At 40.2% G+C, this 115,343-nt stretch carries 102 protein-coding genes and 2 pseudogenes (2 of these 104 running past the window's edge); 25 read left to right on the forward strand and 79 right to left on the reverse strand.

Annotated elements, in window-relative coordinates; all coding sequences use genetic code 11:
• From AMD01_RS22605 to AMD01_RS22765, 34 genes are all read right to left on the reverse strand, one after another.
• Nucleotides 1-546: the 5' end (the start) of an NADH-quinone oxidoreductase subunit C gene (locus tag AMD01_RS22605; protein ID WP_053403711.1), read on the reverse strand. It extends 627 nt beyond the left edge of the window; the window shows 546 of its 1,173 coding nt (coding positions 1-546); the start codon lies at nt 544-546; its stop codon lies beyond the left edge, outside the window.
• Nucleotides 547-1,059 carry a NuoB/complex I 20 kDa subunit family protein gene (locus tag AMD01_RS22610; RefSeq protein ID WP_053403712.1) on the reverse strand — a complete coding sequence of 171 codons (513 nt, stop codon included), beginning with the start codon at nt 1,057-1,059 and terminating at the stop codon, nt 547-549. It lies immediately after the preceding gene.
• The gene (locus AMD01_RS22615; protein WP_053403713.1) at nt 1,050-1,418 is read right to left on the reverse strand and encodes an NADH-quinone oxidoreductase subunit A; all 369 of its coding nucleotides are present in this window, start codon (nt 1,416-1,418) and stop codon (nt 1,050-1,052) included. The genes AMD01_RS22610 and AMD01_RS22615 overlap by 10 nt, the downstream gene beginning before the upstream one ends.
• Before the next feature lie 655 nt (nt 1,419-2,073).
• Nucleotides 2,074-2,214, reverse strand: coding sequence for a lmo0937 family membrane protein (locus AMD01_RS24355; RefSeq protein ID WP_157052833.1), 141 nt, complete (start codon nt 2,212-2,214; stop codon nt 2,074-2,076).
• A 197-nt stretch (nt 2,215-2,411) separates the two neighbouring features.
• Entirely contained in the window at nt 2,412-2,816 is a 405-nt protein-coding gene (locus AMD01_RS22620; protein WP_053403714.1) for a F0F1 ATP synthase subunit epsilon, read from the reverse strand.
• 25 nt (nt 2,817-2,841) lie between these two features.
• Nucleotides 2,842-4,263 carry a F0F1 ATP synthase subunit beta gene (gene atpD / locus AMD01_RS22625; protein ID WP_053403715.1) on the reverse strand — a complete coding sequence of 474 codons (1,422 nt, stop codon included), beginning with the start codon at nt 4,261-4,263 and terminating at the stop codon, nt 2,842-2,844.
• Between the two features lie 47 nt (nt 4,264-4,310).
• Nucleotides 4,311-5,168, reverse strand: coding sequence for a F0F1 ATP synthase subunit gamma (locus AMD01_RS22630; protein WP_053403716.1), 858 nt, complete (start codon nt 5,166-5,168; stop codon nt 4,311-4,313).
• Nucleotides 5,169-5,246: 78 nt separating this feature from the next.
• Nucleotides 5,247-6,758 carry a F0F1 ATP synthase subunit alpha gene (atpA, locus tag AMD01_RS22635; RefSeq protein ID WP_053403717.1) on the reverse strand — a complete coding sequence of 504 codons (1,512 nt, stop codon included), beginning with the start codon at nt 6,756-6,758 and terminating at the stop codon, nt 5,247-5,249.
• Between the two features lie 22 nt (nt 6,759-6,780).
• Nucleotides 6,781-7,326: a F0F1 ATP synthase subunit delta gene (locus AMD01_RS22640; protein ID WP_053403718.1), complete on the reverse strand. Its 546-nt coding sequence runs from the start codon at nt 7,324-7,326 to the stop codon at nt 6,781-6,783.
• Nucleotides 7,323-7,829 carry a F0F1 ATP synthase subunit B gene (locus AMD01_RS22645; protein WP_245639001.1) on the reverse strand — a complete coding sequence of 169 codons (507 nt, stop codon included), beginning with the start codon at nt 7,827-7,829 and terminating at the stop codon, nt 7,323-7,325. The genes AMD01_RS22640 and AMD01_RS22645 overlap by 4 nt, the downstream gene beginning before the upstream one ends.
• Nucleotides 7,830-7,966: 137 nt before the next feature.
• Entirely contained in the window at nt 7,967-8,179 is a 213-nt protein-coding gene (atpE, locus tag AMD01_RS22650; RefSeq protein ID WP_053403720.1) for a F0F1 ATP synthase subunit C, read from the reverse strand.
• A gap of 64 nt (nt 8,180-8,243) precedes the next feature.
• On the reverse strand, nt 8,244-8,954 hold the full coding sequence (atpB, locus tag AMD01_RS22655) for a F0F1 ATP synthase subunit A (RefSeq protein WP_053403721.1): 711 nt from the start codon (nt 8,952-8,954) through the stop codon (nt 8,244-8,246).
• Between the two features lie 7 nt (nt 8,955-8,961).
• Complete coding sequence (locus AMD01_RS22660; protein ID WP_053403722.1) at nt 8,962-9,357, reverse strand: ATP synthase subunit I; 396 nt, start codon at nt 9,355-9,357, stop codon at nt 8,962-8,964.
• A gap of 3 nt (nt 9,358-9,360) precedes the next feature.
• Nucleotides 9,361-9,585, reverse strand: coding sequence for an AtpZ/AtpI family protein (locus AMD01_RS22665; RefSeq protein WP_053403723.1), 225 nt, complete (start codon nt 9,583-9,585; stop codon nt 9,361-9,363).
• 661 nt (nt 9,586-10,246) lie between these two features.
• Complete coding sequence (gene wecB / locus AMD01_RS22670; protein WP_053403724.1) at nt 10,247-11,392, reverse strand: non-hydrolyzing UDP-N-acetylglucosamine 2-epimerase; 1,146 nt, start codon at nt 11,390-11,392, stop codon at nt 10,247-10,249.
• Between the two features lie 69 nt (nt 11,393-11,461).
• The gene (gene upp, locus AMD01_RS22675; protein WP_053403725.1) at nt 11,462-12,091 is read right to left on the reverse strand and encodes a uracil phosphoribosyltransferase; all 630 of its coding nucleotides are present in this window, start codon (nt 12,089-12,091) and stop codon (nt 11,462-11,464) included.
• A 514-nt stretch (nt 12,092-12,605) separates the two neighbouring features.
• Nucleotides 12,606-13,847 carry a serine hydroxymethyltransferase gene (gene glyA, locus AMD01_RS22680; RefSeq protein ID WP_053403726.1) on the reverse strand — a complete coding sequence of 414 codons (1,242 nt, stop codon included), beginning with the start codon at nt 13,845-13,847 and terminating at the stop codon, nt 12,606-12,608.
• 168 nt (nt 13,848-14,015) lie between these two features.
• Nucleotides 14,016-14,564 (reverse strand): TIGR01440 family protein, encoded by a 549-nt coding sequence (locus AMD01_RS22685; protein ID WP_053403839.1) that lies wholly within the window; start codon nt 14,562-14,564, stop codon nt 14,016-14,018.
• Between the two features lie 74 nt (nt 14,565-14,638).
• Complete coding sequence (locus tag AMD01_RS22690) at nt 14,639-15,928, reverse strand: methyl-accepting chemotaxis protein (protein ID WP_053403727.1); 1,290 nt, start codon at nt 15,926-15,928, stop codon at nt 14,639-14,641.
• A 14-nt stretch (nt 15,929-15,942) separates the two neighbouring features.
• Entirely contained in the window at nt 15,943-16,377 is a 435-nt protein-coding gene (locus AMD01_RS22695) for a low molecular weight protein arginine phosphatase (RefSeq protein ID WP_083446672.1), read from the reverse strand.
• Between the two features lie 161 nt (nt 16,378-16,538).
• A complete protein-coding gene (locus tag AMD01_RS22700) occupies nt 16,539-17,093 on the reverse strand; it encodes a manganese efflux pump MntP (protein ID WP_053403728.1) in 555 nt (184 codons plus the stop codon).
• Nucleotides 17,094-17,205: 112 nt separating this feature from the next.
• A complete protein-coding gene (locus tag AMD01_RS22705) occupies nt 17,206-18,246 on the reverse strand; it encodes an L-threonylcarbamoyladenylate synthase (protein ID WP_053403841.1) in 1,041 nt (346 codons plus the stop codon).
• A gap of 171 nt (nt 18,247-18,417) precedes the next feature.
• A complete protein-coding gene (locus AMD01_RS22710) occupies nt 18,418-18,861 on the reverse strand; it encodes a GNAT family N-acetyltransferase (RefSeq protein WP_053403729.1) in 444 nt (147 codons plus the stop codon).
• Between the two features lie 73 nt (nt 18,862-18,934).
• Entirely contained in the window at nt 18,935-19,705 is a 771-nt protein-coding gene (gene spoIIR / locus AMD01_RS22715) for a stage II sporulation protein R (RefSeq protein WP_053403730.1), read from the reverse strand.
• A gap of 115 nt (nt 19,706-19,820) precedes the next feature.
• Nucleotides 19,821-20,681 (reverse strand): peptide chain release factor N(5)-glutamine methyltransferase, encoded by an 861-nt coding sequence (prmC, locus tag AMD01_RS22720; RefSeq protein ID WP_053403731.1) that lies wholly within the window; start codon nt 20,679-20,681, stop codon nt 19,821-19,823.
• Nucleotides 20,682-20,683: 2 nt separating this feature from the next.
• Nucleotides 20,684-21,748, reverse strand: coding sequence for a peptide chain release factor 1 (gene prfA / locus AMD01_RS22725; protein WP_053403732.1), 1,065 nt, complete (start codon nt 21,746-21,748; stop codon nt 20,684-20,686).
• A 179-nt stretch (nt 21,749-21,927) separates the two neighbouring features.
• Nucleotides 21,928-22,551 (reverse strand): thymidine kinase, encoded by a 624-nt coding sequence (locus tag AMD01_RS22730; protein WP_053403733.1) that lies wholly within the window; start codon nt 22,549-22,551, stop codon nt 21,928-21,930.
• A gap of 233 nt (nt 22,552-22,784) precedes the next feature.
• Entirely contained in the window at nt 22,785-22,985 is a 201-nt protein-coding gene (gene rpmE, locus AMD01_RS22735; RefSeq protein WP_053403734.1) for a 50S ribosomal protein L31, read from the reverse strand.
• A gap of 202 nt (nt 22,986-23,187) precedes the next feature.
• Nucleotides 23,188-24,462, reverse strand: a complete 1,275-nt coding sequence (gene rho / locus AMD01_RS22740; RefSeq protein ID WP_053403735.1) for a transcription termination factor Rho — start codon at nt 24,460-24,462, stop codon at nt 23,188-23,190.
• Between the two features lie 478 nt (nt 24,463-24,940).
• Nucleotides 24,941-25,912 (reverse strand): class II fructose-bisphosphatase, encoded by a 972-nt coding sequence (gene glpX / locus AMD01_RS22745; protein ID WP_053403736.1) that lies wholly within the window; start codon nt 25,910-25,912, stop codon nt 24,941-24,943.
• A gap of 187 nt (nt 25,913-26,099) precedes the next feature.
• Nucleotides 26,100-27,386, reverse strand: coding sequence for a UDP-N-acetylglucosamine 1-carboxyvinyltransferase (locus AMD01_RS22750; protein ID WP_053403737.1), 1,287 nt, complete (start codon nt 27,384-27,386; stop codon nt 26,100-26,102).
• 309 nt (nt 27,387-27,695) lie between these two features.
• On the reverse strand, nt 27,696-28,340 hold the full coding sequence (gene fsa, locus AMD01_RS22755) for a fructose-6-phosphate aldolase (RefSeq protein WP_053403738.1): 645 nt from the start codon (nt 28,338-28,340) through the stop codon (nt 27,696-27,698).
• A 336-nt stretch (nt 28,341-28,676) separates the two neighbouring features.
• On the reverse strand, nt 28,677-29,534 hold the full coding sequence (locus tag AMD01_RS22760; protein WP_053403739.1) for a class II fructose-bisphosphate aldolase: 858 nt from the start codon (nt 29,532-29,534) through the stop codon (nt 28,677-28,679).
• Nucleotides 29,535-29,757: 223 nt separating this feature from the next.
• Nucleotides 29,758-30,126 (reverse strand): response regulator, encoded by a 369-nt coding sequence (locus AMD01_RS22765; protein WP_053403740.1) that lies wholly within the window; start codon nt 30,124-30,126, stop codon nt 29,758-29,760.
• A 282-nt stretch (nt 30,127-30,408) separates the two neighbouring features.
• Here AMD01_RS22765 and AMD01_RS22770 point away from each other — a divergent pair, with 282 nt between their 5' ends.
• Nucleotides 30,409-30,939 (forward strand): DUF2529 domain-containing protein, encoded by a 531-nt coding sequence (locus AMD01_RS22770; RefSeq protein WP_053403741.1) that lies wholly within the window; start codon nt 30,409-30,411, stop codon nt 30,937-30,939.
• 35 nt (nt 30,940-30,974) lie between these two features.
• On the opposite strand, the gene AMD01_RS22775 is transcribed toward AMD01_RS22770, so the two are convergent.
• The 9 genes from AMD01_RS22775 to AMD01_RS22815 form a co-directional block, all read right to left on the reverse strand.
• Nucleotides 30,975-32,582: a CTP synthase gene (locus tag AMD01_RS22775; protein WP_053403742.1), complete on the reverse strand. Its 1,608-nt coding sequence runs from the start codon at nt 32,580-32,582 to the stop codon at nt 30,975-30,977.
• A 335-nt stretch (nt 32,583-32,917) separates the two neighbouring features.
• A complete protein-coding gene (gene rpoE, locus AMD01_RS22780) occupies nt 32,918-33,478 on the reverse strand; it encodes a DNA-directed RNA polymerase subunit delta (protein WP_053403743.1) in 561 nt (186 codons plus the stop codon).
• Nucleotides 33,479-33,821: 343 nt separating this feature from the next.
• Entirely contained in the window at nt 33,822-37,067 is a 3,246-nt protein-coding gene (gene icmF / locus AMD01_RS22785) for a fused isobutyryl-CoA mutase/GTPase IcmF (RefSeq protein ID WP_053403744.1), read from the reverse strand.
• A gap of 13 nt (nt 37,068-37,080) precedes the next feature.
• Nucleotides 37,081-37,716: a TetR/AcrR family transcriptional regulator gene (locus AMD01_RS22790; protein ID WP_053403745.1), complete on the reverse strand. Its 636-nt coding sequence runs from the start codon at nt 37,714-37,716 to the stop codon at nt 37,081-37,083.
• Between the two features lie 14 nt (nt 37,717-37,730).
• On the reverse strand, nt 37,731-38,870 hold the full coding sequence (locus tag AMD01_RS22795; RefSeq protein ID WP_053403746.1) for an acyl-CoA dehydrogenase: 1,140 nt from the start codon (nt 38,868-38,870) through the stop codon (nt 37,731-37,733).
• Between the two features lie 20 nt (nt 38,871-38,890).
• Entirely contained in the window at nt 38,891-40,021 is a 1,131-nt protein-coding gene (locus tag AMD01_RS22800) for an acyl-CoA dehydrogenase (protein ID WP_053403747.1), read from the reverse strand.
• An 11-nt stretch (nt 40,022-40,032) separates the two neighbouring features.
• A complete protein-coding gene (locus tag AMD01_RS22805) occupies nt 40,033-40,884 on the reverse strand; it encodes a 3-hydroxybutyryl-CoA dehydrogenase (RefSeq protein ID WP_053403748.1) in 852 nt (283 codons plus the stop codon).
• Between the two features lie 18 nt (nt 40,885-40,902).
• Nucleotides 40,903-42,084, reverse strand: coding sequence for an acetyl-CoA C-acetyltransferase (locus tag AMD01_RS22810; RefSeq protein WP_053403749.1), 1,182 nt, complete (start codon nt 42,082-42,084; stop codon nt 40,903-40,905).
• 99 nt (nt 42,085-42,183) lie between these two features.
• Nucleotides 42,184-44,295 carry a (Fe-S)-binding protein gene (locus AMD01_RS22815; RefSeq protein ID WP_053403750.1) on the reverse strand — a complete coding sequence of 704 codons (2,112 nt, stop codon included), beginning with the start codon at nt 44,293-44,295 and terminating at the stop codon, nt 42,184-42,186.
• A 186-nt stretch (nt 44,296-44,481) separates the two neighbouring features.
• Between AMD01_RS22815 and cls the strand changes: the two genes are divergently transcribed.
• Together cls and uvsE are read left to right on the forward strand one after the other, a co-directional pair.
• Nucleotides 44,482-45,684 (forward strand): cardiolipin synthase, encoded by a 1,203-nt coding sequence (gene cls, locus AMD01_RS22820; protein ID WP_053403751.1) that lies wholly within the window; start codon nt 44,482-44,484, stop codon nt 45,682-45,684.
• 15 nt (nt 45,685-45,699) lie between these two features.
• A complete protein-coding gene (gene uvsE / locus AMD01_RS22825) occupies nt 45,700-46,656 on the forward strand; it encodes a UV DNA damage repair endonuclease UvsE (RefSeq protein WP_053403752.1) in 957 nt (318 codons plus the stop codon).
• A gap of 45 nt (nt 46,657-46,701) precedes the next feature.
• On the opposite strand, the gene argS is transcribed toward uvsE, so the two are convergent.
• Nucleotides 46,702-48,372, reverse strand: a complete 1,671-nt coding sequence (argS, locus tag AMD01_RS22830; protein WP_053403753.1) for an arginine--tRNA ligase — start codon at nt 48,370-48,372, stop codon at nt 46,702-46,704.
• A complete protein-coding gene (locus AMD01_RS22835) occupies nt 48,369-48,812 on the reverse strand; it encodes a YwiB family protein (RefSeq protein ID WP_053403754.1) in 444 nt (147 codons plus the stop codon). Before AMD01_RS22835 ends, argS begins: the two co-directional genes overlap by 4 nt.
• Before the next feature lie 369 nt (nt 48,813-49,181).
• On the opposite strand from AMD01_RS22835, the gene iadA reads away from it, so the two are divergent.
• On the forward strand, nt 49,182-50,351 hold the full coding sequence (gene iadA, locus AMD01_RS22840) for a beta-aspartyl-peptidase (RefSeq protein WP_053403755.1): 1,170 nt from the start codon (nt 49,182-49,184) through the stop codon (nt 50,349-50,351).
• Between the two features lie 35 nt (nt 50,352-50,386).
• Here iadA and speB read toward each other — a convergent pair whose 3' ends face one another.
• Both speB and speE read right to left on the reverse strand, forming a co-directional pair.
• Nucleotides 50,387-51,259, reverse strand: a complete 873-nt coding sequence (speB, locus tag AMD01_RS22845) for an agmatinase (protein ID WP_053403756.1) — start codon at nt 51,257-51,259, stop codon at nt 50,387-50,389.
• Nucleotides 51,260-51,364: 105 nt separating this feature from the next.
• Nucleotides 51,365-52,192 carry a spermidine synthase gene (gene speE / locus AMD01_RS22850; RefSeq protein WP_053403757.1) on the reverse strand — a complete coding sequence of 276 codons (828 nt, stop codon included), beginning with the start codon at nt 52,190-52,192 and terminating at the stop codon, nt 51,365-51,367.
• A 235-nt stretch (nt 52,193-52,427) separates the two neighbouring features.
• Here speE and AMD01_RS22855 point away from each other — a divergent pair, with 235 nt between their 5' ends.
• Nucleotides 52,428-54,488, forward strand: a complete 2,061-nt coding sequence (locus AMD01_RS22855) for a transglycosylase domain-containing protein (RefSeq protein WP_053403758.1) — start codon at nt 52,428-52,430, stop codon at nt 54,486-54,488.
• Nucleotides 54,489-54,528: 40 nt separating this feature from the next.
• Here the strand turns inward: AMD01_RS22855 and AMD01_RS22860 are convergent, their stop codons facing one another.
• Together AMD01_RS22860 and AMD01_RS22865 are read right to left on the reverse strand one after the other, a co-directional pair.
• Nucleotides 54,529-55,038, reverse strand: coding sequence for a YwhD family protein (locus AMD01_RS22860; RefSeq protein WP_053403759.1), 510 nt, complete (start codon nt 55,036-55,038; stop codon nt 54,529-54,531).
• A gap of 12 nt (nt 55,039-55,050) precedes the next feature.
• Complete coding sequence (locus AMD01_RS22865) at nt 55,051-55,710, reverse strand: site-2 protease family protein (protein ID WP_053403760.1); 660 nt, start codon at nt 55,708-55,710, stop codon at nt 55,051-55,053.
• A 209-nt stretch (nt 55,711-55,919) separates the two neighbouring features.
• Between AMD01_RS22865 and AMD01_RS22870 the strand changes: the two are divergent.
• Nucleotides 55,920-56,108 (forward strand): annotated as a pseudogene (locus AMD01_RS22870) (2-hydroxymuconate tautomerase); the annotation flags it as partial.
• Between the two features lie 19 nt (nt 56,109-56,127).
• Here AMD01_RS22870 and AMD01_RS22875 read toward each other — a convergent pair.
• The 3 genes from AMD01_RS22875 to AMD01_RS22885 form a co-directional block, all read right to left on the reverse strand.
• Nucleotides 56,128-56,637 (reverse strand): YwgA family protein, encoded by a 510-nt coding sequence (locus AMD01_RS22875; RefSeq protein WP_053403762.1) that lies wholly within the window; start codon nt 56,635-56,637, stop codon nt 56,128-56,130.
• 78 nt (nt 56,638-56,715) lie between these two features.
• Entirely contained in the window at nt 56,716-58,023 is a 1,308-nt protein-coding gene (locus AMD01_RS22880) for an HD domain-containing protein (RefSeq protein WP_053403763.1), read from the reverse strand.
• Between the two features lie 279 nt (nt 58,024-58,302).
• Entirely contained in the window at nt 58,303-58,530 is a 228-nt protein-coding gene (locus tag AMD01_RS22885; protein ID WP_053403764.1) for a YuzB family protein, read from the reverse strand.
• A gap of 229 nt (nt 58,531-58,759) precedes the next feature.
• On the opposite strand from AMD01_RS22885, the gene AMD01_RS22890 reads away from it, so the two are divergent.
• Both AMD01_RS22890 and lipL read left to right on the forward strand, forming a co-directional pair.
• Complete coding sequence (locus tag AMD01_RS22890; RefSeq protein ID WP_053403765.1) at nt 58,760-59,533, forward strand: RsfA family transcriptional regulator; 774 nt, start codon at nt 58,760-58,762, stop codon at nt 59,531-59,533.
• Between the two features lie 159 nt (nt 59,534-59,692).
• The gene (lipL, locus tag AMD01_RS22895) at nt 59,693-60,544 is read left to right on the forward strand and encodes an octanoyl-[GcvH]:protein N-octanoyltransferase (protein ID WP_053403766.1); all 852 of its coding nucleotides are present in this window, start codon (nt 59,693-59,695) and stop codon (nt 60,542-60,544) included.
• Between the two features lie 38 nt (nt 60,545-60,582).
• On the opposite strand, the gene pta is transcribed toward lipL, so the two are convergent.
• On the reverse strand, nt 60,583-61,554 hold the full coding sequence (pta, locus tag AMD01_RS22900; RefSeq protein ID WP_053403767.1) for a phosphate acetyltransferase: 972 nt from the start codon (nt 61,552-61,554) through the stop codon (nt 60,583-60,585).
• Nucleotides 61,555-61,829: 275 nt separating this feature from the next.
• Between pta and hemQ the strand changes: the two genes are divergently transcribed.
• The 3 genes from hemQ to gerQ all read left to right on the forward strand — a co-directional run bounded on the left by hemQ (nt 61,830) and on the right by gerQ (nt 63,730).
• A complete protein-coding gene (gene hemQ / locus AMD01_RS22905; protein ID WP_053403768.1) occupies nt 61,830-62,573 on the forward strand; it encodes a hydrogen peroxide-dependent heme synthase in 744 nt (247 codons plus the stop codon).
• Between the two features lie 216 nt (nt 62,574-62,789).
• Nucleotides 62,790-63,212 (forward strand): cell wall hydrolase, encoded by a 423-nt coding sequence (locus AMD01_RS22910; RefSeq protein WP_053403769.1) that lies wholly within the window; start codon nt 62,790-62,792, stop codon nt 63,210-63,212.
• Nucleotides 63,213-63,241: 29 nt separating this feature from the next.
• A complete protein-coding gene (gene gerQ, locus AMD01_RS22915) occupies nt 63,242-63,730 on the forward strand; it encodes a spore coat protein GerQ (RefSeq protein ID WP_053403770.1) in 489 nt (162 codons plus the stop codon).
• 39 nt (nt 63,731-63,769) lie between these two features.
• Here the strand turns inward: gerQ and AMD01_RS22920 are convergent, their stop codons facing one another.
• From AMD01_RS22920 to AMD01_RS22930, 3 genes are all read right to left on the reverse strand, one after another.
• Complete coding sequence (locus AMD01_RS22920; RefSeq protein ID WP_053403771.1) at nt 63,770-64,141, reverse strand: DUF423 domain-containing protein; 372 nt, start codon at nt 64,139-64,141, stop codon at nt 63,770-63,772.
• A 38-nt stretch (nt 64,142-64,179) separates the two neighbouring features.
• A complete protein-coding gene (locus AMD01_RS22925; protein WP_053403772.1) occupies nt 64,180-64,479 on the reverse strand; it encodes a YwdI family protein in 300 nt (99 codons plus the stop codon).
• Nucleotides 64,480-64,813: 334 nt separating this feature from the next.
• Nucleotides 64,814-65,491, reverse strand: coding sequence for a uracil-DNA glycosylase (locus AMD01_RS22930; protein WP_053403773.1), 678 nt, complete (start codon nt 65,489-65,491; stop codon nt 64,814-64,816).
• Nucleotides 65,492-65,854: 363 nt separating this feature from the next.
• On the opposite strand from AMD01_RS22930, the gene zwf reads away from it, so the two are divergent.
• Nucleotides 65,855-67,354, forward strand: coding sequence for a glucose-6-phosphate dehydrogenase (gene zwf, locus AMD01_RS22935; protein ID WP_053403774.1), 1,500 nt, complete (start codon nt 65,855-65,857; stop codon nt 67,352-67,354).
• A gap of 174 nt (nt 67,355-67,528) precedes the next feature.
• Here the strand turns inward: zwf and AMD01_RS24840 are convergent.
• A pseudogene (locus AMD01_RS24840) lies at nt 67,529-67,726 on the reverse strand (IS5/IS1182 family transposase); the annotation flags it as partial.
• A gap of 82 nt (nt 67,727-67,808) precedes the next feature.
• Here AMD01_RS24840 and AMD01_RS24360 point away from each other — a divergent pair.
• Nucleotides 67,809-67,991: a hypothetical protein gene (locus tag AMD01_RS24360; protein ID WP_157052834.1), complete on the forward strand. Its 183-nt coding sequence runs from the start codon at nt 67,809-67,811 to the stop codon at nt 67,989-67,991.
• Nucleotides 67,992-68,128: 137 nt separating this feature from the next.
• Here the strand turns inward: AMD01_RS24360 and gndA are convergent, their stop codons facing one another.
• The gene (gene gndA / locus AMD01_RS22940) at nt 68,129-69,541 is read right to left on the reverse strand and encodes an NADP-dependent phosphogluconate dehydrogenase (RefSeq protein WP_053403775.1); all 1,413 of its coding nucleotides are present in this window, start codon (nt 69,539-69,541) and stop codon (nt 68,129-68,131) included.
• A gap of 307 nt (nt 69,542-69,848) precedes the next feature.
• Here gndA and AMD01_RS22945 point away from each other — a divergent pair, with 307 nt between their 5' ends.
• The 4 genes from AMD01_RS22945 to pdxK all read left to right on the forward strand — a co-directional run bounded on the left by AMD01_RS22945 (nt 69,849) and on the right by pdxK (nt 73,902).
• Nucleotides 69,849-70,172 (forward strand): YflT domain-containing protein, encoded by a 324-nt coding sequence (locus AMD01_RS22945; RefSeq protein WP_053403776.1) that lies wholly within the window; start codon nt 69,849-69,851, stop codon nt 70,170-70,172.
• A 264-nt stretch (nt 70,173-70,436) separates the two neighbouring features.
• Complete coding sequence (locus AMD01_RS22950; protein WP_053403842.1) at nt 70,437-71,663, forward strand: PucR family transcriptional regulator; 1,227 nt, start codon at nt 70,437-70,439, stop codon at nt 71,661-71,663.
• 120 nt (nt 71,664-71,783) lie between these two features.
• Complete coding sequence (ald, locus tag AMD01_RS22955; protein WP_053403777.1) at nt 71,784-72,917, forward strand: alanine dehydrogenase; 1,134 nt, start codon at nt 71,784-71,786, stop codon at nt 72,915-72,917.
• Nucleotides 72,918-73,077: 160 nt separating this feature from the next.
• Nucleotides 73,078-73,902 (forward strand): pyridoxine/pyridoxal/pyridoxamine kinase, encoded by an 825-nt coding sequence (gene pdxK, locus AMD01_RS22960; RefSeq protein ID WP_053403778.1) that lies wholly within the window; start codon nt 73,078-73,080, stop codon nt 73,900-73,902.
• 29 nt (nt 73,903-73,931) lie between these two features.
• On the opposite strand, the gene AMD01_RS22965 is transcribed toward pdxK, so the two are convergent.
• From AMD01_RS22965 to AMD01_RS23025, 13 genes are all read right to left on the reverse strand, one after another.
• The gene (locus AMD01_RS22965; RefSeq protein ID WP_053403779.1) at nt 73,932-76,448 is read right to left on the reverse strand and encodes a hypothetical protein; all 2,517 of its coding nucleotides are present in this window, start codon (nt 76,446-76,448) and stop codon (nt 73,932-73,934) included.
• Nucleotides 76,449-76,460: 12 nt separating this feature from the next.
• On the reverse strand, nt 76,461-79,094 hold the full coding sequence (locus tag AMD01_RS22970; protein WP_053403780.1) for a tetratricopeptide repeat protein: 2,634 nt from the start codon (nt 79,092-79,094) through the stop codon (nt 76,461-76,463).
• Between the two features lie 231 nt (nt 79,095-79,325).
• Nucleotides 79,326-79,598, reverse strand: coding sequence for a WXG100 family type VII secretion target (locus AMD01_RS22975; protein ID WP_053403781.1), 273 nt, complete (start codon nt 79,596-79,598; stop codon nt 79,326-79,328).
• 116 nt (nt 79,599-79,714) lie between these two features.
• Entirely contained in the window at nt 79,715-83,731 is a 4,017-nt protein-coding gene (gene essC / locus AMD01_RS22980; RefSeq protein WP_053403782.1) for a type VII secretion protein EssC, read from the reverse strand.
• A gap of 12 nt (nt 83,732-83,743) precedes the next feature.
• Nucleotides 83,744-84,103 (reverse strand): hypothetical protein, encoded by a 360-nt coding sequence (locus AMD01_RS22985; RefSeq protein ID WP_053403783.1) that lies wholly within the window; start codon nt 84,101-84,103, stop codon nt 83,744-83,746.
• 14 nt (nt 84,104-84,117) lie between these two features.
• On the reverse strand, nt 84,118-84,906 hold the full coding sequence (locus tag AMD01_RS22990) for a hypothetical protein (RefSeq protein ID WP_053403784.1): 789 nt from the start codon (nt 84,904-84,906) through the stop codon (nt 84,118-84,120).
• 13 nt (nt 84,907-84,919) lie between these two features.
• On the reverse strand, nt 84,920-85,684 hold the full coding sequence (locus tag AMD01_RS22995; RefSeq protein WP_053403785.1) for a vWA domain-containing protein: 765 nt from the start codon (nt 85,682-85,684) through the stop codon (nt 84,920-84,922).
• Nucleotides 85,685-85,879: 195 nt separating this feature from the next.
• Nucleotides 85,880-86,209 carry a cytochrome aa3 quinol oxidase subunit IV gene (qoxD, locus tag AMD01_RS23000; RefSeq protein ID WP_053403786.1) on the reverse strand — a complete coding sequence of 110 codons (330 nt, stop codon included), beginning with the start codon at nt 86,207-86,209 and terminating at the stop codon, nt 85,880-85,882.
• Between the two features lie 2 nt (nt 86,210-86,211).
• Nucleotides 86,212-86,823 (reverse strand): cytochrome aa3 quinol oxidase subunit III, encoded by a 612-nt coding sequence (gene qoxC, locus AMD01_RS23005; protein WP_053403787.1) that lies wholly within the window; start codon nt 86,821-86,823, stop codon nt 86,212-86,214.
• Nucleotides 86,824-86,825: 2 nt separating this feature from the next.
• A complete protein-coding gene (gene qoxB / locus AMD01_RS23010) occupies nt 86,826-88,775 on the reverse strand; it encodes a cytochrome aa3 quinol oxidase subunit I (RefSeq protein WP_053403788.1) in 1,950 nt (649 codons plus the stop codon).
• A 49-nt stretch (nt 88,776-88,824) separates the two neighbouring features.
• Nucleotides 88,825-89,751 carry a cytochrome aa3 quinol oxidase subunit II gene (qoxA, locus tag AMD01_RS23015; protein WP_053403789.1) on the reverse strand — a complete coding sequence of 309 codons (927 nt, stop codon included), beginning with the start codon at nt 89,749-89,751 and terminating at the stop codon, nt 88,825-88,827.
• Between the two features lie 413 nt (nt 89,752-90,164).
• Nucleotides 90,165-90,845 (reverse strand): beta-phosphoglucomutase, encoded by a 681-nt coding sequence (gene pgmB / locus AMD01_RS23020; protein WP_053403790.1) that lies wholly within the window; start codon nt 90,843-90,845, stop codon nt 90,165-90,167.
• Nucleotides 90,846-90,910: 65 nt separating this feature from the next.
• Entirely contained in the window at nt 90,911-92,443 is a 1,533-nt protein-coding gene (locus AMD01_RS23025; protein WP_053403791.1) for a bifunctional ADP-dependent NAD(P)H-hydrate dehydratase/NAD(P)H-hydrate epimerase, read from the reverse strand.
• 331 nt (nt 92,444-92,774) lie between these two features.
• Between AMD01_RS23025 and AMD01_RS23030 the strand changes: the two genes are divergently transcribed.
• Both AMD01_RS23030 and AMD01_RS23035 read left to right on the forward strand, forming a co-directional pair.
• Nucleotides 92,775-94,433, forward strand: coding sequence for a PTS transporter subunit IIBC (locus AMD01_RS23030; protein ID WP_053403792.1), 1,659 nt, complete (start codon nt 92,775-92,777; stop codon nt 94,431-94,433).
• A 3-nt stretch (nt 94,434-94,436) separates the two neighbouring features.
• A complete protein-coding gene (locus AMD01_RS23035) occupies nt 94,437-95,231 on the forward strand; it encodes an endonuclease/exonuclease/phosphatase family protein (RefSeq protein ID WP_053403793.1) in 795 nt (264 codons plus the stop codon).
• A gap of 30 nt (nt 95,232-95,261) precedes the next feature.
• Here the strand turns inward: AMD01_RS23035 and pepF are convergent, their stop codons facing one another.
• Entirely contained in the window at nt 95,262-97,148 is a 1,887-nt protein-coding gene (pepF, locus tag AMD01_RS23040) for an oligoendopeptidase F (protein WP_083446673.1), read from the reverse strand.
• Between the two features lie 192 nt (nt 97,149-97,340).
• On the opposite strand from pepF, the gene AMD01_RS23045 reads away from it, so the two are divergent.
• The gene (locus AMD01_RS23045) at nt 97,341-98,657 is read left to right on the forward strand and encodes a purine-cytosine permease family protein (RefSeq protein ID WP_053403794.1); all 1,317 of its coding nucleotides are present in this window, start codon (nt 97,341-97,343) and stop codon (nt 98,655-98,657) included.
• Nucleotides 98,658-98,690: 33 nt separating this feature from the next.
• Here AMD01_RS23045 and helD read toward each other — a convergent pair whose 3' ends face one another.
• Nucleotides 98,691-101,000: an RNA polymerase recycling motor HelD gene (gene helD / locus AMD01_RS23050; RefSeq protein ID WP_053403795.1), complete on the reverse strand. Its 2,310-nt coding sequence runs from the start codon at nt 100,998-101,000 to the stop codon at nt 98,691-98,693.
• Between the two features lie 326 nt (nt 101,001-101,326).
• Between helD and AMD01_RS23055 the strand changes: the two genes are divergently transcribed.
• On the forward strand, nt 101,327-102,598 hold the full coding sequence (locus tag AMD01_RS23055; protein WP_053403796.1) for a dicarboxylate/amino acid:cation symporter: 1,272 nt from the start codon (nt 101,327-101,329) through the stop codon (nt 102,596-102,598).
• A gap of 434 nt (nt 102,599-103,032) precedes the next feature.
• Nucleotides 103,033-104,214: a NupC/NupG family nucleoside CNT transporter gene (locus AMD01_RS23060; protein WP_053403797.1), complete on the forward strand. Its 1,182-nt coding sequence runs from the start codon at nt 103,033-103,035 to the stop codon at nt 104,212-104,214.
• Nucleotides 104,215-104,802: 588 nt separating this feature from the next.
• Here AMD01_RS23060 and gntK read toward each other — a convergent pair.
• Both gntK and gnd read right to left on the reverse strand, forming a co-directional pair.
• The gene (gene gntK, locus AMD01_RS23070) at nt 104,803-106,326 is read right to left on the reverse strand and encodes a gluconokinase (RefSeq protein WP_211263422.1); all 1,524 of its coding nucleotides are present in this window, start codon (nt 106,324-106,326) and stop codon (nt 104,803-104,805) included.
• A 146-nt stretch (nt 106,327-106,472) separates the two neighbouring features.
• Nucleotides 106,473-107,369, reverse strand: a complete 897-nt coding sequence (gene gnd / locus AMD01_RS23075; protein WP_053403800.1) for a phosphogluconate dehydrogenase (NAD(+)-dependent, decarboxylating) — start codon at nt 107,367-107,369, stop codon at nt 106,473-106,475.
• Between the two features lie 149 nt (nt 107,370-107,518).
• Between gnd and AMD01_RS23080 the strand changes: the two genes are divergently transcribed.
• Both AMD01_RS23080 and AMD01_RS23085 read left to right on the forward strand, forming a co-directional pair.
• The gene (locus tag AMD01_RS23080; RefSeq protein WP_053403801.1) at nt 107,519-108,364 is read left to right on the forward strand and encodes a MurR/RpiR family transcriptional regulator; all 846 of its coding nucleotides are present in this window, start codon (nt 107,519-107,521) and stop codon (nt 108,362-108,364) included.
• A 70-nt stretch (nt 108,365-108,434) separates the two neighbouring features.
• Nucleotides 108,435-108,905, forward strand: coding sequence for a hypothetical protein (locus AMD01_RS23085; protein WP_053403802.1), 471 nt, complete (start codon nt 108,435-108,437; stop codon nt 108,903-108,905).
• Between the two features lie 35 nt (nt 108,906-108,940).
• Here AMD01_RS23085 and AMD01_RS23090 read toward each other — a convergent pair whose 3' ends face one another.
• The 4 genes from AMD01_RS23090 to AMD01_RS23105 form a co-directional block, all read right to left on the reverse strand.
• On the reverse strand, nt 108,941-109,636 hold the full coding sequence (locus AMD01_RS23090) for a pseudouridine synthase (RefSeq protein WP_053403803.1): 696 nt from the start codon (nt 109,634-109,636) through the stop codon (nt 108,941-108,943).
• Complete coding sequence (locus tag AMD01_RS23095) at nt 109,633-110,829, reverse strand: class I SAM-dependent rRNA methyltransferase (protein WP_053403804.1); 1,197 nt, start codon at nt 110,827-110,829, stop codon at nt 109,633-109,635. Before AMD01_RS23095 ends, AMD01_RS23090 begins: the two co-directional genes overlap by 4 nt.
• A 143-nt stretch (nt 110,830-110,972) precedes the next feature.
• Nucleotides 110,973-112,544 (reverse strand): FMN-binding glutamate synthase family protein, encoded by a 1,572-nt coding sequence (locus AMD01_RS23100; RefSeq protein ID WP_053403844.1) that lies wholly within the window; start codon nt 112,542-112,544, stop codon nt 110,973-110,975.
• A 149-nt stretch (nt 112,545-112,693) separates the two neighbouring features.
• The gene (locus AMD01_RS23105) at nt 112,694-114,766 is read right to left on the reverse strand and encodes a methyl-accepting chemotaxis protein (RefSeq protein ID WP_053403805.1); all 2,073 of its coding nucleotides are present in this window, start codon (nt 114,764-114,766) and stop codon (nt 112,694-112,696) included.
• A 172-nt stretch (nt 114,767-114,938) separates the two neighbouring features.
• Here AMD01_RS23105 and AMD01_RS23110 point away from each other — a divergent pair, with 172 nt between their 5' ends.
• On the forward strand, nt 114,939-115,343 hold the 5' end (the start) of the coding sequence (locus tag AMD01_RS23110; protein ID WP_053403806.1) for an alpha-amylase. 1,056 nt of this gene lie beyond the right edge of the window; 405 of the gene's 1,461 nt are visible here — the first part of the coding sequence; the start codon lies at nt 114,939-114,941; its stop codon lies off the right edge, out of view.

Consider the following 115,343-nt stretch of genomic DNA (forward strand, 5'->3'; position numbering starts at 1 on the left):
TTTTTGCTTCGCTAAAGCTTTTGCTTTCGCTGCCGCCGCGGCCTTTTTCTTCGCCAAAGCTAGCGCGTCTTCCTCTGTTCCTTCACTTTCTGACTCCACTGTTTTTTCCTTCTGCTTCGCGAGAGCCTGTGCTTTTGCCTTTGCGGCTGCTGCGGCCTTTTTCTTCGCTAGGGCTAGTGCGTCTTCCTCTGTTCCTTCACTTTCCGACTCCGCTGTTTTTTCCTTCTGCTTCGCGAGAGCCTGTGCTTTTGCCTTTGCGGCTGCTGCGGCCTTTTTCTTTGCCAAAGCTAGTGCGTCTTCCTCTGTTCCTTCACTTTCCGACTCCGCTGCTTTTTCCTTCTGCTTCGCGAGAGCCTGTGCTTTTGCCTTTGCGGCTGCGGCGGCCTTTTTCTTCGCCAGGGCTAGTGCGTCTTCCTCTGTTCCTTCGCTTTCTGATTCAGGTGCTTTTTCTTTTTTCATCGCTTCTAGCTTTTCTTTTGCCTGCTCCTTTGCTTTAAGAGCCGCTTCTTTTTTTTGTTCCTCGAGTGATGGTTGTTTTCCGCTCACCTACATCACCCTCTTTCCTGTCTTCGCTTCATACCTAATTTTCTCTTTCAGCTTATTGATTCCGTAAATGAGCGCCGCTGGATTTGGTGGACAACCTGGAATATACACATCTACCGGGATGATTTGATCCACCCCTTTTACTACTGCATAGGAATTTACGTATGGTCCTCCAGCTGTTGCACAAGACCCCATCGCAATCACCCATTTAGGTTCGGGCATCTGATCGTAAAGTCGTTTCACAATCGGTGCCATTTTTTTCGTAACGGTTCCAGAGATAATCATAACGTCCGATTGTCTAGGGGAGGTTCGAAAAAATGAGCCAAAGCGATCTAAATCATAATGAGACGATCCAACGCCCATCATTTCAATTGCACAGCAGGCCAGGCCAAATGTTAAAGGCCAAAGAGAATTACTTCTTGCCCATGCTTTTAACTGTTCGAGAGTGGTAAGAAAAATATTTCGTTTCATTTCCTCTAACTCTTCTTTAGCTATTGTTTGCATAGTTAAATCCATTTCAACACCTTCTTCTTCCAAGCATATAGAAGTCCAATAAGTAAAATAACCACAAAGATTAGCATCTCAATTAAGGCAAACAATCCTAGCTGATCAAAAGCAACTGCCCAAGGATACAAAAAGACCGTTTCAACATCGAAGATTACAAATAATAAGGCAAAAATATAATACCTCACATTGAATTGTACTCTCGCATCGTGAAACGGTTCGATACCACTCTCATAAGTTGTCTGTTTCCCTGCTGTAGGTGCGTGAGGCCGAAGTACTTTCCCTATTGTCAATGCTACAATGGGAAGCAAAAGACCTAAGGCTAAAAAGATGCATACAATCATATAATTATTCGCATATACGTGCTGCATGTCCGTCTTCACACCTCCTAAATTGAAGGAATTTTCTAAAAATGTAACCGCTATCATTGTACCAAAATCTCTAAAATTTGTCGATTAGCCCTCCGTTTTTACATCACCAACGATGAAGTTTTCAATGTACATTCCTTTTATATCTATGCGTGTCCATCCTATAAAATACGTTTGTTTTCCCTCATCTCCCCTCAGCTTTCATTCCTGACTATAAGAAACCCTTATTAACATTACGCAAATTAAAAAGACTCCGCGTGTATGAACGGAGTCCTTTTACAAAATGAAAAAGAGCTATAGCTGAAGTTTTGCATGATACAATGCTAGAACTAAACCAATTACGAAACAAATTAATCCGCCTATACCAGAAGTTATAAATGACAGCCTGTCTGAGAAAAACAGCTTACTTATGGACAGAAATAAAATTAATATCCATCCAATTAGGTTGATCATTCTTACCTGTGTCATTGCAATCACCCCTATTTCAGCCGATTCTACCACATTGACTCATTTAAGGAAAATACTGAATGAGGATGATGAAATAGGTGTTTAACATTACGTATTTCTTTGTAATTAGCGTCATTTTACCCTCACAGAAGGGTTTTCTAGTAAGAAAACTACATAAAAAGGTCTCGTTCAAAATGAACGAGACCTGCATCTAAGCTCTTCTTAGTAATTTTACGATTAATACGATTAAAGCGATCACAAGGAGGATGTGAATAAGTCCTCCGCCTGAGAAATCAAATAGAACACCTACTAGCCAAATTAATAATAAAATACCGATAATAGTCCAGATCATTTTTTATCACCCCTTATTTAATACGATGTCTCAGCTTTGTTCTTTTTATACCCCATGTTTTTTTGTTAGAAACTCTTCCATAAAAAAATAGTTGTTTCTTTAGGTAAAACACGACAAAAGGTTCAATTTTTTAACAACTTTTCCACATCTAAAGGCACAAAAAAACCTCTAGAAATGAGTCTAGAGGTTTTACGTTATTACATTTTTCTTTGGCTAACTTCAATACGATTGATGGCACGATTTAATGCCAGCTCCGCACGTTTGAAATCAACATGATCCTTTTGAGCGCCTAAGCGACTCTCGGCACGCTTTTTAGCTTCTTCAGCACGTACAATATCAATTTGATCTGCTTTTTCAGCAGCTTGAGCTAATATTGTTACGTTGTCAGGTCTTACTTCAAGGAAGCCTCCGCTAACTGCTACAAGCTCCGTACTGCCACCTTTTTTCAAACGAACTGCTCCGATTTTTAATGGAGCAACTAAAGGAACGTGTCCAGGTAAAATACCAAGCTCACCGCTCTGAGCTCTGGCACTTACCATTTCCACATCGGCATTATACACTGGGCCATCAGGAGTCACTACACTGACATGGATTGTCTTCATTTAATAACCTCCTATGTCCCTTAAATTAAACTTCTACTCCCATGTTCTTCGCATTTTCAATTACTTCTTCGATTCGACCTACTAAGCGGAACGCATCTTCAGGAAGATGATCATACTTACCAGATAGAATATCTTTGAATCCACGGATCGTTTCTTTTACAGGTACATAAGAACCTTTTTGACCTGTGAACTGCTCCGCTACGTGGAAGTTTTGAGATAAGAAGAACTGAATACGACGAGCACGTTGTACAATAAGCTTATCTTCGTCAGAAAGCTCATCCATACCTAGGATCGCGATAATATCTTGAAGTTCTTTGTAACGTTGTAATGTTTGCTGTACTTGACGTGCAACACCGTAATGCTCTTCTCCGACGATTTCTGGAGACAATGCACGTGAAGTAGAAGCTAATGGATCTACCGCAGGATAGATACCCATTTCTGTTAATTTACGCTCTAAGTTTGTTGTTGCATCTAAGTGAGCGAAAGTCGTTGCTGGCGCTGGATCTGTATAGTCATCGGCTGGTACATAGATCGCTTGGATCGACGTTACAGAACCTACATTTGTAGATGTAATACGCTCTTGTAATTGACCCATTTCAGTTGCAAGCGTTGGTTGGTAACCTACCGCTGATGGCATACGTCCTAATAGGGCTGATACCTCAGAACCTGCTTGTGTGAAACGGAAGATGTTATCGATGAAGAACAGTACGTCTTGTCCTTGCTCATCACGGAAGTATTCTGCCATTGTTAAACCAGTTAATGCTACACGCATACGTGCACCAGGTGGCTCATTCATTTGTCCGAATACCATTGCCGTTTTCTTGATAACGCCTGAATCGCTCATCTCATGGTATAAGTCATTTCCTTCACGTGTACGCTCTCCTACACCTGCGAATACGGAAATACCACCATGTTCTTGTGCGATGTTGTTGATTAATTCTTGGATTAGAACCGTTTTACCTACACCGGCACCACCGAAGAGACCGATTTTACCACCTTTAATGTACGGTGCTAATAAGTCTACAACTTTAATTCCTGTTTCAAGAATTTCAACTTGTGTTGATAATTGATCGTACGTTGGTGCTTGACGATGAATAGCGTCGCGGCGGATACCTGCTTCTAATTCACCATCTAAGTCAATTGAATCACCTAATACGTTAAATACGCGTCCTAATGTTACGTCACCTACAGGTACAGAAATAGGTGCACCTGTATCTTCAACGTCCATTCCACGCATTAATCCATCTGTAGAAGCCATGGCAATTGCACGTACTGTGTCATCACCTAAGTGAATTGCTACTTCTAGGGTAACATCAATACTATTGTCGCTCGCATCTTGAGCGTTATGTTTAATTTTAAGGGCATTATAAATCTCAGGAAGATGGCCACTATCGAACTTTACGTCTACGACAGGACCCATAACTTGAGTAACACGTCCTTTTGTCATCAACTTTCCCTCCTAACTTGCTATACACAACTCTTGATTGAAATTGTCTATTCGAGTGCAGCTGCTCCAGCTGTAATTTCGGTAATCTCTTGTGTGATGGCTGCTTGACGTGCACGGTTATATGAAAGCGTAAGGCTACGGATAAGCTCATTTGCATTATCAGTCGCACTCTTCATCGCTGTCATACGAGCGGCATGTTCACTAGCTTTTCCATCAAGTAATGCACCATAAATTAGACTTTCCGCATATTGAGGTAAAAGGACTTCTAGAATTTCTTCTTGGTCTGGCTCAAATTCATAAGAAGTTAGCTTCTTCTCGCTTACGATGTCTGTTAATGGTAACAATTTCGTTTCCGTTACTTCTTGTGTCATGGTATTTACAAAGTGATTGTAATACATGTATAGCTCATCTAACGTTTCATCAGAAAACAGCTTAACTGCTTGGCTAGCAATCGTTTGAATATCAGAGAATGCAGGCTGATCCGGAAGAGCCGTAATCTCATGGAGAACTGGGATTCCTCGGTTTTTGAAGAAGCTAGCCCCCATACGCCCAATTGCAATAATCTCATATTCATCTGCTGATTGATGACGTTCTTGAATATTACGATAAACAAGTCTCAGTACGTTACTGTTATATGCTCCAGCTAGACCACGGTCAGACGTGATTACTAAGTAACCCGTTTTCTTAACCGAACGTGCTTGTAGCATTGGATGACGAGCATCAGTACTTCCAAGCGCAATGTTTGCCACCACTTCTTGAATCTTCTCCATATACGGAACAAATGCTTTTGCATTTTGCTCAGCACGGTTAAGCTTTGAAGCAGATACCATTTGCATGGCTTTTGTAATTTGGCTTGTTTTCTTTGTAGACGTAATTCTCGTTTTAATATCGCGTAATGATGCCAAAGGTTCTCACCACCTTTTTACCCTCGAACATTTTTGATCTATCAAATGGTGCAGGGCATAATGCCCTGCTTCATCTCATTATTCAGAAACGATAAATGTCTTTTTAAATTCTTCGATTGCTTGACTTAATGCTGATTCTTCAGGAAGCTTACCAGTCGTTCTAATTGTGTCTAGTAGTTCCTTCGCATTTTGGTCCATCCATGTTAAGAACTCATCCTCAAAGCGAGTGATATCTTGAACAGGAATGCTGTCTAAATGACCTCTTGTTAAAGCAAATAGAATGGCTACTTGCTTTTCAACTTTTAATGGTTTGTTTAGATCTTGTTTTAGTACTTCTACTGTACGAGCACCACGGTTTAATTTTGATTGTGTTGCTTTATCAAGGTCTGAACCGAATTGAGCGAATGCTTCAAGCTCACGGAAAGATGCTAAGTCAAGACGAAGCGTACCCGCTACTGATTTCATCGCTTTAATTTGTGCAGATCCTCCAACACGTGATACTGATAAACCAGCGTTGATCGCTGGACGTACACCAGAGAAGAACAAGTCTGATTGTAAGAAGATTTGTCCATCAGTGATGGAGATTACGTTTGTTGGGATATAAGCAGAGATATCGCCTGCTTGCGTTTCAACGAAAGGTAATGCTGTTAATGAACCTGCACCTTTCGCATCAGATAACTTCGCTGCACGCTCTAATAAACGAGAGTGAAGGTAGAATACATCCCCTGGATATGCTTCACGACCTGGAGGACGACGTAGTAATAGAGACAGCTCACGGTATGCAGCTGCTTGTTTCGATAAATCATCATATACGACTAATACGTGTTTGCCGTTATACATGAATTCTTCACCCATTGTTACCCCAGCATATGGTGCTAAGAATAACATTGGAGCTGGTTGAGAAGCAGAAGCTGTTACAACGATTGTGTAATCAAGAGCTCCGTGCTTACGCAATGTTTCTACCGCATTACGTACAGTAGATTCTTTTTGACCGATCGCAACATAGATACACACCATGTCTTGGTCTTTTTGGTTTAGAATGGAGTCAATCGCTACAGATGTTTTACCTGTTTGACGGTCTCCGATGATTAATTCACGTTGTCCACGACCGATTGGTACAAGTGCATCGATCGCTTTGATACCTGTTTGTAGAGGCTCGTGTACAGATTTACGGTCCATTACACCTGGTGCTGGACTTTCAATTGGACGAGTTTTTGTCGTTGCGATTGGACCTAGTCCATCAACTGGTTGACCTAATGGGTTAACAACACGACCAATTAGCTCCTCCCCTACTGGTACTTCCATGATACGTCCTGTGCGTCGAACTTCGTCTCCTTCACGGATATCGCGGTAAGGCCCTAAAATAACGATACCTACGTTATTTGACTCTAGGTTTTGTGCCATACCCATTACACCGTTTGAAAATTCGACAAGCTCACCAGCCATAACGTTGTCAAGGCCGTGTACACGTGCGATACCATCACCTACTTGGATTACAGTACCGACATCACTTACTTTAATTTCAGACTGATAATTTTCAATTTGCTTTTTTATCAGTGCGCTAATTTCTTCAGCTTTGATGTTGCTCATCAATTTCACCCCTATCTACGATCTATGCTTTATTAAAAACTAGTTCACGTTGAATGCGCTCTAATTTGCCATTCAAGCTACCGTCATAAATTCGGTTACCAATGCGAATTTTCACGCCACCAAGCAAGCTTGGATCAATAACGTTTGTAATTCGTAACGATTGTTTGCCAACTTTTTTCGAAAATGTGCTAGATAGCGCTGCTTTTTCATCATCTGTTAATGGCTTAACAGAGTAAGCAGTTGCTTCTGCCATATTACGTGCTTCGTTCGCTAGCTCAACGTAGTGCTGAACCATTTCAACCGTAATTGTGATACGATTGCGTTCAAGCAATAAGAACAATGTGTTTTGAACTTCTGGAAGTAGCGTTGAGAATGCATCCCCTACCAACACTTTTTTTTGTGCTGGTGAAAGCTTTGGATGTGTTAATACCTCTAAAAACTTAGGGTTATTCTCCATTACTTCTTTTACAACTAAAAGCTCTGCTTCAATTGCATCAATTTTATTCTGTTCTTTAGCCAATTCAAAAAGGGCTAATGCGTAGCGTTTTGCAACTACTTGATTACTCATTGTGCATCGCCTACTTCTTTAATGTAATCCTGAATTAACTTTTCTTGATCTTGCTCAGAAAGTTCTTTTTCGATTACTTTAGACGCAATAAGAACAGATAATGAAGCTACTTGTTGGCGTAATGCCGTCATTGCTTGCTCTTTCTCTTGTACAATCTCAAGCTTAGCAGACTCTTTTAATCTCTCAGCTTCAGAACGTGCAGCAATAATAATTTCTTCTTTTTTATCTTCAGCAGATTTGCGTGCGTTATCCATCATAACTTGAATCTCTTGACGAGACTGTTTTAATAGTTCACGTTGCTCTTCAGCAAGCTTCTTTGCTTCCGCGTTGCTTTTTTCAGCTGATAAGATTTCATTTGAAATGTATTCTTCACGCTTTTTCATGATCCCCATTAAAGGACCAAAAGCGAACTTGCGAAGTAAAAGCAATAAGATTAGGAAAATAACTAATTGGTAAGCAACGTTACCCCAAGCAACTCCCTCGACTTGTCCTAGTATCAACACAAGGATTCACTCCTTTCAAAACTTTTACATTTTACAAACTACGAAAAAACGAAATACTCCTTCTTCATAAAGCAATGGCGAAGAAGGTCTTCACGAACGATCTTCGCCATTTATGTACGGGAGTAACTCCCTTTTTATTACTTACCTAATACGATGAACGCGATAACTACACCGATGATAGGTAATGCCTCAACTAATGCTACCCCGATGAACATGATTGTTTGAAGTGTACTACGTAGTTCTGGTTGACGAGCAACTCCCTCAACTGTACGAGATACGATCAAACCGTTACCAATACCAGCACCTAGTGCTGCTAAACCAATTGCAATTGCAGCTGCGATTAAATTCATTTAAATATCCTCCCTTTATGGTTAAAAAAATATGAGTTTATACTTTGAAAATATGGTTAATATATTAATGGTCGTGGCTTACTTTGTGAGCCATATAAACCATTGTTAACATTGTGAAGATAAATGCCTGGATCGAACCAACGAAAATACTAAATCCTTGCCATAAAATCATCGGAACTGCTCCAAGGACGCCTCCAAGTACACTGCCTGTCCCTAGTCCTGCGAGTAAAGTTAACAAGATCTCCCCCGCATAGATATTCCCGTAAAGACGCAAACCTAACGTTAAGGTATTCGCAAATTCTTCAATAATTTTTAAAGGGAATAAAAAAGGCATTGGTTGGAAGAAACTCTTAACATAAGCCCCTGTTCCTCGCATCTTAATACCGTAGTAATGAGTAAGAATAACAACCATAACCGCTAGGGTTAACGTGATTGTAGGATCTGATGTAGGAGATTTCCACACTGCATTGTGGCCTACATTAATCATAAACGGTAAACCAAGCATGTTGGCTACGAAAATATACATTAGGAGTGTTATTCCTAGTGTTAAGAACCTGCCGCCAGTTTGCCAATCCATCGTACTGTTGATGATGCCTTTCGCGAAGTCAACGACCCATTCCATAAAATTTTGTTTTCCAGTAGGTCGAATTGCTAAGCTACGCGTTGCAACCATCGCGATTATAAAAACGATTAACGCCGTAATCGTCGTCATAACGACGTTGGATAAAGTAAAGGTTAATCCAAAAAAGGTTTTTGTGATTTCACCGTGTTCCAACAGTAATTCACCTCTCTTCCCTGTTAGAAATATACTGAATGTAGACATAATCTATGATCATGACAAAATAACCTGTCAATAATCCCACAGCTAGGCCCCAAACTTCCATCATATTTTCATATCGAATCGCTAATAAAATCAACAGTCCAAATAATGCCAATCGAGTATAAGTACTCACTACTTTTGGTCTCGCTTTTACCTTCTCGCCCTCTATCACCCGATCCAATAGCTTATCAATCTTAAAGGCTACTAGTCGTAAGCTGAAAAAGCTCACAATGGTTCCTAGAATTAATCCGAGGAATTCTCTTTGATAAGAAGTAAACCCCCACCCTAGCACAAACAGCGCAAGTAAGTAGAACATATACTTTTTCTGACGCGTAACTAGTTGTTGGACAGTAATCATGAATTAAGAATCTCCTGAGTGAAATTTTTTAATGAGGTGAATCATTGCATATATACCGGTTCCAAGACCAAGCAATAATCCGATTACGAGAAATAGCGGAAATGTGTGCAACCTGCTATCAATCCACTTTCCTAAGAAAAGACCGATTAAGATAGCGCCTACTAACTGAGAAAGGATTCCCGTCATTAAGGCCATTGCCTGAAAAGACTGCTGCTTATTTTGACTCATGAAAATATTCTCCCTTTTAGCAATGTTTTCTATTTTCTAACTTTTCCATTGCCAATGCAACGATTAATATGATACTCGTATAACATTCACATTTAATTAGAACATAGTGCCAGAAAAGGAAAAAAGCTGGCTGCAAAAATGAAAAAATATGGTGATTTTATCGCATTGAAAACCTTACCATTACTTTCCCCTGTAAGCATACAATAGCTACTATTTAATGTCAATGCGTTTATAGGGTAATACAAGGCAACTGTCATCAAATGTTCACAAATTAACATTGTTAAATAAATAGTATGAAAATAACGTACATAAAGATACAGAATATTAATTTAAGAAAGCGGATACAAATCCAAGCAATGTCAGGGTTTTTCCATAATCTATCATCATTGAATGAGTAAACATTCATAATGTTCTTGAGCAAAAAATGTTCTTACGTGAAAGAGTGATCATCAGAATTCGTCAAATCTCTTCAAATTATGTCATATTTTATTTTCATTCTTACCCAATTCTGTCGATCTATTCATCGAACCTAGTAGGCTCTCTATTTATTAACTATATTTCCGTTCTTAGAGAAATCGTTTGCACCTAACGAAATAAGATATTCTGGAATAACAAAAAGCATCTCCTGTTTTTAACGGAGATGCTTTTGCTTTATGACTTATTATGGACGAAACGATTCGGGCTTGTCTTCACGTTGTTTGAAATGATAGCTAATTGCATCACCGATACGCTTCGAAGCTAAACCGTCACCATATGGATTGGAAGCCTTCGACATCGCATCGTATACTTCTTTATTTGTTAACAATTCTTTTGCTAAGTTATAAATCGTTGCTTCTTCTGTTCCTGCTAACTTAAGTGTTCCTGCTTCAATTCCTTCAGGACGCTCCGTAGTATCACGAAGAACGAGCACTGGTACACCAAGAGAAGGAGCTTCTTCCTGAACACCGCCTGAATCCGTTAAGATAATGTGGGCACGAGAAGCAAAGTTATGGAAGTCAATAACGTCTAACGGCTCAATTAGATGAATACGTGGATCTTGCCCAAGCACTTCATCAGCTAGCTCACGTACAACTGGATTCAAGTGAACTGGGTAGACAACTTGAATATCATCATGCTCGTCCACAATGCGTTTTACCGCACGGAACATATTGCGCATTGGTTCACCTAAGTTCTCACGACGGTGAGCTGTGAGAAGAATAAGGCGATCATCTCCTACTTGCTCAAGAACTGGATGATGGTAGTCATCTTTAACCGTCGTTTTTAATGCATCGATTGCCGTGTTACCTGTTACAAAAATAGAAGCCTCTGGTTTATTTTCAGTAGTTAGGTTATTTGCTGACTTATCAGTTGGTGCAAAATGAAGGTCTGCTAACACTCCTGTTAACTGTCTGTTCATTTCTTCTGGATAAGGAGAATACTTATTCCACGTACGCAGGCCAGCTTCAACATGCCCTACTTCAATTTGATTATAAAAAGCAGCTAAGCTTGCAACAAATGTCGTTGTTGTATCACCATGAACTAATACGATGTCTGGCTTCGCTTTGCTCATCACGTCATTTAAGCCTTCTAACGCTCTTGTGGTAACATCCATAAGAGTTTGGCGATCTTTCATAATGTTTAAATCATAATCTGGTGTGACATCAAAAATATTTAAAACCTGATCAAGCATTTCACGATGCTGAGCGGTAACCGTTACGATCGTGTTAAATTCTTCAGGACGTTTTTTTAATTCAAGTACAAGCGGTGCCATTTTAATTGCTTCAGGTCTTGTACCGAAAATAGTCATTACGTTAATTGGTTTTTTCATGAGTGTTCACTCCAAGCCTGTCAGATTTTCTGATTACTAATTTGTCTCATGCTAATGATTAGCTTTCGCTTATTTTGTACCAAATAAACGGTCCCCAGCATCTCCAAGTCCAGGAACGATGTAACCATGGTCATCTAATTTTTCATCTAAAGCCGCAATATAAATATCAACATCTGGATGAGCCTCTTTCACTACCTCTACACCCTCTGGTGCTGCGATTAGGCACATAAACTTAATGTTCTTAGCGCCGCGCTTTTTAAGAGAGTTAATTGCCTCTACAGCTGAACCACCTGTCGCTAACATTGGATCAACAACGATGAAATCACGTTCTTCCACATCATTTGGAAGCTTTACATAATATTCAATTGGTTGTAATGTTTCTGGATCGCGGTATAAACCAACATGGCCTACTTTTGCCGCAGGAATAAGTTTTAGAATACCGTCAACCATTCCAATTCCAGCACGTAAAATAGGAACGATTCCGAGCTTTTTGCCTGACAATATCTTTGATTCTGTTCTACAAACCGGTGTGTCGATTTCCACTGACTCAAGTGGCATATCACGAGTAATCTCAAATGCCATTAAGCTTGCCACTTCATCAACTAGTTCACGAAACTCCTTTGTACCTGTTTGTTTATCACGAATGTACGTTAACTTGTGTTGAATAAGCGGATGATCAAATACATACACTTTGCCCATAGTAATCTCTCCTTTTTTAGCACCCAGACACATGAAAATACCATTCATCTTCCTGAATGGTACGTTCTCGCTGGCTTTCCAATTTAAAATTATGCATTGCGTCTATTTTACAGAAAAAGCAAACCGAGTTCAAGAGCGAACATTATAACACCATCATTTGTTAAACAATTGTGATTTAATTTTCACATTTGAGATGTTCTGAAAGAAACCCTAAATGAGAGCCCTACCAGCCCCCTGAACTACAAACAAAGGTCTACATAAGCGAATAGCGCCAACCCGCAAGGGAGGGCGCTATTCGCTTTTACTCAACAGAAACCTAACAACCCTTCCTCGCCTCACACAAAACCTCAAAAAAGAACAACCGAACCAACGCCCTACCAGCCCCCTGAACTACAAACAAAGATCTACATAAGCGAATAGCGCCAACCCGCAAGGGAGGGCGCTATTCGCTTATGCTTTCCCATCAGGACCTCACAGCTCTTCCGTGAGGCCCTGATGGGAAAGTGGATCAAAATTATAGGTGTGGATACATTGGGAATTTGCTTGTTAATTGCTCAACGCGAGACTTAGCTTCCTCTAACTTCGCCTCGTCCTCTACGTTCTTAAGCGTCAACGCGATAATTTCGGCAATCTCATCCATCTCGCTTAAACCGAATCCTCGGCTTGTAACAGCAGCTGTACCGATGCGGACACCGCTCGTTACGAATGGGCTTTCCGGATCATAAGGAATCGTATTTTTGTTTGCTGTAATCCCTACATCATCTAATGCTCGTTCAGCTACTTTCCCTGTTAAATTAAGAGAACGTACGTCAATAAGAATTAGGTGGTTGTCCGTTCCACCAGAAACAAGTGTTAAGCCTTGAGCTTGAAGTGCCTCAGCTAGACGCTGTGCATTATCAACAATTTGCTTCGCATATGATTTGAAATCGTCTTGCAGTGCCTCACCGAACGCTACTGCTTTTGCTGCGATCACATGCATGAGTGGTCCACCTTGAATACCAGGGAAAATCGATTTATCAATTTTCTTCGCGAACTCTTCTTTACATAAAATCATCCCACCACGAGGTCCACGAAGTGTTTTATGTGTCGTTGTTGTAACGAAATCTGCATATGGTACAGGGTTTGGATGAAGACCAGTCGCAACTAGTCCTGCGATATGTGCCATATCTACCATTAAATATGCGCCAACTTCGTCTGCAATCTCACGGAATTTTGCAAAATCAATAGTGCGTGGATAAGCACTTGCTCCCGCAACAATTAGTTTTGGCTGATGCTCTTTCGCTTTGGCGCGAACATCTTCATAATCGATTACTTGCGCATCGCGGTCAACACCATACTCAACGAAGTTGTATTGAACGCCGCTGAAGTTAACTGGGCTACCGTGAGTTAAGTGTCCTCCATGAGAAAGATTCATACCTAAAACCGTATCACCCGGCTCTAAAATGGTGAAATAAACAGCCATATTTGCTTGTGCACCTGAATGCGGCTGAACATTTGCATGCTCTGCCCCAAAGATTTCTTTTGCTCGATCACGTGCAATGTCCTCTGCTACGTCGACATATTCGCAGCCGCCGTAGTAACGTTTACCAGGGTATCCTTCTGCATACTTATTTGTTAATACAGAACCTTGAGCTTCCATTACTGCTTGACTAACGAAATTCTCAGAAGCAATTAACTCGATTTTTGAACGTTGTCTACCAAGTTCTTGTTGTATTGCTTTGTAAATTTGCGGGTCTTGCTGTGCCAGTTTCTCCATTTACTTACCCCTCCACACACTTTTAAAAGTAATGATATTTAAACATGTTCTCATTTTAACATGATTTTTCTTTCAGGGAATAGCCCGAACAAAATTAGTTTATTTTTCTTTTTAAACTCCGTAATTCACGAACATTAAACACAATAAAAAGCTATAATGATATACTTTTTATTCATAAACTGCACGTGCACCACCGATTAACTTTGGTCTCGACTTCGCTAACGTTACGTGGGCACTTCCTAAGCTTTTGCTAGAGCAACGTACAGGTACGGCTACATGCTTAATATGCATCCCAATAAAGGTGTCACCTATATCAATTCCCGCATCCGCCGTTATGTGCTCGACCAACACCGGATCACTGAACTGCTTATATGCGTAAGTTGCCATGGCTCCACCGGCCTGATGTGCTGGAATAGCATGAACCACTTCCAAGTTTTTTCGATGTGCTACCTCTCTCTCTACAACTAAAGCACGATTTAGGTGCTCACAGCATTGAAAAGCAAGCTGTATTCCTGTTTCTTCTTTAAATTGGTGGAGAGCATTATAAATCGATGTAGCAACTTCAAAAGTTCCCGATGTTCCAATCCGTTGGCCAATTACTTCACTCGTACTGCAACCAACAACGAAAAGATCGTTGGTTTGCAATGATGCCTGCGATTGAAAATCAGTTAAAATAGTCTGCAGTTCGTTTTGAAGGTTCTCCTGCAACGTAGTCATCTCCTTTTTCATTTAACGCTGTTTCCATTATTGTACACCAAAACAAAAAAAACCAAATAGCGTAGACTATCTGGTCAAAGTTTAAATCGTTGAATGGTACTGTTTAATTGAGCAGCTTGCTCTGCAAGACTCTTCGTAACAGAATCGATTTGTTGAATGAGCGTTGTTTGTTCTTCGGTTGCTGCGCTTACTTCTTCAGCTCCTGCCGATGTTTCCTCCGCAATTGCTGCTACTTCCTGTGACTGCTCTGATGTTTCCTGAATCGTGTGCATCTGCTTATCGACCATTTCGGTAATATGATCAACCGCACCTGCCACCTGTAGCACGGAGTTCGTCATTTCTTCAAAGCCCTTTGTCGTTTCGCTTCCTTTATGAGCTTCTTTATTTGCTGCTTGTACTTGATCAGTAATTTGATGTACAACCGTTTTTACTTCATGCTGAATGCTATGAATGAGTTCTGTGATACCTTGAACAGCTTTCGCGCTTTCATCTGCAAGTTTTCGAACTTCATCTGCGACAACTGCAAATCCTTTGCCATGCTCACCTGCTCTTGCTGCTTCAATGGATGCGTTCAGCGCAAGTAAATTTGTTTGTCCAGCAATATCACCCACTAAGCCGATGATGTTCTCGACTTGCTTTGCGTTTGTTTCTAGACGATGCACGGACTCTAGCGACTGCTGATTGTTATCTGCTAGGAGACGCACTCCGTCAATTAGTGATTGTGTGGCAACTTTATTTTGATCAAGCGTCCCTACCATTAGTTGAGACAGCGTCTTAGACAAGTGTGCTTTTTCTCTCACTTCTTCAGCAAGAGAGATGACACGACCAACCGAGTCAGACGTTTCTTGAATAGCCACGGCAGAAGACTCTGCGCCTTTTGATATTTCATTTATCGTACGATTAATCGTTTCGGCCTGAAGGGAAGCATCCTCTACAGAGTTCGAAATATGTAGAACCGTATGATTGGTCGTCTCAAAGTTATCGTTAATCTTTCCAACCATTTCACGCAGGTTCGAAAGCATGGCGTTAAATGCTAATCCTAACGAACGAATTTCATCATCAACCTTTGAAACCTTCACGTCTTCATTAATGATACCTTGAGCCGCTTTTAGTGCTACACGCTCTACTTCCTGTAGTGGCTTAATAATAAATCCAGCTGCGACATAGGCTAGCAACGCCGACCACATCATTCCAAGACAAAGTGTTCCGATTGTAAATGCCTTTTCACTGAACCATTGATCCACAAAAGGATAAACGATATATAGAAAGAACACACTAGTGGAATACGTAATAAAAGCAAGTATTGACGTAAATAATACTAACCGCAATCGCAAACTAAACTTATATTTTCTTTTCTCCTCCATAATGACCCCTCGATTTATATGATTTTTTCTCCTAACTTATCGATTAGTTCGTTGAGCTCTTCTAGCGTATAACGATAGATTGATAAGCTTCCACCAAAAGGATCTGCAATATCCTCTTTTATTCCTTGAACATATTCTTTTAACGTAAACGTTTTTTCAATCGCTCTCGGTGATTGAGCCACAACCATTTGCTTGTGACTTTCTCCCATTGTCAGAATATGCGTTGCCCAATTGATCAATTCAAGATCTAACACTTGTGAGGAGTGCTGATGACTAATTCCTTTTTCTAAAAGGGCTTCCGTTGCTTGAGTAGATGCTGAACTGCCATTGGCTGCAAATACCCCAGCTGATTTCACTTCAACATTAGGAAGTTTTTTTGCTTTTAATAGTGCTTCCGCCATTGGGCTTCTGCACGTATTACCTGTACAAACAAATAGAATTTTTTTCACAAAAAATCCTCCTTTGGAAATAATTATAAAACAAAAGTAGTAAAAAAGTAACAGAAAATAAAAAGGTGTCGTAAAAGAGTCATAATTACTCTCTAGGACACCTTCTACTATATCTTCTATTATAACTGAAACTTCACGAGGTAAACATCTTGATGCTTCACTTAAAAGGGCAACAAAAGTTTAATTCCAAATGCTAATAGAATACTTCCACCGAGTGCTTCGCTATACGAACCTAACCAACCTTGAACGCGTCTTCCTAGAAGCAAGCCAGTCCATGTTAATACCATGCTCATAATTCCAAACAAGGCAATGGTTAGCGCTGTTCTCGCACCAAAGATTCCTAAGCTAAGACCTACAGAAAAACTATCTAAGCTAACACTTAACGCAAAGACAATCAGACCGAATCCGACAGGCTTGATCAGTGACTCTTCCCCTTTTTTAAAGGAAGCATAAATCATTTGTCCACCCAGCAAAAAGAGAAGAATTCCACCTGCATATGTAGCAAACATCCCGAACTTGTCAGAAAGAACGCGTCCGATGATCATTCCAACTAGAGGCATCCAGATATGAAAAAAACCAATCGTGACCCCAATTAAAAAGATTTGTCGCGTGCGCAGTTTAATTAAACCCATGCCTAATCCAACGGAAAAAGCATCCATTCCTAAAGCAAAAGCCATAATTAATAAAGTTAAAATTTCATTAATAAGTGACGACATAATTATTATAAACCCCCTCGGACGTGCCTATTTCACTTTATGCATTCCGAAAAAGGTTTAGAAGAAAAGTTTTAAAAAAGTCCTTCCCACCACGGAAAGGACTTTAATACTGTTATTCGCTTATGACATGGTGACCCGCAGCTTTGATTAGTCGGTTCATAATAGCTTGTCCGACTCCCTCTACCGGGAAGCTTTCGCTTAAAATTGTATCAACATCATATTCATTAAATGAGCGCAGAACGTGATAAAGATCATGGGCAACCGTTGCCAGATCCTCACGCTTTCCGCAACAAATAATTTGATCTGCCTGATAATAGGCTTTGTTTTCATCAGTTGTGAGTACTCCTACCTTTTTACCAGACTGCTGATACTCATTTATTTTCTTTTGCAGAAATTCCTTACTTCCATCTACGATTAATAGCGGTGCATCAGGCGCGTAATGCGTGTACTTCATCCCCGGAGATTTCGGTGCCTCTCCTTCTTTCAATAAAGCAGGATCAACTAATACCTCACCTACTACGCTTTCTAACTGTTCCCTTGTTACGCCACCTGGTCTGAAAATGACGGGTATTTCCGTTGTGCAATCCACCACGGTGGATTCTACACCTACTCCCGTCGCTCCTCCATCGACAATTCCGCTGACTCGACCGTCCAAATCTTGGATGACGTGCTGAGCAGTAGTCGGGCTTGGCTTTCCAGAAAGGTTCGCACTTGGTGCTGCGATTGGCAGATTTGCCTCTTTAATAAGCGCAAGAGCAATCGGATGATCAGGCATACGTACCCCTACGGTTGAAAGCCCCGCAGTTACCTTATCCGACAATCCTTCTTTCTTCTTTAAAATAATGGTCAACGGTCCTGGCCAAAAAGCTTCCATTAAACGTAACGCATGATCTGGAACTTCCTCAATAAAATCATCTAGCTGAGACTGTTCGGCAATGTGGACAATGAGCGGATTGTCGCTTGGTCGGCCTTTCGCTGAGAAAATTTTATCCACAGCCTGATCCGACGTCGCATCAGCCCCTAGACCATATACAGTTTCCGTAGGAAAAGCCACAACTTCTCCCTGTTTGAGTAACATTGATGCTTCTACTAATTGTGGATAACTTTCATGCTTCGTTTCAGATTTATCCACAATCCACAATTTTGTTTTCAACATTTCCAGCTCCTACCTACTAAGATATTACGACTCACAATACCTGTAACTTCTACTGATTGTAATACAATTTGACTAAAAGGACAAAATTATCCCAAGAAAAAGAAAAAATATCCACAAATTGTGGATAATATTCAAAATATAGTGGATAACTTTGTGGATATTATCTTTTTATACAGAATACTTCATATAATAAAAGATATCCCCAGTCGGTGAACCCTCTACTTTTATCTTTTCTTTAATATCCACAGCCACATCGTTACTTTCGACTTCAGCAAAGTGAAAGAGCTTAAAAAATGGAATTGCCGAACCCGTACTTGTAACGAGGTAAATATCTCTCATGTTCTTGCTGTGAATAAATTCAACCATTGCACTGAATAAATGAATAATTCCTTGCTGCGTGGCATCACTAGACATCACTAAGGAACGTAAAAGCGCATCTTCCCCGCATGGCTGAAAGGAAATCGTCGCTAACAGCTCCCCACGATCGTTTTCCATAATGATAAAACGATCAATCGCTTCTTTTACGTTCGTTTTTCCAACTACCGCTCTTTGCAAAAACTGTTCAATCAGCTGAATGTCTTGTTTTGTGGCGTGACGAATCGTTTCTGGCATTGTTCTCCCCCTCATCTTTCCTTCTAGTTTTTAATCTATGAAGAAAGGTGACAAATAGAACTAGTACTAGAGTTTATGGCCACATTTTTGATACCCATTCGACAACAAAAAATTTCACTTTGACTTCTTTTGGATCTTCTGGCTCTTTCGTATCAACAAACGAAGTCTTCTTAACCTTGTGTTTTACAGGCTTTTCAACTTCCTTTTCTTCCGGTTGTTGAACATCCTCTTCTGTTTTACTAGCAAAGGACTGGCCCGCATCACTTGCTTCTGTCACAGTACTCTCAGTTGGATGAGCATCATCTTTCACATTCGACGGCTTATATTCACCTGAAGGATCTTGCACAGCTGCGCCATTTGAGAAATCAAGAAAGCATAAAGGAGGAAATAGAACGCACCACCAGTTTGCTCCTTCACCTTTTCCAAGTGTGACTAAAATTGCTTCATACTTACCTGCAGGATATAAAAACTGTCCATACAACTTTGTTGGAAAACGAACTGTACCGAACTTTACATGAACAGACTGCTTTACCTGTTGCTCTTTTAATACACGCTCTGCTATTGCCTGTATTTCTGGCAAATGACTTTTAATGACCTTACGTGCTTCTTCAATAGATGTCAGGTCTTGTACCCATTTTGTAATTTCAATATTGACTTGATCGCGAATTAATCGCTTTACGCGCTGATCATTTTCGTCGTCACTGTTTGCTAAAATACGTAATCGAATAGCTTCGTCCGGAATAACGACCGGCTCTTCTGCTTGAACTGGCTGACTGCTATATAATAAATTAAAATTCGCTCCTACTAATAGTAAAAGAAAAAATATAATCACGTGTTTTTTCATTTGTTCATCCACCCCTTATAAGAGCAGTATGACCAAAACACGACTATACTAAACTAGCAATTTCCACGAATATGGAAATCTTTTAATTTCTTTTAAAAATAGTATTTCGCAGAACTTAATGAAGCTCTGCAAATACCATTCGATCTTTTTGATTGATATCATATACAACGCGCACATCAGCTTTTGTAAATGTAGCACGCAGCATTTCCGCCACGACTTCCGCTTGACCTGCCCCCACCTCAAACGCAACGATTCCATTTGAATTTAACACCTGAGGAAGCTCATTCATAAAACGTCGATAAAAGTCTAAACCGTCCTGACCACCCGCGAGCGCGCGCAGTGGCTCATGGTCCTTCACGACCGTTGACAATGTTTCCACCTCAAGATCAGGAATGTAAGGAGGGTTTGATACAACAATATCAACCTTTTCTCCGCGTTGAATAATTGGTTGCAATAAATCACCTTCGTAAAAGCGAACCGCTGCGCCTAAATCGCGCGCATTTTTTTCTGCGACTTCTAATGAAGCCTTTGCGATATCAACGGCACTCACTTTAGCTTGTGGTATTTCAAGAGCTAGACTAATCGCAATTGCGCCGCTTCCCGTTCCAATATCGACAATCGATGGATGCTGAAATTTGTTTTTGGCTCTTTCAATAACACCGTACACCAACTCTTCTGTTTCCGGCCGAGGAATTAACACTTCCTTATTCACGGAAAATACGCGGCCATAAAATTCTTCGTATCCAATTAAGTATTGAACAGGGATTCCGTTCGTGTGTTTGGAAAGATCGGCTAAAAATTGCTCTCTTATAAGCGGATCGATCTCATCGTGAAGAGAAGCTAATAGCTGTGAGCGGCTCATCTTCAAATGATGCTTCAGTAGCAGTTCCCCTGCATTTTCGTCGCGCCCGTGTGCCTTCAAAAAAGAAGAAGCCCAGTTGAGGGCTTCAAATATTTTTACAAATGAAGCTTCCATGATTAAGCTTGCTCCATTCGTTGAGCTTGATCTTCTAAAATCAATGCTTCGACAACTTCGTCAAGTTTCCCTTGAAGAATTTGATCAAGCTTTTGAATTGTTAAACCAATACGGTGGTCCGTTACACGGTTTTGTGGGAAATTATACGTACGAATACGCTCAGAACGATCTCCCGTTCCAACAGCTTGTTTACGCGTTTGATCATATTCCGCCTGTGCCTCACGTTGGAATTTATCGTATACACGCGCACGAAGGACCTTCATCGCTTTTTCTTTGTTTTTGATTTGGGATTTTTCATCCTGGCAGGATACGACGGTGTTTGTTGGAAGATGCGTTAAGCGTACAGCCGACATTGTCGTATTAACACTTTGTCCTCCTGGGCCACTTGATGCGAACGTGTCCACACGAATATCTTTCTCATGAATTTGAACTTCCACTTCCTCTGCCTCAGGAAGAACGGCTACTGTCGAAGTAGAAGTATGAATACGTCCACCAGATTCTGTTTCAGGAACACGTTGTACACGATGAGCTCCATTTTCAAACTTCAATTTTGAAAAGGCACCTTTACCCGTAATCATAAAGATAATCTCTTTATATCCGCCCACTCCCGTCGAGTTTGCTTCCATCACTTCCGTTTTCCAGCCTTGAGCTTCTGCATAACGCGAGTACATACGATACAAGTCACCAGCAAATAACGCTGCTTCGTCCCCGCCTGCTGCTCCGCGAATCTCCATAATTACGTTTTTATCGTCATTCGGATCTTTCGGAATTAATAGGATATGTAAACGTTCCTCGAGCTGTTCTTTTTGTTCTTCAAGCTCAGAAATTTCTTCTTTCACCATGTCACGCATTTCAGCATCTAAGCCTTCTTCTAGCATTGACTTTGCTTCAGCATATTGCTCAGAAATTTCCTTATATTCTCTGTACGTATCGACAGTTTCTTGTATATCAGACTGTTCTTTCGAATATTCTCTTAATTTAGATGGATTACTCACGATTCCAGGATCGCTGAGAAGTTCATTCAATTTCTCATAGCGAGCTTCTACTGCTTGTAAACGATCAAACACACCATTCACCTCATTTTTTGTCCATAACATTCTAATTATAGTATAAGGTCAGGGGGGAGGTCAAAAGCATTTTCCCTTTGACATGGACGTATTCCACCCCATTTTCCAAAAATAAAAAGGTAGCTCAATGCACGTATGTACTACAGCATGAAACTACCTATGTTGGCTTAAAACACCTATTAATTACTCATTCCATTTTCAACGACTAGCTTTTTTCCCTCAGAAGGCTTGTTTTTCACCACGTGACAGTGACGGCATCGTGGCTCATACGATTCTGAAGCTCCTACTAAGATAATCGGATCATCATAAGAAGCAGGTTGTCCATTGATTAAACGCTGTGTACGGCTTGCGGGTGATCCGCATGCTGCACAAACAGCTTGAAGCTTTGTAACTGTTTCAGCGAGCGCCATAAGTGCTGGAACATGTCCAAATGGCTCGCCTTTGAAGTCTTGGTCTAGTCCTGCTACAATCACACGTTTCCCTTGAGCGGCTAATTCTTCTACCACTTCCACAATATTCTCATCAAAGAATTGAACTTCATCGATTGCGACAACCTCGGTGTCAGTTTCCGTGCGTTCTAAAATCGCTAGAGAAGATTCAACAGGATATGCTAATACTGATGTACCGTTATGAGAAACGACAGACTCTTCACTATATCGATTATCAATCGCTGGTTTGAATACCTGCGCTTTTTGTTTGGCGAATTGCGTTCGGCGCACTCGACGAATTAATTCTTCTGATTTGCCCGAAAACATACTCCCACAAATTACCTCAACCCAACCGCTTTGTTTCATCACATACATGCTGCGGGACTCTCCCTTCCTCATAGTTCCAATTGAGCAAACACTATATCGGTTTACTCTAACGGACACTAAGTCTCTTCTGCAGAGGCTCACTGTCCGTTAGAATCCTTCGATCTCTTTTCCTTTGTTCGGTTAGCGTTTCCTCAAATCCAACATCCATACTAGTTAACGTAAAGAAGTAAAAAACAGGCAAGCGACTAGTACCCTTGCCTGTTTTTCTGATATACGGATTATTACTTGATACCGTATTTCTTGTTAAATTTATCAACGCGACCACCAGCATCCGCGAATTTTTGACGACCTGTGTAGAATGGATGGCATTCAGAACATACCTCAACGCGTAATTCCTCTTTCACAGAACCCGTTTCGAATTCGTTACCGCAAGCGCATTTCACCATAACTTTTTTGTAGTTTGGATGAATTCCTGATTTCATGATTTCATCTCCTTCCGCCCTGAATCTTTTGAAACAGAGTTATATTGAAAGCATATATGAAAACTACAACGATCTTTTCACCTTCACATACACTTAGCTAATACACACATGATGAAATTATAACAAGGGATGGGTTCTTTTGCAACCATCTCTTTCATACAATTTCATTCGCATGAAAAAAGCCGATATACACATACTACCATTAACGCTTGCTCGCCGCCACCGCTTTTCGTTCTTCATCTAAAATACGGAAGAATTCATCATTTGTTTTCGTTTGACGTAAACGACGAAGGAATTTTTCCGCAAAGTCTGGCGCATCAGCCATCGTTTTGCGAATTGCCCACAGATGGTCAAGATGCTCTTTCGGAATAAGAAGCTCTTCTTTACGTGTTCCGGAACGACGAATATCAATCGCTGGGAAGATACGTTTTTCAGCAAGTGAACGATCAAGGTGAAGCTCCATGTTACCTGTTCCTTTGAACTCCTCATAAATCACGTCATCCATACGAGAACCTGTGTCTACAAGAGCCGTTGCAAGGATTGTTAAGCTTCCACCCTCTTCAATGTTACGAGCAGCACCGAAGAAACGTTTTGGACGGTGGAATGCAGCAGGGTCAATCCCCCCTGATAACGTACGTCCACTTGGTGGAATGACCAAGTTATAGGCACGAGCTAGACGAGTGATGCTATCCATAAGGATGATCACGTCTTTTTTATGTTCAACTAAACGCATCGCACGCTCAAGCACAAGCTCCGCTACTTTGATGTGGTTTTCTGGCACTTCATCAAACGTAGAGCTGACAACATCTCCTTCAACAGAACGTTCAATATCTGTTACTTCTTCCGGACGTTCGTCAATAAGCAACACGATTAATTCTGCTTCTGGATGATTGGTTGTAATGCTATTGGCAATCTCTTTTAATAGAATCGTTTTACCCGCTTTTGGAGGAGCAACGATTAAACCACGTTGTCCAAATCCAATTGGCGCAATAACATCGATAATACGAGTAGAAAGATTTCTTGGTTCCGTCTCTAAAACCATGTGACGATTAGGATAAATAGGTGTTAACCCAGGAAAATGAACACGTTCCTTCGCAGATTCAGGATCATCTCCATTTACTGCTTCTACATGTAACAAACCATAGTAACGCTCATTTTCTTTTGGAGGACGAACTTTACCAGATACCTTATCTCCGTTTCGCAAATCGAAGCGACGAATTTGTGAAGCAGAAATATAAATATCTTCGGAGCTAGGTGAATAGTTAATTGGACGAAGGAAACCAAAGCCCTCTGACTGGATAATTTCCAGTACACCTTCCATAAATAACAGTCCATCTTGCTCTGCTTGCGCTTTTAAAATGGCAAAAATAAGTTCTTTTTTTGTTAATTTACTATAATACGAAATTTTATACTCACGAGCATGTTCGTATAGCTCTTTTAACTTCATGTTTTCTAAATTGGATAATGTTAAACTCATTACAGCACCACGCTTTATATAGTTCTTTTCCTACCATATGGAATTTTACTTAACGTTAAGAAACGATATGGATGGAATTCATATTTGTGAAGATGGAGAAGGTAGTCTTGAAGTAATATAAGTAGATACTCTATCAGTTGTATAGCAATTTATATTCTAACCCTTTTCTATCTTTTTAATCAATAGCTTTTTATGTCAATTATTGAAGCGCTTTACATAAGTATCAATAACATCGAAAAACATTATAAACCGGATGAATCCAAAAAGACAAGCTATAAAAAAAGACAAGAGCGTGAAAAACATTAAAGAATGGATAAAAGTGTTAATAGAAAGGAGGAATACGTAAAGGATCGTTCTATGAAAATGCTCTATGAAGACGCCTTTCTATAGGCTAGTGTGGGTAAATGAAGACTTCTTTTTAGAGCGGAATTCCGCTCTAAAAAGAAGTGACCAAACTTCCAAAGCCTGTTTTATTTTATTACGAAGGTTTAATAACCAAATTCGGTTTTTTCTTTAAGCTGTGACGTCCATCGACAAACCGGACTGTCCCAGATTTTGCGCGCATAACAAGGGAATGAGTCGTTCCAACAGAACCTTTAAACTGCACGCCTTTTAATAACTCCCCGTCCGTTACACCTGTAGCGGCAAAGATGGCGTCATCTCCTTTTACGAGATCCTCCATATAAAAGACACGCGTGATATCCGCGATCCCCATCTCTTTGCAGCGCTGCAATTCCTCATCCGTTTGCGGAAGAAGCTTACCTTGCAGCTCACCACCTAAGCATTTCAGAGCCACGGCTGCAATTACACCCTCAGGCGCTCCACCTGAGCCAAATAGAATGTCAACGCCGGTATGATCAAATGCTGTATTGATTGCACCCGCTACGTCTCCATCGTTAATCAACTTGATGCGTGCACCAGCTTCGCGAATTTGAGCAATAATATGCTCATGACGTGGACGATTTAAAACCGTTGCCACAATGTCCTCTACGTCCTTATTTTTCGCTTTCGCAACCGCACGTAGGTTATCAATGACCGGTGCATTAATATCGATTGTTCCTACCGCCTCTGGACCTACAGCGATTTTATCCATATACATGTCAGGAGCATGTAACAAATTGCCGTGATCGGCAATCGCTAAAACCGCTAAGGCGTTCCACCCTCCTGAAGCGACAATATTTGTCCCCTCAAGCGGATCAACTGCAACGTCAACACGAGGACCATAGCCGTTCCCTAGCTTTTCACCAATGTATAGCATCGGCGCCTCGTCCATTTCTCCCTCACCAATCACAACCGTCCCTTTCATCGGAATGGTATCAAATACATCACGCATAGCTGATGTCGCTGCATCATCAGCTTCATCTTTTTTCCCGCGACCCATCCATCTTGCAGATGCTAGTGCTGCTGCTTCCGTTACTCGAACTAATTCCATCGATAAGCTTCGTTCCATGATCTACGTCCCCCTGCTGTGTTTCACATTTTATTTTCCACCACGATACAATGAATACGCTACCACAAAATCACGATTTAATCAGCATGATAATTTTTACCACCCGTTGTTTTCATTCAGGAACGTCAAAAATTAGCACGTACTAGGTAGAAGCGATGATAACGAATTACCACCGCTTGTTTACCGTTTAGGAATTTTGAAATTGTTCAATTTCACTATCGGTCATACGTTCACGCCAAATGACAGCGCCAAGACCTGAGAGCTTGTCTACTAAGTGACTATACCCACGATCAATGTGCTCAAGACCCGTCACTTCTGTAATTCCTTTGGCCATTAATCCCGCTGTGACTAGAGCAGCCCCTGCACGCAGGTCAGAAGCCTTCACCTTGGCTCCCTGAAGCTGAGTAGGACCATTAATAATGGCTGATCTTCCTTCTACTTTAATGGTCGCATTCATTCTACGCAATTCGTCAATATGCTTGAACCTTGCACCATAAATCGTATCCGTTACAACGCTTGTACCTGTAGCCCTTGTTAAAAGGGAGGTAAATGGCTGTTGTAGGTCGGTTGGAAATCCTGGATAGACAAGAGTCTTAATATCCACAGCCTTAAAATCACGATTTCCCATGACTAAAATTTGATCTGAGCTTGTTTCAATCTTCACGCCCATTTCTCTCATTTTGGCAATAATCGATTCAATGTGCTGAGGTATCACATTATCAATTACAACCCTTTCTCCCGCTCCAGCTGCCATAATCATGAATGTCCCTGCTTCAATACGATCCGGAATAATTGAGTGGCGACAACCTCGTAGCTCATCTACCCCATCGATACGAATAACGTTCGTACCCGCTCCTTTAATGCGAGCGCCCATGTTGGTAAGTAACGTTGCCACATCAATAATTTCTGGTTCTTTGGCGGCATTTTCAATAATCGTTTGGCCTTTAGCCCTCACAGCCGCTAACATGATATTGATCGTCGCACCCACGCTCACAACATCCAAATAAATCCGTGCCCCTCGTAGCTCATCAGCACGCAAGTAAATAGCACCTTGCTCATTCGTTACTTGAGCCCCAAGTGCTTCAAAACCTTTAATATGCTGATCGATTGGGCGTGGTCCTAAATGACATCCACCAGGAAGACCCACAACAGCTTTATTAAAGCGACCTAGCATGGCCCCCATGAGATAATAGGACGCGCGAAGCTTTTTAACCTTTCCACTCGGCAACGGCATGGCAACCATTTTCGATGGATCAACGGTTAGTTCTCCACTCTCAAATGATACTTGTCCACCTATTTCTTCAATCAAATCTGATAAAATTTGCACATCAGATATATCTGGCAATCCTTCAATCGTTACAGGAGAATTAGCTAGAATTGTAGCGGGAATCAGAGCAACAGCACTGTTTTTAGCTCCACTTACTCGTATAGTCCCGTTTAATGGTACTCCACCTTGTATTTTTAGCTTTTCCATTTGCGTCTCCCTTCTAGCGAAGATGATTATTGTCGTAAGCGCCTCTTTTAACTACCATAAGGAATTTTATACCAGTTAACATTCTGAGATGTATGGCTAGTTTTCTTTATTATCTAATAGTTTACACGAAAAAGAAAATTTCATGTACAAAAAGTCGATTTTTTTCAAAAAATAGCCAACATATATGAAAAAGACGCCTCGTTGTTCAAGCTCAATGTGAGAGTATGAACAACAAGGGCGTCTTTTTATACACTATCGAAATGCTCTATTCATCTTTAAACCACGCTAAAAGTGCTACATTCGATTAACTTATACCGTACGTTTTTCCCAGTCTTCTAAAAACTTTTGAATACCCGCTTCTGTTAATGGATGATGGAAAAGTTGCATAATGACTTTATAAGGTACAGTGGCAATATGAGCGCCTCTTAATGCTGCTTCAGTGATATGCAGAGGGTGTCTAATAGAAGCCGCAATAATTTCTGTTTCAATGTTATGAACTAAAAAGATCTCTGCAATTTGAGAGATTAAGTCCAGGCCGTCTTGACCAATATCATCTAATCTTCCTAAGAAAGGTGATACGTATGTAGCGCCTGCACGTGCAGCTAAAAGAGCCTGATTCGCAGAGAAAATAAGCGTTACATTCGTTTTGATTCCTAGCTCAGAGAATGTTTTAACTGCTTTTAATCCGTCTGGTGTCATTGGAACTTTTACCGTAATGTTCGGTGCAATCTCTGCTAGTTTCTTACCTTCTTCAATCATTCCTTCGGCTTCTAATGAAATAACCTCAGCACTTACAGATCCAGGAACTAAATCTGTAATTTCTTTTAAACGATCTTCAAAAGAGATTTTCTCTTTTGCTACTAAACTTGGATTTGTTGTTACACCTGCTAAAACCCCTAATGCATGTGCTTCTTTAATTTCGTCTAAATTGGCTGTGTCGATAAAAAATTTCATCCTAAATCCTCCCTAAAATGAATGATATCTATGTTTTACCTTTTAAACAGTAAGGTGAAACAGCAATTATCTACAATAAGATCTTCCCCTAAGGAATATATTAACACTAAACGATTGATTACAGGGATTATCCGGCTCATATCAAGCTCAAAGCTTCAAATGAAACGTATAGTCGAGAAGGTTCCCTCTGTCAAAAACGTTTTGTTGTCATTGGTTAGTGAAACTTTCTAGTGAGGAAATAAAACGTTTGACAATAGGGTGTTATCTTTTAAAAAAGATGAGTAAATAGAACAAAACCGCCAAACATAAATGCTAGGCGGTTTCGGTTAATGTCTATTAAGCTTTGTTTGAAGAACCGAATTCACGCATTTTACCGATTACAGTCGCTTTAATTGCTTCGCGAGCTGGTCCTAGGTATTTACGTGGATCGTATACTTCAGCGTCTGCAGCTAATACTTCACGTACAGCTTTAGCAGATGCGATTTGGTTTTCAGTATTAACGTTGATTTTAGCTGTTCCTAAAGAAACAGATTTTTGGATATCTTTTGTTGGGATACCAGTACCACCGTGTAATACTAATGGAAGACCAGTAGCTTTACCGATTTCTTCCATTTCAGCGAATCCAAGGTTTGGTTCACCTTTGTAAGGACCGTGAACAGATCCTAATGCTGGAGCAAGGCAGTCGATGCCAGTGCGTTTAACAAGCTCTTCGCACTCTTTAGCGTCAGCGTAGATTACGCCTTCTGCTACTACATCATCTTCTTGTCCACCAACTGTTCCTAATTCAGCCTCAACTGAAACACCTTTAGAGTGAGCGTATTCTACTACTTTAGAAGTAGTTTCAACGTTCTCTTCGAATGGGTGGTGAGAAGCATCAATCATTACAGATGTGAAACCTGCATCGATTGCTTCTTTACATTTGTCAAAGCTTGAACCGTGGTCTAAGTGAATAGCCACTGGAACTGTGATTTTGAAGTCTTCGATAAGACCTTCTACCATTTTCACAACTGTTTTGAAGCCGCCCATGTAACGAGCTGCACCTTCAGAAACCCCTAGGATTACTGGAGATTTTTCTTCTTCAGCTGCTTGAAGAATCGCTTGAGTGAACTCAAGGTTATTTAAGTTGAACTGACCTACTGCATAGCCTTCTGCTTTTGCTTTGTTAAGCATTTCTGTCATTGATACTAAAGGCATCGTGGAATCCTCCTTAACATAAGCCATTGACGCTACTTTTTTTAAGTGCTTGACCTAAACTAGTATGCGCATGGATGAGTGTTTTCATGTAATATGACTAATATATTTAATCAACCAATTGGCTCACTAAATAGTTTCACAGTACATAGGATACCAACTAATGCAAAAAACAGCAACATTTTTAAACCAGATAACGAAAATTGTTTACGTAAACGTCTCGTTTTTACATTTTGACCGGAATGTATTTTTTAATTGCTTGGCGAATTTCATCAATGTCAAACGGCTTCGCAAAATGCGTTAACGCACCTAGGTCTTTGGCCTCCTGAATCATGTCCAACTCACCATAAGCCGTCATAATAATGACCTTAATCGCAGGATCAATTTCCTTCAAACGCTTTAAAATTTCAATTCCATCCATTCCAGGAATTTTCATATCCAATAATACTAAGTCAGGTGATTCTCTTTGTGTAATCTCAATCGCTTGAAATCCATTTGCTGCCTGAAATGATTGGTATCCTTCCTTCTGAAGAACCTCTGTTAACAAAATTCGAATCCCATACTGGTCATCTACCACTAAAATTTTCTCTTTCAATGCAATCCCACCTCTTCATATTTTCCCATTATGCATCTCTAACTCGTTTAGTTCGACTAAAAATGAAAAAAACCTTCTTTTCTCACATCGTATTATATTTTCCATTTATTCGTCTAGATGAACGAACTTTCGTCAGTGTAGTTTTTTAGAGAGCATCTTTCTTTAAAAAGAAATGGCCTTCAATTTCCATCTGGTAAGAAGTCTATTTTTACTATCTCCTATGTTTGCTTTATAATGACTATCAGAAGAAAATTGTCTAAGAACAGAAAGGTGATTATTCACATGCTTAAAATATTTACAACTCAGCTCAGCGGGTATTTTAAACGCATTGAGGAAAAAGAGGAATTTAATATAGAAGATGCCGCTCGCCTTTTATCTCAGGCCATCGTAGGTGACGGAAATGTGTATGTGTACGGCGCAAGAGAAATGAAAAGCGTTATGTTTGAAGCACTTGAAAGTGAAGAGCCCTTGCAAGGAGCTAAACCGCTCTTAACGATGGAAAATCTAGATAACGTTACGCCAGCTGATCGCGTGCTGCTTGTTTCGCGTTTTTCAGATGACCAGGAGTCCATCATTATTGCAAAAAAACTAGCAGAAAAATCAATCCCTCTAGTTGGCATGTCAGCGCTCAGAGCTTCTGAAGATGAAACACTTGATCAAGTCGTAGATGTGCATATTGATACAAAATTAACGAAGCCGCTCATCCCTGACGAGGAAGGAAATCGCTACGGTTTCCCTGCAGTGATGACAAGCCTGTATGCGTATTATGCCGTTTCTCTAACGATGAAAGAAATTATAAGTGAATATGAATAATAAAAGCCGGGCAGCGAGTGCCCGGCTTTTGCTTATTATTTTTCTGAACCTAGCTCGATTGAAGCACGAACAAACTCTTTGAATAGAGGCTGTGGACGTGTTGGGCGAGACGTAAATTCTGGGTGGAATTGAGAAGCTAAGAACCAAGGATGATCTGCTAGCTCAATGATTTCCACAAGGCGTCCATCTGGACTTGTCCCTGAGAAAATAAACCCTTGTTTTTCCATCGCTTGACGATACTCATTGTTGAACTCGTAGCGATGACGATGACGCTCGTACACAACTTCATCTTGATATGCTTCGTAAGCTAATGTACCTTCTGTTAGCTTAGAAGGATATAGTCCAAGACGAAGTGTACCACCTAGGTCTTCTACGTCTTTTTGTTCAGGAAGTAAGTCGATAATCGGATATTTTGTACCTGGTGCAATCTCAGCAGAGTGAGCACCTTCTAGGCCAAGTACGTTACGTGCAAATTCAACTGTTGCTAATTGCATACCTAGGCAAATACCTAAGAATGGAACCTTGTTTTCACGTGCATATTGAGTCGCAACGATTTTACCTTCGATTCCGCGATCACCGAATCCACCTGGAACTAAAATACCATCAACGTCTCCAACTAGTTCTTTCACGTTTTCAGGCGTTACATGCTCAGAGTTTACCCATTTCACTTTTACGTCTGCATCGAATGAGTAACCAGCATGACGAAGAGCTTCTACAACAGAGATGTAAGCATCTTGTAGCTCTACGTATTTCCCTACTAGTGCAATTGTTGTTGTTTTTGATAGGTTTTTCACTTTTTGAACAAGCTCATTCCACTCATCCATATCAGCTGGATTGAACGGTAATTTTAAGTGTTCACATGTAATTTGATCAAGCTTTTGCTCTTGAAGCATTAATGGAACTTCGTATAGAGTTTCAGCATCTGACGCTTCAATTACAGCTTTTGTATCGATGTCACAGAATAGCGCGATTTTGTCTTTCATGTCTTGAGAAATCGGCATTTCAGTACGAACAACGATTACATTTGGCTGGATTCCTAAGCTACGAAGCTCTTTTACGCTATGTTGAGTCGGTTTTGTTTTCATTTCGCCTGCTGCTTTTAGGTAAGGAATTAATGTACAGTGAATATACATTACGTTATCGCGACCGATATCACTCTTAATTTGGCGAATTGCCTCTAAGAATGGTAGTGATTCAATGTCACCAACTGTACCACCGATTTCTGTGATAACAACGTCAGCATTCGTTTCTTTTCCTGCACGGAAAACGCGCTCTTTGATTTCATTTGTAATGTGTGGGATAACCTGAACTGTTCCACCTAAATAGTCGCCGCGGCGCTCTTTTTGAAGAACTGTTGAATAGATTTTACCCGTTGTGACATTACTATGCTTACCTAAGTTAATATCGATAAAGCGCTCGTAGTGACCTAAATCTAAATCAGTTTCAGCACCATCATCTGTTACGAAAACCTCACCATGTTGGTATGGACTCATTGTTCCTGGGTCTACGTTGATATATGGATCAAATTTTTGAATTGTGACGCTCAACCCACGGTTTTTTAATAAACGTCCTAGTGAAGCTGCTGTAATACCCTTCCCTAAAGAAGAGACAACGCCTCCTGTTACAAAGATATACTTTGTCATCTTATTTCCCCCTCTGGATTAGTAATCATATTAGAAGTTTGTACATAAACAGTTCGAATTCATTCATCTAGCGTAATAAATTCAAAAAACCCTATAAAATAAAACGTCAACCATCAGGAGTTCGCGACCTTCTAATGATTGATGTGGAAAGAAAAGAGAGCTTAAAATCATATAAAATTTCACTATATGGCCTTAAAAACAAAATTGCTCCCACACCTGGATCAGGTAGTGGGAGCAATCCATTTATATAACACCAATCATTGTAAGCATTAATTTAAGAGCCCAAAAAAAATTCTACCTACTCTGATTTAAAAAGTCAAGACCGATTATGATTCTTATTTCTCTTCTGAATCGTCTTCCTCTTCTTCTTCATCAAACTCTTCGTCTAATTCTTCTTCTTCAATATCGTATTCTTCATCATCATCTTCTACGATATCTTCTCCTTCAAATGCGTCACCATCGATAACTTCTAACTCTTCTTCGTCATCATCATCGTCATCGTAGTCTAATTCTTCTTCTTCGATTTCATCCAATTCTTCTGCATCCTCGAACTCATCGAACTCATCTTTAACAGGTGCTTTTTTACCTTTTTTCTTTTTCGGTTTTGCAACTTGGATCGTGTCATCTTCAACTTGGTCAAACGGGTACCAATCTCTTAATCCCCAACGATTTTCACCAACTGATACAAAACGGCCATCAATATTTAAATCTGTATAAAATTGAGCAATTGTTGCTTTCACTTGATCTTGTGTAAGCTCCAAATAGTCAATAATTTGATCTAGGATTTCTTTGAATGAAATAGCTGTGCGATCTGTTCTTTCTGCTAGAATATCATAAGCCAATTCAATCATGGACATTTCTTTAATCTCTTCTTTTGAGTATTGTGCTAGACTCAAACTGGGCACACCCTTTCCTATGTAATAATCGGAACTAAGATTTAAAATCTATAAGAATTTGTAGTAATTAGGACAAAATCTAATGGATCATTACCAAATACATACCATTCATTATAAACAAATTCATTACATTTATGCTAGTGTTCCTTGCACTCTTTCTAAAAAAATCTTTGGTTCACTGCAAATGCTACTAGAATATCACAGCATTTGCTTTTTGTGCATCATTTATTTTACGATAATCTTCTTTGAAGTCAAATGCCCATTTATAGGAAAACGAAAACAGCCCCGTTTACAAGGCTGTTTCCACTGTCTACTTTCTCATCGTGTTTATCAAAGCTTACTATTACATATTGCGACGATACTGTCCGCCTACTTCATATAAAGCACGTGTAATTTGACCAAGGCTTGCTACCTTTACCGTCTCCATTAGCTCCGCAAAAATATTGTGATTTAGACGAGCAGCTTCTTTTAATCGTTGAAGAGAACGTTCAGTCTTCTCCTCATGTGCTTTATGGAACAGATGAAGCTGATCAATTTGATACTGCTTTTCTTCGTTAGACGCACGCGCAATCTGAATTTCATTCATTTCTTCAGCAGAAGGTGGATTTGGATTCATGTACGTATTAACACCGATAATTGGAAGTTCACCTGTATGTTTTTTCATCTCATAATCCATTGATTCATCTTGAATTTTTCCACGCTGATACTGCATTTCCATCGAACCTAATACACCGCCACGGTCATTCATTCTTTCAAACTCTTGAAGTACTGCTTCTTCTACTAAATCCGTTAATTCCTCGATAATGAATGATCCTTGAAGTGGATTTTCGTTCTTTGTTAGACCATGCTCTTTCGTAATGATTAGCTGAATCGCCATTGCACGTCGAACAGATTCTTCAGTCGGTGTCGTAATGGCCTCATCATACGCATTTGTATGAAGCGAATTACAGTTATCATGAAGTGCCATTAACGCTTGAAGCGTTGTACGAATATCATTAAAATCAATTTCTTGCGCGTGAAGAGAGCGCCCAGACGTTTGAACATGATATTTCAGCTTTTGGCTACGTTCGTTTGCTCCGTACTTGTTTTTCATGACTACTGCCCAGATCCGTCTCGCCACACGTCCGATTACCGTGTACTCAGAATCTAGCCCATTACTGAAGAAGAATGAAAGATTCGGTGCAAAATCATCGATGTTCATGCCACGACTTAAATAATATTCAACATACGTAAACCCATTCGCTAACGTAAAGGCAAGCTGGGAAATAGGGTTTGCGCCTGCTTCTGCAATATGATAGCCAGAAATGGATACAGAGTAATAGTTGCGTACTTTATTGTCAATAAAGTACTCCTGAATATCGCCCATCATTTTAAGCGCAAATTCCGTAGAGAAAATGCACGTATTTTGCCCCTGATCTTCTTTTAAAATATCTGCTTGAACCGTTCCCCTTACAACGTTCAATGTTTGAGAACGAACTTCATGATACTCTTCAGGTGTTAAAATGCGGCCTAACTCCTCTTCCTTCTTCACCACTTGCTGATCGATTGCCGTATTCATGAACATGGCTAAAATAATCGGAGCTGGTCCGTTGATCGTCATTGATACAGATGTGGACGGATGGCAGAGATCAAATCCGCTGTAGAGCTTTTTCATGTCATCAAGCGTACACACACTTACACCACTTTCGCCAATCTTACCGAAAATATCTGGGCGAACAGCAGGATCTTCTCCGTATAACGTAACTGAGTCAAAGGCTGTACTTAATCGTTTTGCATCATCATCTTTTGATAAATAATGGAAGCGACGATTTGTTCTCTCAGGCGTTCCTTCCCCGGCAAACTGGCGCTTCGGATCTTCGCCTTCACGCTTAAATGGGAATACCCCAGCCGTGTAAGGGAACGATCCTGGTACGTTTTCTTTATATACCCACCTTAAAATTTCACCGTAATCTTTGAAAGGAGGAAGCGCCACTTTCGGTAGCAGTAGACCGGACAGCGTTCTCGTCTTAAGCTTCGTTACGATTTCTTTGTCACGAACTTTTGTGACGAACTCCTCTTTTTCATACTGTGATTTTAGATCGTGCCAGCCCTTTAAAATTTTCGCAGAAGCTGGCGTGAGCTTCTCTTGATACCCTTCTTTTACTTCCTCAAGTGCTTCTACCACTGATGGCTGATCTTTGACTTCCTCAAGAGCGCCTTCAAGTTGGAAAAGTTTTCGTGCGGCATTTGCCTGCACATCCGCGTGCTCGTGATAGTGACGAACGGCATCCGATATTTCTCGCAAATAATGCTGACGGTTCGGCGGGATAATCATATTTTGTTTTTCCACTTTATCCGTACGTTGAAGAGCCGTCTGCCAATTTAAGTTCCACTTTTTATTCATTCGATCAATAATTTCAACGAACAGCGTATTAACACCCGCGTCATTAAATTGACTTGCCATTGTTCCGTATACAGGCATTTCTTCAATGCCTTGTTCAAACAGCGTATGATTGCGCTGATACTGCTTTTGAACCTGTCTTTTTGCGTCCTCCGAGCCTTTTTTCTCAAACTTATTAATGACCACAAGATCCGCATAGTCGATCATCTCAATTTTCTCAAGCTGTGAAGGTGCACCGAATTCACTCGTCATTACGTATAAAGCCATATCACACACATCTTTAATTTGAGCATCCGCCTGACCAATTCCACTCGTTTCAACGACCACGATATCAAAGCCTGCTGCTTTGACAATCGAAATCACATCCTGAATCGCAACAGATAACTCATTTCCTGAGCTTCTTGTCGCCAAGCTTCTCATATACACTCTAGAAGTTGAGACAGCATTCATGCGAATACGATCTCCAAGAAGTGCCCCACCTGTTTTTTGCTTCGTTGGGTCAATCGAAATAATCGCCACGTTCAGTCCATCTACATCGTATAAGAAGCGACGCAATAACTCATCTGTCAGTGAGCTTTTACCTGCTCCCCCTGTTCCTGTAATACCGATAACAGGAACGCTGTTCTTTTGATCGCGGGCTTTTTCTTTAATTTGTTCAAGACCAACCGCAAGCTCTTCCGTACTAGCATGTTGATTTTCAGCTAACGTAATAAGCTTTGCGATATCGCGGTGACTAGCCGGTGTTAAGCTATTCAGGTCCTGCGGCATATCCGTTAACGTTGAAAAGTTACACTCTTCAATCATTCGATCAATCATACCTTGAAGGCCTAGCTGCCTGCCGTCTTCAGGTGAAAAAATTCGCGCAATCCCATAACGATGAAGCTCATCAATCTCTTTTGGAATGATAACCCCACCGCCACCTCCGTAAATGCGAATATGAGGCGCTCCTTTTTCTTGTAAAAGGTCATGCATATATTTAAAGAATTCTACGTGTCCGCCTTGATAAGATGAAATCGCAATTCCTTGTACATCCTCTTGAATCGCTGCATTTACGATATCTTCAACGGAGCGGTTATGACCGAGATGAATAACCTCGGCACCACTCGCTTGAAGGATTCGGCGCATAATATTAATTGATGCATCATGTCCATCAAACAGACTAGAAGCAGTAACAAAACGTATCGGTTGTTTTAGCGTTGCATTACTCAACGAGATGCCCCCCTTAAATTTGACGTTCGATTGAAAAACCTTGCAGTAAAAACTTCGTTTGCATAGTCGTATATTCTTCTAGTGAATACAACTTTTGCAGACTCCACCTTCTAAATGCCCACATCTGACCTTGGACAAAAATATGGTGTGCCAACAGCTCAACTTCTTTTTCTTCCAAGTCCATGTATCCGTTTTTAACGCATCCTGCAATAATCTCTTCAAAAATCGTGACCATTTCGACTTCTTTTTTTAATACGTAAGGTAAGGCATCCTTTGATAAGGACTTAACCTCCTGATACATGACAAGTACTTCGTCCTGCATTTCATCCACAACTTTAAAATAGTTTTCAATTGCTTGCTTCAAGTTGTCGATGGAATAATTCTCTTTGCAGATCACTTTTTCTAAACGACCTCTTACTTGATCATAAATACTGTCACATACTAAATACAAAACGTCTTCTTTTGTTTTAATATATTCGTACAGAGTTCCAATGCTGAACCCCGATGATTTCGCAATTTCTCGTGTAGTGGTGCGGTGGAAGCCTTTCTTCTTAATAAGGGTCACAGCTCCCTTAACCATTTGGTCACGCCTTTTTTCAATAAGACGCTGATCCTTCACAGATGCATGTACTTCTCGTTTCCTTGTCATAATTCATCTCCTAGTTATTTAGTTAAGTAGCGTGAAATAACTAAGCGCTGGATCTCTTGAGTGCCTTCATAGATTTGAGTAATTTTTGCATCACGCATAAAACGCTCTACCGGATAGTCTTTTGTATATCCATAACCACCAAATACCTGAACCGCTTCTGTTGTCACTTTCATTGCTGCATCTCCAGCAAAAAGCTTCGACATTGCTGATTCTTTTCCATACGGTAAGCCTTCTGATTCAAGCCATGCTGCTTGATAGGTTAATAGACGCGCTGCTTCAACTTGTGTCGCCATATCAGCTAATTTAAAGCCGATTCCTTGCTGAAGTGCGATTGGCTTTCCAAATTGTTCGCGCTCTTTCGCATAGGCAACAGCCGCATCTAATGCTCCTTGTGCAATCCCAACAGCCTGTGCAGCGATTCCGTTTCGACCTCCGTCTAGCGTCATCATTGCAATTTTAAAGCCGTCACCTTCTTCACCTAACATGTTTTCCTTTGGCACACGGCATTCTTCAAAAACAATCTCTGTTGTCGGTGAGGAACGAATTCCGAGCTTGCTTTCTTTTTTTCCAACTGAAAAACCTGGCATATCTTTTTCAACGATAAAGGCACTCGTACCGCGCTGCTTTTGATTTGGATCCGTTAAAGCAAACACAACGTAAAAATCCGCAATGCCACCGTTCGTAATAAAGATTTTTGATCCGTCTAAAATGTAGTCGTCCCCGTCTTTTTTCGCCGTTGTTCTCATACCGCCCGCATCAGATCCAGATCCTGGCTCTGTTAACCCGTAACCGCCGATACTTTTTCCTTGTGCCATTGGTTTTAAGTACTTTTGTTTTTGCTCTTCGTTACCAAACTTGTAAATTGGCCAACCTGCTAATGATGTGTGAGCAGAAAGCGTTACACTTGTTGATGCACATACTCTTGATAACTCCTCAACTGCGATACAATAAGCTAAGTAATCGCTTCCAATTCCACCGTACTCTTCAGGCCACGGAATACCTGTAAGTCCAAGGTCTGCCATTTTATCAAAGATTGCGCGATCAAAGCGCTCTTCTTCATCACGTTCTGCTGCTGTAGGTGCTACTTCATTTTTAGCAAAGTCACGAACCATTTTACGAATCATTTCATGCTCTTCAGATAGTTTAAAAAACATTTCTCCCAGCTCCCCTTTGTTTATAAATGCTTGCTGATGACGATACGTTGAATTTCACTCGTTCCTTCATAAATCTCACAAACCTTTGCATCTCTGAAATATCGCTCTACGGGGTATTCTTTTGTATACCCGTATCCTCCGAACACTTGAATCGCCTCTGTAGACACATTCATCGCTGTTGTAGAAGCAAATAATTTTGCCATCGATGCTTGTTTCCCACACGGAAGACCATTGGCACGAAGATAAGCAGCCTGATAGACAAGAAGCTTTGCTGCTTCTACCTGTGTCGCCATATCAGCTAATTTAAACCCAACGCCCTGTTGACGGACGATTGGTTTTCCAAACTGAACACGCGTATTGGCATAATCCGTTGCCGCTTCAAGAGCAGCTTCGGCAATACCTAGTGATTGGGCGGCAATCCCTATACGGCCGACATCCAAGTTTGCCATAGCAATGGTAAAACCTTCGCCTTCTTTTCCAAGTAGATTCTCTTCAGGCACTCTCATTTGATCAAAATGAAGCTGTACCGTTCTAGATCCGTTCAACCCCATTTTGTGTTCATCTTTTCCAACGATAAATCCGGGCATCGATTTTTCAACGATAAAAGCTGAGATTCCTCTTGTGCCTTTATCTGCATCTGTCTTAGCAAACACGATATACGTATCCGCCTCTCCGCCGTTTGTAATAAACATTTTAGAGCCATTCAGGATATATTCGTTCCCTTTCTTTTCTGCTCGTGTTTTTAACCCCGCAGCATCTGACCCAGCCTGTGGCTCTGTAATACAAAAAGCACCTAGATAGTTGCCTGAAGCGAGCTTTGGAATGTAGCGCTGTTTTTGTTCTTCCGTTCCAAAATATAAGATCGGATTGGTTCCGACAGATGTATGAACAGATAAAATAACACCGAGTGTCGCACTCACTTTTGATAATTCATGTATCGCTAAAATATAGCTGATAAAATCCAGTCCTGCCCCGCCATATTCGTCTGGAATCGGAATTCCCATTAATCCTAGCTCACCCATCTTTGCTAAGATTTCAGATGGAAACTCTCCTTGTTCCATCCTCGTAATAAAAGGCTCTACTTCCTTTTGAGAAAAGTCTCTGATCATTTTTTGTAGCATTTTTTGTTCAGCCGTGAAAGTTAAGCTCATCGTGCTCCCCCTTATGAGTACGTATAGAAGCCTCTACCTGTCTTCTTGCCAAGCCATCCTGCTTTTACATATTTTCTAAGAAGCGGACACGGACGATATTTGTCATCCCCAAACCCTTCATGCAACGTTTCCATAATGTATAAACACGTATCTAGTCCGATAAAATCAGCTAGTGTAAGAGGTCCCATTGGATGATTCATGCCAAGCTTCATTACTTCATCAATGGCTTCTTTTGTCGCAATTCCTTCGTAAAGCGTAAAAATGGCTTCGTTGATCATTGGCATTAAAATACGGTTGGAGACGAAACCTGGGAAATCGTTCACTTCGACCGGTACTTTATTTAGAGTTTTTACGACCTCATGAACTGCATCATACGTCTCTTGAGAAGTTGCTAAGCCGCGAATGATCTCCACAAGCTTCATCACAGGAACTGGATTCATAAAGTGCATTCCGATCAAGCGCTCGGTCGATTTTGTCACTGCGGCAATCTCCGTGATTGGCAATGATGACGTGTTCGTTGCCAAAATTGCGTCCTCTTTCGCAATAACATCTAATCGTGCGAAAATGCTTTTCTTTACTTCCATGTTTTCAACCGCTGCTTCAATGATCAGATCCGCGCGCTCTGCTTCTTGTAAATTTGTTGTGAGCGTAAAACGGTCCACGATATTATGTAGCTCCTCAGAAGAGAGCTTTCCTTTATCGACTTGTTTCTCAAGGTTACGCTGAATGCCTTTCATTCCTCGTTCAACAGCTTCTTGCGCAATATCATGTAAAATAACATCATACTCTGCCATCGCAAATACTTGTGCAATACCAGACCCCATTTGTCCAGCACCCGTGATCATTACCGTTTGAATATTCATCCCTATTCCCCCACTTTTTTAATGTACTTCGATCATAATGGCATCACCTTGGCCGCCACCACTACAGATAGATGCAACGCCGATTCCGCCACCGCGTCTTTTCAGTTCATGAATAAGTGAAACAATAATACGTGCTCCGCTTGCGCCGATTGGATGTCCCATCGCAACCGCTCCGCCATTTACATTAATTTTTTCTTCGTCAATGTTGGATAGCTTTGCACTAATAAGAGCTACCGCCGCAAATGCCTCATTAATTTCAAACAGGTCAATATCATCTACGCTCTTACCCGTCTTTTCAAGCAGTTTGTTAATAACAAGACCCGGTGTTTTCGGGAAATCCTTCGGCTCTGTCGCCATTGATGTGTGACCTAAAATCGTTGCAAGTGGTGTTCGTCCTTCTTTTTGTGCACGTTCCTCGCTCATTAAGACAAGTGCTGCTGCTCCGTCATTAACACCTGGTGCATTCCCTGCTGTAATTGTTCCTGCTTGATCAAAAATTGGCTTTAAAGCAGAAAGGCGTTCAAAGGATGTATCTTTTCTCGGCGCCTCATCAGTTGAGACAACGAGTGGATCTCCTTTTCGCTGCGGAATAGACACAGGGACAATCTCTTCTCCCCAGCTACCATTTTCTTGGGCTTTAATTGCTCTCTCGTGGCTACGTAATGCCCAGCGATCCTGTTCCTCTCTTGAGATCTCCATCTCATCAGCTGACTGACTTCCGTATTCCCCCATTGCCACACCTGTGAAGCTACATGTTAACCCGTCATGAGTCATTAAATCTTTTGCAAGTCCATCTCCCATACGGAAACCAAAGCGTGCTTTCGGAAGAATGTAAGGAGCGTTACTCATCGATTCCATTCCACCAGCGACGATTACTTCCTCGTCTCCTGAACGAATAATTTGATCTGCGAGTGTGACGCTTCGCAATCCAGAAGCACACACTTTGTTAATGGTTTCTGTGCCAACCTCAAACGGTAAACCCGCATGATGAGCAGCCTGACGAGAAGGAATTTGTCCTTGTCCTCCTTGTAGCACGCTTCCCATAATGACTTGCTGTACATCTTTTCCTTCTAACTGCGCACGAGTAAGCGCTTCCTTAATTGATATGCCGCCTAACTCAGAAGCTTTTAATGTACTTAGTGCTCCTCCCAATTTCCCTACAGGTGTACGTACGCCACTTAAAATCACTGTTTTAGTCATCATAGTTCCCCCTTGTTATGGTCATTGAATGGCTAATCGTGATGAAAGACTCAACATAAAATGCTTGTTGAGCCTCCATCACTTTTACCGTCTACTATTTTAAGAAGCTACTTCTTTCTTTTTGCCAAATACGGATTGTTCTAGAAGTTCTGCCACGTCATATGTGCCAACACGGTCTTCTACTTCCTTCGCTTTCGTACCGTCACTTAACATCGTTAAGCAGTACGGACATCCAGAGCTGATAACAGTTGGATTAACCATCATTGCTTGCTCAGTACGAGCGACGTTGATACGGCTTCCAGCGGTTTCTTCCATCCACATTAAGCCTCCACCAGCACCACAGCACATTCCTTTTTCACGATTACGTTCCATTTCAACTAGGTTCACGCCTGGAATGGATTTTAAAATATTACGAGGCGCATCGTACACTTCATTGTAACGTCCTAAATAGCAAGAATCATGGAATGTTACCGTTTCAGATAACTCGTGAGTTGGCTTTAATCGACCCTCTTCTACTAGCTGTGCTAAAACCTCTGTATGATGATAAACTTCGGCTTCTAATCCAAAGTCAGGATACTCATTTTTAAATGTGTTATAAGCATGCGGGTCGATTGTAACAATCTTCTTCACACCTGCTTTTTCAAACTCCTCGATATTCTTTGTTACCATCTCTTGATATAAGAACTCATTTCCAAGACGACGAGGCGTATCTCCAGAGTTTTTCTCCTTGTTCCCTAGAATCGCGAACTTCACACCCGCTTCATTTAACAGCTTTGCAAAAGCAAGTGAAATTTTTTGGCTACGATTATCGTAAGAACCCATTGATCCTACCCAGAACAGGTACTCAAATTCCTCCCCAGCCTTACTTAATTCTTTTACTGTTGGAATGCGAACAAATTCATGCTCATCACGCCACGTTTCTCTTTCTTTACGGTTTAGACCCCAAGGATTTCCTTGGCGTTCGATATTTGTCATTGCACGCTGTGCATCTGGCTCCATTTTCCCTTCCGTTAGGACCAGGTAACGGCGCAAATCAATAATTTTATCCACATGTTCGTTCATAACTGGACATTGATCTTCACAGTTTCGACAAGTTGTACAAGCCCAGATCTCTTCTTCTGTGATGACATCTCCGATTAAGGAAGGATTGTATTCGAGCGTCGCAGCAGACTCTGTAGCACCCAATCCTGAAGCTGACATTGCTAATTGATTTCCTTTTGTATTTGAAAAAGCATACGTTGGAACCCAAGGAGCTTTCGACGTAATCGCTGCACCTTTTTCCGTTAGATGATCACGCATTTTGATAATTAAATCCATCGGTGACAGCATCTTTCCTGTTCCCGTTGCCGGACACATATTCGTACAGCGTCCACATTCTACACATGCGTACATATCAATAAGCTGATGCTGTGTAAAATCTTCAATCTTCCCTACCCCAAAGCTTTCTTGTGTTTCATCTTCAAAATCAATTTTTTCTAACTTACCAGGATTTGATAAGCGGTTATAGAACACGTTCACAGGTCCTGCAATTAAGTGAGCATGCTTTGATTGTGGCACGTACACCAAAAACGAAAGCAAGAAAATTAAGTGAATCCACCATGCAATGTAAAAGATCACGATTGATGGATGCTCTCCTATTCCACTTAACACGACCGAAATAACAGATGCAACTGGTTCAAACCAAGAAAATTCTTCGTCAAACCAAACGATTGATACCCCATTCCCAATTAAAACAGAAAGCATTAATCCACCGATAAATAATAGAACAAGCCCTGACTTAAAACCCCTTTTTAGTCGAACAAGCTTTTCAACATAACGTCGATGGAACGCCCACACAACGGCAACCAAAATCACAAGCGATACGATTTCTTGGAAGAACGTAAAAATTGGATAAACAGGTCCTAGCGGTAGATGTGAACCCGGCTTTAGCCCCTTCCAAATAAAATCAATTGCGCCAAACTGAACAAGAATAAATCCGTAGAAGAACATGACGTGGATGGCCCCACTCTTCTTATCCTTCAATAGCTTTTTTTGTCCAAATACGTTCACCCAGATTTTATCTAAACGTTCTTTGACACGGCCATCAAACTCCACTTTCTTTCCTAGCTTGATGTAGGCCATGCGCGTCCGAATTAAATAGACAAAAAGCGAGACGGCGTAAGCGGTTACAAATAAAAATAGTATTAAATTTGCCCACAATAAACCTTTCATTGTTTTGTATCCCCTCTCCTGCTAAAAAATCTCTTCATCCCTTGTTGAATCATAGAAATTTTCTGAATAGTATATTACATACATTGTAAAATTGAATGAGCATTCAGTCAATAGATAATATCAAATTATAATCATGAAATAATATTTGATCTTACGGTCACACTAAAGAAAAAGGAGGTGTGGACGTTGCTAGCGACATTAATCGTGATTTTATTACTCATTATCTTCATCGCATGGCTCGCTATTGATTTTGCTGCAGGAAAACGAGCAATGTTACAATCCATTCCCGAACCAAAATATCCTAGTCGAACAGGTTCCCTCCAACTCTTTACGAACGGCAATCATTTATATGAGGATTATTTTGCAGAAATTGAAAAAGCCACGTCATTTGTCCATATTCTTTTTTATGTCGTTCAAGACGATGATATTAGTAAAAAATTCTTTGCACTTCTGGAAAAAAAGGCAAAGCAGAATGTTGAGGTTCGTCTTCTAGTGGATTGGATTGGAAGTGCAAAGATGACGTTGAAATCTATTCGCTCGTTAAAAGCAAGTGGCGTTCATTTCTCTTATAGTCATTTACCTAAATTTCCGTATTTGTTTTACACATTAAATGCCCGCAATCATCGAAAAGTTACGATTGTGGACGGAAAAATTGGTTACATCGGAGGATTTAATATTGGACAGGAATATTTAGGATTGAATCCCGTGCTCGGCAACTGGAAGGATTATCACCTGAAGATGAAGGGAAAAGCAGTAGAGGACTTAGAAATGCAATTTCTTTTGGACTGGAAGCGAGCTACCTCAGAGGATTTATTGGACTGCTCCGATTACTTTTGTTCCCTTCCTGAAGGAGATCTTGAAATACGCATTATGTCTTCAGAAGGAAAATCTCTAGAATCAGACTTTTTATCGCTTGTTGAACGCGCACAAAAAGAGCTTTGCATTGGCACACCTTATTTTGTACCGAGCCAGCGACTGTTTCAAGCCCTTTTGGATGCCTTAAAAAGAGGAGTAAGCGTTCATATCCTTATGCCAATGAAGCCTGATCATAAATTCGTAAAAGATGCCGCATTTGCTTATATCCCTGCTCTTTTAGAAGCAGGATGCCACATTCATCAATATTACTATGGCTTTTACCATGCTAAAGCCGTGATCGTAGACGAGAGTGTTTGTGATATTGGAACAGGTAATTTTGATAAGAGAAGCATGTTCTTAAACAGTGAAATTAATTGCTTTATATCAACTGCCTCATTTGTAAAATACGCACGAGATACGTTCTTTCAAAACGTGGATGAATGTACGCCACTGGAGCTTTATCATATTGAAAAGCGAACACTATTTGAAAAAGGAAAAGAAATGGTGGCAACGTGGGTTTCCCCTTTCTTATAAAGGAGAGTGACAATAATGCTCGTTCGATTCGGATATGTTTCACACGCTCTATCTCTTTGGGAAGCATCCCCTGCTCGAACGCTAACGTTCACAAGATGGCAGAAGCTGCCGAAAGAAGAGCGGCTAGAAAAACTAATTTCCGTTACCCGTGAAAATATTTGGAACACAAAGCGCGCCATTTTTTATAACATTGCGCAAGAAATCCCACTATATCGCCTCTCCTCTTCCCTTGTTCCTCTTGCTACACATCCGGAAGCAAAGTGGGATTATGAGTCGATTTTCGAGGAAGAGTGGCGGGACTTAGGTCGTCTCATTAAAGAACATAAACTACGGGTTAGCTTTCACCCCAATCAATTTACGCTGTTTACTAGTGACAAAAAGCACGTCACCGAAAATGCCGTCTCTGATATGCAATATCATTACAATGTGTTAAAGGCGATGGGTCTTGAAGAGGAATCGGTTATCAATATCCACGTCGGGGGCGCTTACGGAGATAAGACCAAAGCCGTAGAGCGATTTCATCAAAATATTAAGCAGCTTCCAAACGAAATAAAAAAGCGAATGACGCTCGAAAATGATGACAAAACGTATACAACGGATGAAACATTAACGATCTGTCAGCACCAGCAAATTCCACTTATGTTTGATTATCATCACCATCAAGCAAATCCAGGTGAAGAAGAGCTTGAAAACTTACTAGCTCCTGTGTTCGATACGTGGTCACATATGAATTTAAATCCTAAAGTACATATCTCCTCACCAAAATCGGAAAATGCCTTTCGAAGCCATGCAGACTACGTATCATTAGAGTTTGTGGAGCCCTTTTTTCGAATGGCTAGGGAACTGGGACGTGATTTTGATGTCATGATTGAGGCAAAGCGAAAAGATCAGTCCCTCTTAAAGCTTGTCGAAGATATTGCATCTATTCGCGGAGTTAAGCGGATCGGTGGCGCAACGATTCAGTGGAAATAACCAATAGAAAAGAACCTATCCGACGACCGGATAGGTTCTTCATGATTACATTTTTTCTGGAGCAGAAACGCCGATTAGCGCTAAAGCATTTTGAAGCGTAATTTGAACAGCCTTTACTAGTTCAAGGCGTGCTTTACTTCTTTCCGCATTTTCAGCATCTAATACTTTTTCAGCGTTGTAGAAGCTGTGGAATGTCGAAGAAAGATCAAAGATATAATTTGTGATGCGGTGTGGAATACGTTTTGTTGCTGCTTCCGCTACCGCTTCTGGGAATTCCCCAACTTTTTTAAGTAAATCCATCTCTTTTTCAGATGAAATATGAGATAGATCTGCTTTGTCATCTAATACGATTCCAGATTCTTCACCTTGGCGAAGAATACTGCAAATACGCGCATGAGCATACTGTGCATAATATACAGGGTTTTCGTTTGATTGAGATACCGCTAAATCTAAATCGAAGTCTAGGTGCGTATCGCCACTTCTCATCGCAAAGAAGTAACGTGTTGCGTCCAATCCAACTTCTTCAGTTAAATCACGCATTGTAACAGCTTTACCCGTACGTTTACTCATTTTCATCTTTTCGCCGTCTTTGAATAAGTGAACAAGCTGAATAATTTCAACTTCCAACGTATCTTTCCCGTATCCTAATGCTTGAATAGCCGCTTTCATACGCGGAATATATCCGTGGTGATCCGCACCCCAGATGTTAATTAGCTTGCCGAACCCACGCTTGATTTTATCTTGGTGGTACGCAATATCTGGCGTTAAGTATGTGAATGACCCATCTTGCTTAATTAATACGCGATCTTTGTCGTCACCAAATGTTGTGGAACGGAACCATGTTGCGCCGTCTTCTTCATAGATGTGGCCTTGCTCACGTAGCGTTTCTAACGCATCTTCAATTTTTCCGTTTTTGTATAGAGATGTTTCTGAATACCAAACGTCAAATTTAACACGGAACTCTTCTAAGTCCTGTTGAAGCTTTTTCATTTCATATTTTAAACCGTAATCACGGAAGAAGTTAAAGCGCTCTTCTTCATCTACGTTTACGTATTTATCACCGTACTCTTCTGCTAATTCTTTACCAATTCCAACAATATCTTGACCGTGATAGCCGTCTGCTGGCATTTCTTTTTCCATGCCTAGTGCTTGCATATAACGTGCTTCAACAGAAAGAGCTAAGTTGTTAATTTGATTCCCTGCATCATTGATATAATATTCACGAGAAACGTCATAACCTGCTTTAGCAAGAACGTTACATAATGAATCACCGACTGCTGCCCCGCGAGCATGTCCTAAGTGAAGGTCACCTGTTGGGTTCGCAGAAACGAACTCAACCTGAATTTTTTCACCTTTTCCAGCATCTGATTCACCGTAAGCTGCGCCAGCGTTTAATACGGTTGGAATAACGTCTGTTAAATAGCTGTTATCCATGTAAAAGTTGATAAAACCAGGACCTGCAATTTCAATCTTTTCAATGGATGCTTTTGATTTATCAAAGTTTTCAATGATAGCTTCAGCAATCATTCTTGGTGCCTTTTTCGCTACGCGCGCTAACTGCATTGCCATATTTGTGGAGTAATCACCGTGTGCTTTGTCCTTTGGTGTTTCTAATACGACTTCTGGGATTTGCTCTTCTTGTGCTAATTCTGCTTTAAGAACCGCTTGTTTGACTTCTTCTTTTAAGCGATCTTTTACTTGTTCAACAATATTCATGAATGTTGCTCCTCCTTAAATGTGATCGTTAGCGCATATCTTCCTGCCTTTTCACCTTGTAGATACAAGTCATAAGAAAGAAAGAGGCGACCTTTTGTATTCATCTTTTTATTCTCAATGTTATACGTGAGCGTACTCATTTGTAATGGCCCATATGGACTGGCATAGCTTCCTTCTACTTGCTCCTGCTTTCGAAACACCTGTCTCATTTTAAATAGCCCTGAACGCATAAGAATGACTTCATCAGGCTTTACTTTTACAATCGTTGAAACATTCCCGTCTTCTAGCTTTTCTTCATATGTTAAGTACATCACACCATCTTTTTCATGGAGATGACCACTTGCTTTAAAGGAATTGGTTTCTTTTCGTTGTCCATCACGAATATCCGTGACGACATGAACTTGAACCTCGCGTTTATCTACAGCTGAGGGATTTTTCATATTGATTACACTTCCCTACTATTCCATACTTTTTATGATTAAATATAAGAAACAATCTCGTATCGTACAACCTATGAGCTGACGACTGATTTTTTACTTTATAACTTAAATAGTATAAACATTCTGCTAGGAGAATTCAACATCAGGAGGAAGGAAAAACGATGGCTTCTTCTTATATGTATAAATGAATTCCATTCTCTGCTACTATTGTTGCCACAAACTCTTCGTTGCGAACATAGTATAGTAAATTTTTATTTTAAAAGAAAAACGAGCATTTCCTCATTGTATTTACATGTATTTAATGTCATCATAATGAATATTTATAAATTTTATTTATTAATAATTAAGTGACGGAGGAGAGTTTTTACCATGCTAGTACTTATTAAAAACATAGAGATTTATGCGCCGCAATATGTAGGAAAAAAAGATGTGCTACTTACAGGAGGAAAAATCGGTTACATAGATGATGTTATCCAAGTACCTGATCACCTCCTTACTGATACAATTGACGGCGAAGGAAAGCTTTTATTTCCTGGTTTTATTGATGGCCACGTACATATCACAGGTGGTGGTGGTGAAGGAAGCTACAAAACGCGTACGCCTGAGCTTCAGCTTACAGATGCTACGCTAGCTGGTGTTACCACGATCGTAGGTGTAATTGGGACGGACGGAACGACTCGTACGATGCCTGCTTTAATTGCCAAAGCAAGAGGATTAGAAGAAGAAGGAATCACGTGTTATGTACACACAGGAAGCTATCAAGTACCTGTCAAAACGCTAACAGGGAAAATTGAAGATGACTTAATTTTAATCGATCGCGTAATCGGGGCTGGTGAAATTGCTATTAGCGACCATCGCTCTTCACAGCCTACGGTAGAAGAAATGGCGAAGATTGCGTCAGCAGCACGAATTGGTGGAATGCTGTCAGGAAAAGCTGGTATTGTGAACGTTCATTTGGGAGATAGTCACTCAAAACTACGATTACTAGAACAAGTCATCGAGCAGCATGATATTCCTGTTAAAACGTTCCAACCTACTCACATTAATCGGAATCCATACTTATTCGAAGCCGGAATCCAGTTTGCAAAAAAAGGCGGATATGTCGACTTTACAACAAGCACTGTTCCAAGCTTTCTAGAAGGTGGTGAGGTACAGTGCAGCACAGGATTGAAACGAATGCTTGAGAGCGGTGTACCAATCGAGCACATTACCTTCACCTCTGATGCTCAAGGTAGTTTACCGGAATTCGATTCAGATGGTAATTTAGTTGGATTAAAAATTGGCCGAGTGTCTTCCTTGTATGAAGAAGTGCGAGACGCTATTTTACAAGAAAATGTACCGATTGAAACGGCCCTTCAAGTGATTACGTCTACACCAGCGGCTGTATTAAAGCTTTCATCGAAAGGTCAAATTGAGGTTGGTCGAGACGCAGACCTTGTTCTAGTAGACAAAGAATCGCTCCATATTCAGAGTGTGTTTGCGAAAGGCGTATGCATGGTTCGAGACGGAGAAGCGATCATAAAAGGAACGTTTGAATAAACAAAAAAAGAAGCGAGCTGATCACTCGCTTCTTCTTATTTTACCCATCCTAAAATCATTTCACGGATAAGCTTACTTGCTGTATTTGCCGTTTGCTCTGACACGTCATAGATTGGCGCTACTTCTACTAAATCTGCTCCCACAACGTTTAGATCAGAATTTGCAATCGCATGAATCGATGCCAATAATTCTCTTGATGTAATACCGCCGCAATCCACTGTTCCTGTTCCAGGAGCATGTGCAGGATCTAGTACGTCAATATCAATTGTTACGTACACAGGACGGCCTGCAAGCGTTGGTAGAATTTCTTTCAATGGCTCAAGCACCTCAAATTTTGAGATATGCATGCCAACTTCTTTCGCCCATTGGAATTCTTCCTTCATACCTGAACGAATACCAAATGAATAGACGTTTTTCGGTCCGATTAGCTCTGCTGCTTTACGAATTGGCGTTGAGTGAGAAAGAGGCTCTCCTTCATACTCTTCACGAAGATCCGTGTGGGCATCCATATGGATAATCGCTAGATCCGGATATTTTTTATACATTGCTTTAAAAACAGGCCAAGATACTAAATGCTCTCCGCCCATTCCCATTGGGAACTTGTCTTCTGCTAGTACTTTATCCACGAATTCTTCAATCATTTCAATGCTACGTTGCGGGTTACCGAACGGAAGCGGGATATCACCAGCATCAAAATATTTTACGTCCTCTAGTTCACGATCTAGATAGGCACTGTATTCTTCTAAACCGATTGATACTTCACGAATACGAGTTGGGCCGAAACGAGACCCAGGACGATAGCTAACCGTCCAGTCCATTGGCATTCCGTAAAGAACGGCTTTACTTTCATCAAAGTTCGGGTGACTTTTAATAAATACATTTCCAGAATAAGCTTCATCAAAACGCATGGTTGTTCCTCCATTTCAAGGTTTAATTTAATAATATACACTTGAAAAAAGGGAGTTCCAAAAGTTACGGTACGTTGGAACCCCCTCTCTTTTCTTATCGATCGATTATTTTACTAGGTCTGCTACAAATTTCGGTAAAGCAAATGCTGCTTTGTGAATATCTTTTGTATAGTATTTTGTATCCATGTCATGGAAGCGATCTTCACTTACTTCAAGTGGATCGTGCTTCTTAGAACCGATTGTGAACGTCCAAAGACCACTTGGATACGTCGGAATGTTCGCCACGTATAAACGTGTAATTGGGAAGATTTCACGAACGTCACGTTGAACGTTTGTGATTAGTTCTGGTGTGAACCAAGGGTTGTCTGTTTGAGCAACAAATACACCGTCTTCTTTTAATGCTTTTGAAATTCCAGCATAGAAGCCTTTTGTGAATAAGTTAACAGCTGGTCCTACTGGTTCAGTAGAATCAACCATGATAACATCGTACACGTTTTCGCTTTCAGCAATGTGCATGAAGCCATCGTCTACTTTTACTTCAACACGAGGATCTTCAAGAGCGCCAGCAATGCTTGGCAAGAACTTTTTAGAGTACTCGATTACTTTACCGTCGATTTCAACAAGCGTTGCTTTTTTCACGCTTGGATGTTTTAGTACTTCACGAATTACTCCGCCATCTCCTCCGCCAACAACTAATACGTTTTCTGGGTTTGGATGTGTAAATAACGGTACATGTGCAACCATTTCGTGATAAACGAATTCATCTTTTTCAGTTGTCATAACCATGCCGTCTAGTACTAACATGTTACCGAACTCTTCTGTTTCAATCATATCTAACTTTTGAAAATCTGTTTGCTCTGTATGTAACGTGCGTTTAATTTTCGCCGTAATTCCAAAATTCTTTGTTTGTTTCTCAGTAAACCATAATTCCATCTCTTCAACTTCCTTTCTATTCTTAGAGTGAATTCAAGGATAGGTTTCCCTAACACAAGTAATACAAACACGAAATCAGTATAGAGGAATCTAGCAAAATTGCAAGAAAAATTTTAGCCGGATTGAAAACGGATGCTATTCATTGCTAGATTTCGCTCTCTATTTTATAGAGAGACGTTTAAAAAATCGTTTTTCACCTCATACTGATTGCTAAAAGAGTACGGGAGGGTGAAAGATGGAGATCATTTTCATAGAGCGTTTGAAAAAAGCGAGAAAATATATCCGAATGGGCATTCTGTTGGCTTTATTAGCATGTGTTCTTTTTCTCATTGGCTTCGGTCTCCTATTCACCTACGCAAAAGTAGCTGGACCTCCACCTCTATCTGTTCCGCAAACTGTTACGTTCTATGCACAGGATGGGAGCGTCATTGGAGAAATGAGTCACGGAGAGAAACGTTACTGGGTGCCTTTGAAAGATATTTCTCCGTTCTTAACCGCTGCGACAGTATCGATTGAAGATCAGCACTTTTACCAACATCATGGCTTTGATGGAAAGCGAATTGGTGGTGCGATTGTCGCTGATATTAAGGCGGGCGCAAAAGTACAAGGTGCAAGTACAATTACGCAACAGTATGCGCGAAATCTGTTTCTTGGTCATGACAAAACATGGGAGCGTAAAATTGTTGAAGCGCTTTATACTGTGCGACTGGAAACAAACTATACGAAGGCGCAAATTTTAGAAGGTTATTTAAACACCATTTACTACGGGCACGGAGCTTATGGAGTAGAAGCCGCATCACGTTTTTACTTTGGTAAATCAGCGAAAGATTTAACACTTGCAGAAGCATCGATCCTAGCTGGAATCCCAAAAGGTCCTACCTACTATTCGCCGATGGATCATTTGGAGAATGCTAAATCACGACAAAAGCTAATTTTACGCGCTATGGTTCGCAATCACAAAATTAGCCAAAAAGAAGCGTTATCTGCTCAAACCGTGGCACTCAGCTTCGGTACAAAACCATATATTGAAAAAGAACAGCTTGCTCCTTACTTTGTAGATAGTGCTAAAGCGCAGCTTATTAATGAATTAAAGATTGATCCTGATATGATTAAAACGAAAGGGTTAAAGGTATATACAACCCTCAACCCTTCCTTACAAAAGATTGCGGAAGAAACCGTTCGGAGCACGGTTGCGGATTATTCCGATATTCAAATTGCACTCACTGCCATCAACCCGAATAATGGACAAGTGCAAGCTCTTGTGGGTGGGCGTGACTATGAACAAAGCTCTTTTAATCGCGCCACGCAGGCTGTTCGACAGCCTGGATCGACGATGAAGCCCTTTCTGTATTATGCAGCATTAAAAGAAGGATTCACGCCTTCAACGGAAATGAAGAGCGAGCCAACCACTTTCACGATGGCAGATGGCGTATCCAAATACACACCGAGCAACTACAACAATTATTATGCCGATGGCCCAATTACGCTTGCTCAGGCAATTGCTCTTTCAGACAACGTGTATGCTGTAAAAACCGATATGTTCATTGGGGAAAAAAAGTTGATTGAGACTGCCAAACTTCTAGGCATCTCCACTCCTCTTAAAGAGGTTCCTTCACTTGCCCTAGGTACGTCGGGAGTGAAGCAAGTTGAAATGGCTAACGCCTACGGAATTCTAGCAAACGGTGGAAAAGAAGTGAAGCCATCCTTCATTCAACGAATCGAAACGTACGATGGACAAACGGTCTATGAGGAACCCATTCAACAAAAGCAGCTGTTAGATCCTAAAGTTGCTTTTGTCACGAATCAGTTGATGACAGGCATGTTTGATCCAAAGTTAAATGATTATACGTCTGTAACAGGCACACCGATTTTAAAACAGCTTTCCCACGATTACTCTGGAAAGTCTGGTACAACGCTGACAGACAGCTGGATGATCGGCTCATCTCCAGAGCTCACTACAGCCGTTTGGTCTGGCTATGATGATAATCGAGAAATGACGTCACCACCTGAACGTAAATATACGAAAGAAATTTGGGCGACTTTTATGGAGAAGGCTCTTCGAAATCAAGGAGCTTCTAGTTTTTCTACGCCAAAAGGAGTCGTTGGTGTACTTGTAAACCCTGATAATGGAAAGCTAGCTACATCAACCTGCCCTGTGGCTCGCCTTACTTATTACGTAAAAGGAACAGAACCTACTGAGTACTGTACAGAGCATCTGCACCACAAAAAAGTAAAGAAAGTAAAACCTGCTCCACAAAAGCATTGGTATAATTCCTTATGGGATTGGGTGAGATAAAAAAACGCCGCTTGTCAAAAATGACAAGCGGCGTTTTGCTTTATTCTAAACCTGCTTTTAATTCATCGCTTGAACGTTCCCAAAGCTCCTCATTATGAGATTTTAGGAAGTCGCGTAACAGATGCTTAGACTTTTCATCCATATGATCGACCATGATATGTCGTTTCATTGATTTATCCATTTTGTTTACGTGCTCTGGCAATGATTTATACCCACGACGGGCTTCACGATTAACGGTCATCTCACATGCCGTCGCACCTGCGTAATAAGGTCCCTCTGCACGACGATCAATCGTTACCCAAACGAGCCAATAAAGTTTCCCTTCAGGTGCATCTTCACGATTCGGTAAAAACTTAATACCTCGCTCAACAGCGCTTCTTGCATGCATAGCGCCAATATCAACAAATGCTTCTCCGTCCTCTGGACAGACGAATACAGGTGAAATATTATCAAGGCTCAATGCCCCTACACCGAAGCCTCCGTGGCCATCTGTTGGGTCATTTTTGATGATATTAAATCCTAGTTTCTTTTTCTTAGGTTGTTCTTCCATCTTACATCCTCCTTAAAAACCAATAATCGGTCGTAAAATCATATCAATTAGATTTGCTAAAAATGGGATTCCGACATTGTAAATCGGACTAATGACAAACTGATCGAGTGGCGTAATCACGATGACCAAAAAGAGGAAAATCCCCCATGGTTCGTATTGTGTCATTCTTGCTCGAACAGGGTTCGGCACAAGATCTTCAATTACTCGATAACCATCTAGCGGTGGAAACGGCAGTAAGTTAAAGAGAAACAGCAATAGATTGATGGTCATGAACATATTAAAGAAGCGAAATACAAACTCATGACTGACACTGTCTACTCCTAATCTTAGACAAATATACCATACAGCAACCCCAATAAATGCTAGAATAAAGTTACTAATCGGGCCTGCAATCGACACAAGAACTCCAGCAAGTCTAGGGCGTTTAAAATAAAAACGATTCACTGGTACTGGTCGTGCCCAACCAAATCCTCCTATGATTAAAAACAATGTACCCAAAGGATCCAGGTGAGCCAACGGGGAAAGCGTCAATCTGCCTTGATTTTTGGCTGTTGGATCGCCAAATTTATACGCAACGTATGCGTGTGCAAATTCATGAACCGTGAAAGCGATCAACAGCGAAATCACTACAAATGGAATTTGTTCAATCGGAAAGGCTAAAAATTGTTCCACTCCGTTTCTCCTTTTTGTCTATTTTACGCAAAGCCATGAAGTCAATTCTGCAGTGCCTTTGCGTTCTATTATCTTCAGTATACTATATCGACCTATTCTGTTCACTAGAACCGCTATATGCATGGATGTCACTCCTATCCTAGACAGTTGCACGATAAGCCTGAAAAGCAGTACACTAGTATCGAAAACGTTTTCTAAAGGAGGAACAAAAGATGCCATATGTAACGGTTAAAATGCTAGAAGGTCGTACAGAGGATCAAAAAAGAGCGCTCGTTGAAAAAGTAACAGAAGCAGTGTCAGAAACAACAGGTGCATCCAAGGAAAAGGTAACGGTTTTTATTGAAGAAATGTCTAAAAACCACTACGGAGTAGCTGGTAAACGCTTAAGTGATCAATAATAGTGAGAAAGCGAAATGATTAATCATTTCGCTTTCGTTGCTTTAATCCCTCAATATACTCGTAGGCTTTTTCGACTTCTTCCACTGTATAACGTTGCTTACTTTTTAACGTAAACACCTTTTCCTGCACTTCTTCTTTCGATAAGTTTTCAAAATACAATACCGTCGATACAAGCTCTAAAAAGCGTGAGTTCTGTTCGTTCATATCACTCATGCATTCCCCTAAACATGGAAGGTCTAGTTCAAAATGGCTTAAAAACTCTTCACCTGAGTCCGTTAATGCATAACGATACTGCATGTATCCGCCCTTTTTTTCCTTTACTTCATTAATAAATCCTAAATTGCAAAGCTCTTCTACTCGTAGGGTTAACTCCTCGGAATAAGGTCCAAAAAAATGAAAGTTATATTTCTCGTAAAACGGGAATTCCAGCTTTTTTGCAATAAAGATCATTTTCTGAAGCTTTTTTCTCCCGACTACCTCCCCTACCGAAGAAAATGCTTTTATAATTTTTGCATGCTCATTTAACAAAGCCCCTTCAACTCCTATACATACACACCTTATTTTCTTCAATCAGCCGTCTCATATTTACAAAAAGCGAGCTACCCCTTAATGGTCTACTTGCTCTAGTAATTGAAGAATTTTTTCTTTTTCTTTGCAGCTATCTGGCAAATTACGAATTAAATCTTGTGGAAAATACAATTTATGATCGGTTCTCTTTTTCCCTGAGATCGACTCTACAATTTCAGATTCTCTTGAAAGCTCGCGCAGTTCTCCGTTTGGCATTAGCAAGTGAATCGGAAGACGCTCCTCTTCTTCGCCAGGACGATAAAAATCGTATGGAAGATCACTAGATGAATCCACGACTAAATAATAATCGGGATCAATTCCTGCCTTTTCAAATAAACGCGTAAGCTCCATCCACATCTTCATCTGTGAATTCGGGTTAAATTCAATGTATTTAAATAGATTTCGGTCTAAAAAACGACGACACAATTCTGCTAAAATCGTATCCTCTTCATCCTGCCATGCTTGGAAATAAAACATAATGACTGACTCGTCTAGACGCAAATAATCACGCAGAGAAATCTCTTCTTCAAACAACGAATAAAAGTGAACAGGTTCTTGTTTGAAAGAGTAATATTCTTGATGAAGATATTTCGCACGATGCAAGATTTTTGTGAGGATCACTTCTGCACTCCTTGTAACGGGGTGGAAATAAATCTGCCAATACATTTGGTAGCGACTCATAATGTAGTCCTCTACCGCATGCATGCCGCTATGCTTAATGACCACTTGATCTTCCCTCGGTCTCATGACGCGCAGAATTCGCTCCATATCAAAGTGCCCGTAGCTTACCCCTGTGTAGTAGGCGTCTCGCTGCAGGTAATCCATTCGATCGGCATCAATTTGACTTGAAATCAAACTAACGACTAGCTTGTTTTCATACGTTTTTGCAATAACCTCTGCTACTTTTTTGGGGAAATCATCACCCATTCGACGTAGCACATGGTTCACTTCAGTATCTCCGAGAATAATAGCCTGTGTAAAATCTTCATGATCAAGGTGAAATACCTTTTCAAACGAATGTGAAAAAGGTCCGTGCCCTAAATCATGTAAAAGCGCTGCACATAAACACAATAAGCGCTCATCCTGATTCCAATGCTCTCTTTCTCTAAAGACATCATCAATAATTCGACGAATAATTTCATAGACACCTAGAGAGTGATTAAATCGACTGTGCTCTGCCCCGTGGAACGTTAAATAAGTAGTTCCTAACTGGCGGATACGACGAAGACGTTGAAATTCGGACGTTCCAATTAAATCCCAAATAAGCTTGTCCCGAACATGTACATAGCGATGAACAGGATCTTTAAATACTTTTTCTTCACTTAGTTTTCCATTAGGATAGGTCATCTATATACCTCTCTGTCTTCACTTGTTTATCTAATCTGAATCTACTTCATAAGTGAGTGTAGGGCCCTTGCCCTCGATGTGATAAGCATCTCTTTTGTTAAGAGTTTCGCTGCTCCAAAGTACGTTTCTCTATACATCCATATGCTTTTTAAGCGGTTGATGTAAAAGGAGTTTTTTGGTACTTGTTCTCTGTTACATAATTCAACATTTTCCCTGTTTTCTCCTACATCAATCGTTAAAAGAATGAAAAAATCACCCTGTGCAAGACAAAGGCGATTTTTAATTTTTATTCAATTTCTTATTAATTTTTTCAATCAATTCATCTTCTGTTGGTGCTGCAACAGGACGATTATTGACGAACGCAAATGACTTTTTACGTCCTGGTCCACAATATGACTGACAGCCGACTTTAATCTCGGCACATTCATCTATCTTCTTAAGTCGAGGCGTTAACGTTTTAATATTCGTTGCCTGACAATCATCACAAATACGAAATTCATTTGCCATTTCTTACAATCCTTTCGCTACAGACTGAATAATTCTGCTTGGCCTAAAGGGTATTTTACAGTTATTTATAATTCAATGCAACCTATACTGAGAGGAATGTTATTGGGATAATCTTAAAAATTACCATACTGCTAGAATAATGGTATAAACCGCAACAGAATTGTCCATGCTGATAGTACCAAACACTGACTAACATTAGGAAACAACAAATAGTAGGGAGTTGAAGAGTATGAAAGAAAGACAAGATGCATGGACAGAAGAAAATGATTTATTACTAGCTGAAACCGTTCTCCGTCATGTTCGAGAAGGAAGTACACAGCTAAATGCTTTTGAGGAAGTGGGTGACCAGCTTAACCGCACATCTGCTGCCTGTGGATTCCGTTGGAACGCTGTCGTTCGTCATCAGTACGAAAAAGCACTACAGCTAGCTAAGAAACAACGCAAACAGCGTATGCGTGCATTAGGACAGACAAACGGCAAGAAAAAGCTGTTGTACAATCCTCCTGTTTCGCTACTAAATCAATTAGATCACATTGATGACTTAGATAGTCTAGAAGAAGAAATGATTCAATCCACCGTCTCAGCAACATTCCCAGTACCAGCTGAGGACCATGTGGAGGAAGAGATTGCTCCAAAAGTGGAACTACCTGCTGTCACAGTCGCGCCTACAGCTACTGTCAGTAAACCTTCATCAGGTCTCTCTTTGGATCAAGTCATTCTTTTCTTACAATCCATGCGGTCTCAAAATTTAAATTCAGAGATCTTTAAAAACCAAAATCACCAGCTCATGCGTGAGAACGAAGAGCTTCGTATGAAAAATAAAGAACTAGTAAAACGTGTAGAAGAGCTCGAAGCAGACACAACTACTATTCAAGAAGACTACGAAACATTAATGAAGATCATGAATCGTGCCCGTAATTTTGTTCTGTTTGAGGAAGAAGACCGCGCGACAACAAAGTTCAAAATGGACCGAAATGGCAACCTTGAAAAATTAGCTGAATAGGTTTGAAGATCGGAAAGGATCGTGCCTCTCTTTTAGTATGAGAGGCACGATCCTTTTGTATTTGTCTAAAAGTCATTCCGCTATATTATGGTATAATATCAAAGGTTTAGTCCATGACTGCTACTCAAAAGCAAGTCATGAAAAGAGGGAGTTTTATACATGAGTACAAGTCTATCCTTACTAGCGCAGCCAAAATGGCGAATTATAGATCAATCGAGTCTCGGACCACAGTTTGATGCTCTTCATTCTTTTGCAATGGACGATACGCTTTGCACATCTGTTGGTTCGGGAGATTCTCCTGCCACAATGCGCTCATGGGTTCATCATCAAACGATCGTATTAGGTATTCAAGATACCCGTCTTCCCCATCTTGAGGACGGCATTCGCTATCTAGAAGAACAAGGCTATCGTGTAATTGTCCGTAATTCCGGGGGACTAGCAGTTGTATTAGATGAAGGCGTGCTGAACGTTTCGCTTATTTTCCGGGATACTGAAAAAGGAATTGATATTAACCGTGGCTATGATGCTATGTGGGAATTAATTCAGGTCATTTTCGCTTCTTATAATGTAAAAATCGAAGCAAAAGAGATTGTTGGATCTTACTGTCCGGGAAGCTATGACCTCAGTATTAATGACCAAAAATTTGCCGGCATTTCACAGCGTCGCATACGAGGCGGAGTTGCTGTGCAAATCTATCTTTGTGCGACAGGAAACGGTGCACAAAGGGCCAAGCTTATTCAGAAATTTTATGAAGAAGGTCTTAAAGAGGCAGAAACAAAGTTCACCTATCCTGTTATCGTACCAGAAACGATGGCATCTCTTACGGAGTTGTTAGGAGAAGAAGTAACGGTTTCATCTTTAATGCTCTCTTTACTGACGGCATTGAAAGAATTAGGTGGATCATTAGTACCTGCTTCTTTATCAGAAGAGGAATCCGTTTTATTTGATTATCACTTACAGCGAATGATTGACCGAAACGAAAAATTCTTGCCCGTCGAAAATGAATCATAAGAAAAAGCCGTTCGAATTCGAACGGCTTTTTTATAGAATTATTCTGCTTGAGCAGCTGTAATTAATGCAAGTTTGTATACGTCTTCTTCGTTACATCCACGAGAAAGATCATTTACAGGCATATTTAAGCCTTGTAGGATTGGACCTACTGCTTCAAAGTTACCTAAGCGTTGTGCAATTTTGTACCCAATGTTACCTGCTTCAAGGCTTGGGAATACGAATACGTTCGCATCACCTTTGATTACAGAACCTGGTGCTTTTTTCTCTGCTACAGATGGAACAAAAGCAGCGTCAAATTGGAATTCGCCATCAAGCGTTAAGCTTGGTGCCATTTCTTTTGCAATTTCAACCGCATTTGCTACTTTTTCTGTTTCAGGCGATTTAGCAGATCCTTTTGTTGAGAAGCTTAGCATTGCAACGCGTGGATCGATATCAAACATTTGTGCTGTACGAGCACTTTCAATGGCAATTTCAGCTAGATCTTGGCTATCTGGAGCAATGTTAATCGCACAGTCAGCGAATACATATTTTTCATCTCCACGAACCATGATGAACACACCAGAAGTTTTCTTAATTCCTTGGCGAGTTTTGATAATTTGAAGTGCTGGACGAACTGTGTCAGCTGTTGAATGAGCAGCTCCACTTACAAGACCGTGTGCTTTGCCCATGTGTACAAGCATTGTACCGAAGTAGTTCTCATCAAGTAAGATACGACGAGCATCTTCTTCTGTTGCTTTTCCTTTACGGCGTTCAACGAATGAAGCGACCATTGCTTCAAACTCTGGGTATGATTTTGGATCAAGAATTTCAGCATTTGTTAAACTAACATTCATGCTTGCTGCTTTTGCTTCAATTTCTGCTTTGTCTCCAACTAAGATTGGGGACATAATGCCTTCACTTGCAAGACGTCCTACCGCCCCAATGATGCGCTCATCTAATCCTTCTGGAAATACGATACGGATGTTCTTACCGGAAATCTTACTTTTTAAGCCTGCGAATAAATCACTCACAATAAGCCCTCCTTTGGTATGTAAAAAAACTTGTCTGTTATTAGGATACTTCACTTCGTCGCATTGTAAAAGGGATGCCATAAAAGGGATGCGCTTTCATAAACAAGTTCATTAATTATGAATTTTCAAAAATATATCTTCCCCGGATGCTTTTTTAATATGTACCCACTTTTCACCTTTTAGTCACATATGAGAATGTTTTTCATTTAAGAAAGAGGGATAAGCTATGATATAGTAAAGATAGTATTTATCGTTTTATTTAGGAGGGAATTAGAATGGCAGAAGCAGCACAAACACTAGACGGCTGGTATAGCCTTCATGATTTTAGATCAGTAAACTGGACTGCTTGGAAGAAGCTTTCTGAGGAAGAGCGTCAAGCAGCGATTCATGAATTTTTAGGGCTAGTAGAAAAATGGAACAAGACTCAAACAGATGGCCAAGGTAGCCATGCTATCTATTCTATTACAGGACAAAAAGCAGATTTCATGCTTATGTTGCTACGTCCAACGATGGAAGAACTAAATGAAATTGAGAACGAGTTCAATAAAACAGCGCTTGCTGAATATACGATTCCAATGTATTCATATGTATCTGTTGTCGAGCTAAGTAACTACTTACCTTCTGATGAAGATCCTTATGAAAACCCGCATGTACGTGCACGTCTATATCCAACCCTTCCTCAAGCGAAGTATGTCTGCTTCTATCCAATGGACAAACGTCGCCAAGGAGACGATAACTGGTATATGCTTCCGATGGAAGAGCGTCGCAATCTAATGCGTAGCCACGGCATGATTGGACGTCAATATGCAGGTAAGGTAAAACAAATCATCACAGGATCTGTTGGTTTTGATGATTACGAGTGGGGCGTTACACTATTCGCAGATGATGTCCTTCAATTTAAAAAGTTAGTGTATGAAATGCGCTTTGACGAAGTAAGTGCACGTTACGGAGAGTTCGGTAGCTTCTTCGTTGGTAACATTTTAGCTGAAGATCGTATTGAACAATTTCTTCACGTATAAGCAACTTCAAAAGCCCCCTTATTAGGGGCTTTTTTCTATGCACTCTTTTCTTTCGTGATCATTCCACAGCAACGTTTCATTCGCTTTTTTATCCTCCTCCTTACCTGCTATTCCTTATTTACCAGAAACGAAATTTAGAGCCACGTCATGAAGATATACGCATACTTAAAAACCATTAATCATATTTATAGACTAGTGAATAAGTGAGGTGACAGTATGGCTGTAATTCCGTACAACGAGGCAGACGTCAAGCTCTTGGCTAGACTGATGCGGGCTGAAGCAGAAGGTGAAGGAAGATTAGGCATGCTTATGGTAGGAAATGTTGGAGTGAATCGCGTGGCGGCTAAATGTTTGGATTTCAAAGACGTAAATTCTATTGATCGAATGGTCAACCAGCGACCTGGAGGTTTTGAAGCCACTCAAAAAGGTTATTTTTATCAAAAAGCACGCGGTTCAGAAATTGCTCTTGCCAGAAAGGTCATTAAGGGAGGAAAGTATCACCCAGCCTCCAGTTCACTATGGTTCTTTAAGCCTCAGGGCAATTGTCCAGGCCAATGGTATGACCAGTCAAACGCCGGACGATTTAAATCGCATTGTTTCTATCAACCATCTCAATCTGATTGTCCGCAGATTTTTTAATATTTTACGTTCCTTGAAGGAGGGATTTTATGAAAAAGCAACAGCAAGGCAACGATCAAGGGCAAGGTCAAGGGCAAGGAAACTATACGCAAAACCCATACATGAACTATGGCTACCCACCTTATTACACACAGTATCCTCAAGGTCAACAGCAAGGTGGCTATAATCCTCAATCACCTCCTCCTATTGCTTCTGGAGGCAGTGGAAAGCCGCAGGATTCAACCATGCTTCCTGTCGAAGAATCCTATATTGAAAATATTCTGCGACTTAACAAGGGAAAACAAGCAACGGTATATATGACGTTTGAAAATAACAACCAGTGGAATGCAAAAGTCTTCAAAGGAATTATTGAAGCAGCCGGAAGAGATCATATCATTCTAAGCGACCCGCAAACCGGTAAACGCTACGTTCTCCTAATGGTGTATTTAAACTACATCGAGTTCAATGAACCAATTCAATACAATTATCCATTCGGCATGCAGGGACAGCAACCATTAAGCAATTATTCTCCGAGATAATAAAAAAGGTTGAGGACATTCGCTCCTCAACCTTTTTTATTACAATGATTTTGCCGCAACAATCACGATAAAAATCCAAGATAAAATGAAGGCTACTCCGCCAAGAGGCGTAATCGCTCCTAGAACTTTAATACCCGATGTACTTAAAACGTACAGGCTTCCTGAAAATAAGACAATCCCACCAAACATCGTCCAACCTGCTGCGGTTAGCAGTGAGGATTGAGGGAATTTGGATGCTAAAAATGCAATCACAAACAACCCCATTGCGTGAAACATTTGATATTGAACGCCGGTTTTCCAAACTTCTAAGTACTTCGCAGAAATTTTCCCTTCTAACCCATGCGCACCGAAAGCCCCAAGTCCTACGGCTAACATCGCATTAATGGCTCCTAAAATTAGAAATAGTTTCATTCATCTTCTCTCCTCTTTGTAGTTGCGATGAGATTTTCTTAAAAATCAAATAAGCTGTCACCGTTTGCTTCGTCTGTTTTCATCGGACGAGATGCAATTGGGTTTTGCTGAACAAACGTAGCTGGAGACGGCTGTATAGCAGGAGATGGATTGACAGGTGCAGTTACTGGTGCTGAATTTGCATGACGAGGAGACGTGTCATCATCAAGCGCAAGCTCACAAAGCGTCTTAATCGCAATTAGCGAGTCACGCGTCTTGCTCTCACTGCTTGCATATGCCTTTGCCTTCCCTATTTCCTGTTCCATTCGCTCTATTAACTGAAACATTGAGATACTCATATTTTCACCTCATATCGATCCGCTTCGTATCATCTTACAGTGCAACTTCATTTTAACAAAAGACATTTTGATAATCCATCTATCACTCATTTTTAGAAAGTGACACTATTGTGTCCGCCTTTATGACTAATTAAGGACAGAAGTGAGTATTCACCTGATAATTTGGGTAAACCGTAGATAAGATCAGTTCAACCATCAGCATAAAAGGAGGATTACCATGAAAATCCTATTAATTATTGTCATTGTTCTTGTGTTACTATTCGTCTTTAAACGAATGAGAAAATAAACATTACATACAAAAAGGAGCAGTTGACTGCTCCTTTTTACTGTTTTCTTACTGAATATTTTCAATCTGCCAGTCAATTGGTTCGCGGTCGTTCTCCTTTAAAAACTCATTCGCCTTCAAGAAGTGCTGATTTCCAAAGAAGCCTCGATTTGCAGAGAATGGGCTTGGATGTGGACTTTCTAAAATTAAGTGCTTGTTGCTCTGAATGAGCTCTTTCTTTTCTTGCGCATGCTTTCCCCACAGCATAAACACAATTGGGTCTTCCTTCTGAGAAACAAGTTCAATCACACGATTTGTGAATGTCTCCCACCCTTTTCCTTTATGCGAATTTGCTTCACCACGCTGTACGGTTAGTACCGTATTAAGAAGTAGGACGCCTTGTTTGGCCCATTTCACCAAATAACCGTTATTAGGAATTTCATACCCAAATTCACTGTGCAGCTCTTTGTATATATTTGCTAAAGATGGCGGTGTTTTTACGCCTGGTTGAACTGAGAAACTTAGTCCATGCGCCTGATTTGGTCCGTGATAAGGATCTTGTCCTAAAATCACTACTTTTGTATTCTCATAGGATGTATAGTGCAGAGCATTAAAAATATCGTACATATCTGGATAAATTGTTTCTGTTTGATATTCTTCTGCTAAAAACTTTCGTAACTCTAGATAGTAGGGCTTTTGAAATTCATCTTCTAATAACGGAGCCCAATCATTTTTCAAAATTGACATCTGCTTCCTCCTCGAATGTAATTCTTACTCGTAGCGTACCCATTTTTATTAAACCAATCAACCCACCCTTGTTTTTTAGCCACTTCCCTTCTTTTTGTCCCTCTACACAAAATTTTCAGAGAAAAAATTTTTAAAAAAATAAATCCTTATATATCAACGACGTAAACCCTTTCAAGGTTCACGTTTACGTTAAATGTGTCAATTTTGCAAACTTCATTTATGACAGATCCCATAAATTATTGTTAAACTATAGTGGTATTTGGAATACTATTTGAAGAATTGCTTGAAAACTGCGTTCTAATAAGAGCGATCTGTACAACAGGCAATAATCTTTACTACATAAAAGTGAGGTCCTAAAAACAAATGGCACAACAAACACCAAAATCAATTATTGTCATTTTCGGAGCAACGGGGGATTTAGCAAAACGCAAACTATTCCCTTCCATTTTTCGACTATATAGAGAAAACAAAATTTCTGAAGACTTCGCCGTTGTCGGCGTAGCACGAAGAGAATGGTCAAACGAAGAATTCCGTGGAAACGTTCAAAAATCAATCAGCAACTTGCCAACTTTCGGTAAAGATGCAGAGAAATTCGCTTCTCACTTCCACTATCTACCGTTTGATGTAACAAATATTGAGTCTTATCAAAATCTTAATGGTCTGTTAAGTGAATTAGATGAGCAATACAATGTTCCTGGAAATCGTATTTTCTATCTAGCGATGGCTCCTGAATTCTTTGGCCCAATCGCTTCTAACTTAAAACAAGAAGGACTAACAGCTACAAAAGGCTGGAGCCGTCTTGTAATTGAAAAACCATTCGGTCATGACTATGACTCTGCAGAAGAGTTAAATGAACAAATTCGTCATGCATTTGATGAAGATCAAATTTATCGTATCGACCACTATCTTGGGAAAGAAATGGTTCAAAACATTGAAGTTATTCGCTTTGCGAACTCTATGTTTGAGGCTCTGTGGAATAATCAATACATTTCAAATATCCAAATCACGTCTAGTGAAACACTTGGAGTAGAAGATCGCGGTCGCTATTATGAGTCATCAGGTGCTCTTCTAGATATGGTTCAAAACCATATCATGCAGGTCGTAGCTCTTCTTGCGATGGAGCCACCAATTAAGTTGACACCGGATGAAATCCGTAGCGAAAAAGTAAAAGTACTTCGTGCTTTACGTTCTGTAACGGCTGAAGAAGTAAACGACTACTTCGTACGCGGACAATACGGAAAAGGCGTTATGGACGGTGAGGAAGTAATTGGATACCGCGAAGAAAACGCGGTAGATCCTGAATCAAATACAGCAACGTTTGTTGCAGGTAAATTGATGATTGATAACTTCCGCTGGGCTGGTGTTCCGTTCTACATCCGTACTGGTAAACGTATGACTGAAAAATCAACAGAGGTTGTCGTTCAGTTCAAGGATCTTCCGATGAACTTATATCGCGACAAAAGTGCAGATCTTCAGCCAAACCTGTTAGTTATTCACATTCAACCAGATGAAGGTATTACGCTTCATCTAAATGCGAAAAAAGAAACAGGCGGCGCGACGTCTACGCCAGTTAAGCTAGACTACAACAACTCTAGTGATAAAATGAACACACCAGAGGCATACGAGCGCTTAATCTATGACTGCATGCTTGGTGACGCAACAAACTTTACTCACTGGGACGAAGTAGCTCTATCTTGGAAATTTGTTGATACAATTTCCGAAGCATGGAGCAAAGAAAAAGCAACAAACTTCCCGAACTATGAGTCAGGATCAATGGGTCCAAAAGAATCTGACAAGCTGTTAGCAGAAAATGGCTTCCACTGGTGGTCCGTAAAACCTGTAGCAGACAGTGATTCCGAATAATAGATGCGAAAAGAAGCTCTTAATTTCAGTGCGGTCACTGAAAAACTTCGGACTTTTTAGATGATCAGCAGAAAGTAAGACAAAAAAGCTGGGTCCATTCCGTTCTCTGGAATGGACCCAGCTTTTTCTTTATTCTTCTTACCTTGTTTTTCTTCATTAGCTTTCACATTCTTTTTAGGTTAATGGTGAAAATGGCCCTTGCACTTCCATGCCAACGAGACCCGAGAATGTGGCTACATCATACCCGTTTCTGTACTTGAACTCGCTATTCTTCGCTTCAATTTTAGACCGTTCCTTTTATTTCTCCTTAAAGTATGCTCTTCTTTGAAAAGGAGCTTGTTCCGTATGTTCCGTTGACTCCAATGAAACGGAATCATTGGAAGCACCCTTTTGAATAAATGGAGTTTTTTTATTATCAAGCAAAAAACGGCCAAGTTCCTTTCGAAATGGGAACTTGGCCATTCTATCTGATGGAGTCGCTCTAGGTTGTTTGGAACGGAAGGTGCGAGACTCCTGCGGGATTAGCGTGACAGGTGAGACCCCGCAGAGCAACGAGGAGGCTCACCGCACGCCCCGCGGAAAGCGAAGCAACCTGGAGTGGAAATCAACCGACTCCGTTATAAAGGCAACCCTCTAAGGACTTTTTCAGGGGCCTCAATTTTAGGAGCTTCTTTTTTTATAGGGATATTTTGGACATGGCTCACTTCTTATCTTTACTACTACTAATACGTGCATAACAAAAAAGGCAACCGGTGGCTGCCTTTTTTTACGTTCTTATTTCATCCACTCTGTATGGAAAATTCCTTCTTTGTCTACACGTTGATAAGTATGAGCACCGAAGTAGTCACGCTGTGCTTGAAGAAGGTTAGCTGGTAGAGTTTCTGTACGATAGCTATCGTAGTATGCTAATGCACTTGAGAATGCTGGTACAGGAATACCTTGCTTAATCGCAACTGCTAGCACTTCACGAAGTGCAGATTGATACCCTTCTACGATCTCCTTGAAGTATGGATCTAGAAGTAAGTTTGCTAACTCACCGTCACGATCATATGCTTCTTTAATTTTTTGTAGGAACTGTGCACGAATGATACAGCCACCGCGGAAGATCATAGCAATGTCTCCGTAACGAAGATTCCAATCGTACTCTTCAGATGCTGCTCTCATTTGCGCGAAGCCTTGTGCATATGAGCAGATCTTACTCATGTAAAGGGCTTTACGAACTGCTTCAATTAGCTCTTTTTTATCGCCTTCAAAGGCAGTCACTTCTGGCCCGCTTAAGACTTTACTTGCTTTTACGCGCTCTTCTTTCATCGCAGAAATAAAGCGTGCAAACACAGACTCTGTAATAATTGGTAATGGTACACCTAAATCAAGGGAGCTTTGGCTCGTCCATTTACCCGTACCTTTTTGACCTGCTGTATCTAAAATAACATCGACAAGTGGCTTGCCTGTTTCATCGTCTTTTTTCGTAAAGATATCTGCTGTAATTTCAATTAGGTAGCTATCTAACTCCCCTTTATTCCATTCAGCAAACACTTCGTGCAGTTCATCTGCCCCTAGCCCTAATACATTTTTCAAAATGAAGTAAGCCTCGGAAATTAACTGCATGTCACCATATTCAATTCCATTGTGAACCATTTTTACATAGTGGCCAGCACCATTTGGTCCGATATATGTGCAGCAAGCATCGCCATCTACTTTTGCAGAAATAGCTTCTAAAATTGGGCGAACAAGCTCAAACGCTTCTTTTTGACCACCAGGCATAATAGACGGTCCTTTAAGTGCTCCTTCTTCCCCGCCTGATACCCCTGTACCAATGAAGTTAAGACCTGCTTCAGCAAGTTCTTTACTACGGCGAATTGTATCTTGGAAGAATGTATTCCCCCCGTCGATCACAATGTCCCCCTCATCAAGGTATGGTTTGAGTGATTCGATCGTTGCATCCGTTGCAGGGCCTGCTTTTACCATTAAAAGAATTTTGCGAGGAACTTCTAATGATTGAACAAATTCTTCAATGCTGTATGTACCCTTGAAGTTTTTACCCTCTGCTTCATTCTTTAAGAACTCTTCAGTTTTATCAGAAGAGCGGTTGTATACAGATACAGAATAGCCTCTGCTTTCAATGTTTAAAGCTAAGTTTTTACCCATTACAGCTAAACCGATAACACCAATTTGTTGTTTTGCCATCTGTGTTCTTCCCTTCTTTAGTCGGATAAATTGTTTCTTCGCTTGAAGATAACACAAAGAATTCTTGCATTTCAAGTTAGAGGTACTGTGGAGAAAAACTTCCATGATCCAAAAACGAGAAATTTTACTAACTGAGGTTTAATCGTTGAAAAAATGCGCTATATACATGTATAGACTTATTTTATTTAGACTCAACTGATCAATAGATTCCCCTCAAATCTGTTGTTCCATTCGAGAATAAATAAGCTGCTCACACTTTCCCAAGCTCGTTGCAAGGGAAGGGTGACTTTCTAAGGAGGCTACTACCATGGATGTAAAGATTGTTGATCATAGTGAAAAGGTAGAAAGAGCTGTACACGAATTAAATGCCAAAGGATACACACAATCTGAAATATATGTTTTTGCTTATGATAAATACGAAACAACGGATCTAAAGAAAGAAACTAGCACACAGAGCGTCGGTCTGAAGGAACAGGGATTTTTTGAGGCTCTATCAAACGTCTTTCGTTCTCGCTGGGAAGAAATTGAGGCAAAAATCATGTCTCTAGGAATCAGCCCAAACGAAGCTGCTCGATACGAGAATGAACTAGAAGCTGGGAAAATTGTGTTAATTGCTAAGCGCGATGACTGAGCTTTCTAAATGATAAAACGAACCAATATAAAATCACCTTTTTATCTTGACTGTTGATCGATAAAAAGGTGATTTTTTTGCTTTCTTTTGACCAGATCTTTTTGTAAAATTTAAGTGAAGATCGTATCCTCTCTTTTGCCCCCTATTAGCAAACCCCCTTTTATAATAGAGACTAGAATTATTTGTCCAAGCACCCCGAAACGCAGCAAGAATGAACACAAAATAAATATTTACTTTAAAAATGAGGGATGCCCCGTGAGGAAAATAGAACATGATCCATTTAAAGCAAATTTTGATAGCTTAGAAGAATTTGCTGATCGTATTAGCGAGGTTTTGCACTGCCCAATTACAATCGAAGATGCGAACCATCGATTAATTGCTTATAGCACTCATGATGAACGAACAGATGCAGCACGTGTTGCAACAATTATCGGACGAAGAGTCCCTGAAAAAGTCATTAACAATCTCTGGAAGGAAGGTATTATACCTGCTCTTCTTCAAACAAATCAACCCGTTCGAGTTCGGACTATTGATGAAATTGGGTTAGGTGATCGTGTTGCTATCTCCATTTGGAAAGATGAAGAAGTATTAGGATTTATATGGGCTATTGAAATTAACAAGCGATTATCTCCTGATGAGCTTGATCTCTTAAAAAAAGCAGCAGAGGCTGTTAAAAATAAGCTTTTACAGCTTCAAATTCGAAAGTACAAGAAGGTAGAGCGTTCACAAGAGTTTTTATGGAAGCTACTAACTGGGCATATTCAATCGGAAAAAGAAATGTTAGAAAGCTTTCATCAGCTTCAAATCACGCCACCGAGTAGCTTTTCCGTTACCGTATTTCGCTTTGCTGAAGAAATTGGTGAGGAAGCAGAGAAGCAAATTTCGTATATTTTACAAACGACACAGCGCCTTAAGGTGCAGCTCTATACAATTGATTACAATAACTTAATTTTGCTTGTTTCGTTGGATTCTATTCCGCAACCTTCCGAGGATCTTACAAGCTTTGTGAACAGCTTCTCAGAAAAAATGAAGGAGCGGTTTGGCATTCGCGAAATCTCTGCTGGGTTTGGGAACATTTACGAAGCATGCTTAAATATTCAAAATAGCTATCAAGAGGCTCTTAAGGTGTTAACAATCAAGAAGATGTTTCCGTATGAAACCACACACATTTATAGCTATCATCATTTGGGTATTTACCAGTTCCTTGACGTTATTCTAGAAAAGAAAAAAGCAGATAATATCCGCAACAGTTCGTTTGAAAAACTAAAGATTTATGACCAGAAGCATCATAGTGATTTAGTGGAGTCATTTGAAACCTTTCTTGATAAGGACATGAATATTAACGAGACAGCAAAGGCTCTAAACGTACACGTTAATACCCTTTCCTATCGCTTAAAACGGATTTCAGAAATCGGGGACATTAATCTAAAAGATTACAACCAAAAGATAATGTTATACATCGATATCAAAATTGAAAAAGGCCAATTATGAGTTTGTAGAAATCCACAAAAAGCGTTTATATTTTTCTTCTTTCCCAATAAAGAAAAAATTCAGTTAATATTTTATACTGATAATAACTTTTAAAGAGATTTTAAAGGAGGAAGAAACAACATGATTATTGGAGTACCTACAGAGATTAAAAATAATGAAAACCGCGTTGCGCTTACACCAGCAGGAGTTAACGCATTAATCAATAATGGCCATACCGTGCTTGTTCAATCTGAAGCAGGAATGGGCAGCGGATTCACAAACGAAGATTATACATCAGCTGGGGCAACGATTGTGTCTCTGGCAGCAGACGTTTGGGCACAATCTGAGATGATCATGAAAGTTAAAGAACCTCTTGCAAGCGAATATGATTACTTCCGTCCGGGCTTAATTTTATTCACGTACCTTCACTTAGCAGCAGAACCTGCCCTAGCTCGTGCACTAACAGAAAAAGGGGTAACTGCGATCGCTTACGAAACGGTTCAAGTAGGACGTGCTCTTCCATTGTTAACACCGATGAGTGAAGTAGCTGGACGTATGGCTGCTCAAATCGGCGCACAATTCTTAGAAAAACCAAAAGGCGGTAAAGGTATTTTATTAGCAGGCGTTCCTGGAGTAAGTCGTGGTAAAGTAACCATCATTGGTGGTGGTGTTGTAGGGACAAATGCTGCAAAACTTGCAATCGGACTAGGTGCAGATGTGACGTTAGTGGATTTAAGCTTAGAACGTTTACGTCAAATTGATGATATTTTCGGTAATCAAATTAAAACGTTGGTTTCAAATCCATTAAATATTGCAGATGCTGTAGCAGAAGCGGATCTCTTAATCTGTGCGGTTTTAATCCCAGGTGCGAAAGCGCCTAAGCTTGTTACGGAAGAAATGGTTAAATCCATGAAGCCAGGTTCTGTAATCGTAGACGTAGCAATTGACCAAGGTGGAATCGTTGAAACCGTTGATCACATTACGACACATGATCAGCCTACTTATGAGAAGCACGGAGTTGTTCACTACGCAGTAGCAAATATGCCGGGTGCAGTGCCTCGAACTTCAACAATTGCGCTGACGAATGCAACGGTTCCTTACGCTATGGAGATCGCAAACAAAGGCGTACTCAAAGCGATTGTTGGAAATCCTTCATTACGCTTAGGTTTAAACGTAGCAAACGGCGTAATCACTTACGAAGCTGTTGCTCGTGATCTTGGCTATGAATACGTAACGGTTGAAAAAGCATTAGAAAAAGAATTAACAGCTCTATAATTAGCAAATGCTCCGTTTCTTCTAGAAGAAACGGAGCATTTTTTCATATTGGCATTCCCGATTTTGTAAATTGAATAAAATTGTTATTATCGATACAATAAATAGTGTAAGATAGTTCACACAGAATTAATCCACATTAAGGATTGTAGGAGGATTTTCTATGACAGTATACAAAGCCCTAACAGTTGCAGGCTCCGATAGCAGCGGTGGCGCAGGACTTCAAGCTGATTTAAAAACATTTCAAGAGCTAGGCGTATACGGTATGTCTGCATTAACAACCATTGTAGCAATGGACCCAGATCGTAATTGGGCACATGATGTTTTCCCTCAAGATGCAAAAACACTTGAGCCACAATTAAAAACTATTGTAAAAGGTGTAGGGATTCAAGCGATGAAAACCGGCATGCTTGGTGCGGTTGATATCATTGAATTAACAGCGAAAACAATTGACGAATACAGCATTAAAAACGTGGTCATTGACCCTGTTATGATTTGTAAAGGTGAAGATGAAGTTCTTCATCCCGAAACAGCGGAAAGTCTTCGTGACCTTCTTGTTCCTCGTGCAACAGTGGTGACACCGAATCTTTTTGAAGCAGGTCAATTAAGTGGACTAGGTGCCATTACAACGGTTGATCAAATGAAAGAAGCAGCGAAGAAAATTCATGCCCTAGGTGCTAAATATGTGCTAATTAAAGGCGGAAATAAGCTTGCACATGAAAAAGCAATCGATCTTCTTTATGATGGCAAGGAATTTGAAATTTTGGAATCAGAACGTATCGAAACAACTTATACGCATGGTGCTGGTTGTACGTATTCAGCTGCTATTACAGCTGAACTTGCAAAAGGAAAGACTGTTCGTGAAGCAATTCATGTAGCGAAGGAATTTATCACGGAAGCGATCCGTCACTCGTTCCCATTAAATCAATATGTAGGACCAACAAATCACGGGGCTTATCGCAATAAAAAACAAGGCGTAACAATGTAAATGAAAAAGCAAGCCGTTTCGGCTTGCTTTTAGTTTACCTTTAATTCATCCATCGCTTGTTTAGAAGCCTGTTTAATTTCATCTGATACACCCGAAGTATTTACAAGCGTTTTGTAATAACGACCTGCCAAAGCAAAATCAACGCCTCTCATTTCATTCGCTTCTGTAAACAGCTGGTTTGATTTTGTATCTAACAATACAGCCGCAAGGTCTTTCGTCCATTCTTTCTCCCAAGATTCACCCAAATAATAGACCGCTTTTTCTAAATTCTGTTCATCTTTACCACGAATATATTGATCAACTGCCTCTTTACGTGTAATGACTACTTGATTAATATCGTTAGGTAGTCCCGGAACAGAAGCCAGTAAGTTGTACGTCTTTAATTGTTCTTGGAATGAACGACCTGATGCTTTTTCAAGCAGCGAATTTGAAATTTCATGGAGAAGATCATCATTCATATGTCGTTCTGGGTACAATCGATTTGATTCCCCCGCATATTGCAATGCTCCGTTAGCATTTTGCTTTTGCCACATGTCGTTTGCTGTTTTGCTATACGAGATGGCCTGTTTTCTGGACGTTGCTGTTTGTGCATACACGCTGTTAATCACTGAACGTGTACTTAAAATTTCATAGGCTTGCTCTTCTTTATCTAGTGAATATCCAACTGCAGCAGCTAGAAGGTCGCTTGATAGCTTATTTAGTAGGCTTCTTGCCCCTTCACTGATCGCTTTCTCTTTGGTAGCTGCTTCTGAAGCTAGGATAACGGCTTTTGCCAAATCGTCTGTAGCTGTATCTCTCGCCTCAATCATAAGACGGTACTGATAGAGACGATCTTCAGAAGCCTTCGCATATTCAGCCGGAACTCCTGGTGCCTCTACAAGTGTTTGATACTGGGCGACGATTTTCTTTTGCTTTGTAGCACTTGTATAAGCATCTAACTCATCTTCCATTGAGTTTGTTTGTTGCATCAAGAGATTACTTGCATCATTTACAACCGTTGCAATATCTAGATTAGATACTAACGAACCACCTTGCTCAATCACCTGAACATACTGTCCACTATCCTTTAGTTTCGTCAACGTTTCAAGTGCTGTTTCAGTTGGAATTTCTTCGTAATCACCAGGCTTTCTTTCCTCTAGCGGCTTCACTTGTTTTTTCACTAGTTCTTCTTTCTGTTGCTTCGCTTCCTCTGCAACTTCTGGTGAATATCGGGCATCCATTTGGTATTTATTTAGCGCTTCTGTAGTGTTCTCATCTACTTCTGCTTCCTTCTTAGCACTCTCTAGCAGTTTCTTATCCGCTTCCTTGAAGTCGCTCTTCTCAATTTTTTCACCGGTGATCTCATTGTACTTCCCGACATAATATACGATGTCTTTATCCTCTTGAGAAGAGGTAGAAGAATTTGCTACTTCTGGACTTTCAGCAGTAACACCTGATGCTACTTCGCTCGAATCGGCAGAATTCGACACTTCCGCTGTTGAAACCGCAGGAGTAGATTTCGCTACATAAAGCTGAATTTCATTATTTAAAAATTGTTTATACAGCTCTTTTCTTATTTCTGCCTGCAGCGCTTGAATTTTTTGATCTTCTAATTGCAATGAATTAATCAGTTGCAACGAGGAGTAGGTATATCCATTAGACGGATCTTGAACAGCTTGATCTTTCAATTTCACAGCTGATGAAACGATCAAATCAATGATTTTTGCATAATCTTCATCTTGCTTTTTCACTTGCCCGCCATAATACACGGCATTTTGAAGACTAGCCGTATCATCAGCAGCGGTATAATATTTAATTTGTGTATATAAGCTCTCTGGAACGATTAATGCCACCGTTTTATAGCCAGAGGTTGGTTTCTCTGGTTCACTTGGAATTGGAAAAGGATCTGTTGGAACATTTGGATTGCCTGGATTACTCGGGTTACTTGGAGTAGTCGGTTCTCCTGTCTCTCCTGGAATTTCTGGTTCCTCAGGGTTTGTTGGAATTTCAGGGTTATCTTCTCCTGTACTTCCTTCCTCGATTGTTCCTTCTCCTGGAAGTTCTAGACCAGAATTTTCGTTTTCATCATCTGCATTTGGAGGAACGATAATGTCATCCTCCTGATCCAATATGATCGTGCTTAAAATTGGAGGTACTTCCTTTTTCGGAATTTCCGGCAGTGGTGCATTTTTAGCTGGATCTACAACTAGGCCCATCACGGTTTGGTTTTTATCCGGTTCTGATAAGTCCACAATGTATACCACATTGTTATCAATATTGTTTTTTAGAGAAAAATTTTGTTTCTTTCTGTCCTTCGGTTGTTCGATAGGTGTAGGCTGATCGCTGTCTGTATTTAATCGAATCTGACTTTTACGCTTTCCACTTGATGCTATAACGGAAGAAATATCGTTATTACTGTGGGTTAACCTAATTGGATTACTTGCTGCTGGTTGATCCCAATGATGATAGAGAGATAAACCAGCCGAGAAAATCATCACTGCTGTAGCTCCTGACACAACGATCTTCATCTTTTTTTTACTGCTAGAAGGTTCTTTTTCCTTGCTCAACTTTCTCCCTCCTTACGTTCCGTATCCCTTTTGCTTTAACTCCGTCAGCTTCTTTTTTGCCTCCGTTATTTCAATTGGGTCCGTATTGAACTGGACTGATTTCTTTAGAAGCTCTTTGGCATCTTCATACTTTTTTTGATAAAGCTTTGAAACACCATATAAATAATAGCCGTGCCCATAACTAGGATTTTCGACCAAAATTCGATCATAAATTTTACTTGATTGATCATACTGCTTTAGTTGATCGTAAATAGAAGCCATGTTTACGAGGTTATCTTGATTAAACGTTAAAGCATCAGCTTGCTTGTAGTAATCCACTGCGGCCTCAAACTGCTTTTGACTAAGAGGGTTATTTTTTGCCTTGTAGTATAATCCAAACCCTTGATACAACTGAGCAAGCTGTGTAAGGTAAGCCAAGCTAGTAGCGTTGCTTACCTCACTCTGAACGAGGCTACTCATCAAACGTATCGCCTCTGAATAGTTAAACTCTTTTGTCTGATCGTCAATTTGATTCGTCTGATTAATAGCTATATACGTATTCGCTAGGTTTTGAACATAGCGATTTTTTTTAGGATCAAGCTTCACTGCCTCACGAAAAGAATCTTTTGCCAAGTTCAATTGACCTTTTAGCATATACAATTCGCCTTTTAAGTTCGATTTGAACGCTTTGGCTGGGGGTTTAGATGAATTCAAGCGATTGACAATGTTATTTGCCTTGTCATACTGCCCCATCTTTCCATAGCTCACAGCAAGGTCACGTAGAACATCTTGTTCGTATTGACTCTTTTTGCCCTCTTTTGCCTTTTCATAATAGGCACTTGCTGCTTGATAGTTATCAGTTAAAAAGTACGCACGTCCTATTAAATAGTAAGCTTCTTGATTTTTCTCCGAAATTTGATTACGCGCAACTAAGTTGCTTAAATAAGTGGCTGCGTTGTTGTATTTGGCTTCGCTAATTAAAATGGTCGCCATTTTTGCATATAGTTCTTCCGTAGGCTTCTTTTCGATTGCTGCTTGTATGTAAGTTCTTGCTGCTTCAAGGTTGCCATCATCAAACGATTGTGCACCCTTTTGAATGGATTCTTCCCACTTCTTATTTTCCACGTACTGATATATCCAAGTCGAAGTCGAAGCGATAAACAATATTCCGATTGCAATTAAAATCCATTTCACTTTTGCCAATGAAATAAAAGAAAATTTACGGTTTGAAGATGGGTTAGCGTTTGTTTCTGTACTGAGCGGTGTTTGAACTGATGGAGCAAACGGCTCGTTCAGCTTATAATCTGAAGATTGCTTTTGCTGTGCGACTTTTTGTTTTAGCTCATCGATAATTATTCGAAGTTCATTTTTCGTTACCTCATCGGAAGATGGTAACGAGCAAGCACGTTCGTAAAAAAGCATTGCCTTTTCAAGCTCACCTAGCTTTTCAAAATGGGGAGCAGCTTCCAAATAATCATCTAACTCAAAGCTCTGTCGAACAGAGGCTAACGGTTCCCCGTTTAACAGCAAGTGAATTTCTTCCACAATTGCGCGCTGTTCAGGGAACGTCTCCAATAGATATTGATACTCAGCAATAGCTGCTCTTCGTTTTCCGATTAATTCAAATGAAGCTGAAATGGCTAAAATGGATGATAAACTAAAAGATGGAATTGAAACAGGCATCTTTTTTTGAGCGACAACGTTCGCATAATTCGTTTCAATATGCGTCTTTGCATGCTCCGGGAAGATATCCCACCAATCTTTGAAGGATGGACAATCTTCTAGAGAGTTACTTCGCCAAACCTGTTCAAAAAGGCGGTTTCCTGCATCTCCAAGCATATTCTGTACGGCTGCTTTCACCACTTCATATTTATGAGATAATTGCTGAATTTCTTCGGGATTAAAATAACTAATGTCGTCTGCTTTTAACTCTCGCACACTCTCATCGAACCAAGTTAGCATTTCGACAAGAAGAATGGCGCCAGAAAATCGATCAGCCTTCTCAGACCATACTCCTTCTTTGATGTAATCGGCAGCGTAACCCAATGACCCTCCAGGAAGAGCTTTAGGTTTTGATAAATGAGAAGCATACATTTCTTCTATGTCTACTAATTCAATATGAGAAAACGATGAAGATCGTTCATGTGATAAATAGGGAATGAGGACATTACTAGAAGACAGATCACAGTGAGCGAGACCTTTCTCTTCCATACTTTTTAGGGTAAATACGAGTGCACATGAAATATGCAAACACGTTTCCTCTGAAAGGATCTGATTATCCAGCAGAATATCTGACCATGTGGGACCATCAATCCATGGCATGATGAGTGAAAACTCTAGGTCTTCTTCGTGTGATAACAATGTAGCGTGACATTCCTTCGTCACCACATGTCTTTCACATACAGATAAGCCATACATTGTTGAAAATGAAGCAATTTGTTTCGCAATGTTACTCTGCTGTTTATTTTTAAATCGATCTCGAAACACCTTTAGCGCTTTTTTGTTTTGCAGGCCTGAGATCTGTCTATTTATGAGTTGATAAACAGTTCCTTGGCGACCTTCCTGGCCATAAGGCATATCCATTCCAAAAACAGCAGGGTGTTTGGCAAAAGAGTATGTGTTTTTAAATAAGCGAATGGTTTGACCAGCTTCTGGATGAAAGTTCATACCAAGTTACCCCTATCCTACGTAGATACAAATTTAAAAATCTCTCATGTACAAGATTAGCATTAAATAGGTGATAAAACACAGGTATATAGACCCCTTTTAATGGGATAATTACGTAAATTTAGTTCTTTTTCTTCAAACTAATGTCATACTTATATTCCCATTTCAGGAATTTTTCTAACTCAAAAAAGAGCTAACCATAAAGTGGTTAGCTCCTTGAGTCATCCGTTCTTATTTTGAGTCCACATCTCGGAATCGGCTTGCGACTCCTCGTAGCTCTTGATCAATAGAATCCAATAGCTGTGTATAAACTTTCATATGCTGCTTCGACTGCTCAAATTGATCAAAGAAACGCTTTTTCGTTTGCCCGTCCCACTTTCCTTCTAGTGACATTAGGGCTTGCTGAAGCCTTGCCATTTGCTGACGACTAGACTCAGAGCCGCTTCTAAACTGTTGTGCAATTCTTTCAAGCTCCTCTGGTGATACTAAAATACGTCCTGCCATAACAATCTCCTTCCCCACTCAATATCTAATAATCCACATTATTTATTTCTTTTGAAAAAACAAGTTAAACCTTCAGAACCATTACTTAATACCCAAAAATTTAAAAATCATACTTTTTAACCATTAAAGCTATAGTCGTGCTTGTGCAAAATTCGATTTTCCCATTGTTTCTTATTTAATGTCGGACCGTATGGATAAGCCGTACGAATTTTTGTATGCTTCCCTTTAATTAAGAAACCATCTCCTGCTGGAAGTTCTCGATCTGTTTCATCATGTGGAAGTCGAATATTGAAAAAGTACAAATCATTACTCATCGTAGATCCTAACAAGAAGCCGGTAAACTTCTTTTTAAAGTTCATAAACCAAGCTTCATGTATATAACTGTTCATCGCAGTCAAAGATCCCGCCATAATGAAATGAACATTTTTCTGACGTCCCCCTTTAATCAATCGCTCAAGACGATCTTTTCCTTCAAAATCTAAGCTCATCTCCTGCATAAAGTGCTCTGCGTCATCAATGAGCACCATAACGGGTGAGGAGACTTCTTCAGAAAGACTCTCAGCTATTCCAATGTTATGTGGCTTCCGCTGGCTAATAATGGTTTCTATCTCTTCAAGTAGGCTGCTGACTTGCGAAAATTCCATTGCAACCCCCTTTATATGAGGAAGAGTTGAATATCCACTTAATCCACTTGCTTTTGGCTCTAGATCAATCAGAAAGATATCGATGTCATCTGGGGAAAACTGATCACACATTCTCAAAAGAATTGATTGAAGCAGCGACGTTTTTCCTGACTCAACTCTTCCTGTAATTAATACGTTTTCTCCATCACTTAGTTGAAGAGACTGTGTTTGTAAGTCATCCACGTCAATCGCAATCGCAAGTGACGGAGGATCAGCTGATTTCTCTAAATTTTCTAAGTATACTTCTTTCGGAAGAGTTGGAATTGATTTTGCATGATCATCGCTCCACTCATTACTCATCTCGTTGCCAACACGTCGAATATATGCGCTCTTTTCTAGTTCACTGTCCCCCTGATAAGGAAGAAAGCTCTGGAACGACAGCGGTGGATTGTTTCCTTTTACAAACCCTCGGCCTGCTGGCAGATCACTGGTTTGAATATGTGGCCTTCCAACCGCGAAATAATAGTCCGTCATATCCGTTAATTCAAACGTGACAACGGAGGCAAAATTATTTCGGTAACGTTCATACATATCGCCTGTCTGGTTCGTAGTGACGACCATTATCATGCCATAAGCCGCCCCTTCACGTAGAAATATTTCAAGCTGTTCATGCTCTTCTGGGTAAAGACTTTTAAGGCTACTATAACCATCTATTAAGAGAACGATGGCTGGAATATGATCGTTATTCGACTGGTTGTAGCTTTCAAAAGTTGTCGCTCCAACGGTTGAAAACAATTCTTTTCGGTCTTTTAATTCACGAAGCAGGAATGCAAACATCCTCTTTATTTTTTCTTTCTCTTCCTCGTAAATAACGTCTCCAACATGTGGAAACGCAGAGAAGGATCTCATTTGACGGCCAAAATCCAGAAGGTACATATTCAACTCTTTTGGTGAATACGCAGTCGTTAACGACATGGTGAGCGTCTGAATGAAAGATGTTTTTCCTGACCCAGGCATCCCATATACAAGCAAGTGGCCTTCGCTTAAATTCATCAACAGCGGATACTGTGATTGATTAGACGTATCATCTACTAGCCCTACAGAAGCAGTCAGAGTCTTTTTCACATGATCCCATTTCTCTTTTCTTTGCGCCTTGCCTCCATAATGGGGGAACGAAATTCTATTTGGTAAAGGCTGTAGCCAAGGGCCCGCTAGTCGCTTAATGCTGCTTTTTTGTGCTTCTTCGTTCAAATAGTTAATCAGAACCTGAATTTGCTTTTTAGACGTTGTTTTTTGAATGGATAATGTTTGTTTGTACACAACAGATCCATCCAATTGCACTTCACCTACAACAGCTTCTTCTGCATCTTCATCAGCCGTCGGATCATACGGAGCCCCGCTCCAGGCAGACTGGAAATACTCTAATACTTCGTTGTTCCCCACTTGGAGGTAAGCTCGGCCTGCATTTGTAATATGAGAGGCATTGGGTATTTTAATCATTTCGCGACTGTCACTCTCATCTTGGACACGAAGGCAAATTCGAAAGCGAGAGTTGCTCCAAATTTTTTCGTCCACGACACCTGCTGGCTTCTGAGTAGCCAACAGCAAATGAACACCTAGCGTACGACCGATAGCCGCTATACTAACAAGCTCATCCATAAACTCTGGCTGATCTTTTTTTAGCTGTGCAAACTCGTCGATTATGATAAAAAGATGTGGCAGTGGTTCCTTATCACGAAATTCTGATAAAAAGTACTCATCAATATGCTGAAAATTACCCGTACGCTTAAAGATTTTTTGTCTCCGCTCTAGTTCTGCACGAAGTGAAACCTTTGCTCGACTAATTAAATTCACGTCCTCAAGATTCGTAATGGTTGCCACTACGTGGGGGAGGTCTTGGAATGTATTCGACATGCCCCCTCCCTTATAATCAATGAGCATGAATGCTACGTCGTGCGGATGATAAGTCGTTGCTAATGATAAAATAAGTGACTGAATGACCTCACTCTTTCCTGATCCTGTTGTTCCAGCCATTAATCCATGTGGACCATGACCTTTTTTCTCAATTTTATCGTGGATATTGAGCGTCACAGGCTTTCCGCCTTCTCGAACCCCAATAGGTACGGGTAGCGATGATGGAAAACGATTTCGATTCCAGCGATTCTGAGCATTTAATTCTTCTACCTGCTGTACGCCATACATCTCTAGAAAAGTTAAAACTTTCGGCACAACACCTGCTGTTGATTTCTTTACCTTTAAAGGAGCCATCGAGCGAGCAGCCTGATTTGCCTCTTGTAAAGTCAGATGATCCACCATCACTTTTTCTGCACCTGAAAAAAGACTTTTTTCCTCATCATGCGATTTTGAGAACGTTTCGTATATCTTCGCTTCCCCTTCCCTCACTTCAATAATGACTTCACACTCCATCGGAAGCATTTCTTTTTGAGTAGCCATTAAAAAGGTACATGCACCTATCTTTTCACCTTCTTTTAAAAGAAGAGGCAGTAGCGCATCGTCCTCCAAAATCTCCAAGTAGGGCAAAAAGAAAACATACTCAGGCGTGTGTGAAGGAGATGTGCTCACTTTTCCTTGCTGTTCGAGCTTACGAATATTTAGCTTTGTATAAAGCTGTTCAAACAGTCTTTGAGCCATCTCTCTATCCTCAGCAATATACCTCATATCTCGATTTTCATTCCAAATATGTGGAAGCCACCTCATCCAATCCCACTGCTGCTGTTCTGTTGCATGATAAGCTGTTATAAGCTTTACTTCATCAGGAGAATGATGCGTAACGATCTGAAGGATGATGGAACGAGTAAGCTCTAATATCTCTGCTTCATCTCCAACTAGTCCAATGACGCGCTTTTCTCGTAGTGGGACAGATATAGGAACATCTCGCATCAGATGAAAGTCTGCTTGAAGCTGTTGTGCTTCTTCAATTAGAGGATTAATGTCATACCCTTCCTGTGTTGGGACTTCTAAATCAACCTCAAACGGCTTTTCTCCTAATCCGATACGAATGTTCAAAAAGTCCTCAGTATTAGGCGTTCGCTCCCAAAGAGAGCTCTTTCTACTATTTATTCGCTTCAGGCACTCTTTAATGCTTGGATCGTTTTCTCTTAAGAAAACTCGTTGAAGATCGTAAATACGCTGTAGTTCTTGTCGATGGTCATTAATTTGATGTATGTATTCGTCTCGATGCTCTTTGATCTCCATGTCATGTTTCTTTTTACGCTTAAAAAACAATATAATCGTTGCTAAGTAAGATCCCACCATTGGTATGCTCATTGCCATCATAAAAATGGGGTACATACTGTTACTATTCATCGTTTTAGATAAGTAAAACATGACACCTATAGTAGCAAGTGTGAGGAAAATTGGAATCAGCATCGTCTCAATTGAAAATGCAGGCTGTATCGGCTCACTTTTCGGTCGATGAACCGTAACTTTACCTGTTGGTAACGATAGCTTTAATCTTGGTGACCGAGTAAAAAAAGGTGATTTCTTCATACATTCCCTCCTTTAATCAAGGATTTTCCATGCATAGTCTGATGCTGGAGTAGTCTCATTCTCCTCCTCAGGTGAATAAGTGGTTAATTCCTTTATCTCATTAAGTGTTGATAGATTTGAAGCACCTTCACTCAAACGTAAAAATGCTCCGTCCCAAATGCCTACAACTTCTAGCCTTTGGTTTTTATCCAAGCGGAACCAATGCTTTTCATCAAACGAATATTCCACATCACGGGAAGCATGTCCCCATTCATTTTGAATTCCTTTCCACTCTAATAGAGCCTGTAGGAGCTGGTGACCTTCTAGGTGGTTAGATAATTGAATATCCTTCTCTCCTGCATCATGAATAAATGTAATCACAATATCGCTCAATCGCTTTTCCTCCTTTACCATACGATATTAAAAAAAGAGAGATCATCGCTTTCGGGAGATAAAAAAGATTCTTGCATATACCTGTAAAGCTTACGTAAAGAAGGCGTGGTATTACAAGGATCTAAAATTGCCAGTCCATCTGTATAGATCATGAGTTCACTGATGGATGTCTTTAAGATATCCAAGCTGAGCACGTGTAGATCATCCGATGGAATTCCTTTTTTCGTTGACCAACGTTGATGGACCTGTCGCAGATCAGGAGTAATTACTTCTACCTCTTTTTTGTTCTTCCAAAACCGTATCCTTAAATCCCCTGACCAACCTAAAAACAAATGAGGCTGATCACCACTAAAATCAATTCGACCACAAACGAACATGGTTTCACTACCCTGTTCTCGTTTATCTTCCAACACCTCTTTTAATAAGGGGGGCAGTTCAGCGGAAAGATGATAATTCTTCACCTCATCTGTCCCCTCATCAATGGCCATCGTTAGGAACTGAAGGAGTTCTTCTTTCGCTGCATGCTCATTTTGAAGAAGATCAAATTCAGCATGATCCATCCATGCTAATAGCTGTTCTCCTAAAAAGGAGGCCGCCACATCTCCACAGAAGGATAAACTAACACCATCACAAACGACAAATGATATGCAGTGATGGTGTAAGCGAAATGCGAGAAAATCTTGCCCCTTATCGTTTTCAATCTGTGATTCATAGGAGCGAGCATATCCATATTTAATTTTATACAGCGTTTCATTGATCTCTGACGGAGGTGTTTCTTCATTTGGATTACTGCTATAGTTCATCTCGTATTCCTTCCTATCGTACTGGTGTCGCAGCTGACATTTGAAATCCAAGGGAAACAAGATCAGCGTTCGTACCAGGAAGCATCATAAGTGCTCCGGGCTGAATTTTATAACCCGTTTCCATCATCATTTCACGGTAGCTTTCAGGTAATGGGCTAGATAGCATTTTTAGCTTATTTCCGTATTCCTCATCGAGCTCAGTAGCCGGCATAATACCGGGCCATTTTTTCGAATTTTCAACCGGTGAAGAAACAATTTCATCTGAAATAAAAATATTTTCGACCAAAACATTTCCATCAGGAACATGTAAATTCATGATTCGCTTCACTACCGGTGTAGGATCCTCACCGGTAAACGCTCCGTCTGTCATGTGACAAATAAGAGGGGCGGGACAATTTTGTAAGTTAGGAAGTTCCTCTAATAGAATTTTTTCTGCTTGCTCAAATGCTTTAGCCGTATTCGTTAACCTCTGAGTTGGGATGTTTTCTAGCGGCTTCATTCGTGCCACTTCATCAATCCCTTTCACTCCTCCGAGTACGTCAAATACGTTATCACTATAGGCTAAAATTGAAATTCGATATCTTGGACTTAACCGACTTCCCTTTGTTGACCGGAAGACCATTTGGCGGATGGCAGCATGTAAGGCATCTGTAACAACATCCATTCTTCTTTTATGCTCTCCCTTTGATTCCATCAACTGATTCATGGACGCGCTAATATCGAGTAAATAGATGATGTATGCTGGCGTCTGCTGTGTAGCTTGAATATTATATTTCATCTGTTTATTCTCCCGTATTTATTCACCGCTTTAAGCACGAGTCAATATAGGTCTATTCTCATCCAAAAAGCATATAAATTTGAAATTTCTTCTATCATTGATCTTATCAAAGGTTACTATATATCTATATAAGCGAATAAGCCTATTTTCGACAAAAAAAAGCATCCTCACCGTAGTGAGGATGCTTCTTCCTTTTTACATTCCAGTCATACCGAATGACATTACCCAAATGGAACCTGCCACTACAGCAATCGCAATGAAGAATGCAAAAGCCATATTTACCACTTGTACCTTACCACTTTCACTTTCAGTTACGTGCATGAACATGATTAACTGAAGAAGTGCTTGTAGTACAGCCAAGATGATGATTCCTGACATAATCGCTGTTTTTGAAAGATCCGTTTCAAACGCGATAAAAACCGCTACAAATGTCAGTGCTAATGAAATAATAAACCCGATTAAATGCTTCCAAGGGAAACCATCATGACCATGATGGCTCGCTTGTGCGTTTTTATTACCTGCCATCGTTAGTTCACCATCCCTTTGAAGTAAACTAGCGTAAAGATGAAGATCCATACTACGTCAAGGAAATGCCAGTATAGACCAACAATGAATACTTTACGTGCCGTTGCAGACGTTAATCCGCGTTGTGTTAATTGAATGATGATAAAGATCATCCAGAAGATACCTAACGTTACGTGGGCACCATGGGTACCAACTAAGACGAAGAAGCCAGACCAGAAACCACTTGATTGAAGAGTTGCCCCTTCACCAACGTAGTGAATGAACTCTGAGATCTCCATAAATAGGAATCCTGCACCTAATAGCAACGTGATAATTAACCACGTGATTAGGCTTTTTACGCGGCCGCCGCGCATTTCGTGAACGGCAAGACCACATGTGAAACTACTTGTTAGAAGTAGTAAAGTTTCGATCATTACATCTTTTAGTTCAAATAAATCTTGAGGAGTAGGGCTGTTTCCTGTACGACCATTTAGTACTAAGTAAGTAGCAAATAGTGTAGAGAATAACGCAATCTCTGCTCCAAGGAAGATCCAGAAACCTAAGATATTTAAGCGACTTTCTTGTGTTGCATATTCGAGTGGGCCATCATGCTTTTCATGTGCTAAATCTGCCATAGTTATGCCCCCCTCGTTGCGCTTTCAGTGCGCTCAATTTCTTCAACACTTACATAGTAACCTTCATCATATTCGAATGAGCGAAGAACCATGCAGATTAGTACGCCGATTACACCTGCGATACCCATGATCAACCAGTCAAAGACAAATCCAAATCCTGCAATGAAGAAGAAGACTGACATAACGAATGGACGACCAGAGTTGCTTGGCATATGAATCGGTTTGTACTGAATTTTTTGTTCTGCTTTTTTCTGCTCTTTTGCTTCTTTCTTAGCTAACCAGTATGCGTCTAAACCTTTAACATCAGGAATAATCGCGAAGTTATAGTGTGGGATTGGTGTTTTAGTTGCCCACTCAAGAGTACGACCATCCCAAGGGTCACCAGTTAGGTCACGTTCACCGTGACGTGCACTCCAGTAGATGTTATAAACTAATACTAGGAATCCAAGACCCATTCCAACAGCACCGATTGATGCAATTACGTTCAATGGCATCCAGCCTGTTGATGCTGAGTAAGTGTACATACGACGAGTCATTCCCATTAGTCCTAAGAAGTACATTGGGAAGAAACATACGTTAAATCCAACCATGAATAACCAGAAAGCAATTTTTCCTAAACGCTCGTTTAGCATGTGACCAAACATTTTTGGATACCAGTAATGTAAACCAGCAAAACATGCAAACACTGTACCAGCAATTAGTACGTAGTGGAAATGCGCAATTAGGAAGTAACTGTTATGGTATTGATAGTCAGCTGCTGCCATCGCAAGCATTACCCCTGTAACCCCACCGATAACGAAGTTAGGAATAAACGCTAATGACCACATCATTGCAGCTGTGAAACGAATTCGCCCTTTGTAAAGCGTAAAGAGCCAGTTAAAGATTTTAACCCCTGTCGGAATTGAAATCGCCATCGTTGTGATAGAGAAGAATGAGTTAACTGCTCCTCCTGCACCCATCGTGAAGAAGTGATGGACCCAAACAACGAAACTTAAGATCGAGATGGCAAGCATTGACCATACCATCGCTGAGTATCCGAATAGACGTTTACGTGAGAACGTACTGATAACTTCAGAGAAGATACCAAACGCCGGTAGGATAACAATATATACCTCAGGATGTCCCCAAACCCAGAAGAGGTTGGCCCACATCATCGGCATACCGCCATCGGCCACTGTAAAGAAGTGAGAACCGAACAAACGGTCAAATGTCATTAATACAAGCGCTACTGTTAATACAGGGAACGCAAAGATAATGATGATAGATGTAATTAATACTGACCAAGTGAACATTGGCATACGCATCAATGTCATACCTGGTGCACGCATTTTAAGGATTGTTACAAGGAAGTTAATACCTGTCATTAAGGTACCAATACCTGCAATTTGTAATCCCCATAGGTAGTAGTTTTGTCCAGGACCTGGACTATATTCATTCAGCGCAAGTGGTGCATAACTAGTCCAACCTGCATCAGGAGATCCCCCGATAACGAATGAAATGTTAAATAGCATTGCACCAATAAAGAATGTCCAGAAACTTAGCGCATTCAAGTATGGGTACGCTACGTCACGTGCACCGATTTGTAAAGGTACCGCAACGTTGATTAAACCAATTAAGAATGGCATCGCCATGAACAAGATCATGATTGTACCATGAGTTGTAAAAATTTCATTGTAGTGCTGTGCGTCTAAAAACTTAGCGTCTGGAACCGTCAACTGAGCACGCATTAATAGCGCATCGACACCACCGCGGAACAGCATAAGAATGGCAGCAATAATATACATGACACCAAGTTTCTTATGGTCAACTGTAGTAAGCCATTCAGTCCAAAGCCATTTCCACTTTTTGAAATACGTTAGTACGAATAAGATACCTACAGTAGCTAATATGATAGACACATCGGCACCGTAAATTAGTGGTTCGCCAGTGACGAAAAATTCATCAAGCTTCACGCTGTTGTCCTCCTTCCATGAGAAACATTGTATATATTAGAACGTTCGATTATTTATCGCTCTTCTCATCTTTGTTGTCTTCCTTCATATCCATGTTGTTAGACATATGAGAATTTTGTTTTGCATGATCGATCCACTCTAAGTGTGTGCTAGAGTATGTGCTTCGACCAACATGTCCAGGCTTAATCAGCTTGGAGTATTGTTTTTTCGTTAACTTAGGTTCGTTTGATTGAACTGTTTGAACCCATTCATTGAAGTCTTTCTTTGTAACAGCTTCAACATCAAATGTCATATCCGTGAAGCCTTCACCAGAGAAGTTCGCACTTCTACCAGTATATTGCCCAACATGGTCAGCTAATAAGTATAGCTTCGTTTCCATGCCTGCCATTGTATACTTTTGACCACCTAGTTCTGGTACCCAGAATGAGTTCATAGGACCTACGGATGTAAGTTTGAACTTAACAGGACGGTCTTCAGGGATGTTAACGTAGTTAACAGTCTCAATATTTTGCTCAGGATAACTAAAGATCCACTTCCAATCCGCAGATGTTACGTGAATAACAAGTGGTTTTTTGTCTTCAGCTTTACTATCTTCAGCATTTTGTGTTGCTACTGCTTTTGGCGCTTTCTCTAAAGCCATTGTGGCTTTAACAGTTGGCACTGCTAATGCGATAACGATTAAAACCGGAATCGCAGTCCAAATTACCTCTAATAATAAGTTACCTTCTTGTTCAGGCGGCTCATAATCATGTTTATCTGGTCTTTCACGATAACGAATTAAAATAACCGTAAATAAAATGAATACTACGGCAATAATTGCTAACATTAAGATAAATGACCAAACAATCAAATCATACTGAGTTTTGGCTACCGGTCCTTTCGGATCTAATACAGCCATTTTCCCGCTACAACCACCTAAGAATAAAACAAGTGATAAAGGTAAAAGGGATAATAACTTCCATTTAGATTTTTTCATCTAGCGCCTTCCTCCTTCCTTTCTCATCGCATGGTTCAAAAGTCCCCATTTTGTACGAAAAATAATTGCTTCTTACATAAGAAAAATAAGAAGTTAAAAAAACTTCTATATAATAAAGTAATGCAATGAGTTAATGATCCCTTTAACAAAAATATCAAATGCAGCGATATTTCCAAATACCATCTTACATCAATTCATAAATTGATAACATTTTTGTAACAAAACGTTCACAAAATGTTCATTTTTTATCCTTAAGCTATATCAAGAGTAAAAAAATGTAAAAAAGACAGTCAAATAAAGGTTTCTTTTCCTCATTACTTTAACTTACCACTTCCTCTCCCCTCTTTCTAGAGTATATTGATATAATTTAAATTTTCAGTTTCTTTACAACCCTTTCCCTACCCTTTCATCTATCAGCTAAAACCATTAATTTTATCATTAAAACGTTGGAGAATTTGATCTAACGTAATTTCAGCGGTGCTCTTCACGTGCCAATCGGCCTCCTCCATTTCCTTATGCTCCCCTACTCCGATTGAAAACATGCCTGCGGTTTTAATGGCAGAAAGTCCCGCTTGTCCGTCTTCAATTCCGACACAATTCTCAGGAGAAACGTTCAGATTTTGTGCCGCTGTCAAGAAAATCTCTGGATCTGGCTTACCGTTTTTGATCTTTTCAATATCTACTACATGATCAAGGTGCTCCTGTATCCCTAAATATTGAATGACTCGCTTTGCGTTAGAACTAGAAGAAGCAATGCCCACCTTTATCGACGACTTTTTTAATTCGCCGAGAAGTGATTGAATTCCTGGGAGAATGGAACTAGCATTCATCGTTCTTATTAGCTCTTGATAATCCTTATTTTTCTGTGTCGCCCACGTCTTTTTTTGTTCGTCTGAAAAGGTTTTGCCACTTTCCGAAATTAAGGTCTCAACCGTTTTCCCTCTGCTCAGTCCTTGTAGCTGTTGATTCCTTTCCCGCGTAAAGGGTACTCCTATTTCGTCTGCGATCTTTTTGGTGGCGATGTAATAAAATTCAACCGTATTCGCAATCACACCGTCTAAATCAAAAATGACCGCCTCTAGCGTTCGTCTCATCCATTTTCCTCCTCATTGAATAAAAAAAGAATAGAATGACGAATCATCACTATTCTCTTCCCACTTTACTTTTTGTGTTGTAGAAGCTGATTCAACGCTTTCGGCAAATGCTTAATTAAATCAGTTGCTACAATGTCTACCATACTATGCCCCTTCTCAAGGAGCAAATCTGCCACTTTTCCGTGCATATAGACAGCGTTGTTTAGCGCCTCCTGAACAGACTTGTGCTGAAGAACAAACCCTAAAATCATGCCTATTAGGGTATCACCCGTTCCCCCTTTGGCAAGACCCGGGTTTCCGGTCGTATTCACAAACTGTTCTCCTGTTGGTGTCGTTACAATCGTGAATGGACCTTTTAAAACAACGTAAAGGTTGTGTTTAATGGCTAGATCTCGAGATACCTCAAAGCGATTATGTTCCACTTCATCAACAGTCATATCCATCAGCATACTCATTTCTCCAGGATGCGGTGTAATAATAGTCGGGGCTTTACGATACTGAAGCAAGTCCCAACACTTCTTCAAATGTGTAAGACCGTCTGCATCAACAATGACCGTGCTATCCTGCTGAAGAACAGAGCGAACGACCTTTGTTCCGCCTTCCGTTCTTCCCATTCCTGGTCCTACAGCTATTGCATCTAGCTTCACATCATCAAACGATATATCTCCCAGGAAATAGCCATTCTCCTCTTGTAGCCCTCGGTACATTCCTTCTGTAATGTGAGATGCTACCACGGAACGAATGGATTCAGGTACATAAATGGTCAGGAGCCCTACCCCTGTTCGAAGGGCTGCTCCCGAAGAGAGAATGGGCGCACCAATCATAGTTGTAGAACCTCCTACAACCCCTCCCCTACCATAGGAACCTTTATGTGAAGAACGTGTTCTGCTCGGAAAGGTTCGTTCCACGTCTCTTTCTTCCCATTCCCTTTTGTGACGGGAGCTTTTTTCAATAGAGATGTTAGGAATCCCAATATCAACTGTCTCAACTTGTCCATAGTAATTAGCGGAAGGAAATGTGTAAGCACCTGTTTTTGGAGCCTGAATAGTGAATGTTTTATCTGCTTTTACAGCCGTTTCGACCACTCCCCCATCGGCCTCAATTCCACTCGGAAGGTCAATACTGTAGACCATCGACTGAAGATGATTCAGCTGATCAATGATTTCTTTATAAGGAGTGCGGGGGCCTCCTTTTATGCCAATCCCTAATAACGCATCAATGACGTAATCATAGCGGGGCAACAGCGCGTGGAAGAGGTCTTTTTCATCCTGATAAGAACGGGTCACATACCCAGCATTCTCATAGTGAAGAAGTGCACCCTTGGCTTCACCTTTCAAATCTTGAGAGGATGAAATTATCCAAACGTCTACTTGGTAACCATATCCCTGTAATAACCGCCCAATAACGAGACCATCTCCCCCGTTATTTCCCTTTCCAACTAGAACGGCAACTTTTTCATTTATGGGTATTTCTGCTTTCAACCGCTGAGCAATAACGAGGCCTGCACTTTCCATTAGGCTCTCCCCTGATATTCCTACATTGCGTATTGTATATTGATCAATCTCGTACATTTCTTCAGCCGTTACAATTGGCTTCATCTTCTTCCCCTCCTGCACCTATTTTTATTTATCTATACCCGACGAACTCTAATTCATGCAGTGTGACTTCTTCTCTCCGCCTTTTAGACCCTGTGTTATTCAAAGGATTTTAGGCCCTAATCACACCACCTTTCCATTCTTATAAAAAAACTTTTCAACGCTTATTACACGTTATTGAAAATTTTTTCAAAATTTCTATTGCGCAATGAAACCACTTTCATTACAATAAGACTTACGATAATCATGCAAGCGATTGCATTACCTAATTAATGAAAAGTTTGCATACACTATTTTTAGTCACATAGACAAGGGGAAAAGGAAGGTATACACCATGAAAAAGTTTTTTTCATTTGATTTTTGGCAAAAGTTTGGAAAAGCTTTATTGGTTGTAGTAGCAGTTATGCCTGCTGCTGGAATCATGATTTCACTTGGTAAATTGCTTGGAATGACCGCGCAAGATATCGTAGTTTTGCAAACGATTGCAAGGGTAATGGAAGATATCGGGTGGGCTGTTATTACCAATCTTCACATTTTATTTGCCGTTGCAATTGGGGGATCTTGGGCTAAAGAACGCGCAGGTGGAGCGTTCGCAGCATTAATTGCTTTTGTTCTGATCAACCGCATTACGGGCGCTATTTTCGGCGTAACTTCTGACATGCTAGTTGATCAAAAAGCAACGATTTCATCATTGTTTGGTCAACAACTAGTCGTAAAAGATTACTTCACTTCTATTCTAGGTGCTCCAGCACTTAATATGGGGGTATTCGTAGGAATTATCTCCGGTTTCTTAGGGGCCGCGTTATTTAATAAATATTACAACTATAATAAATTACCGAATGCTCTTTCTTTCTTCAACGGAAAGCGCTTTGTACCATTTGTTGTTATCGTGGGATCTGTTGTTACAGCTCTTGTTCTTTCCATTGTATGGCCATTTGTTCAAGGTCTACTGAATAATTTCGGACAATGGATTGCAACATCTCGTGACAGTGCACCAATTGTTGCACCTTTCGTATACGGAGCATTAGAACGTCTATTGTTACCTTTTGGATTACACCATATGTTAACAGTTCCGATGAACTACACGGAACTTGGCGGAACGTACAAGATTTTAACAGGATCTGGTGCTGGCTCAACGGTTGCAGGACAAGATCCACTTTGGTTAGCATGGATTGCAGATCTTAACAACTTCTTATCTGCAGGAGATACAGAATCTTATAAAAAATTACTGCATGACGTAACACCTGCTCGTTTCAAAGTAGGACAAATGATTTTATCTTGCGCTGCCTTAATCGGTATTGCCCTTGCAATGTATCGCAATGTTGATGTAGACAAACGTAAAAAGTATAAATCTATGTTCTTCTCAGCTGCTTTAGCTGTATTCTTAACAGGCGTAACAGAGCCAATTGAATTTATGTTCATGTTCGTTGCACCAGTTCTTTATGTGGTATATGCACTAATGACAGGATTAGCATTTGCCATCGTAGACATTGTACACGTTCGTGTTCATTCATTCGGTTTTATTGAGCTATTAACACGTACACCAATGATTATCAAAGCAGGTCTTTGGTTAGACCTTGTGAACTTTGTGATTGCGTGTCTTGTATTCTTCGGATTAAACTTTGCAGTTGCAAACTTCATGATCAAAAAGTTTAACTTACCAACGCCTGGTCGTAACGGTAACTATGTAGACGGGGAAGAAAATGAAGAAACAGCGGACACAAGCTCAAGCACGAAAAAGAACGTAGGAAACGATTCTCTAGCACCTGTTATTATCGGATTACTAGGTGGAGAGAACAACATTGAAGATGTCGATGCATGTATGACTCGCCTTCGTGTAACAGTAAAAGATCCAAATGCTGTAGCGAACGAGGCAGACTGGAAGAAAAACGGTGCACTAGGGTTGATCATTAAAGATCACGGTGTACAAGCCATTTACGGACCAAAAGCAGATGTCATTAAGTCCGATATTCAAGACTTGTTAGGAGCGTAAAATATGAAATTACTCACATTAAACTGTCATTCTTGGCAGGAGGAAAATCAATGGGAAAAGATTTCGACTCTAGCGACGACGATTCAAGAAAAACAGTATGATGTGATTGCTTTACAAGAGGTTAGTCAATCAATTGACTCACCTCCCCTCCATAATCATCTTAAGAAGGATAACTTCGCCGCCGTACTATTAGATGAGCTTCAAAAAATCGGAGTCACTGATTACGAATACGTGTGGGATTTTCCCCACATTGGTTATGAAACGTTCGAAGAAGGGTTAGCCATTTTAACTAGGCATCCTATTAAGGAATCAGATTCGTTTTATGTATCGCAAAGTACCAATCATGATTACTGGAAAACACGAAAGATCGTACGTGCTACTATTTCATACAATGGCGTTCCCCTCTCCTTCTACTCCTGCCACTTAGGCTGGTGGGAAGACGAGGACGAACCATTTCAATTTCAGGCAGATCAATTACTGTCATATGTACAGACTCATAAAGAGCTTGGTTTTTTAATGGGTGACTTTAATAATAACGCCTTTACAAAAGATGAAGGATTCGATTATTTAAAATCACAAGGCTTACACGATACGTATCTCTTAGCTTCTGAAAAAGATGCCGGCATTACTGTAGAAGGTAAAATTGCCGGATGGGATCAAAACAAGAAAGATTTGCGTTTAGACATCATCTTTGCAACGAAACCTGTAGAAGTCAGATCGTCTCGTGTCATTTTCAACGAACGGAATAAATCGATTGTTTCTGACCATTACGGAGTGGAATGTGAGATTATCATGTAAAAAAGGTGGACAATGTGTCCACCTTTTTTATTACTTCAATAAGTTTTCTAATTCTGTTAGTGTCTCATCAAATGCCTTCATCGCCTCACGTATTGGCTGATCAGTAGACATATCCACCCCTGATTTTTTAAGAACAGATAGTGGATTTTCAGAACCTCCTGCCGTTAACAAGTGATGGTGAATTCGGTTAATCGCAGGGCGACCTTCTTTTAAAATCTGCTCTGTTAAATCAATCGATGCGGCGAAACTGGTCGCGTATTGGTAAACATAAAAGTTGTTATATAAATGGGGAATTTTCGCCCATTCAACGGCAATTTCAGGGTCTGATACGATCGAAGGCCCGTAGTATTTCTTATTCAGTTCTAAATAAACCTTGCTCATGGCTTCGGCATTTAGAGACTCACCCTGCTGGTCTTTCTCATGAATGATTTTTTCAAATTCGGCAAATTGCGTTTGGCGGAAAAGAGTCGTTCGAAAACCTTCAAGTCGATCACACAATAACGCAATTTTTTCTTCTTTTGTTTTTGCTTTTTTATACGTATCGTGCCACAACAGTTGTTCATTCATGGTAGAAGCAATTTCAGCTAAAAAGGTTGGATAGCCTGCTGTTAAATAAGGCTGGGCTTTTTTCGTATAATACGATTGCATCGCATGTCCCAATTCATGAGCAATCGTCGAAATATCATCGTTTGTACCACGATAATTTAACAACACATATGGATGCGTATCGTAGCTTCCCCACTGATAAGCACCTCCGTGCTTGTCCTGTGTGGAATAAACATCAATCCATCTTTCGTTAAATGCCTTTGTTAAGACATCTGTATAATCCTCACCCCAAATTGATAGACCATCAATTACTCGCTTTTTGGCTTCTTCAAATGAAACATATTGATTGTCCTTTTTACTTAATGGTGCACGAAGGTCATACATATGCATGGGAGAAACGTGCAGTAGTTGTTTTTTCACCGCCATGTAGCGATGCAAAAGCGGCAATCCTCTGTGAACAGATTGAATTAATCCTCCGTACACTCTCACTGGAATATTATTTGAATCGAGACTCGCGGCTATCGCATTTGGATAGTGGCGAATTTTTGCATATGCATTACTAGCTTTTACCTGACCGCCAAGGGTTTGAGCGAATGTATCTTGATATTGTTTGAGCGTATGATAATACGTTTGAAATGCTTTTTCGCGAATTACGCGATCGGAACTTTCCATATATGTGCTGTAATTGAACCGATTGAGCGGAAGCGCCGTTTTTGAAGCTGCCATAAAAGAAGGGAACGGAATATCTTTTTCAAGCATTGTAAAGGTGCTCTCAGGAACAGAAGCAATAGGAGCCGTTTTGAGTAGTAGCTCTTCCATTTTTTCAGGTAGCGTATGTTCTTTTGTTCGCAGCATCTCTTCTAAAACATACTTATAAGCAGACAGCTGTGGGTCATCAATATAAGTTTTTAACTTTTTCATAGGAAGCTTTGAGATATCCGTGTAGAGCCACGACGTTTTTTCCATCACATTCATTGACATATGATCAGCTTGATCAGTGGACGACTGAAGTTTAGCATTTGAAGAATTCGTATGCAGTTTTAATGAAGCATAAATATATATCTTGTCATGCTTCCTCATAATCGTGCTATACTGCTCTAAAATATTTTTTAGATGCGATGCTGATTTACTAAGCGTTCCCTTGTAATGATAGAATTGATCAGCTTGGGATACTACGCTTTTTACGTCCTTATCCCAAGCTTTTTGGTTAGGATAAATCTCTTCTAATTTCCACGTGTATTGAGATGGAATGTCTGAACGATTTTCATATTGCGGGTTCACTTCTGCACCATTACTTGTTGTTGCTCCTACTTGCAACAACAAGCATACAGTAGCCATAATAGTTAGCTTTCGATAAAAAGGCTTTTTCATCGTCTCTCTCCTTTGTAAAAAACATCGATCCAAAATACTCCTTTTAGTATTTTGAAAAACAACGATTTTTATGATGAAAAAGTTTTTCTGCATTTCAACATGTCCCAATAAGAATTTCATTTCTATCCTGCACATTTATTCTTATAATAGATATGATCATTTATTTTCGTACGTTAAAAAGGCGGAGGATGTATGGCAGAAGTACAAAAGAGACAGCTTCGTTTCGAAAGATTTGGGTTAGAATCAATTCCCCAAGAGCTTCAGCAAACACGCTGGTATGAGTATTCATTTATTCAAGCAACCTTTTCAGTGAACGCAGGCAACTTTTTAGTTCCTGCACTTGCCGTGCTTCAAGGGCATTTATCAATTTTGGCGGCCGTTCTTAGTACAACAATCGGAGCAGCCGTGGCATTTTTACTCGTTTCTTATTTATCTTTACCAGGAGCAAGGTACGGAATTCCTGCTCAGTACGCGATGCGCTCATTTTTAGGCGTAAAAGGGGCCCAATGGATTTCTTCTCCTATTCGAACCATCACTTCCTTGTATTGGTTTAGCGTTCAAACTGTAGGAGGAAGCTATGTCATTCAAAAAATGCTACTTTCTTACTTTCATGTTCACGTTCCTTTTACGATGCTAGCCATTATCCTAAGCACGATCATGGCGATACTCGCTCTCATTGGTTTTGAGGCGGTAAAAAAAGTAACAAAGCAATTTTTCCCTTTACTGCTAATCGGTCAAGTCGTCATTTTATGGTTGTTCATCCGCTCCTTACAAGCATCTTCCATTTCATTGACACATGGCGCTCATGAGTGTTCGTTTTCAACCTGTTTATTTTATGCAAGTCTTGCCTTTATTCAATACATATCTGGTGTGACATCATCTTCAGATATTACACGCTATGCTAAAACAGGAACACACGGCTTCTGGGGGCTTTACGTAGGGAACGTGTTAGGGTTTATGATGACAGCTGTGCTAGCTACTCTAGGAGCAGGATTGTTCCAAAACGAAAATCCATTTATTGCGACAAGTACGCTGACTACGTCATCAGTAGTTGTTGGTTTAATGGTTATTTGCTCTATGATCTCCATGATCTCGATTAATCTCAGCAATGCTTATACCGGTGGATTAAGCTTGCTAAATAGCCTTCCTGCACTTGGACGAATTAAGGCAGCTATTTTGTTTGGCTTGTTAGGAATCGCATTAAGTACCCTTCCTCAATTAGTTAGCGAAGCCAAAACATACATTTCAATGCTCGGGGCTTTCGTCGTTCCCCTATCTGCGGTCATTGTGGCTGAGTTTTTATGGATCAATAAAAGGACGCTCATTCCGATTCAAACAAAAAACATAAATAAATTAGCCATTGGTCATGCATTGATTGGAGCGCTCATCTACTTTTTCGTCCCAGATCAGTACTCACCTGGCTTCACTTTGTTCGTTCTCACGTTTATCAGCTACGGATTGACAAAACGTTTCGTAAGCGGAAAAGCTAGAGATCTCTCACCTTTATAAAAACAGAGGCTCTTATTAGAGCCTCCATTGTCATTACTCTTCAATATAGGAATCAGCTGGTACAGCTTCGATCCATTTGCTTTTTCTCCCGATTGAAAAAACATACAATTCATGCATCGCTCTCGTACAAGCCGTATAAAGTAAATATCGATCAAAGGAGCTCCCATAATTCTTATTTGATCCGTTATAAATAAGAACTGCATCAAACTCAATTCCCTTTGCAAGATAGATAGGGAGGACAAGAATCCCTCTTTCAAAATCTTGGGTTTTCGGTGTGATGTGTTTTATTTTCAAGTCGGTTCCTAAAAGGTCCATTACTTCTTTGCATTCCTTTTCCGTTTTACAAATAATTGCAATAGTTTCATGATTCGCTTTTTTAAGTTTCATGATTTTACCTTTAAGATGTTCATAAATAGAATTTTTTTCATCTATTTCTGTCACAACCGGTAATAACCCACTTCGGTTAAAAGGCTTAATAGCCTCTCCGTTCGGAATAAGTGATCGTGTAAATTCAACAATTTGCCTTGTCGAACGATAGCTCTGTGTCAGTTCAATTCGTGCTTGATCTTCTTCATGAAACTCCTCTAAAAGGTTTGTTTTATGACGTGAATGAGCATACACAGCCTGATTAAAATCACCTAACAGAGTCATTTTGGCATGTGGAAACAAGTACTGCAAATAAGCCATTTGAAATGCATTATAATCCTGGGCTTCATCAATAAAAAGGTGCTTAATGAGAGGGTCAATTGATTTTCCTTTCAACCGGTCTTGCAAATACAGATACGGTGTCATGTCCTCATAGAGTAAAACCCCTTTGTTCAGATACTCTTGCGTAAGTTCCCCTACTTCCTTATAGCCTTCAATTGATTCAAGCACTTGATTCAGACGACGATACACAGAAAATTCATTTACGAAACGCATCGCTTGGACCTGCTTATACAGCGGTTTGAACTTCTTCTTCACTAATTCTCTTGCTAAAAGGGCTTGCTCTTGCTCAAAATCATCAAATGTATCCTTTTCAAAACGCTGTTCGTTTTGAAGTTTGCGGTAAGCTCTTAAATACGTTTCCTTATCGGAAAGCTCCACTTCCTCTAGTACCCAGTCCTTTGTCACTTGTTCTTTCTCAAATTGTCGTAGTTTCTTTTTCAACCACGCCGCCACAAGTTCCATTCGGTTCGGAATGCTAATTGCTCGGTCAAGCGAATAAAAATGATGTTCGATTTCTTCAGCAGAGAGTAGAAGCTCCCCACGAAATTTTATATGACGAAATACCAATCCCGCGTTTGATAAGTTCTCAATAAACTGGTCTATTATATCCTTGAATGCGATACTGGATTTTAAGTCAATGTTTTGTATTCTCTGCTTGTAATGCGAGTGCTGATGTTCTGTAAGCACGTACTCCATCTGCTCAAACGGACTTTCAACGTCTATTCTTCTGCTGATTTTTCGTTCCATGTATTTTTGAAACGTGTCTTGCTGCATATTATCTTCACCAAGCTCAGGGAGAACGGTCGCCACATAGCTATTGAACATTAAATTAGGTGAGAACAGCATAATGTTAGATGACTGAAGCGAATTACGATGACGATAGAGCAGGTAGGCAATACGCTGTAAAGCTGCGGATGTTTTACCGCTTCCCGCTACACCTTGCACAATTAGCGTTTTACTGCGCTCATTTCGAATGATTTCGTTTTGCTCTTTTTGAATGGTAGCCACAATACTCTTCATTTGCTGATTTGCCTGATTGCTCAACACCTCTTGAAGCATCTGATCTCCTATGGTGATTCCTGTATCAAACATGTTTTTCAATTTACCTTCTTTGATGACATATTGACGCTTCAACACCATTTCCCCATGTATCGTCTCTGTCGGTGTTTCGTACTCTGCATATCCAGGTGAGTAATCATAATAAAGGCTCGAAATAGGTGCTCTCCAGTCATAAATAAGAAACTCCTGATCGTCTCGATCCATTAATGAAGCAATGCCAATATAAATGTCCTCTACTTGTTCCTCACTATCCTCAACAAAATCAATTCGACCGAAATAAGGAGAGTTCTTCAACTTACTCAATGTTTTGATCTGCTTCGTTGCTTGCCCATGACTTCGTTCACGTTCGGCTAACATTTCTGCTTGTTGCTTAATGCTTGCATGCGTCTCGATCAGATCATCTGGCTCATCCGTATTTACCGTTACGTCTTCCCAGAAGTTTTTGCGTAAATGAAGAATGTCCTCTTGAACCCCTCCTGCACCTTGAAGAAGTTGAGTCTCCTTATGACTTATTTCTGACTTAATACGTTCGATGCGTGCCATCTCAAGTTTCATCTCATTTGTTACATCTCTCATCTCAACACTCCTCTAGGAATTTCTTTATCCTATCCTGCTTGACAATGAATTTATTTTGCTATATAATTTAAGATAGGATATATATAATTATTTTTAAATAAAGACACGTTATTTCCCCATAGTACCACATCTCTATGTCCTTAATCAATCTTATTTTCCGCTTCCTCTTGATAACACTACTTATTTTTTGTTCCTTCCAAAATGTTTCATGTGAAACACCTTTCTTTTTTAAAAAAAAAGCTTTTCGAATCCCAGCCAAACCACTATGCTTAAGAGGTTGTGCTTTTCTAAGCACGTAAACCTAGTTAGGAAAGGTAGTGAACATCTTGGGATCGTTCTTTAAAAATTATCGATCTTCCCTTCTATTGCTAGCCTCCATCATCATCGGCGGAGCCGCAGGACTTTTATTTGGAACCAAAACATCCATTGTAAAGCCGTTTGGGGATTTATTTTTAAATCTTATGTTTATGATTATTATTCCACTCGTTTTCTTTAGCATTTCGTCAGCTATTGCCAATATGGATGGAGTAAAACGTTTCGGAAAAATTATCGGAAGTATTTTTCTTGTGTTTGTTGTTACTGCTATTGTTGCAGCGGTTATCGGTTTTGCCGGAACTTCTGTGATGAACCCTTTAGCTCATACAGATGTATCAGCGTTAAAAGAATTAATGGAGAAGACTGATGTTTCTAAGCCGTCTGAAGATGTATCATTTTTAGCTCAGCTTGTTAACACCTTTACTGTTTCCGATTTTTCGATGCTGTTCTCAAAATCTAACATGCTACAGCTCATCGTTTTTTCTGTTTTATTTGGTTTTGCGACCGTTTTAGCAAAGGAAAAAGGGAGACCTGTAGCAGCTTTCTTATCATCTGGATCGACAGTAATGATGAAAATGGTCAATGTCGTAATGTATTACGCACCAATTGGTCTTGGATGTTATTTCGCATCTGTGATTGGTGAACTTGGCCCTCAAATTCTCGAAGGATATGTAAGAGCATTTATCTTATATTTAATCCTAGCCGTTATTTATTACTTTGGTTTCTTCACCCTTTATGCATTTATTGCTGGTGGGAAATTAGGCGTAAAAGTTTTCTGGAAACACGCATTAGCGCCTTCTGTTACAGCTATTGCAACGTGCTCTAGCGCTGCAAGTATTCCTGTAAATTTAACGTCTGTTAAAAAGATGGGTGTACCGAATGATATTGCAGAAACGATTATTCCATTAGGTGCTAATACACATAAAGACGGTTCTGTGTTCGGTGGCGTGTTAAAAATCGTTTTCTTGTTCACTTTATTCGGAAAAGATATGACAAATTTCACAAACATTTTAAGTATCTTAGCCGTTGCATTCCTGGTAGGAGCCGTTATGGGTGCAATTCCTGGCGGAGGAATGATTGGTGAAATGCTGATTTTAAGCGTTTTTGGTTTCCCACCAGAAGTATTACCAATTATCGCTGTCATTAGTACGATTATTGATGCCCCTGCAACGTTGTTAAACTCTACAGGAAACACTGTTTGTGCAATGCTAGTTACGCGACTAGTAGAAGGGAAGAATTGGTTAAAACAATCATTTCATTCATCAAAAAACATAGCTTCTTGATCGAAAAGGCTGATTACCCATGGGTGATCAGCCTTTTTATTTTATGATGAACTGAGAAGCGTTTTTAAAACCTCTAACACTGTCTTCATTTACTACTATGCATTTTTATTCGATGCAATTACTATTTCAATATTTATCCAACTGATTTTTATGACCGTCCTTCTCAAATGATATTGACTTATAAAAGTTACTATTATATATTCATTTCGGTAGATGTATGACATCAGACCCTCAAATTGGATGTTATAATAAAAAAACAATTCCTTCATCGTGTTATGCTATACGTACATACCAGGCTTACATGAAAATAGTCCCTTAAGGGCAAAAGAATAGTATCCTCTCTTTTAAAAAGAAACCTCAAAGATAAAGTTTGTGACAAGCTCATTATTCTTAATAATGACTGTATATAAATATAAAAGGTACTGGAGGCTAAAATGAAATACTTAATTGCAATTATAGGATTACTGGTCGTGTTAGCATTAGCTTGGGTCGCAAGTAAAGATCGTAAGCGTATTAAGTACAAGCCGATCATTTTAATGATCGGCATTCAACTCGTTTTATCGTATGTGTTATTAAATACACGCTTTGGCTTAGTTATTATCAAAGCGATTGCAGCTGTCTTTGATAAACTTCTAGCATACGCTGGTTCTGGTGTGGATTTCGTATTCGGAGGGATTGCTAACAAAGGACAGGCTCCCTTTTTCTTAAGTGTATTACTCCCTATCGTCTTCATTTCGGTCTTGATCGGAATTTTTCAGTATTTCAAAATACTTCCATTATTCATGAGAGGCATCGGATTACTATTAAGCAAAGTAAATGGTATGGGGAAACTAGAATCCTATAACGCAGTAGCTTCTGCTATGGTAGGACAATCTGAAGTATTTATTACAGTAAAAAAGCAACTAGACAAACTTCCTGAACACCGTCTATATACGCTTTGTGCTTCTGCTATGTCTACGGTTTCGATGTCAATCGTTGGTGCATACATGACGATGATCGAACCAAAATATGTTGTAACCGCAATCGTAATTAATTTATTTGGTGGCTTTATTATCTCTTCTATTATTAACCCTTACGAAGTAGATGAAAAAGAAGATATTCTAGAAATTCAAGACGAGCACAAACAAAGCTTCTTCGAAATGCTCGGAGAGTATATCTTAGACGGATTCAAAGTTGCCATTATTGTTGGTGCAATGCTAATCGGATTCGTGGCACTAATCGCTGCTATTAACAACGTATTTGACCTTGTGTTTGGTATTAGCTTCCAAGAAATTCTCGGCTACATATTCGCTCCATTTGCTTTCCTAATGGGGATTCCAGGATCTGAAATCGTCAAAGCCGGTGGAATTATGGCAACAAAACTCGTAACGAATGAATTTGTTGCGATGATGAGCCTAACAGACATCGCAAACGGACTAAGTAGTCGTACTGTTGGAATCATCTCCATCTTCCTCGTATCTTTCGCTAACTTCTCCTCGATCGGAATTATTGCAGGAGCAGTAAAAGGACTAAGCGAAAAACAAGGAAACACAGTAGCACGATTCGGACTAAAACTTCTCTACGGCGCAACACTAGTAAGCTTCCTATCAGCCGTTATCGTAAGTTTCATTCTTTAATTCATCACTAAAAGCACTTCCTACAAAAAGGAAGTGCTTTTATTTTATTACGCCCCCAAAAAAGGACCTCCCAGCCCGCAACGCAGGGCAATGTCTACTACTCACAAAGCCCTTCTCTCTCAAAAAAGTGCCTCTGAAATCTCCCTCAAAAAAAGGCTCCAGCCCGCCACGCAGGGCGATAGCACTCACCCACAAAAGCCCTTCCCTCTTAAAAAAACTCCTCCGAACTCTCCCTTTAAAAAAAGGCTCCAGCCCGCCACGCAGGGCGATGAAACCTACCCACAAAAGCTCTTATCTCTCAAAAAAGCGCCTCCGAACTCTCCCTCAAAAAAAGGCTCCAGCCCGCCACGCAGGGCAATAGCACTCACCCACAAAAGCCCTTCTCTCACAAAAAAACTCCTCCGAACTCTCCCTCAAAAAAAAGGCTCCAGCCCGCAACGCAGGGCGATAGAAAGCACCCACAAAGCCCTAAAAGGTTCACATAAGCGGATGGTGACAGCCCGTAAGGGAGGTCGCCATCCGCTTATGCTTGAACAAAACCCCCTAACAGCTCTTCCGTTAGGGGGTTTTGTTCAAGTGGATCCTAAATTATACGTGGGATTTTTGGAAGGCGGTGATGCTTCTGTACTCGTCCTTCAACACGCGAGAAACACGTACAAAAATAGGAGCTAACTCCTTATAAATCTCCACATTCTCTGGATTTGGCGTATGATGATTCGTTGTTCCAACCATCTCTTTCACCACATCCAATGAATCAATCTCCCCTAAACCATACAAACCTAAAATGACAGCACCTAAACAAGAACTTTCAAAACTCTCCGGAACCGAAAGCTTTTGATTGAAAATGTCAGCCATCATCTGTCTCCACAGTTCAGAACGGGCAAACCCTCCCGTTGCCTGAATCTGTGTTGGCTCACCAATCAACTCTTCAAGCGCTAGCAATACTGTGTAAAGGTTAAAAATAACCCCTTCTAATACAGCACGAATAAGGTGTTCTTTTTTATGATGCAGGCCTAAACCAAAGAAAGATCCTCTAGCGTTTGCATCCCATAAAGGTGCTCGTTCACCAGCTAAGTATGGATGGAATAATAGTCCGTCCGCACCTGGCTTCACTCTTGAAGCAATTTCAGTTAGAAGGTCATACGGGTCCATACCAAGACGTTTTGCTGCTTCAACTTCTGAAGCACCTAATTGATCTCGAACCCAACGGAAAATCATTCCCCCGTTGTTCACAGGACCACCGATTACCCATTTATCCTCTGTCAGCGCATAGCAGAAAATGCGTCCTTTTGGATCTGTTACAGGTTTATCTGTGACTGTGCGAATTGCTCCACTTGTCCCAATTGTCACCGCTACAACGCCTGGGTCGATAGCATTAACACCGAGATTTGATAATACCCCGTCACTTGCTCCGACGATGAATGGTGTGGAAGGGTTTAAGCCCATTTCAACAGCAAAATCTTGATCTAACCCCTCGATCTTGTAAGTAGTAGGCACTGGATTAGAGAGACGATCAGGAGTAACACCCGCTACATGAAGAGCCTCTTCATCCCAGTTCAGTTCTTTCAAATTAAACAGTCCTGTCGCAGAAGCAATAGAATAATCAATGACGTATTCATTAAACAATTTATAGAAAATATATTCCTTAATCGAAATAAATTTATGTGCCGAAGCGAATAAGTCGGTTTTTTCATGACGTAACCATGTTAATTTGGATAACGGTGACATTGGATGAATTGGTGTTCCCGTACGAAGGTAAATTTCATGACCGTTCCATTCATCCTTAATTTTCTCCGCCCATTGGGCACTTCTGTTGTCCGCCCATGTAATACAATTCGTCAATGGCTTTCCTTGTTCATTCACTGCAATTAAGCTATGCATCGCAGAGCTAAATGAAACGAATAAAATATCATCTGACGAAACATCTGACTTTTGAATAACTTTTTTTACCGTCTGAATAACAGCTTGAAAAATTTCTTCAGGATCTTGTTCTGCTGTAAGCGGTGTTGGAGAAAACAACGGATATTCGATCCCGTGTCTAGCCACCATTGATCCGTCTTTACGAAAAAGAACGGACTTCGTGCTTGTTGTACCGATGTCAACGCCAATCATGTATTTCTGACTCATATCTTATTCCCCCTAAAAACATCCTGCTTGTTTGAAAGCCTTTTCAGGTATGAACGAAAAATAGAGAAGCAATCGAACTTCTCTATTTTTGTTCTAGGGCTATTTTTAAAACACTATGTTGAAAAGGCCTCTTATTTTTTAACGACGCTATGTCCACCAAATTCGTTGCGTAGTGCTGCTACAACTTTACCTGTGAACGTATCATCTTCTAATGAACGATAACGCATCATTAAGGAAAGTGCAATAACTGGTGTCGCTGTTTGAAGATCTAATGCTTCTTCTACTGTCCATTTTCCTTCACCAGAAGATTGCATAACACCACGGATGCCTTCTAGCTTCGCATCTTTTGAGAATGCATTTTCTGTTAATTCCATTAACCATGAACGAATAACTGAACCATTGTTCCAAACGCGTGCTACTTTTTCATAGTCATAATCGAACGGGCTTTTTTCTAATACTTCAAAGCCTTCAGCGATTGCTTGCATCATGCCGTACTCAATTCCGTTATGAACCATTTTTAGATAGTGTCCGCTTCCGCTTTCACCAGCATATAGGTAACCGTTCTCTACGCAAATGTCTTTGAAGATTTGCTCTACTGTTGCGAATGCTTCTTTGTTTCCACCGATCATTGTGCAAGATCCGTTACGAGCACCTTCCATACCACCACTTGTACCTACGTCTAGGAAGTGAATGCCAGCTTCTTTTAATTCTGCTGCACGACGTAAAGATTCTTTATAGTTAGAGTTTCCTCCATCGATTACGATGTCGTTCTCATTTAATAACTCTTTTAATTCTACTAAAACATTTTCAGTAATAGGGCCAGCTGGAACCATTACCCATACTACTTTTGGGCTTGATAGCTTAGAAACTAAATCTGCTACAGAAGATGCCCCTGTTGCGCCTAAGTCAGAAATTGTTTTTACTGCTTCTTGATTTACGTCAAAAGCTACTACTTCGTGTTTATTGTCTAATAGATTTTGAGATAAGTTGTATCCCATTTTACCTAAACCGATAATTCCTAATTGCATGTTAAAAAGCTCCTTCTGAAAAAAATTTTCGCTCTATCTCTATTATACGAAAATTTTTTCATATTGCAATCGCTTGCAAGAAATTTTTTTTCATATTACAATTTATGCTATACTTCATTTACGTAATTAGGCAAAGGAGAACGGTTATTATGACGCAGAATTGCTTAGGAAAAATACGGTCCCATTATGCACGATTTAGCGAAAAAGAAAAGCAAGTTGCAGATTTCATTTTAAAAAATCCTGAATCCATCATTCATAGTACGATTAATGAGTTAGCGGATGATTTAAATGTAGCTGAAGCAACTGTTTTCCGTTTTTGTAAGCGTATTGGGTTTAAAGGATATCAAGCAATGAAAATCGCACTTGCTTCTGAAGTCATGGCTCCTATCACACAAATACATGAGGAAATTAAAGAAGATGATAACGAAAAAACCGTGGCGGAAAAAATTTTCAAGTCGAACATTCAGACCCTTGAAAATACGCTTCAGATGCTCGATTATGATTCCATTCAAAAAGCAGTTCATCTTCTTTTAAAAGCAAATCGCGTTGAGTTTTACGGTACAGGTGGTTCATCAGTAATTGCGATGGATGCTTACCACAAATTTGTGCGGGCAGGAATTAAAGCGTTTTCTTTTACGGATTCCCATTTTCAAATCATGTCTGCTTCCCAGTTAGGTCCCGATGACGTTGCGGTTGTCATTTCGCACTCAGGAACGAATAAGGATACGATCAATATTTTAAACGTAGCGAAAAAAGCAGGAGCAAAAGCGATCGGTATTACTGGCTTTCCGAAGTCTCCTATTAGTCAAAAAGTAGACGTTGCGTTATTTACAAGCTCAGAAGAAACAGAATACCGCTCTGAAGCCCTTGCTTCACGTATAGGACAGCTCAGTCTAATTGACGCACTATATGTGAATATGATGATTTTAAACAAAGAGGAAGCCCAGAAATCGTTAGAACGAGTAAGAGAGGCGATTTCGGAAACACGTATTTAAAAGAACTTTGGGCATTTGAAGAGCTTATGATATAATCAACCAATCAAATATTTTATTATGTGGAGGCTTTATGCTCACTTTTGAAGAAAAATTAGCAGTTATTGAATCATTTGAAGAACTTACACGAAATAATGTTTCACTTAAACGAGTGAATTTTCAATATGAAGAAAGTGCGTATGATAAAAAGAACGTTGTTTATCATTTGCATCCAAACGGAAATGGCTTTGTTTACGCTGAGTTTTTAAGCGGATACGACGTTAACGACAAAGGAATGACTAACATTCGTGAGTTCTCAGCAGACGAACTACGTACGATCATTCAGCGATCTATTCAATCATTGGCTCCAAAGAGCGCAGCTGAAGCTGCCATTGTGGGCGATGAGAAAGAAGAGAAATGGGTTGGAGAAGGTGACCAAGTGCTCATCTTGTTACAAGAAGATGGTATGTGGAACATATACGCTGGCCTTAACCTTGATAATATGTTTAGCACGTATGAAGATGCGGCTGAATACTTAACAGAAGAAGGCTTCAAGCGCCTATAAGAAACAACCCCATGGAAAACTCCATGGGGTTTCTTTTATTCTTGACCAAGAAGACGAAACAGTTCCTTGCGTTCTTCCGCTGAGAATTCTCGCCATTCTCCGTCCTTCAAACCGTCTAAATGAAGATTCATAATGCGAATCCGTTCGAGCCTCATAACCTTGTGACCAAGTTCCTTACTCATGCGACGAATTTGCCGGTTAAGTCCTTGAGTAAGAACAATCGTGAACGTATGCTCATCAACACGAGTTACTTTGCACGGCTTCGTAATCGTTCCTAAGATCGCTACGCCCTCTCCCATTTTCCTCAAGAATTCATCATCGTAGGGGCGCTCTAACGTGACCACGTACTCCTTCTCATGATCATGCTCAGAACGCATAATACGATTCACGATGTCTCCGTCGTTCGTCATAATAATTAATCCTTGGGAGGCCTTGTCCAAACGACCAACAGGGAAAATCCGCTCAGGAAAATTCATAAAGTCCATAATATTTCCTTGGACATGTGGCGCTGCCGTACATGTAACCCCAACAGGCTTGTTGAGCAATAAATAAATCGGGTCTGCCTTTATAGGAATAGGCTGATGATCGATGAGCACAAGATCAGAAGCCTCTACCTCATCACCCGGCTCACAGATTCGTCCGTTAATGGTAATACGTCCTTCCTCTATTAGGCGGTCTGTTTGTCGCCTTGAGCAAAAACCCGTTAAGCTAACGTACTTATTGATTCTCATTTGATCTTTTTAATAAATACGACCTTCAAGTAATCCCCTTGCTTAAATTCTGTGATCGTTTTAAAGTCTTCAGGAAGCGTATGCTCTTCTAAAATTTTATATTTACCGTTCGTTTCTTTAAATGCCGCATCAATGAACGTCTTAAAACGATTCATATCAAAGTTACTTGCGTTTGTTGACGCAACAATTACCCCACCATTTTCTGTAATCGCAATTGTATCTTTTAATAAGTTTTTATAATCCTTCGCTGCACTAAACGTATGCTTTTTTGTTTTCGCAAAGCTTGGTGGATCTAAAATGACAAGGTCATACGATAAGTTCTTTTTCGCAGCAAATTTAAAATACTTGAATACATCATCTACAATAATATCCTGTGCTTCATAGTCGACACCATTTAAACTAAATTGCTCAATCGTTTTAGCGAGGCTTCGATTTGCTACATCGACGCTAGTTGTCTTACTTGCTCCACCGACTGCTGCAAATACGGAAAATGCACCTGTGTAGGAAAACATATTAAGAACATTTTTGCCTTTGGCATACACATCACGAATTTGTTTTCGAACGTTTCGCTGATCGAGGAAAACACCTACCATTGCGCCTTCATTTAAATAGACCGCGAAGTTTACACCGTTCTCTTTTACGATCAGCGGGAACTCCCCACGTTCTCCCGTCACAAAATCATCGTCTTCTACGTACTTACCCTTTGTATCAAAGCGTTTTTTCTCATAAATGCCTTTGAAGTCTACTAATCCTTTTAGCGCATTAATAATATCGTCCTTAAATTGATAAATACCTTCGCTGTACCAATTGATTACGTAGTAGCCATCAAAATATTCAATGGTTACCCCGCCAACACCATCGCCTTCACCATTAAATACGCGAAAGGCCGTTGTATTAGCATCCTCGAAAAAGGATTTTCGATTGGCAATCGCAGACTTTAATCGTTTATAAAAGAAAGATTGATCAATTACTTCTCCTTCTTTTCGACTTAACATCCAGCCGTACCCTTTATTTTGCTTCCCGTAGTATCCAATACCAATAAAGCGGTTTTTTTGATCGACTAAGTGGAGAATTGCTCCTTCTTCTTGTAGTTCTTCTACGTCTTGAAGAGCTTCTTTTTCAATAAGCGGATATCCTTTTTTGAATTTCTCAGCGTGTTTCGGCCCTACTACCATCGTATATTGATTTTGCATATTATCCATCCAATCTATAATTACTTGCTTTTTTCATCTTTTCCAATCACCTAATCGAATCATACCACTTTCTTCTTGTAAAGGTCGAATTGCTTTTTCATCTATCAAACCGTCAAAAAAAGAGATCGTATAAGACCGATCTCTTAAGAAGAAACAGCAGGTTTTACAGGAAATAGTTCACCGTTCGCTGTTTGATACACAACGTGTTCTCTCGTCAATTTCGTTGGCGAGTCTACGCCTGCGGCAGCTGCTAAATTGAATAACCCTTCACGTACGGATAAAACATAGTTACTAACCCGGTAAGATTTCTCTTCGACACTTAATGCTTTTTGTAACTTAGGATCGGTCGTAGCAACACCGACCGGACAATTATTTGTATGACATACTTGGGCTTGGATACACCCAACTGAAAACATAAAACCACGCGCTACATTGATAAGATCTGCTCCCAAACATAAAGCAATGGCCATTTTATCAGGCGTTAGTAGCTTTCCTGAGGCAAAGATTTTTACCTTATGGCGAATATCGTATTTAGTTAACAGTTCATCAACGATAGGAAGAGCTGAACGAATTGGAACGCCTGCTACATCTGCCAATTCATGAAAAGATGCTCCCGTTCCTCCCTCTCCCCCGTCTACTGTAATAAAGTCTGGTGTTACGTCATTTGTCGCCATGTATGAGATAAGCTCTTCTAATTCATTCGTATTCCCTACGACAATTTTAATCCCAACAGGCTTCCCACCCACTTCACGTAGTTGTTGAATAAAATCTAGCATCTCCTTTGGTGTATGAAACTCATTAAATCGGTTTGGGCTATCAATTGATTTTCCAACCTCTACGTTCCGGATTCGGGCAATTTCTGGCGTTACCTTTGCTCCATCTACGTGCCCACCTCTTGTCTTTGCTCCTTGTGCTAGTTTTAATTCGAATGCCTTAATTTCCTTCATGTCACTTTTCTTCTTAAAATCCTCCCACGAGAACTCCCCTTCTTTCGTTCGGACACCAAAAAGTCCGGGGCCAATTTGAAAGATAATATCTACGCCGCCTTTTAAATGATGATCTGAAAGACCACCTTCTCCTGTGTTCATCCACGCACCATGTGCCCGATGTAAGCCAATTGAGAGAGCCGTAATAGCACGGTCCCCTAATGCACCGTAACTCATTGCGGACTGCCCTACCAAGCCCTTAACGATAAATGGAGACCTGCACGTGTGCTCCCCAATAATAACTGCATTCTCATCCGTTAATAAAAAAGGAGCTGCCGTCGCATCCTCGCGATGTTCTTTACGTCGAAACAAATTGTCTTGGTCGATTTTATAGAGCTTCGTTTTTACCTTCGGCTCGTTATCAATGGCTAGCTCTCCTTTTTGCTTTGGAAACAATGAATTTCGAATAAAATAACCAGCTTCATCAAAATTTCGCTCAGAGCCAAACCCCATTATCCGCTCCTTGTATTTTCCAGACATCACCGTTTGCTGATAGTCATTTCGGGAAAATGGTTTTGCCTCATTGTTGTTTAGAAACAAATATTGACGTAATTCAGGACCCATCTTTTCCAAGATGTATCGCATCTTTCCTAATAGAGGATAGTTTCGTAAAACAGCATGCTCTTCTTGTCTTTCGTCTCTTCGCCATAAAACAAATAAAAAAATAGCTGGAAGTAAAATAGCTAACACAATAATAGCGGTTAACACAAATAATATGGCCGTCGTCATACTCACGTCTTCTGTTTCCCCCTTTTGGATCATCCAAATAATTCCTTCCTATGGTTTTTTACCACAAAATGTTATGCTCAAACTGAATTAACTAGACCAAAGGGCGAAAATAAAAAGACATGATCATCGTCATGTCTTTTTATCTCTTCTTAGAAGGTAAATCTATTAATCGCTTGCTGGAGATTTTGTGACATTGTGCTGAGAGAATCCGCTACCGCAGCAATTTCCTCCATTGAAGCACTTTGCTCTTCAGCTGATGAAGCAAGCTGATGGGTATTTCCAGATGCTTGTTCAGAAATTCCCTTCATTTCATTCATATTTTCAACCATTATCAACGATTGTTGACTGGTATCTGCGACTACCTCCGAAACTTGTTCCGATTGTGCTTGAACTTCAATCATAATATCTGCCAGCGCTTTGAAAGACTCTCCGCTTATCTTCACATTTGCCAATCCGTCTGTCATTGCTGAGGTGCTATCGTTCATTGACTGAACAGCTCGTTTTGTTTCAGACTGAATATGCTGAATGAGCTCTCGAATTTCCTCCGCAGCTTTTCCCGATTGTTCTGCTAGCTTTCTCACTTCACTTGCTACAACCGCAAACCCTTTTCCATGCTCTCCTGCACGAGCGGCTTCAATGGCAGCATTTAGTGACAGCAAATTCGTTTGATCCGAAATTTGCGTAATAAACGTTACAATTTGATCAATCTCTTTTGATTTTTTACCTAGGAAATTAACCACCTCTTGAGCAGATAAAATCTTCTCCTGAACATGATTCATCTTATCGACGGTTTCGAACACAATTTTATTTCCAGATTGGGCACTTTCATTTCCCTTTTCAATTAGCTGAGATACTTGCTTCATAGATTGTGAAGCTTCGTTCATTCCCGTCGAAACGCGACCAACAATTTCAGTCGCCTCCTGTGCACTTGATACCTGTCTCTCCCCACCCGTTGCTAGTTCTTGGGTAGAACGAGCAATTTGTTCCGTTGCACGGCTATTCTCCTCTGCGCTCGCCGTTAGCTCTTCTGAAGTAGCCGCCACCTGCTCAGAGCTTTGACGAATATCAGTAAAAATAACGGCCAGCTGATCAACCATTCCATTTAGTGACTTACCTAGCTGTCCTACTTCGTCATTATTAAGATACTTTGCATCAATCTTTGCACGCAAATTTCCATCTGCAATCTCTTTTACTACTTGTACTGCATGTTCAATAGGCTTTGTTGCGCTTCGTACAACTAGTACAACAACGAGAATGACAACTAGTAGCGTAACGACGATCATAATAAGAGAAGCATTTTGAATATCATAATAGTCCTTTAAAATAACGGATTTCGGAACAACTAGTTCAAATGTCCAATACGTATTATCTAGTCCTGTAGTCGAGATTGGTTGATAAATATGAATGTATTTATCATCATTCTCTTTCAATACTTTTCCTTTATTTAATTGATCACGGATCTTTTTTGATTCGACAAGTTTTAAATTTTTCTTCTCGTTTTCACTGTTTTCTACATAATGACCATTACTAGAGATTAAATTAGAATGGCCCCCAAGTGGCTTAATGCCTTCAATAAAGTCCTGTAACGAATTTAGTGCAAAATCGGCTCCGAGAATGCCGAGAAATTGCCCTTTATCGTCCAAAATAGGAACAATTAACGAAGTCATCGTTACACCATCATAGTCATACGGATCTAGCAACAGCGGTTTCTTTGTGTCTTTCGGAACTAAATACCAGTCCCCTTCTCCTTCTTTGTCATAATTATGAAGGGGAGTAACCGTGATTTTATCTCCTGATCGTACAACGTAAGGAAGCAAACGCCCCGTAGAATCATATCCCTCTTTATTTACGTACTGCTTGTCCTTTCCATCAAAGGCATTTGGTTCCCATATCGTATAGAGTCCCAAAAGCTGAGGCGTTGACTTTAATTTTGCCTCTAACAAAGCTATAACTTGTTCCCTGCTTAGCTGATTGTCTTGCCTTAACGTATTAATGGTTACATTGAGATTATCTAGCGTTTGCTTACCCGAATCTAGGAGCTGTTGCACTTTACCTGAATTCACAACAGCCTCCTGCTCAGCAAAAGCTTGTCCTTTCCCTAAGTTTCCTTTATATGTTAGCTGAAGCTCATATGCTACAGCTATTCCAAAGGAAATAAGCATTAGTAAGCTAATTAGTAAACTCATTCGTCGAGCCAGCTTTAGATTTTTAAACCAGTTCATCTTGTTCCTCCGTTAGTTATTAAGTTAAGTATTTACTAGATATATCGTATCTTTTTTTCAAAAATTCAATGTTCTGGAAGGTCAGATGAAAAATATTTTTCATTTGGCAGGGTCTCTAGGTTATTTTTTGAAAATTAATGGGAATATAGCCTTTAAATAAGGAGGGGGTAATATGGAACGTAATCACACGATGATACAGTTCTTTGAATGGCATATTGAAGCAGATGGAGAGCACTGGAACCACCTAAAAGAGTGGGCACCTGAATTAAAGAAGCGAGGAATTGATTCGGTGTGGATTCCCCCCATCACAAAGGCAGAATCTCCGCAAGATACTGGATATGCTGTCTACGATTTATACGATTTGGGTGAATTTGATCAAAAAGGAGAACGACGAACCAAATACGGAACAAAAGAAGAGCTAGAGGAAGCCATTAAAGCCTGTCATGATCATGGAATTAACGTGTATGTGGATGTAGTAATGAATCATAAGGCCGCTGCCGATGAAACCGAAACATTTCAAGTCATTGAAGTAGATCCTAACGACCGAGAAACGGAAATTTCCGAACCGTTTGATATA

The organism is Priestia koreensis (genome assembly GCF_001274935.1).
GTDB classification, from domain to species: Bacteria; Bacillota; Bacilli; order Bacillales; family Bacillaceae_H; genus Bacillus_AG; species Bacillus_AG koreensis.

Bases quoted from the DNA above. Each gene is read 5' to 3' on its own strand.
- pgmB (WP_053403790.1), bottom strand. From the start codon at position 90,845: ATGAGACGAACGCTAGAGGCGGTCATTTTTGATTTAGACGGTGTGATT.
- AMD01_RS22750 (WP_053403737.1), bottom strand. From the start codon at position 27,386: ATGGAAAAGCTAAAAATACAAGGTGGAGTACCATTAAACGGGACTATA.
- glpX (WP_053403736.1), bottom strand. From the start codon at position 25,912: ATGGAACGAAGCTTATCGATGGAATTAGTTCGAGTAACGGAAGCAGCA.
- AMD01_RS22910 (WP_053403769.1), top strand. From the start codon at position 62,790: ATGGCTGTAATTCCGTACAACGAGGCAGACGTCAAGCTCTTGGCTAGA.
- pdxK (WP_053403778.1), top strand. From the start codon at position 73,078: ATGACAGTATACAAAGCCCTAACAGTTGCAGGCTCCGATAGCAGCGGT.
- AMD01_RS23105 (WP_053403805.1), bottom strand. From the start codon at position 114,766: ATGAACTGGTTTAAAAATCTAAAGCTGGCTCGACGAATGAGTTTACTA.
- lipL (WP_053403766.1), top strand. From the start codon at position 59,693: ATGAGTACAAGTCTATCCTTACTAGCGCAGCCAAAATGGCGAATTATA.
- AMD01_RS23060 (WP_053403797.1), top strand. From the start codon at position 103,033: ATGAAATACTTAATTGCAATTATAGGATTACTGGTCGTGTTAGCATTA.
- AMD01_RS22855 (WP_053403758.1), top strand. From the start codon at position 52,428: ATGGAGATCATTTTCATAGAGCGTTTGAAAAAAGCGAGAAAATATATC.
- helD (WP_053403795.1), bottom strand. From the start codon at position 101,000: ATGAGAGATGTAACAAATGAGATGAAACTTGAGATGGCACGCATCGAA.
- uvsE (WP_053403752.1), top strand. From the start codon at position 45,700: ATGCTCGTTCGATTCGGATATGTTTCACACGCTCTATCTCTTTGGGAA.
- AMD01_RS22925 (WP_053403772.1), bottom strand. From the start codon at position 64,479: ATGAGTATCTCAATGTTTCAGTTAATAGAGCGAATGGAACAGGAAATA.
- wecB (WP_053403724.1), bottom strand. From the start codon at position 11,392: ATGAAAAAACCAATTAACGTAATGACTATTTTCGGTACAAGACCTGAA.
- AMD01_RS22815 (WP_053403750.1), bottom strand. From the start codon at position 44,295: ATGAAAGGTTTATTGTGGGCAAATTTAATACTATTTTTATTTGTAACC.
- AMD01_RS22730 (WP_053403733.1), bottom strand. From the start codon at position 22,551: ATGTATGTGATGAAACAAAGCGGTTGGGTTGAGGTAATTTGTGGGAGT.
- gerQ (WP_053403770.1), top strand. From the start codon at position 63,242: ATGAAAAAGCAACAGCAAGGCAACGATCAAGGGCAAGGTCAAGGGCAA.
- AMD01_RS23100 (WP_053403844.1), bottom strand. From the start codon at position 112,544: ATGACGACGGCCATATTATTTGTGTTAACCGCTATTATTGTGTTAGCT.
- gntK (WP_211263422.1), bottom strand. From the start codon at position 106,326: ATGATTGGCGTTGACATCGGTACAACAAGCACGAAGTCCGTTCTTTTT.
- atpA (WP_053403717.1), bottom strand. From the start codon at position 6,758: ATGAGCAACATCAAAGCTGAAGAAATTAGCGCACTGATAAAAAAGCAA.
- hemQ (WP_053403768.1), top strand. From the start codon at position 61,830: ATGGCAGAAGCAGCACAAACACTAGACGGCTGGTATAGCCTTCATGAT.
- glyA (WP_053403726.1), bottom strand. From the start codon at position 13,847: ATGGAGAAACTGGCACAGCAAGACCCGCAAATTTACAAAGCAATACAA.
- AMD01_RS22930 (WP_053403773.1), bottom strand. From the start codon at position 65,491: ATGTCAATTTTGAAAAATGATTGGGCTCCGTTATTAGAAGATGAATTT.
- fsa (WP_053403738.1), bottom strand. From the start codon at position 28,340: ATGAAATTTTTTATCGACACAGCCAATTTAGACGAAATTAAAGAAGCA.
- AMD01_RS23035 (WP_053403793.1), top strand. From the start codon at position 94,437: ATGAAATTACTCACATTAAACTGTCATTCTTGGCAGGAGGAAAATCAA.
- AMD01_RS22775 (WP_053403742.1), bottom strand. From the start codon at position 32,582: ATGACAAAGTATATCTTTGTAACAGGAGGCGTTGTCTCTTCTTTAGGG.
- speE (WP_053403757.1), bottom strand. From the start codon at position 52,192: ATGGAATTATGGTTTACTGAGAAACAAACAAAGAATTTTGGAATTACG.
- AMD01_RS22860 (WP_053403759.1), bottom strand. From the start codon at position 55,038: ATGGAAGAACAACCTAAGAAAAAGAAACTAGGATTTAATATCATCAAA.
- rpmE (WP_053403734.1), bottom strand. From the start codon at position 22,985: ATGAAATCAGGAATTCATCCAAACTACAAAAAAGTTATGGTGAAATGC.
- AMD01_RS22660 (WP_053403722.1), bottom strand. From the start codon at position 9,357: ATGATTACTGTCCAACAACTAGTTACGCGTCAGAAAAAGTATATGTTC.
- AMD01_RS22885 (WP_053403764.1), bottom strand. From the start codon at position 58,530: ATGGCAAATGAATTTCGTATTTGTGATGATTGTCAGGCAACGAATATT.
- AMD01_RS23090 (WP_053403803.1), bottom strand. From the start codon at position 109,636: ATGAGAATCAATAAGTACGTTAGCTTAACGGGTTTTTGCTCAAGGCGA.
- AMD01_RS22640 (WP_053403718.1), bottom strand. From the start codon at position 7,326: ATGAGTAATCAAGTAGTTGCAAAACGCTACGCATTAGCCCTTTTTGAA.
- AMD01_RS23095 (WP_053403804.1), bottom strand. From the start codon at position 110,829: ATGCAAAATCAATATACGATGGTAGTAGGGCCGAAACACGCTGAGAAA.
- argS (WP_053403753.1), bottom strand. From the start codon at position 48,372: ATGAATATTGTTGAACAAGTAAAAGATCGCTTAAAAGAAGAAGTCAAA.
- rho (WP_053403735.1), bottom strand. From the start codon at position 24,462: ATGAGTTTAACATTATCCAATTTAGAAAACATGAAGTTAAAAGAGCTA.
- AMD01_RS24355 (WP_157052833.1), bottom strand. From the start codon at position 2,214: ATGATCTGGACTATTATCGGTATTTTATTATTAATTTGGCTAGTAGGT.
- AMD01_RS22760 (WP_053403739.1), bottom strand. From the start codon at position 29,534: ATGCCTTTAGTATCAATGACAGAAATGCTTAACAAAGCAAAAGCAGAA.
- zwf (WP_053403774.1), top strand. From the start codon at position 65,855: ATGGCACAACAAACACCAAAATCAATTATTGTCATTTTCGGAGCAACG.
- AMD01_RS22620 (WP_053403714.1), bottom strand. From the start codon at position 2,816: ATGAAGACAATCCATGTCAGTGTAGTGACTCCTGATGGCCCAGTGTAT.
- AMD01_RS22990 (WP_053403784.1), bottom strand. From the start codon at position 84,906: ATGAACTATAGCAGTAATCCAAATGAAGAAACACCTCCGTCAGAGATC.
- AMD01_RS22610 (WP_053403712.1), bottom strand. From the start codon at position 1,059: ATGGATTTAACTATGCAAACAATAGCTAAAGAAGAGTTAGAGGAAATG.
- AMD01_RS22615 (WP_053403713.1), bottom strand. From the start codon at position 1,418: ATGCAGCACGTATATGCGAATAATTATATGATTGTATGCATCTTTTTA.
- prmC (WP_053403731.1), bottom strand. From the start codon at position 20,681: ATGGAAGCTTCATTTGTAAAAATATTTGAAGCCCTCAACTGGGCTTCT.
- AMD01_RS22685 (WP_053403839.1), bottom strand. From the start codon at position 14,564: ATGACTACGTTGCAGGAGAACCTTCAAAACGAACTGCAGACTATTTTA.
- speB (WP_053403756.1), bottom strand. From the start codon at position 51,259: ATGCGTTTTGATGAAGCTTATTCTGGAAATGTATTTATTAAAAGTCAC.
- AMD01_RS22770 (WP_053403741.1), top strand. From the start codon at position 30,409: ATGCTTAAAATATTTACAACTCAGCTCAGCGGGTATTTTAAACGCATT.
- AMD01_RS22945 (WP_053403776.1), top strand. From the start codon at position 69,849: ATGGATGTAAAGATTGTTGATCATAGTGAAAAGGTAGAAAGAGCTGTA.
- AMD01_RS22970 (WP_053403780.1), bottom strand. From the start codon at position 79,094: ATGAACTTTCATCCAGAAGCTGGTCAAACCATTCGCTTATTTAAAAAC.
- AMD01_RS22835 (WP_053403754.1), bottom strand. From the start codon at position 48,812: ATGAAAAATCCCTCAGCTGTAGATAAACGCGAGGTTCAAGTTCATGTC.
- spoIIR (WP_053403730.1), bottom strand. From the start codon at position 19,705: ATGAAAAAACACGTGATTATATTTTTTCTTTTACTATTAGTAGGAGCG.
- AMD01_RS22810 (WP_053403749.1), bottom strand. From the start codon at position 42,084: ATGACTAAAACAGTGATTTTAAGTGGCGTACGTACACCTGTAGGGAAA.
- AMD01_RS22790 (WP_053403745.1), bottom strand. From the start codon at position 37,716: ATGACAAGGAAACGAGAAGTACATGCATCTGTGAAGGATCAGCGTCTT.
- qoxA (WP_053403789.1), bottom strand. From the start codon at position 89,751: ATGAAAAAATCTAAATGGAAGTTATTATCCCTTTTACCTTTATCACTT.
- gndA (WP_053403775.1), bottom strand. From the start codon at position 69,541: ATGGCAAAACAACAAATTGGTGTTATCGGTTTAGCTGTAATGGGTAAA.
- gnd (WP_053403800.1), bottom strand. From the start codon at position 107,369: ATGCAATTAGGAATTATCGGTTTAGGTAAAATGGGATACAACTTATCT.
- AMD01_RS22995 (WP_053403785.1), bottom strand. From the start codon at position 85,684: ATGAAATATAATATTCAAGCTACACAGCAGACGCCAGCATACATCATC.
- atpE (WP_053403720.1), bottom strand. From the start codon at position 8,179: ATGAATTTAATCGCAGCTGCAATTGCAATTGGTTTAGCAGCACTAGGT.
- AMD01_RS23085 (WP_053403802.1), top strand. From the start codon at position 108,435: ATGCTCACTTTTGAAGAAAAATTAGCAGTTATTGAATCATTTGAAGAA.
- AMD01_RS22880 (WP_053403763.1), bottom strand. From the start codon at position 58,023: ATGACCTATCCTAATGGAAAACTAAGTGAAGAAAAAGTATTTAAAGAT.
- qoxC (WP_053403787.1), bottom strand. From the start codon at position 86,823: ATGGCAGATTTAGCACATGAAAAGCATGATGGCCCACTCGAATATGCA.
- upp (WP_053403725.1), bottom strand. From the start codon at position 12,091: ATGGGCAAAGTGTATGTATTTGATCATCCGCTTATTCAACACAAGTTA.
- AMD01_RS23045 (WP_053403794.1), top strand. From the start codon at position 97,341: ATGGCAGAAGTACAAAAGAGACAGCTTCGTTTCGAAAGATTTGGGTTA.
- ald (WP_053403777.1), top strand. From the start codon at position 71,784: ATGATTATTGGAGTACCTACAGAGATTAAAAATAATGAAAACCGCGTT.
- AMD01_RS22800 (WP_053403747.1), bottom strand. From the start codon at position 40,021: ATGAGCTTAACTTTCACGGCTGAACAAAAAATGCTACAAAAAATGATC.
- AMD01_RS23030 (WP_053403792.1), top strand. From the start codon at position 92,775: ATGAAAAAGTTTTTTTCATTTGATTTTTGGCAAAAGTTTGGAAAAGCT.
- AMD01_RS22920 (WP_053403771.1), bottom strand. From the start codon at position 64,141: ATGAAACTATTTCTAATTTTAGGAGCCATTAATGCGATGTTAGCCGTA.
- AMD01_RS22665 (WP_053403723.1), bottom strand. From the start codon at position 9,585: ATGAGTCAAAATAAGCAGCAGTCTTTTCAGGCAATGGCCTTAATGACG.
- AMD01_RS22890 (WP_053403765.1), top strand. From the start codon at position 58,760: ATGAAAGAAAGACAAGATGCATGGACAGAAGAAAATGATTTATTACTA.
- AMD01_RS22795 (WP_053403746.1), bottom strand. From the start codon at position 38,870: ATGTTTTTTAAACTATCTGAAGAGCATGAAATGATTCGTAAAATGGTT.
- AMD01_RS22700 (WP_053403728.1), bottom strand. From the start codon at position 17,093: ATGTCGTCACTTATTAATGAAATTTTAACTTTATTAATTATGGCTTTT.
- essC (WP_053403782.1), bottom strand. From the start codon at position 83,731: ATGAAGAAATCACCTTTTTTTACTCGGTCACCAAGATTAAAGCTATCG.
- AMD01_RS23080 (WP_053403801.1), top strand. From the start codon at position 107,519: ATGACGCAGAATTGCTTAGGAAAAATACGGTCCCATTATGCACGATTT.
- atpD (WP_053403715.1), bottom strand. From the start codon at position 4,263: ATGACAAAAGGACGTGTTACTCAAGTTATGGGTCCTGTCGTAGACGTA.
- AMD01_RS23025 (WP_053403791.1), bottom strand. From the start codon at position 92,443: ATGAAGCCAATTGTAACGGCTGAAGAAATGTACGAGATTGATCAATAT.
- iadA (WP_053403755.1), top strand. From the start codon at position 49,182: ATGCTAGTACTTATTAAAAACATAGAGATTTATGCGCCGCAATATGTA.
- AMD01_RS22975 (WP_053403781.1), bottom strand. From the start codon at position 79,598: ATGGCAGGACGTATTTTAGTATCACCAGAGGAGCTTGAAAGAATTGCA.
- AMD01_RS22710 (WP_053403729.1), bottom strand. From the start codon at position 18,861: ATGCCAGAAACGATTCGTCACGCCACAAAACAAGACATTCAGCTGATT.
- qoxD (WP_053403786.1), bottom strand. From the start codon at position 86,209: ATGGCAGGTAATAAAAACGCACAAGCGAGCCATCATGGTCATGATGGT.
- AMD01_RS22805 (WP_053403748.1), bottom strand. From the start codon at position 40,884: ATGAATATTCAAACGGTAATGATCACGGGTGCTGGACAAATGGGGTCT.
- pepF (WP_083446673.1), bottom strand. From the start codon at position 97,148: ATGAAAAAGCCTTTTTATCGAAAGCTAACTATTATGGCTACTGTATGC.
- AMD01_RS22690 (WP_053403727.1), bottom strand. From the start codon at position 15,928: ATGGAGGAGAAAAGAAAATATAAGTTTAGTTTGCGATTGCGGTTAGTA.